Source organism: Allobosea sp. (assembly GCF_017308075.1).
In the GTDB taxonomy this organism is placed as follows: domain Bacteria; phylum Pseudomonadota; class Alphaproteobacteria; order Rhizobiales; family Beijerinckiaceae; genus Allobosea.
Genome location: NZ_JAFKFX010000037.1, coordinates 1 through 110,955, shown reverse-complemented (window position 1 = coordinate 110,955; position 110,955 = coordinate 1). Strand labels below are relative to the sequence as shown.

Annotated in this window: 109 protein-coding genes, 1 other RNA gene and 1 pseudogene (1 of these 111 only partly in view); 54 read left to right on the top strand and 57 right to left on the bottom strand. The window is 67.3% G+C overall.

The window, feature by feature from the left end; translation table 11 throughout:
- Positions 1-175: the 3' portion of a dihydropyrimidinase gene (gene hydA / locus J0J10_RS19370; protein ID WP_291648345.1), read on the top strand. It extends 1,229 nt beyond the left edge of the window; only the last 175 of its 1,404 coding nucleotides appear in the window; the start codon falls outside the window, past its left edge; the stop codon is at positions 173-175.
- Positions 176-226: 51 nt separating this feature from the next.
- Here the strand turns inward: hydA and J0J10_RS19365 are convergent, their stop codons facing one another.
- A complete protein-coding gene (locus J0J10_RS19365) occupies positions 227-1,735 on the bottom strand; it encodes an acetyl-CoA hydrolase/transferase family protein (protein WP_291634568.1) in 1,509 nt (502 codons plus the stop codon).
- A gap of 372 nt (positions 1,736-2,107) precedes the next feature.
- Between J0J10_RS19365 and J0J10_RS19360 the strand changes: the two genes are divergently transcribed.
- Both J0J10_RS19360 and J0J10_RS19355 read left to right on the top strand, forming a co-directional pair.
- Positions 2,108-2,650 (top strand): hypothetical protein, encoded by a 543-nt coding sequence (locus tag J0J10_RS19360; protein WP_291648343.1) that lies wholly within the window; start codon positions 2,108-2,110, stop codon positions 2,648-2,650.
- A gap of 300 nt (positions 2,651-2,950) precedes the next feature.
- A complete protein-coding gene (locus J0J10_RS19355; protein WP_291648341.1) occupies positions 2,951-4,144 on the top strand; it encodes an alpha-hydroxy acid oxidase in 1,194 nt (397 codons plus the stop codon).
- Positions 4,145-4,190: 46 nt separating this feature from the next.
- Here the strand turns inward: J0J10_RS19355 and J0J10_RS19350 are convergent, their stop codons facing one another.
- The 11 genes from J0J10_RS19350 to J0J10_RS19300 form a co-directional block, all read right to left on the bottom strand.
- Entirely contained in the window at positions 4,191-5,288 is a 1,098-nt protein-coding gene (locus J0J10_RS19350) for a TRAP transporter substrate-binding protein (RefSeq protein ID WP_291648338.1), read from the bottom strand.
- A 383-nt stretch (positions 5,289-5,671) separates the two neighbouring features.
- Positions 5,672-8,038, bottom strand: coding sequence for a heavy metal translocating P-type ATPase (locus J0J10_RS19345; protein ID WP_291648336.1), 2,367 nt, complete (start codon positions 8,036-8,038; stop codon positions 5,672-5,674).
- 70 nt (positions 8,039-8,108) lie between these two features.
- Positions 8,109-8,375, bottom strand: a complete 267-nt coding sequence (locus J0J10_RS19340; RefSeq protein ID WP_291648334.1) for a heavy-metal-associated domain-containing protein — start codon at positions 8,373-8,375, stop codon at positions 8,109-8,111.
- A 101-nt stretch (positions 8,376-8,476) separates the two neighbouring features.
- On the bottom strand, positions 8,477-9,481 hold the full coding sequence (locus tag J0J10_RS19335) for an ABC transporter ATP-binding protein (RefSeq protein ID WP_291648332.1): 1,005 nt from the start codon (positions 9,479-9,481) through the stop codon (positions 8,477-8,479).
- Positions 9,478-10,524: an ABC transporter ATP-binding protein gene (locus J0J10_RS19330; protein WP_291648330.1), complete on the bottom strand. Its 1,047-nt coding sequence runs from the start codon at positions 10,522-10,524 to the stop codon at positions 9,478-9,480. Before J0J10_RS19330 ends, J0J10_RS19335 begins: the two co-directional genes overlap by 4 nt.
- Before the next feature lie 2 nt (positions 10,525-10,526).
- Positions 10,527-11,387 (bottom strand): ABC transporter permease, encoded by an 861-nt coding sequence (locus tag J0J10_RS19325; RefSeq protein WP_291634585.1) that lies wholly within the window; start codon positions 11,385-11,387, stop codon positions 10,527-10,529.
- Positions 11,387-12,328, bottom strand: a complete 942-nt coding sequence (locus J0J10_RS19320; protein ID WP_291648328.1) for an ABC transporter permease — start codon at positions 12,326-12,328, stop codon at positions 11,387-11,389. The genes J0J10_RS19325 and J0J10_RS19320 overlap by 1 nt, the downstream gene beginning before the upstream one ends.
- Positions 12,329-12,641: 313 nt before the next feature.
- A complete protein-coding gene (locus tag J0J10_RS19315) occupies positions 12,642-14,177 on the bottom strand; it encodes an ABC transporter substrate-binding protein (protein WP_291648326.1) in 1,536 nt (511 codons plus the stop codon).
- 58 nt (positions 14,178-14,235) lie between these two features.
- A complete protein-coding gene (locus J0J10_RS19310; protein WP_291648325.1) occupies positions 14,236-14,994 on the bottom strand; it encodes a creatininase family protein in 759 nt (252 codons plus the stop codon).
- Positions 14,995-15,011: 17 nt separating this feature from the next.
- On the bottom strand, positions 15,012-16,160 hold the full coding sequence (locus tag J0J10_RS19305) for a mandelate racemase/muconate lactonizing enzyme family protein (protein ID WP_291634594.1): 1,149 nt from the start codon (positions 16,158-16,160) through the stop codon (positions 15,012-15,014).
- Positions 16,161-16,463: 303 nt separating this feature from the next.
- A complete protein-coding gene (locus J0J10_RS19300; RefSeq protein ID WP_291648323.1) occupies positions 16,464-17,348 on the bottom strand; it encodes a MurR/RpiR family transcriptional regulator in 885 nt (294 codons plus the stop codon).
- 257 nt (positions 17,349-17,605) lie between these two features.
- On the opposite strand from J0J10_RS19300, the gene J0J10_RS19295 reads away from it, so the two are divergent.
- Positions 17,606-17,977: a hypothetical protein gene (locus J0J10_RS19295; RefSeq protein ID WP_291648321.1), complete on the top strand. Its 372-nt coding sequence runs from the start codon at positions 17,606-17,608 to the stop codon at positions 17,975-17,977.
- A gap of 214 nt (positions 17,978-18,191) precedes the next feature.
- Here J0J10_RS19295 and J0J10_RS19290 read toward each other — a convergent pair whose 3' ends face one another.
- Together J0J10_RS19290 and J0J10_RS19285 are read right to left on the bottom strand one after the other, a co-directional pair.
- Complete coding sequence (locus J0J10_RS19290) at positions 18,192-18,317, bottom strand: hypothetical protein (protein ID WP_291634600.1); 126 nt, start codon at positions 18,315-18,317, stop codon at positions 18,192-18,194.
- Positions 18,318-18,437: 120 nt separating this feature from the next.
- Complete coding sequence (locus J0J10_RS19285; RefSeq protein WP_291648319.1) at positions 18,438-18,647, bottom strand: hypothetical protein; 210 nt, start codon at positions 18,645-18,647, stop codon at positions 18,438-18,440.
- Positions 18,648-18,818: 171 nt separating this feature from the next.
- Between J0J10_RS19285 and J0J10_RS19280 the strand changes: the two genes are divergently transcribed.
- Positions 18,819-18,998 carry a hypothetical protein gene (locus tag J0J10_RS19280; protein WP_291648317.1) on the top strand — a complete coding sequence of 60 codons (180 nt, stop codon included), beginning with the start codon at positions 18,819-18,821 and terminating at the stop codon, positions 18,996-18,998.
- Positions 18,999-19,083: 85 nt separating this feature from the next.
- Here the strand turns inward: J0J10_RS19280 and J0J10_RS19275 are convergent, their stop codons facing one another.
- The 6 genes from J0J10_RS19275 to J0J10_RS19250 form a co-directional block, all read right to left on the bottom strand.
- Positions 19,084-19,287 (bottom strand): CsbD family protein, encoded by a 204-nt coding sequence (locus tag J0J10_RS19275; protein WP_291648315.1) that lies wholly within the window; start codon positions 19,285-19,287, stop codon positions 19,084-19,086.
- A gap of 55 nt (positions 19,288-19,342) precedes the next feature.
- The gene (locus J0J10_RS19270) at positions 19,343-19,879 is read right to left on the bottom strand and encodes a hypothetical protein (RefSeq protein WP_291648313.1); all 537 of its coding nucleotides are present in this window, start codon (positions 19,877-19,879) and stop codon (positions 19,343-19,345) included.
- A 32-nt stretch (positions 19,880-19,911) separates the two neighbouring features.
- On the bottom strand, positions 19,912-20,211 hold the full coding sequence (locus tag J0J10_RS19265; protein ID WP_291648311.1) for a PepSY domain-containing protein: 300 nt from the start codon (positions 20,209-20,211) through the stop codon (positions 19,912-19,914).
- 165 nt (positions 20,212-20,376) lie between these two features.
- Positions 20,377-21,072 carry an aspartate/glutamate racemase family protein gene (locus tag J0J10_RS19260; protein ID WP_291648309.1) on the bottom strand — a complete coding sequence of 232 codons (696 nt, stop codon included), beginning with the start codon at positions 21,070-21,072 and terminating at the stop codon, positions 20,377-20,379.
- Positions 21,073-21,121: 49 nt separating this feature from the next.
- Positions 21,122-22,201, bottom strand: coding sequence for a TRAP transporter substrate-binding protein (locus tag J0J10_RS19255; RefSeq protein WP_291648306.1), 1,080 nt, complete (start codon positions 22,199-22,201; stop codon positions 21,122-21,124).
- Positions 22,185-22,592, bottom strand: a complete 408-nt coding sequence (locus J0J10_RS19250) for a RidA family protein (RefSeq protein ID WP_291648305.1) — start codon at positions 22,590-22,592, stop codon at positions 22,185-22,187. The genes J0J10_RS19255 and J0J10_RS19250 overlap by 17 nt, the downstream gene beginning before the upstream one ends.
- Positions 22,593-22,669: 77 nt before the next feature.
- Here J0J10_RS19250 and J0J10_RS19245 point away from each other — a divergent pair, with 77 nt between their 5' ends.
- Positions 22,670-23,143 carry a MarR family winged helix-turn-helix transcriptional regulator gene (locus J0J10_RS19245; RefSeq protein WP_291648304.1) on the top strand — a complete coding sequence of 158 codons (474 nt, stop codon included), beginning with the start codon at positions 22,670-22,672 and terminating at the stop codon, positions 23,141-23,143.
- A gap of 69 nt (positions 23,144-23,212) precedes the next feature.
- Here J0J10_RS19245 and J0J10_RS19240 read toward each other — a convergent pair whose 3' ends face one another.
- The 3 genes from J0J10_RS19240 to J0J10_RS19230 are packed head-to-tail and all read right to left on the bottom strand — an operon-like array spanning position 23,213 to position 24,436.
- Positions 23,213-23,428: a tautomerase family protein gene (locus tag J0J10_RS19240; protein ID WP_291648302.1), complete on the bottom strand. Its 216-nt coding sequence runs from the start codon at positions 23,426-23,428 to the stop codon at positions 23,213-23,215.
- A gap of 4 nt (positions 23,429-23,432) precedes the next feature.
- Complete coding sequence (locus J0J10_RS19235; RefSeq protein ID WP_291648300.1) at positions 23,433-23,813, bottom strand: nuclear transport factor 2 family protein; 381 nt, start codon at positions 23,811-23,813, stop codon at positions 23,433-23,435.
- Positions 23,810-24,436, bottom strand: a complete 627-nt coding sequence (locus J0J10_RS19230; RefSeq protein WP_291648298.1) for a glutathione S-transferase C-terminal domain-containing protein — start codon at positions 24,434-24,436, stop codon at positions 23,810-23,812. Before J0J10_RS19230 ends, J0J10_RS19235 begins: the two co-directional genes overlap by 4 nt.
- A 128-nt stretch (positions 24,437-24,564) precedes the next feature.
- On the opposite strand from J0J10_RS19230, the gene J0J10_RS19225 reads away from it, so the two are divergent.
- The 3 genes and pseudogenes from J0J10_RS19225 to J0J10_RS19215 all read left to right on the top strand — a co-directional run bounded on the left by J0J10_RS19225 (position 24,565) and on the right by J0J10_RS19215 (position 29,604).
- On the top strand, positions 24,565-24,930 hold the full coding sequence (locus tag J0J10_RS19225; protein ID WP_291648296.1) for a winged helix-turn-helix transcriptional regulator: 366 nt from the start codon (positions 24,565-24,567) through the stop codon (positions 24,928-24,930).
- Positions 24,931-25,161: 231 nt separating this feature from the next.
- Positions 25,162-25,292, top strand: a pseudogene (locus J0J10_RS19220) (IS5/IS1182 family transposase); the annotation flags it as partial.
- Positions 25,293-25,599: 307 nt separating this feature from the next.
- On the top strand, positions 25,600-29,604 hold the full coding sequence (locus J0J10_RS19215) for a Pls/PosA family non-ribosomal peptide synthetase (protein WP_291648295.1): 4,005 nt from the start codon (positions 25,600-25,602) through the stop codon (positions 29,602-29,604).
- 12 nt (positions 29,605-29,616) lie between these two features.
- On the opposite strand, the gene J0J10_RS19210 is transcribed toward J0J10_RS19215, so the two are convergent.
- Together J0J10_RS19210 and J0J10_RS19205 are read right to left on the bottom strand one after the other, a co-directional pair.
- Positions 29,617-30,222, bottom strand: a complete 606-nt coding sequence (locus tag J0J10_RS19210; protein WP_291648293.1) for a TetR/AcrR family transcriptional regulator — start codon at positions 30,220-30,222, stop codon at positions 29,617-29,619.
- Positions 30,219-30,689: a MaoC/PaaZ C-terminal domain-containing protein gene (locus J0J10_RS19205; protein ID WP_291648292.1), complete on the bottom strand. Its 471-nt coding sequence runs from the start codon at positions 30,687-30,689 to the stop codon at positions 30,219-30,221. Before J0J10_RS19205 ends, J0J10_RS19210 begins: the two co-directional genes overlap by 4 nt.
- A gap of 147 nt (positions 30,690-30,836) precedes the next feature.
- Between J0J10_RS19205 and J0J10_RS19200 the strand changes: the two genes are divergently transcribed.
- Entirely contained in the window at positions 30,837-32,435 is a 1,599-nt protein-coding gene (locus J0J10_RS19200; protein ID WP_291648290.1) for an acyl-CoA carboxylase subunit beta, read from the top strand.
- A gap of 5 nt (positions 32,436-32,440) precedes the next feature.
- A complete protein-coding gene (locus J0J10_RS19195) occupies positions 32,441-34,432 on the top strand; it encodes an ATP-binding protein (RefSeq protein WP_291648288.1) in 1,992 nt (663 codons plus the stop codon).
- A 28-nt stretch (positions 34,433-34,460) separates the two neighbouring features.
- Here the strand turns inward: J0J10_RS19195 and J0J10_RS19190 are convergent, their stop codons facing one another.
- The 5 genes from J0J10_RS19190 to J0J10_RS19170 form a co-directional block, all read right to left on the bottom strand.
- Positions 34,461-36,173 (bottom strand): ankyrin repeat domain-containing protein, encoded by a 1,713-nt coding sequence (locus tag J0J10_RS19190; protein WP_291648286.1) that lies wholly within the window; start codon positions 36,171-36,173, stop codon positions 34,461-34,463.
- Positions 36,174-36,457: 284 nt separating this feature from the next.
- Positions 36,458-37,648: an extracellular solute-binding protein gene (locus J0J10_RS19185; protein ID WP_291648284.1), complete on the bottom strand. Its 1,191-nt coding sequence runs from the start codon at positions 37,646-37,648 to the stop codon at positions 36,458-36,460.
- 49 nt (positions 37,649-37,697) lie between these two features.
- Positions 37,698-38,726: an N-acetylglucosamine-6-phosphate deacetylase gene (locus tag J0J10_RS19180; protein ID WP_291648282.1), complete on the bottom strand. Its 1,029-nt coding sequence runs from the start codon at positions 38,724-38,726 to the stop codon at positions 37,698-37,700.
- 7 nt (positions 38,727-38,733) lie between these two features.
- Positions 38,734-39,513: a glucosamine-6-phosphate deaminase gene (locus J0J10_RS19175; protein ID WP_291648280.1), complete on the bottom strand. Its 780-nt coding sequence runs from the start codon at positions 39,511-39,513 to the stop codon at positions 38,734-38,736.
- Between the two features lie 206 nt (positions 39,514-39,719).
- Positions 39,720-39,875: a hypothetical protein gene (locus J0J10_RS19170; RefSeq protein ID WP_291648278.1), complete on the bottom strand. Its 156-nt coding sequence runs from the start codon at positions 39,873-39,875 to the stop codon at positions 39,720-39,722.
- A 305-nt stretch (positions 39,876-40,180) separates the two neighbouring features.
- Here J0J10_RS19170 and J0J10_RS19165 point away from each other — a divergent pair, with 305 nt between their 5' ends.
- The 5 genes from J0J10_RS19165 to J0J10_RS19145 all read left to right on the top strand — a co-directional run bounded on the left by J0J10_RS19165 (position 40,181) and on the right by J0J10_RS19145 (position 44,673).
- Positions 40,181-40,906, top strand: coding sequence for a FadR/GntR family transcriptional regulator (locus tag J0J10_RS19165; protein WP_291641699.1), 726 nt, complete (start codon positions 40,181-40,183; stop codon positions 40,904-40,906).
- A gap of 10 nt (positions 40,907-40,916) precedes the next feature.
- Positions 40,917-41,885 (top strand): tripartite tricarboxylate transporter substrate binding protein, encoded by a 969-nt coding sequence (locus J0J10_RS19160; protein ID WP_291648276.1) that lies wholly within the window; start codon positions 40,917-40,919, stop codon positions 41,883-41,885.
- A 74-nt stretch (positions 41,886-41,959) separates the two neighbouring features.
- Positions 41,960-42,433 carry a tripartite tricarboxylate transporter TctB family protein gene (locus J0J10_RS19155; protein WP_291648274.1) on the top strand — a complete coding sequence of 158 codons (474 nt, stop codon included), beginning with the start codon at positions 41,960-41,962 and terminating at the stop codon, positions 42,431-42,433.
- Positions 42,434-42,437: 4 nt separating this feature from the next.
- Positions 42,438-43,946 carry a tripartite tricarboxylate transporter permease gene (locus tag J0J10_RS19150; RefSeq protein ID WP_291641693.1) on the top strand — a complete coding sequence of 503 codons (1,509 nt, stop codon included), beginning with the start codon at positions 42,438-42,440 and terminating at the stop codon, positions 43,944-43,946.
- 274 nt (positions 43,947-44,220) lie between these two features.
- Positions 44,221-44,673 carry a GNAT family N-acetyltransferase gene (locus J0J10_RS19145; RefSeq protein WP_291648272.1) on the top strand — a complete coding sequence of 151 codons (453 nt, stop codon included), beginning with the start codon at positions 44,221-44,223 and terminating at the stop codon, positions 44,671-44,673.
- A 70-nt stretch (positions 44,674-44,743) separates the two neighbouring features.
- On the opposite strand, the gene J0J10_RS19140 is transcribed toward J0J10_RS19145, so the two are convergent.
- The 12 genes from J0J10_RS19140 to J0J10_RS19085 all read right to left on the bottom strand — a co-directional run bounded on the left by J0J10_RS19140 (position 44,744) and on the right by J0J10_RS19085 (position 54,159).
- Positions 44,744-45,760 carry a peptidoglycan -binding protein gene (locus J0J10_RS19140; RefSeq protein WP_291641689.1) on the bottom strand — a complete coding sequence of 339 codons (1,017 nt, stop codon included), beginning with the start codon at positions 45,758-45,760 and terminating at the stop codon, positions 44,744-44,746.
- 52 nt (positions 45,761-45,812) lie between these two features.
- On the bottom strand, positions 45,813-46,772 hold the full coding sequence (locus J0J10_RS19135; protein ID WP_291648380.1) for a flagellar motor protein MotA: 960 nt from the start codon (positions 46,770-46,772) through the stop codon (positions 45,813-45,815).
- Positions 46,773-46,918: 146 nt separating this feature from the next.
- Positions 46,919-47,707 (bottom strand): inositol monophosphatase family protein, encoded by a 789-nt coding sequence (locus J0J10_RS19130; RefSeq protein ID WP_291641687.1) that lies wholly within the window; start codon positions 47,705-47,707, stop codon positions 46,919-46,921.
- Between the two features lie 95 nt (positions 47,708-47,802).
- Complete coding sequence (locus tag J0J10_RS19125; protein WP_291648270.1) at positions 47,803-48,723, bottom strand: tetratricopeptide repeat protein; 921 nt, start codon at positions 48,721-48,723, stop codon at positions 47,803-47,805.
- Positions 48,720-49,373 (bottom strand): thiamine phosphate synthase, encoded by a 654-nt coding sequence (locus tag J0J10_RS19120; protein WP_291648269.1) that lies wholly within the window; start codon positions 49,371-49,373, stop codon positions 48,720-48,722. The genes J0J10_RS19125 and J0J10_RS19120 overlap by 4 nt, the downstream gene beginning before the upstream one ends.
- Positions 49,370-50,524 (bottom strand): benzoate/H(+) symporter BenE family transporter, encoded by a 1,155-nt coding sequence (locus J0J10_RS19115; RefSeq protein ID WP_291648267.1) that lies wholly within the window; start codon positions 50,522-50,524, stop codon positions 49,370-49,372. Before J0J10_RS19115 ends, J0J10_RS19120 begins: the two co-directional genes overlap by 4 nt.
- A 10-nt stretch (positions 50,525-50,534) precedes the next feature.
- Positions 50,535-51,359 carry a TIGR00282 family metallophosphoesterase gene (locus J0J10_RS19110; protein ID WP_291648264.1) on the bottom strand — a complete coding sequence of 275 codons (825 nt, stop codon included), beginning with the start codon at positions 51,357-51,359 and terminating at the stop codon, positions 50,535-50,537.
- Between the two features lie 73 nt (positions 51,360-51,432).
- Entirely contained in the window at positions 51,433-52,008 is a 576-nt protein-coding gene (locus J0J10_RS19105) for a 5-formyltetrahydrofolate cyclo-ligase (protein WP_291648262.1), read from the bottom strand.
- A 6-nt stretch (positions 52,009-52,014) separates the two neighbouring features.
- Positions 52,015-52,170: non-coding RNA, 6S RNA (ssrS, locus tag J0J10_RS19100), on the bottom strand.
- Positions 52,171-52,319: 149 nt separating this feature from the next.
- Positions 52,320-53,384 carry a D-alanine--D-alanine ligase family protein gene (locus tag J0J10_RS19095; RefSeq protein WP_291648260.1) on the bottom strand — a complete coding sequence of 355 codons (1,065 nt, stop codon included), beginning with the start codon at positions 53,382-53,384 and terminating at the stop codon, positions 52,320-52,322.
- Positions 53,385-53,480: 96 nt separating this feature from the next.
- A complete protein-coding gene (locus J0J10_RS19090; RefSeq protein WP_291641403.1) occupies positions 53,481-53,849 on the bottom strand; it encodes a cell division protein ZapA in 369 nt (122 codons plus the stop codon).
- A gap of 13 nt (positions 53,850-53,862) precedes the next feature.
- The gene (locus J0J10_RS19085) at positions 53,863-54,159 is read right to left on the bottom strand and encodes a DUF4164 domain-containing protein (RefSeq protein WP_291648258.1); all 297 of its coding nucleotides are present in this window, start codon (positions 54,157-54,159) and stop codon (positions 53,863-53,865) included.
- A gap of 327 nt (positions 54,160-54,486) precedes the next feature.
- Here J0J10_RS19085 and tkt point away from each other — a divergent pair, with 327 nt between their 5' ends.
- The 6 genes from tkt to fba all read left to right on the top strand — a co-directional run bounded on the left by tkt (position 54,487) and on the right by fba (position 60,950).
- Positions 54,487-56,484 (top strand): transketolase, encoded by a 1,998-nt coding sequence (gene tkt / locus J0J10_RS19080; protein ID WP_291648379.1) that lies wholly within the window; start codon positions 54,487-54,489, stop codon positions 56,482-56,484.
- Between the two features lie 97 nt (positions 56,485-56,581).
- Positions 56,582-57,592, top strand: a complete 1,011-nt coding sequence (gene gap / locus J0J10_RS19075; RefSeq protein WP_291641405.1) for a type I glyceraldehyde-3-phosphate dehydrogenase — start codon at positions 56,582-56,584, stop codon at positions 57,590-57,592.
- Between the two features lie 71 nt (positions 57,593-57,663).
- Positions 57,664-58,125: a hypothetical protein gene (locus tag J0J10_RS19070; protein ID WP_291648256.1), complete on the top strand. Its 462-nt coding sequence runs from the start codon at positions 57,664-57,666 to the stop codon at positions 58,123-58,125.
- Positions 58,126-58,160: 35 nt separating this feature from the next.
- On the top strand, positions 58,161-59,354 hold the full coding sequence (locus tag J0J10_RS19065; RefSeq protein ID WP_291648254.1) for a phosphoglycerate kinase: 1,194 nt from the start codon (positions 58,161-58,163) through the stop codon (positions 59,352-59,354).
- A 161-nt stretch (positions 59,355-59,515) separates the two neighbouring features.
- Positions 59,516-59,773: a hypothetical protein gene (locus J0J10_RS19060; protein ID WP_291648252.1), complete on the top strand. Its 258-nt coding sequence runs from the start codon at positions 59,516-59,518 to the stop codon at positions 59,771-59,773.
- A 94-nt stretch (positions 59,774-59,867) separates the two neighbouring features.
- Positions 59,868-60,950, top strand: coding sequence for a class II fructose-bisphosphate aldolase (gene fba / locus J0J10_RS19055; protein ID WP_066476075.1), 1,083 nt, complete (start codon positions 59,868-59,870; stop codon positions 60,948-60,950).
- A 212-nt stretch (positions 60,951-61,162) separates the two neighbouring features.
- Here the strand turns inward: fba and J0J10_RS19050 are convergent, their stop codons facing one another.
- On the bottom strand, positions 61,163-63,169 hold the full coding sequence (locus tag J0J10_RS19050; RefSeq protein WP_291648248.1) for a PhoX family protein: 2,007 nt from the start codon (positions 63,167-63,169) through the stop codon (positions 61,163-61,165).
- A gap of 89 nt (positions 63,170-63,258) precedes the next feature.
- Entirely contained in the window at positions 63,259-64,608 is a 1,350-nt protein-coding gene (locus J0J10_RS19045) for a globin-coupled sensor protein (RefSeq protein WP_291648246.1), read from the bottom strand.
- 210 nt (positions 64,609-64,818) lie between these two features.
- Between J0J10_RS19045 and J0J10_RS19040 the strand changes: the two genes are divergently transcribed.
- The gene (locus tag J0J10_RS19040) at positions 64,819-65,565 is read left to right on the top strand and encodes a YebC/PmpR family DNA-binding transcriptional regulator (RefSeq protein WP_291648244.1); all 747 of its coding nucleotides are present in this window, start codon (positions 64,819-64,821) and stop codon (positions 65,563-65,565) included.
- A gap of 120 nt (positions 65,566-65,685) precedes the next feature.
- Here J0J10_RS19040 and J0J10_RS19035 read toward each other — a convergent pair whose 3' ends face one another.
- Positions 65,686-66,465, bottom strand: coding sequence for a sulfite exporter TauE/SafE family protein (locus J0J10_RS19035; RefSeq protein ID WP_291648241.1), 780 nt, complete (start codon positions 66,463-66,465; stop codon positions 65,686-65,688).
- A 195-nt stretch (positions 66,466-66,660) separates the two neighbouring features.
- On the opposite strand from J0J10_RS19035, the gene ruvC reads away from it, so the two are divergent.
- Entirely contained in the window at positions 66,661-67,170 is a 510-nt protein-coding gene (gene ruvC / locus J0J10_RS19030; protein ID WP_291641427.1) for a crossover junction endodeoxyribonuclease RuvC, read from the top strand.
- On the opposite strand, the gene J0J10_RS19025 is transcribed toward ruvC, so the two are convergent.
- The gene (locus tag J0J10_RS19025; protein WP_366825803.1) at positions 67,158-68,369 is read right to left on the bottom strand and encodes an NAD(P)/FAD-dependent oxidoreductase; all 1,212 of its coding nucleotides are present in this window, start codon (positions 68,367-68,369) and stop codon (positions 67,158-67,160) included. The genes ruvC and J0J10_RS19025 overlap by 13 nt on opposite strands.
- An 88-nt stretch (positions 68,370-68,457) precedes the next feature.
- Here J0J10_RS19025 and ruvA point away from each other — a divergent pair, with 88 nt between their 5' ends.
- The 3 genes from ruvA to ruvB are packed head-to-tail and all read left to right on the top strand — an operon-like array spanning position 68,458 to position 70,597.
- Positions 68,458-69,075 (top strand): Holliday junction branch migration protein RuvA, encoded by a 618-nt coding sequence (gene ruvA, locus J0J10_RS19020; RefSeq protein ID WP_291648239.1) that lies wholly within the window; start codon positions 68,458-68,460, stop codon positions 69,073-69,075.
- Positions 69,072-69,557 (top strand): GNAT family N-acetyltransferase, encoded by a 486-nt coding sequence (locus tag J0J10_RS19015; protein WP_291648238.1) that lies wholly within the window; start codon positions 69,072-69,074, stop codon positions 69,555-69,557. The genes ruvA and J0J10_RS19015 overlap by 4 nt, the downstream gene beginning before the upstream one ends.
- Positions 69,554-70,597 (top strand): Holliday junction branch migration DNA helicase RuvB, encoded by a 1,044-nt coding sequence (ruvB, locus tag J0J10_RS19010; RefSeq protein ID WP_291641434.1) that lies wholly within the window; start codon positions 69,554-69,556, stop codon positions 70,595-70,597. Before J0J10_RS19015 ends, ruvB begins: the two co-directional genes overlap by 4 nt.
- 6 nt (positions 70,598-70,603) lie before the next feature.
- Here ruvB and J0J10_RS19005 read toward each other — a convergent pair whose 3' ends face one another.
- A complete protein-coding gene (locus tag J0J10_RS19005) occupies positions 70,604-70,816 on the bottom strand; it encodes a hypothetical protein (RefSeq protein ID WP_291648236.1) in 213 nt (70 codons plus the stop codon).
- Between the two features lie 139 nt (positions 70,817-70,955).
- On the opposite strand from J0J10_RS19005, the gene ybgC reads away from it, so the two are divergent.
- From ybgC to J0J10_RS18990, 3 genes are all read left to right on the top strand, one after another.
- A complete protein-coding gene (gene ybgC / locus J0J10_RS19000; protein ID WP_291648234.1) occupies positions 70,956-71,411 on the top strand; it encodes a tol-pal system-associated acyl-CoA thioesterase in 456 nt (151 codons plus the stop codon).
- Between the two features lie 57 nt (positions 71,412-71,468).
- The gene (locus J0J10_RS18995; RefSeq protein WP_291648232.1) at positions 71,469-72,116 is read left to right on the top strand and encodes a TetR/AcrR family transcriptional regulator; all 648 of its coding nucleotides are present in this window, start codon (positions 71,469-71,471) and stop codon (positions 72,114-72,116) included.
- Positions 72,117-72,435: 319 nt separating this feature from the next.
- Complete coding sequence (locus J0J10_RS18990; RefSeq protein WP_291648229.1) at positions 72,436-72,888, top strand: DUF2852 domain-containing protein; 453 nt, start codon at positions 72,436-72,438, stop codon at positions 72,886-72,888.
- A gap of 15 nt (positions 72,889-72,903) precedes the next feature.
- Here J0J10_RS18990 and J0J10_RS18985 read toward each other — a convergent pair whose 3' ends face one another.
- On the bottom strand, positions 72,904-73,224 hold the full coding sequence (locus J0J10_RS18985) for a hypothetical protein (protein ID WP_291648227.1): 321 nt from the start codon (positions 73,222-73,224) through the stop codon (positions 72,904-72,906).
- A 142-nt stretch (positions 73,225-73,366) separates the two neighbouring features.
- Here J0J10_RS18985 and tolQ point away from each other — a divergent pair, with 142 nt between their 5' ends.
- From tolQ to J0J10_RS18935, 10 genes are all read left to right on the top strand, one after another.
- Positions 73,367-74,080 (top strand): protein TolQ, encoded by a 714-nt coding sequence (gene tolQ / locus J0J10_RS18980; protein ID WP_291641444.1) that lies wholly within the window; start codon positions 73,367-73,369, stop codon positions 74,078-74,080.
- 12 nt (positions 74,081-74,092) lie between these two features.
- Positions 74,093-74,539, top strand: a complete 447-nt coding sequence (tolR, locus tag J0J10_RS18975) for a protein TolR (protein WP_291641446.1) — start codon at positions 74,093-74,095, stop codon at positions 74,537-74,539.
- A 46-nt stretch (positions 74,540-74,585) separates the two neighbouring features.
- Positions 74,586-75,707, top strand: coding sequence for a cell envelope integrity protein TolA (gene tolA, locus J0J10_RS18970; RefSeq protein ID WP_291648225.1), 1,122 nt, complete (start codon positions 74,586-74,588; stop codon positions 75,705-75,707).
- Between the two features lie 56 nt (positions 75,708-75,763).
- Positions 75,764-77,077 carry a Tol-Pal system beta propeller repeat protein TolB gene (gene tolB, locus J0J10_RS18965; protein ID WP_465247225.1) on the top strand — a complete coding sequence of 438 codons (1,314 nt, stop codon included), beginning with the start codon at positions 75,764-75,766 and terminating at the stop codon, positions 77,075-77,077.
- Between the two features lie 326 nt (positions 77,078-77,403).
- Positions 77,404-77,904 (top strand): peptidoglycan-associated lipoprotein Pal, encoded by a 501-nt coding sequence (gene pal / locus J0J10_RS18960; protein WP_291648223.1) that lies wholly within the window; start codon positions 77,404-77,406, stop codon positions 77,902-77,904.
- Positions 77,905-78,025: 121 nt separating this feature from the next.
- The gene (gene ybgF / locus J0J10_RS18955) at positions 78,026-78,949 is read left to right on the top strand and encodes a tol-pal system protein YbgF (protein WP_291648221.1); all 924 of its coding nucleotides are present in this window, start codon (positions 78,026-78,028) and stop codon (positions 78,947-78,949) included.
- A complete protein-coding gene (gene tilS / locus J0J10_RS18950; protein ID WP_291648219.1) occupies positions 78,946-80,004 on the top strand; it encodes a tRNA lysidine(34) synthetase TilS in 1,059 nt (352 codons plus the stop codon). Before ybgF ends, tilS begins: the two co-directional genes overlap by 4 nt.
- Before the next feature lie 111 nt (positions 80,005-80,115).
- Positions 80,116-82,041, top strand: coding sequence for an ATP-dependent zinc metalloprotease FtsH (gene ftsH, locus J0J10_RS18945; RefSeq protein ID WP_291642592.1), 1,926 nt, complete (start codon positions 80,116-80,118; stop codon positions 82,039-82,041).
- A gap of 225 nt (positions 82,042-82,266) precedes the next feature.
- Positions 82,267-83,610 (top strand): phosphoglucosamine mutase, encoded by a 1,344-nt coding sequence (gene glmM, locus J0J10_RS18940; RefSeq protein ID WP_291642591.1) that lies wholly within the window; start codon positions 82,267-82,269, stop codon positions 83,608-83,610.
- Between the two features lie 323 nt (positions 83,611-83,933).
- Entirely contained in the window at positions 83,934-84,833 is a 900-nt protein-coding gene (locus J0J10_RS18935; RefSeq protein WP_291648217.1) for an outer membrane protein, read from the top strand.
- 223 nt (positions 84,834-85,056) lie between these two features.
- On the opposite strand, the gene J0J10_RS18930 is transcribed toward J0J10_RS18935, so the two are convergent.
- Complete coding sequence (locus J0J10_RS18930; RefSeq protein WP_291648216.1) at positions 85,057-85,491, bottom strand: HIT family protein; 435 nt, start codon at positions 85,489-85,491, stop codon at positions 85,057-85,059.
- A 104-nt stretch (positions 85,492-85,595) separates the two neighbouring features.
- Here J0J10_RS18930 and J0J10_RS18925 point away from each other — a divergent pair, with 104 nt between their 5' ends.
- From J0J10_RS18925 to fghA, 3 genes are all read left to right on the top strand, one after another.
- The gene (locus tag J0J10_RS18925; protein ID WP_291642585.1) at positions 85,596-85,895 is read left to right on the top strand and encodes a metal/formaldehyde-sensitive transcriptional repressor; all 300 of its coding nucleotides are present in this window, start codon (positions 85,596-85,598) and stop codon (positions 85,893-85,895) included.
- Positions 85,896-85,928: 33 nt separating this feature from the next.
- Positions 85,929-87,041 carry an S-(hydroxymethyl)glutathione dehydrogenase/class III alcohol dehydrogenase gene (locus J0J10_RS18920; protein WP_291642583.1) on the top strand — a complete coding sequence of 371 codons (1,113 nt, stop codon included), beginning with the start codon at positions 85,929-85,931 and terminating at the stop codon, positions 87,039-87,041.
- A gap of 229 nt (positions 87,042-87,270) precedes the next feature.
- Positions 87,271-88,110, top strand: a complete 840-nt coding sequence (gene fghA, locus J0J10_RS18915) for an S-formylglutathione hydrolase (RefSeq protein WP_291648214.1) — start codon at positions 87,271-87,273, stop codon at positions 88,108-88,110.
- A 117-nt stretch (positions 88,111-88,227) separates the two neighbouring features.
- Here the strand turns inward: fghA and J0J10_RS18910 are convergent, their stop codons facing one another.
- Complete coding sequence (locus J0J10_RS18910) at positions 88,228-88,827, bottom strand: dioxygenase family protein (protein WP_291648210.1); 600 nt, start codon at positions 88,825-88,827, stop codon at positions 88,228-88,230.
- Between the two features lie 261 nt (positions 88,828-89,088).
- Between J0J10_RS18910 and J0J10_RS18905 the strand changes: the two genes are divergently transcribed.
- The 3 genes from J0J10_RS18905 to J0J10_RS18895 all read left to right on the top strand — a co-directional run bounded on the left by J0J10_RS18905 (position 89,089) and on the right by J0J10_RS18895 (position 93,848).
- Positions 89,089-90,762: a formate--tetrahydrofolate ligase gene (locus J0J10_RS18905; RefSeq protein ID WP_291648208.1), complete on the top strand. Its 1,674-nt coding sequence runs from the start codon at positions 89,089-89,091 to the stop codon at positions 90,760-90,762.
- A 279-nt stretch (positions 90,763-91,041) separates the two neighbouring features.
- Entirely contained in the window at positions 91,042-91,887 is an 846-nt protein-coding gene (locus J0J10_RS18900; protein ID WP_291648206.1) for an extracellular solute-binding protein, read from the top strand.
- Positions 91,888-92,111: 224 nt separating this feature from the next.
- A complete protein-coding gene (locus tag J0J10_RS18895) occupies positions 92,112-93,848 on the top strand; it encodes a sensor domain-containing diguanylate cyclase (RefSeq protein WP_291648204.1) in 1,737 nt (578 codons plus the stop codon).
- 102 nt (positions 93,849-93,950) lie between these two features.
- Here J0J10_RS18895 and J0J10_RS18890 read toward each other — a convergent pair whose 3' ends face one another.
- Positions 93,951-94,697, bottom strand: coding sequence for a pseudouridine synthase (locus tag J0J10_RS18890; protein ID WP_291648202.1), 747 nt, complete (start codon positions 94,695-94,697; stop codon positions 93,951-93,953).
- A 459-nt stretch (positions 94,698-95,156) separates the two neighbouring features.
- On the opposite strand from J0J10_RS18890, the gene aroC reads away from it, so the two are divergent.
- Both aroC and ribB read left to right on the top strand, forming a co-directional pair.
- Entirely contained in the window at positions 95,157-96,275 is a 1,119-nt protein-coding gene (gene aroC, locus J0J10_RS18885; protein WP_291648200.1) for a chorismate synthase, read from the top strand.
- Between the two features lie 207 nt (positions 96,276-96,482).
- Positions 96,483-97,763 (top strand): 3,4-dihydroxy-2-butanone-4-phosphate synthase, encoded by a 1,281-nt coding sequence (gene ribB, locus J0J10_RS18880; protein ID WP_452116976.1) that lies wholly within the window; start codon positions 96,483-96,485, stop codon positions 97,761-97,763.
- Between the two features lie 104 nt (positions 97,764-97,867).
- Here the strand turns inward: ribB and J0J10_RS18875 are convergent, their stop codons facing one another.
- Positions 97,868-98,797, bottom strand: a complete 930-nt coding sequence (locus tag J0J10_RS18875; protein ID WP_291648198.1) for a histone deacetylase family protein — start codon at positions 98,795-98,797, stop codon at positions 97,868-97,870.
- Between the two features lie 238 nt (positions 98,798-99,035).
- On the opposite strand from J0J10_RS18875, the gene J0J10_RS18870 reads away from it, so the two are divergent.
- Positions 99,036-99,632, top strand: a complete 597-nt coding sequence (locus tag J0J10_RS18870) for a L,D-transpeptidase (RefSeq protein WP_291648196.1) — start codon at positions 99,036-99,038, stop codon at positions 99,630-99,632.
- A gap of 89 nt (positions 99,633-99,721) precedes the next feature.
- Here the strand turns inward: J0J10_RS18870 and J0J10_RS18865 are convergent, their stop codons facing one another.
- Positions 99,722-100,612: a metallophosphoesterase gene (locus J0J10_RS18865; protein ID WP_291641610.1), complete on the bottom strand. Its 891-nt coding sequence runs from the start codon at positions 100,610-100,612 to the stop codon at positions 99,722-99,724.
- A 534-nt stretch (positions 100,613-101,146) separates the two neighbouring features.
- A complete protein-coding gene (locus tag J0J10_RS18860; RefSeq protein WP_291648194.1) occupies positions 101,147-102,529 on the bottom strand; it encodes an aminotransferase in 1,383 nt (460 codons plus the stop codon).
- A gap of 290 nt (positions 102,530-102,819) precedes the next feature.
- Between J0J10_RS18860 and J0J10_RS18855 the strand changes: the two genes are divergently transcribed.
- From J0J10_RS18855 to J0J10_RS18845, 3 genes are read left to right on the top strand one after another with little or no spacing between them, the layout of a single operon-like run.
- Positions 102,820-103,350, top strand: coding sequence for a hypothetical protein (locus J0J10_RS18855; RefSeq protein WP_291641614.1), 531 nt, complete (start codon positions 102,820-102,822; stop codon positions 103,348-103,350).
- 17 nt (positions 103,351-103,367) lie between these two features.
- On the top strand, positions 103,368-103,766 hold the full coding sequence (locus J0J10_RS18850; RefSeq protein ID WP_291648372.1) for a VOC family protein: 399 nt from the start codon (positions 103,368-103,370) through the stop codon (positions 103,764-103,766).
- 24 nt (positions 103,767-103,790) lie between these two features.
- Positions 103,791-104,819 carry a DmpA family aminopeptidase gene (locus J0J10_RS18845; protein ID WP_291648193.1) on the top strand — a complete coding sequence of 343 codons (1,029 nt, stop codon included), beginning with the start codon at positions 103,791-103,793 and terminating at the stop codon, positions 104,817-104,819.
- Positions 104,820-104,823: 4 nt separating this feature from the next.
- On the opposite strand, the gene J0J10_RS18840 is transcribed toward J0J10_RS18845, so the two are convergent.
- The 3 genes from J0J10_RS18840 to J0J10_RS18830 form a co-directional block, all read right to left on the bottom strand.
- Positions 104,824-106,287, bottom strand: a complete 1,464-nt coding sequence (locus J0J10_RS18840; RefSeq protein WP_291648191.1) for an amidase family protein — start codon at positions 106,285-106,287, stop codon at positions 104,824-104,826.
- A 100-nt stretch (positions 106,288-106,387) separates the two neighbouring features.
- Positions 106,388-107,254: a patatin-like phospholipase family protein gene (locus J0J10_RS18835; RefSeq protein ID WP_291648189.1), complete on the bottom strand. Its 867-nt coding sequence runs from the start codon at positions 107,252-107,254 to the stop codon at positions 106,388-106,390.
- 9 nt (positions 107,255-107,263) lie between these two features.
- Entirely contained in the window at positions 107,264-107,665 is a 402-nt protein-coding gene (locus J0J10_RS18830; RefSeq protein ID WP_291641623.1) for a MarR family winged helix-turn-helix transcriptional regulator, read from the bottom strand.
- Positions 107,666-107,858: 193 nt separating this feature from the next.
- Here J0J10_RS18830 and J0J10_RS18825 point away from each other — a divergent pair, with 193 nt between their 5' ends.
- Complete coding sequence (locus J0J10_RS18825) at positions 107,859-109,484, top strand: long-chain-fatty-acid--CoA ligase (protein WP_291648188.1); 1,626 nt, start codon at positions 107,859-107,861, stop codon at positions 109,482-109,484.
- 139 nt (positions 109,485-109,623) lie between these two features.
- A partial coding sequence (locus J0J10_RS18820) for a DNA translocase FtsK (RefSeq protein ID WP_291648186.1) occupies positions 109,624-110,955 on the top strand: 1,332 nt, incomplete at its 3' end.

Genomic DNA, 110,955 nt, shown 5'->3' with positions numbered 1-110,955 from the left:
GACGCATGCCATGCTGGACGACGGCTCCGACTACACGCCCTATGAAGGCATGAAGATCACCGGCTGGCCGGTCATCACCCTGGTCCGCGGCGAGATCGTCGCCCGCAACGGCAGGATCGAGGCCCGAAAGGGCCACGGAACCTACCTCAAGCGAGAGATCAGCCAGTTCGCCTGAGCCGGGAAAACCCGGCCGGCGCGACGGGCTTCGGAATTCGAGGCGGGCTGCTCAGCCCCGCATGCTGCCCGTCTCGATGAAGCGCTGGTGCCAGGACAGGGCTTCGGCCGGCAGGCAAGGCGATTGCAGGCCGTAGGATCCGGCCTGGGCCCGGCGGTAATAATCCTCCAGTGCCGGCCGGTAGTCCGGATGCGCGCAGTTGGCGATGATCGTGCGGGCGCGCTGCTTCGGGCTGAGGCCACGCAGATCGGCGAGGCCCTGCTCGGTGACGATGACCTGCACGTCCTGCGTGATGTGGTCGACATGGCTGGCCTGCGGCACGATCGCTGAGATCGTGCCGCCCTTGGCGGTCGAGGGCGTCATGAAGATCGAGATATAGGCGTTGCGCGCGAAGTCGCCCGAGCCGCCTATGCCGTTCTGGATGCGCGAGCCCATGACATGGGTCGAGTTGACGTTGCCGTAGATGTCGGCCTCGATCAGCCCGTTCATGGCGATGCAGCCGAGCCTGCGTATCAGCTCGGGATGATTGCTGATCTCCTGTGGTCGCAGGATCATGTGGTTGCGGTAGCGCGCCATCCCGGCGTTGATCTTCTCGGCCGCCTGCGGGCTGACCGAGAAGGCGGTGGCCGAGGCGAGCGTCAGCTTGCCCGCATCGATCAGGTCGATCATCCCGTCCTGAATGACCTCCGTATAGGAGGTCAGGTTCTCGAACGGCGCGTCCAGCAGGCCCGAGAGCACGGCGTTGGCGATGTTGCCGACGCCCGATTGCAGCGGCAGCAGCGAGGCGGGCAGGCGGCCTTTCGCCACCTCATGGCTGAGGAAAGCGATGAGATGGCCGGCGATGGCCTTGGCCGCCGCATCCGGCGGCGAGAAGGGCAGGTTGCGGTCCGGCGCCTCGGTCTCGACGATCGCCGCGATCTTGGCGGGGTCGCAGCGCAGATAGGGTTCGCCGATACGGTCCTGCGGCTTCACGAGCGGGATCGGCACGCGGTGCGGCGGCAGGGCCGTGCCGTAATAGATGTCGTGCATGCCTTCGAGCGCGGTGCTCTGCCAGCGATTGACCTCGAGGATTACCTTGTCGGCGCGGTCGAGCCAGGTCTTGTTGTTGCCGACGGAGGAGGACGGAATGAGCGAGCCGTCCTCGCGGATGCCGGTGACCTCTACGACCGCCACGTCGAGCGGGCCGAGAAAACCCTGCCAGGCCATTGGCGCGACCTGCGAGAGGTGCATGTCGAAATAGTCCATCTGCCCGCTGTTGATCTTCTCGCGGGCGATGGGGTCGGAATTATAGGGCAGGCGGAATTCGATGCCGTCGACCTTGGCGAGGGCGCCGTCGAGCTCCGGGCCGGTCGAGGCACCGGTCCATATCCTGACGCGGAACGGATCGCCCGCCGCATGGGCCGCCTCGATGCGCGCCGCCAGGGCCAGCGGCACCGCCTTCGGATAGCCCGAACCGGTGAAGCCGCTCAATCCCACGGTCATGCCGCTCTTGACGAGCGCTGCTGCATCCTGTGCGCCCATTACCTTCGCGCGCAGTGCCGCATTCGCAATTCTCGACATCTCGAAATCCGTTTCTGATCGATCCGGTTCAGGCGAGCCGGAGGCTGCTCCGGTCAAATTCGTGGTTGAGAGAGCTCCACGGGGCTGAACCGGTCGCGGCCAGGGCAGTATCCCCGCAGCCGCTTCCTGGTTCTTCCACGCCGAGACGGGGGCCAAGGTCAAGCCGTGCTTTGGTCGCAGCGGGCGCGGGCGGTGCTTCAGGGACGCCCCGGTCTGTGCGGCGGTGCCTGATCCGCGGCAGGATCTGGTGTGTGAACAGGCGTGAACATCGCCGCAATTCTAGCGATCCGATTGAACCGGATTTGACGCGCTTCGGGCATTTTGCGGGCACGTTCATCTGTTGGGGAAACCATGAAAAGCTGTTCGGTCATGATGCTCGCCTTGGCAGCGTTCTGCGGTGTCGAGGCGGGCGATGCGCGCTCTGCTTCAAATGAGGCCGAAACTGCCATTCTCACGGCCACGCCGGGGCGCGACGATCCTGCCAAAGCCGGCCTCGTGCTTGCAGCCACCCGATCTGCCGCGGATGACGAGCTCTTCGACTTCGAGACATTGGGCCATCTGGCAGCCTCCCACGGTCCCTACGACCATAATGGGAGCCTGATGAAGATGGCGTTCGAGCACGGCCTCATCGTCTACGAGGAGCCGAAGGCCTCCCTGAACGGCCTCGCCCGGAAGGGGACGGTCCTGTTCCGCGGACAGCCCTTCAAGGAAGGTGGCAAGCTTTCGGGCACTGCCTATGCGTTCAAGCAGGGCTGCCCGCCCGCACCCTACCAGGTGACGGGCGGATATTCGAAGGACCGCGCGACGGTGACGCTGCGTGGGGCGGGGCCGGTCCGGGAGGGCTGCAGGGTCGTCGGGCTCTCCTCGAAGAGCCCCCATTCGGTCCTGGTCTTCAGGAGCCTGATGAGCGATTGAGCCGGCATCGGGCGCCGATCGTTCGGCCGCCGCGACGCCATTTCGACGGACGGAAGCGGGCGGGGATCGGCGCCGGAAACATGGCGCGGCCTGCCCGCCGTATCCGCGTCTGCCGCCTGCCGAAACGGGCGGGCATCGCGAAGCGCGGTTGCGGAGAGGCTTCGAAACCGTTCGGTCGCTATGCGGTCATGTCAGGTCCGCTTCCCCGCTCCGGCGTTCCTCACCGCTCCGCTCCGTGACAAGGAGGGGCGATCGCGTCCCCCGAGCTGGCGGCGCGCCGAGAGATCAGGGAGGGCTATCGTGAGAGAAACCGGCGCAACCGCGCTGTCCTATGGCGCGGGGCTGGCCGACGCGGCTTCGATCCGCGATCTGCGCACCCTGTCGCAGCGCCGCCTTCCGAAGGCGGTCTTCGACTATATCGACGGCGGGGCCGAGGACGAGACGGCGCTGCGCGACAATGAGGACGGCTTCCTCGGCTGGCATCTCGTGCATCGCATCGCCGTCAATGTGGCGGAACGCTCGGCGAAGGTCGAGCTGCTGGGGCGCGAGCAGGCGCTGCCGCTGGTCTTCTCGCCCACCGGCCTGACCGGCTTCTACCACCCCAATGGCGAGATCCTCGCCGCCCGGGCAGCCGGCCGCATGGGTATCCCCTACACGCTGTCGACCATGTCGGTGGCCTCGATCGAGGAGGTCGCGAAGGGCGCGCCCGAGACCGATCTCTGGTTCCAGCTCTATGGCCTGCGCGACCGCGACTGGATGCATGGTCTGGTGCACAGGGCGCAGGAGGCGGGCTATCGCGTGCTCTGCGTCACGCTCGACCTGCCGGTCTCCGGGCGGCGCGAGCGCGACGTCCATAACCGCTTCACCATGCCGCTGCGGCCGAGCCTCGCCAATGTGCTCGATCTGGCCCTGCATCCCTCCTGGTCGTTCGGCGTGCTGCGCTCGCCGCCGCGCTTCGGCAATTTCGAGGATGCCGGGACGACCGGCTTCACCAATATCGCCCAGCGCATCGCCGGTTCCTTCGACGCGTCCCTGCACTGGGGCGACGTGCAGAAGCTGCGCGATCTCTGGCGCGGCCCGATGGTGATCAAGGGCGTGATGCATCCGGAGGATGCGGCGAAGGCGGTGGAGATCGGCTGCGAAGCGCTGATGGTCTCGAACCATGGCGGACGCCAGCTCGACCATTCGCCCGCTCCGGTCACGATGCTGCCCGAGATCGCGCGGGCGGTCGGACGCCGGGCCCAATTCATCGTCGATGGCGGCGTGCGGCGTGGGACGGACATACTGAAGGCGGTCGGCCTCGGTGCCACCGCCTGCAGCATCGGCCGCCCCTTCCTCTGGGGGCTGACGGCCGGCGGCCAGGAAGGCGCGGAGAAGGCGATCGCACTGCTGCGCCACGAGCTCGACGTGGCGATGATCCTGCTCGGCGTTGCGCGGCTCTCAGCCGTGACGCCGGATCATCTGCGTCCGGCCCAGCGGCGCACCCGCACCTGACGAAATGCTTGTCGGCCGGGCCCCGAAGGGCCCGGCCGGATTGGTCTCAGCCTTCGGCCCAGCGCTGCTGCAGGGCAGTGACGGACATGTAGTCATAGGCGAAGTCGGAGATCGCCCAATAGCGCAGGCTGTCCTGCTGATACGCCCAGAGATGGTCGTAGATCTTCTTGAAGTTCGGGTTGGCGGCCGACATCTCGGCGTAGAGATCCTTGGTGATCTTGTAGCTCGCCTTGAGGATGTCGTTGGGCAGCTGCCGCAGCTGGGCGCCGCCGGCGACCAGACGCTTGAGCGCAGCCGGGTTCAGCACGTCGTATTTCGCCTGCATGTCATGGCCGGTCGCCTCGGCGCAGACCTTCAGCGCCTTCTGATAGGCCGGCGGCAGGCTGTTCCACTTCTCCAGGTTGATGAAGAAGCTGAGCTCGGCCGAGCCGTCCCAGAAGCCAGGATAATAGTAATAGGGCGCGACCTTGGCGAAGCCGAGCTTCTCGTCGTCATAGGGGCCGACGAACTCCACCGCATCGAGCACGCCGCGCTCGAGCGCGGGATAGATGTCGCCGGCGCCGAGCTGCTGCGGCACCACGCCCATCTTCTGCAGCACATTGCCGCCGAGCCCGCCGATGCGCATCTTCAGGCCCTGGAGGTCGGCGGCCGACTTGATCTCCTTGCGGAACCAGCCGCCCATCTGCGCGCCGGTGTTGCCGGCCGGCAGGTTGTAGATGTTGAACTTGGCATAGAACTCGTTGAGCAGCTCCAGGCCGCCGGCATGGTAGAGCCAGGCCTGCATCTGGCGGCTGTTCGGGCCCCAGGGGATCACGGTTCCGAAGGCGAAGGCGGTGTCCTTGCCGATATAGAAATAGGAGCCGGAATGGCCCATCTCGACGGTACCGGTCGTCACGGCATCGGCGACCTGCAGCGCCGGCACGATCTCGCCGGTGGCGAAGACCTGGATCTTGAACTTTCCGTCGGTGACCGCAGCGACCGCTTCGGAGAAATGGGTGCAGGCTCCGAACAGGGTCTCCAGCGACTTCGGATAGCTCGAAGCCAGGCGCCAGGAGATCGTCGGCAGGCTCTGCGCGATCGCCGGGCTGGCGATGCCGGCGGCCGCGCCGATGCCGGCGCCCTTCAGGAATGAGCGGCGTTTCATCAGTAACGTTTCCTCTGGAACAGCAGTTTTGTCGGCCACCGGTATCGGCTTGGGCGCGACCATGTCAGCGCCCTCCACCGGTGGCAAGCCGGACGGTCAACCCCGCAATTAGGCGTAGCAGGCGAAAGGTGAAGCTTTCGGTCCCGGGAGACCGGTTTTCTGGAATAAACCATAGGGCGTCGGGCTCTTGCCGGCCTGCCGGCGCGCACCGAATTTTTTGTTCCGGGTGATGTCCGGGTGGCGCGCGCGAAGGCCGGCGGGACGATGGGGCGGCGCATCCGCTCCATCAGGGCATCCGTCCAGGATGATTGATTCTGCCGAAGCGGAACGCCAGCCGGTCCCGGAAACGCCCCCAGGAACTTGCCGCTCCGGGTGCGCAGGCCTTAGTCGAGCGCCGTGACGCGCAGGCGCAGCGCGTTGCCGATCACGCTGACCGAGGACAATGCCATCGCCGCTGCCGCGATGATCGGCGAGAGCAGGATGCCGAAGAACGGGTAGAGCAGGCCCGCGGCGACGGGGACGCCGGCGGCGTTGTAGACGAAGGCGAAGAACAGGTTCTGTCGGATATTGCTCATCGTCGCGCGGCTGAGCTGAAGCCCGCGCACGATGCCCTGAAGGTCGCCCTTGACCAGGGTGATGCCGGCGCTCTCGATCGCGACGTCGGTTCCGGTGCCCATGGCGACGCCGACATCGGCGGCGGCGAGGGCAGGGGCATCGTTGACGCCGTCGCCGGCCATCGCGACGACCCGTCCCTGGGCCCGCAGCTTGTCGACCACGGCGCTCTTTTCCTCGGGCAGCACCTCGGCCTCGACCTCGTCGATGCCGAGCTGGCGCGCCACGGCCTGCGCCGTCGTGCGGTTGTCGCCGGTCAGCATGACGACGCGAATGCCGGCGTCGCGGAGCGCCCGGATCGCCGCCGGCGTCGTCTTCTTGATCGGATCGGCGATCGCCAAGAGGCCGGCGAGCTTGCCGTCGATGGCGACGAAGATCACCGTGCCGCCTTCGCCGCGCAGGGTCTCGGCATCGGCGGACAACGCGGAAAAGTCGATGCCGAGCTCGCCCATGATCCGGTGGCTGCCGATGACCAGCGCGCGGCCTTCGACGCTGCCGGTCACGCCCTTGCCGACCGGGCTGTCGAAATCCCGGGCTTCGGCGAGGGCGAGGCCGCGCTCCTTGGCGGCTTCGACGATCGCGGTCGCGAGCGGATGCTCGCTGGCGCGCTCGAGCGAGGCGGAAAGGCGCAGCAGCTCGTTCTGGTCGATGCCGCCGGCCGTCCGCATGGCGATCAGCCGGGGCTGGCCCTCGGTCAGCGTGCCGGTCTTGTCGACGACCAGCGTGTCGACTTTCTCGAAGCGTTCGAGCGCCTCGGCGTTCTTGATCAGCACGCCGAGGCCGGCGCCGCGCCCGACACCGACCATGATCGACATCGGCGTCGCCAGGCCGAGCGCGCAGGGACAGGCGATGATCAGCACCGCGACAGCGGCGATGAGGGCGTGGGCGAGGCGCGGTTCCGGGCCGAACATCATCCAGGCGGCGAAGGCCGCGATGGCGATGACGATGACCAGCGGGACGAACCAGCCGGAGACCTGATCGGCCAGGCGCTGGATCGGCGCGCGCGAGCGCTGCGCCTCGGCGACCATTTTGACGATCCGGGCGAGCATGGTGTCGCTGCCGACCTTGCCGGCGCGCATGATGAAGCCGCCGGTGCGGTTGAGCGTGCCGCCGATCAGCGCGGCGCCGACCTCCTTGGTGACCGGCATGGATTCGCCGGTGATCATGGATTCGTCGAGCGAGCTGCGGCCTTCGACGAGCTCGCCATCGACCGGCACGGTCTCGCCCGGGCGCACGCGCAGGCGGTCGCCGACATGGACGGATTCGAGCGGGATATCCTCGTCCTCGCCATCCTCGCGCACGCGACGCGCCGTCTTCGGCACGAGGTCGAGCAAGGCGCGGATCGCGCCGCCGGTCTGCTCGCGGGCCCTGAGTTCCAGCACCTGGCCGAGCAGCACCAGCACGGTGATGACGGCAGCGGCCTCGAAATAGACGGCGACCGAGCCGTCGGTAGCGCGCAATGTCGGCGGGAAGATGCCGGGGGCGATGGTCGCGATCACGCTGTAGATCCAGGCGACACCCGTGCCCATGGCGATCAGCGTGAACATGTTCAGGCTGCGATTGACGAGGGATGCGAAGGCGCGCTCGAAGAAGGGCCAGCCCGCCCAGAGCAGGACCGGCGTCGCCAGGACGAGTTGCAGCCAGTTGGAGTTCTGCGGCGCGATCAGCTGGTGCAGGCCGAGGAGATGGCCGCCCATTTCGAGGACGAAGACCGGCAGGGTCAGGACGAGGCCGATCCAGAAGCGCCGGGTCATGTCGACGAGCTCGTGGCTCGGCCCCTGATCGGCAGTCGGCATCTCCGGCTCGAGCGCCATGCCGCAGATCGGGCAGCTGCCCGGGGCGGGCTGGCGGATCTGCGGATGCATCGGGCAGGTATAGATCGTGCCCTCGGGCGCGGGCGCTGCGGCGGGCTTCGGCGTCGTGCCCTCGGCATAGGCGGCCGGTTTCGCCTGGAACCTGCTGTGGCAGCCCTCGGAGCAGAAGAAGTAGGTCTTGCCGGCGTGGGAGGCGCTGTGCTTCGCCGTGGCGGGATCGACGGTCATGCCGCAGACCGGGTCCTTGACGCTGTCCGGCGCGGGCGCTCCATGGCCGTGATGGTGACCATGCTCGTGATGTTCGTGGTGCTGGTGATCAGCCATCGTGCCGTCTCTCTTTCCCCGCGCCGTGATGCGAAGCCGGCGGGATCTGCCCGCCGGTCTCTCTCTCGGGTCAGCGCGTCAGCTGTGCGCTGGGGGTGTAGCCGGCAGCGGTCACGATCGCGCTCAGCGCTGCGAAATCGGCGCCGCCACGGACGCTGACCAGCTTGGAGGCGGGGTCGGCGTCGACGCTGGTTCCCGGCAGCTTGCTCTCGATGGCGGTCTTGACGGTGCCGGCGCAATGGCCGCAGGTCATGTCCTCGACCCGGAAGCTGACGGCGCCTTCGGCCGGCGCCGCGGCGGTCGCGGCGGCTTGGGAATGTTGCTGGCAGGAGCACATGGTTCGCTGTCCTCGGTTGACGATGACAGCAGCCTGCACCTTCCCACAGTGGTAAGGTCAAGCCCCTCTGCACGTGCCGAGTGCGAAGCGCCGCGGCGGGCTCAGCCCGCCGTGTCGGCGAGTTCCCTCTGCCTGATGCAGGCGACGCTGTGGCCGAGGCCGACCTCCTCGATCTCGGGGATCGCGCTGGCGCAGGCGTCGATCACATGCGGGCAGCGTGTGCGGAAGACGCAGCCCGAAGGCGGGTTGAGCGGGCTCGGGATGTCACCCTTGAGGATGACGCGCTCGCGCTTGATGCTCGGATCGGGCACCGGTGCGGCCGAGAGCAGCACCTTGGTGTAGGGGTGGCGCGGATTGGCGTAGACCTCCTGCGCCGGGCCCTTCTCCATGATCCGGCCGAGATAGAGCACGACGATGTCGTCGCAGAGATACTCGACCACGGAGAGGTCATGGCTGATGAAGACCATGGTCAGGCCGAGTTCGCGCTGCAGCTCCTGGATCAGGTTGAGCACCTGGGCCTGGACCGAGACGTCGAGCGCCGAGACCGGCTCGTCAGCGATGATCAGCTCGGGCTCCACCGCGAGCGCCCTTGCGATGCCGATGCGCTGGCGCTGGCCGCCGGAGAATTCATGCGGGTAGCGCCGTGCGTGCTCGGCGTTGAGACCGACCCGGTCGAGCAGCTCGGCGATCCGCGCCTCACGGGCCTTGCCCTTGGCGAGGCCGTGCGTGTCGATCGCCTCGCCGATGATCTCGCCGACCCGCATGCGCGGGTTGAGGCTGGAATACGGGTCCTGGAAGATGATTTGCAGCCGCCGGCGATAGCCGCGCAGCGCCTTCTCCGGCAGGCCGAACAGGTCGACGCCGTCGAACACGGCTTCGCCGCCGGAGGGCTCGACCAGACGCAATATGCAGCGCCCGACCGTGGTCTTGCCCGAGCCGGATTCGCCGACGATGCCGACGATGCTGCCGCGGCGGACCTCGAAGGAGACGTCGGAAACCGCCCGGACCTCGCCGCCACGGGTCGAGAAGACCTTCTGAAGATTGCGGACGGAGAGCAGCGGCGTCTCCGAAGCGACCGGGGTTGCGGGCGTGCTTGCAGCCGTCACAGCGCGTCGTGCCTCCAGCAGCGGGTGAGATGGGCGGCCGCGACGTCGAGCAGCGGCGGCACGGCCTGCGTGCAGCGTTCTTCGGCCAGTGGGCAGCGCGGCGCATAGGTGCAGCCGGGCGGCAAGGCGAGGGGGCTCGGCACGCTGCCAGGGATGGCGTTGAGCAGGCGGCGCCCCTGGCCGGGAACGCGGTCGCGCCGCGCATCGGGAATGCAGGAGAGCAGGCCGCGCGTATAGGGGTGGCGCTGCCTTGCGAAGACGCCGGCGACCGGGCCCTGCTCGACGACGCGCCCGGCATACATCACCGCGACCTCATGGGCGATCTCGGCGACGACGCCGAGGTTATGGGTGATGAACAGGATGCTCATGCCGATCTCGGCCTGGAGCCGGCGCAGCAGGTCGAGGATCTGCGCCTGGATGGTGACGTCGAGCGCGGTCGTCGGCTCGTCGGCGATCAGCAGGGCCGGATTGCAGGACAGAGCGAGCGCGATCATCACGCGCTGGCGCATGCCGCCGGACATTTCGTGCGGATACTGCGCGAGGCGCCGCTCGGCCGCGGGGATCTCGACCAGTTCGAGCATGCGCTTGGCCCGTGCCCGCGCCTCGCGCCGCGACAAGGGCTCGTGCAGCAGGATCATTTCCATGATCTGGTCGCCGACGGTGAAGAGCGGGTTGAGGCTCGTCATCGGCTCCTGGAAGATCATCGCGATCTCGCTGCCGCGAATGGCGCGCATCCGCTTCAGCGGCAGCTGCGCGAGATCGACGACCTCGCCGCTGCGCAAGCGGTAGAGGATGCGCCCGCCGACGATGCTGCCGGGATGGGCAAGTAGCCGCATGATCGAGAGGCTGGTCACCGACTTGCCGGAGCCGGACTCGCCGACCACGGCGAGCGTCTCGCCGCGACGCAGCGAGAAGCTGACGCCGTCGACTGACTTCACCGCCTGCGATCCGAGCAGGAAGTGGGTCTGGAGATCCTCGACCCTGAGCAGGATGTCGTCCTCGACCGCGCGCGCGGCGACGGCTGTCGTTTCCGTGGTCGCCATGGTCAGAGGTCCTTGCGCAGGCGCGGATCGAGCAGATCGCGCAGGCCGTCGCCGACAAGCTGCAGCGACAAGACGCTGAGCACGATCGCCGCGCCGGGGAAGAGCATCATCCAGTCGGCCTGGCCGATATATTGTCGGCCGCCGGCGATCATCGTGCCCCAGGTCGGGATTTCCGGGCTGACGCCGACGCCGAGGAAGGACAGGCTCGCCTCTGCCAGCATCGCATAGGCGAAGATGAAGGTGGCCTGGACCAGGATCGGCGAGACGAGGTTGCGCAGGACATGGCGGGTCATGATCCGCCAGGTCGGCACGCCGAGCGCCCGCGCCGCCTCGACATAGGGCAGTTCGCGGATGATCAGCGTCGAGGCGCGCACGATGCGGGCGAGGCGCGGCGCGTAGACGATGCCGAGCGCGACGATGACGGTGGCGAGCGAGGGGCCGAGCGCCGCGACCAGCGAGATCGCCAGGAGGATGTCGGGGAACGCCATCATCGCGTCGATGATCCGGGCGATGACGCCGTCGGCCCGGCGGAAGAAGCCGGCAACGAGGCCGAGGGTGATGCCGAGGATCGCGGCGAGCGTGGTCGCCGCCGCGCCGACCAGCAGCGAGAGCTGGCCGGCATAGATGGTGCGGCTGAAGATGTCGCGGCCGAACTCGTCGGTGCCGAAGAACCAGCGTTCGCTCGGCGGCTTCAGCCGGTTGACCACCGAAAGCCGGCTCGGCGAATAGGGCGCGATCAAGGGCGCGAGGATCGCCAGCAGGGCGATGACGGCGATGATGACGAGGCCGATCACCAGCGTCTTGCGCTGCAGGATCAGGCTGGCGAGCCGCGGACGGGCGGCGGGCGAGGAGGGGGCGGCCATCAGTAGCGCACCCTGGGGTCGATCGCGAGATAGAGCATGTCGATCAGGAAATTGATCAGCACATAGAGGGCGGCGATGACGAGGAGCGCGCCCTGGATGACCGGATAGTCGCGGCGCAGCACGGCCGAGACGACGAGATTGCCGATGCCCGGCAGGCTGAACACGGTCTCGGTCACCACCGCGCCGGAGATCAGCAGTGCCGCGGTGAGGCCGATCACGGTCAAGACCGGGATCAGCGCGTTCTTGAGGGCGTGCTTCATCACCACGCCCCATTCGCCCATGCCCTTGGAACGGGCGGTACGGACATAGTCGTCGTTGAGCACGTCGAGCATCGAGGCGCGGGTGAAGCGGGTGATCAGCGCCGAGGAGACGATGCCGAGCGCCAGCGCCGGCAGGACGAGATGGCGCAGCCGCTCGAGGAAGGAGGCGTCGGGGCCGCCATAGCCGGAGGCCGGCATCCAGCCATAACGCACGGCGAAGATCTGGATCAGGATCAGGCCGAGCCAGAAGCTCGGAATGCTCGCGGCGAACATGGCGAAGGTGGTGGCGAGCTGGTCGAAGAGCGAGCCGCGCTTATAGGCCGAGAGGATGCCGACCGGTAGGGCGATGGCGCTTGCGATCAGGATCGAGAACAGGGTGAGGAAGAAGGTCGGCTCGGCCCGCTCGGCGAGCGCGCTCAGCACGGGCATGTTGAGGAAGATCGACTGGCCGAGATCGCCGCGCAGGAGCTGGCCAAGAAACAGCACGTATTGCGTCGGCAGCGACTGATCGAGCCCGAGCCGGCTGCGCAGGGCGCTGATGTCGGCGGCCGTCGCATCGGGGCCGAGCATGACCGCAGCGGGGTCGCCGGGGGCGACGCGGACGATGATGAAGACGATCGTCACGACCGTGAACATCACCGCCAGCATGCCGAGGATGCGCTGCATCACATATCGCGTCATCGCGTGCTGGTTTCCGTTGTGCTTGGTGAGGAGTGATCGCGGGCCGAGCGCCGTGCTGGCAGCCTTGCCCGCGGACGTTCTTGCAAGATCGATCGGGAATTCACCAACCTCATCCTGGGGAGCCGCGAAGCGGCGTCTCGAAGGATGATCCAGATGTCTCGGGAGCCTCCTGGACCATCCTTCGAGACGCCATTTCGGACGAAATGGCTCCTCAGGATGAGGGCTGTGAGTTGCCGAATGGCCTCTTGGCGATGGTCGGGAGCAGCGACCGGCTGCTCCCGAAGCGTGAGACCGTGAGGCTCTGAAAATTCGCTCAGGGCTTGAGCGAGGCGTTCCAGAAATACGGCCAGGGCGAGGCGGTGTAGCCGTTCAGGCGCGGCGACTTGGCGCTGAGGGCGGCGAAATCGCCGACCTTGTAGAACGGCACCTCTTCGAAGATCAGCTTCTGCAGATCGGCGAAGATCGCCTTGCGCTTGTTGACGTCCGACTCGGCGTTGAGGGCGTTCAGCAGCTTGTTCTTGGCCTCGCTCGCCCACCAGCCGGGATAGCTGTCGGGCAGCGGCGCGATCAGGGCCGGCTCGGCCAGGAACGGGCTGTGGGTGATGAAGATGTCCCAGAGGGCCGGCTCGGCGCGGCGCTGCACCAAGGTCGCCCAGTCGACGACCTGGAGGTCGACCTTGAGGCCGGCGGCCTTGAGGTATTCGGCCGCGACCTGCGCCATCTTGTAATGGAACTCGTATTGCCGGCTGGTCAGGATGCGGATCGGCGCGCCGTCATATTTCGCGGTCTTGGCCAGAGCCTTGGCCTTGTCGGCATCGCCCTGGTTGTAGGCCTTGATGCCGGCATCGCTGCGCCAGGCATAGCCTTCCGGGTACATGGCGCCGTCGACCTTGTAGAACTCCGGCTTGCCGAAGGCGGCAGCCAGCATGTCCTCGGCGTTCAGGGCAGCCTGGACAGCCTTGCGCATGCCCAAGTTGGTCATCATGCCCTGCTTGTTGTTCATGATGAACATCGGCCAGCCGAAGCCCTGCATCAGCAACGGCTCGGTCTTGGTCTGGCCCTTCAGCCGGTCGAAGGCCTCGACCGGGATCAGGTCGGCGAAGTCGAACTGGCCGGCGAGCGCGCCCTCGACGCGGGTGTTGGCGTCGGGCACCGGCACGAAGCGGATCTCGTCGAGATACTGCTTGCGGGCGCCGCCGAAGCCGTCGGGCTCACCCTGGCGCTGCTTGTAGCCGTCGAAGCGGACAAGCTGGATGTACTGGTCGGGCTTGCGCTCCTTGAGCTGGTAGGGCCCGGTGCCGATCACGTCCTTGATCGGGTTTTCCATCTTGTCGGCCGGCATGATCACCGCCGCCGAGTTGTTGAAGGCGAGCAGCGCGGTCAGCGGCGCGAACGGGGCCTTCAGCGTGATCTTGACCGAGTTGTCGCCCTCCGCCTCGATCGAGGCGATGTTGCCGGCGACGAGCTTGCCGCGCGAGGCCAGCTCGGTCCAGCGCTTAAGCGAGGCGACGACGTCCTGCGCGGTCATCGCCTTGCCGTTGTGAAAGGTGACGCCCTGGCGCAGCGGGATGGTGTAGACCTTGCCGCCATCGCTGATCTGCGGAAGCGTCTCGGCGAGGAGCGGGGTCAGCGCCCAGTTCTTGTCGAAGGTGTAGAGCGTCTCGTAGAAATGCTGGGTGATCATGCCCAGGAGGTCGCCGGCGGCGACCATCGGGTCGAGCGTGTTGGGCTCGCCGATCGTGGCGACGTTGAGTGCGCCGCCCTTCTGCTGGGCGAGGGCCGGCGCCGTGGCGCCCAATCCCGCGACGGCGAGCGCGGTCGCGCCGATCCGGGCCAATTTCGTCAACATCTCAGCTTCCTCCCTGTGGTTTCTTGTCAGTCGGTGTTGAAATCAGCTGTGCGCCCCGTCAGCGCTGGCGGATGGTCTCCACGACATGGGCCAGCTGCTCGACCACGGCGGCGGTGATCTGCTCGCCCTTCTCGCGCGTCGCCAGCGAGGGGTCGCCGACGACCCCCGTGCCGCCGGACATCTCGTGCATCGAGCGGAACAGCGCGCCGCGGGCCGGCAGGATCATGTCGGCATTGGCCCAGTCATGGGTGCCGACATAGCTCATCCCCGAGACCAGCGCGGTGCGCACGCTCTTGGGCGCGCCGAGCAGCATCAGCGAGGTCTCGAATTCGCAGGCATGGTTGATGCCGGCAAAGCTGCTCTCGCGGATCGCGCCGAGTTCCTTGGCGGCGAGCCGCCACCAGGTCAGGAAGGCGATGCGACAGTCGCGATGCTTCGTGCCGAAGGTCTCGAGCAGCACCTGGCCGATCGCCTGGTTGCCGCCATGACTGTTGAACAGCACGATGTTGCGGAAGCCGTGGCGCGCGACGCTTTCGAGGATATCCCCGACATAGGCCAGGAAGGTCTCGTGGCGGACGCTGAGCGTGCCGGCGAAGTCCATATGGTGCTCGGAGCAGCAGACCTTGACCTGGGGCAGGATCAGAACCTTGTCGCCGAGCTTCGCTTCCAGCGCCTGCAGGAAGTGGTCGCCGATGACCGCGTCGGTCTCGAGCGGCAGATGCGGGCCGTGCTGCTCGATCGCGGCGACGTTCAGGACGATGGGGATGTCGCGATCGAGCGCGGCGACTTCGTTCGTCGTGAGGGTTTCCCAACGCATGGAAATGAGCTCGCTGTTCAGGAAATCGTGCGGCCGCCGACGCGGAAGCGGGCGATGGCGGCCTCGTCGAGGACGATGCCGAGCCCCGGCCCGTCATCGGGAATGCGCACATGCGGCGGCTCGAAGGTGAGCGGCTTGGCGAGCAGATCGTGGCTGCGGATCATCCGGCCGAAAATGTCGCTCGGCCAGACGCAGCTCTTCGCCGCGGCAGCCTGGTGGACATACATCGCTTCGAGAATGCCGAGATCGACCTCCGAGCCGTGCCAGCAATAGACACCGGCGGTCGAGGCGATGTGGTCGAGCGTCTGGAACTTGGCGAGGCCGCAATTGAAGTTGAAGCCGTCGACGGCGCCATGAGCGATGGCGTTGATCGCGTCATGCGCGCGCTGGCCCTGGTAGATATAGGGCAGCGAGACGTGCAGCACGATCGGGATCGAGGAGAAGCGGCGCAGCTCCGCGAAATCCTGCAACATCCAGCGCGGCAGCGGGTCCTCGAGCAGCAGGACGTTGCCGATTTTTTCCAGCTCCCGGATGATCGGGCGCGCATTGCCCGAGTTCTCCCAGCGCTGGTTGGGATCGAAGATCACCTTCATGCCGGGCGCATGCTGCTTGATCTGCGCGCACCAGCCGGCGACGTCGTCCTCGAGGTCGCATTTGAACTTGATGACCTGGTAGCCCTGCTCGAAATAGCGCTTCACCCAGGGGCCGACCTCGTCCTGGGTGCGGTGGCTCGACCAGGCGCTGACATTGACCCGGTCGCGGATGGCGCCGCCGAGCAGCCGGTGCATCGGCACGCCCAGCGTCTTGGCATAGGCGTCCCAGATCGCGCATTCGAAGCCGTCATATTCGCGGCAGAGCGGCAGCGGCAGATCCTGCAGCGGCAAGTCGAAGATCGACTGGCCGATCAGGTTGGCGCAGATCGCCTCGAGGCGGGGCCATTCATGGTCGCGATAGAACTCGCCGATGCCGACGACGCCGTTTTTCAGCGTCATCCTGACGATCAGCTTGGGGAGCTCGTCGAACTGTACGCTCCAGCTCGCCTTGCCGCCGACCGGCAGCATATGCAGCGGCTTGGCGAGGCTCTCCGAATTGATGACGCCGGGATTGGCGGGGACGATGACCTCGTCGAACTGGAAGGACAGGATCGTTCCGTCGGCTGGTTGCATGGCTCGGCTCGTCTTCTGGTCATTGGCGCGTGGCGCGCGACGGGCCGGGAATGTAGCTAGATTACATTTACTGTCAATCTAGCTGGCGCGATTTGCACAGTCGGCCACGTTCTGGCGCCACGTGGCAGGGATAAAACGCCCGCGGGCGCGGACGAGACGTTTCGGTGTTCTCCTGTCTTCTTGATGGATAAATAGCTGATTTTGTGAATTATTCTAGATGATTCCACGCGTCATCAAGCCGCGCCGCATGTCCCGGCGGGCTCTGCTGGTCCGTCAATGTAGCGAAATTACCTTTCGAGGAGATCAGTCGCCGATCGGCTGCCCTTCGGTGCTGCCGTGAAGGGCGATGAGCGTCGCGCGGGCGCGCCAGAGCTTCTTCGAGACGACCTTCATGCGGCGGGCGCCGAGCAGGGTCGCAATGCAGTCGAGCAGGAAGAGCTGCCCGTAGCGGCCGCGATTGGGCATGTAGAAGAACTTCTCTTCGTCGAAGGCCTGTAGCGGCACGAGCACGCTGGCGAGTTCGGCGAGCGGGCTCGGCGGGTGGGTGACGGCAATGACGCCGGCGCCCTGGCCGCGGGCGATCTCGGCGCTGTCGAGCAGCGAGCGCGGCTTGCCGGTCACCGAGAAGATCAGGAGGACGTCGTCGGGCCCGCAGGTCGCGGCCATGACGCGCTGCTGATAGGGGTCGGCCGTCGAGGACGCCGCGACGTCGAGGCGGAATAGCCGGTTCTCCGCCTCGGTCGCAACATTGGCCGAACTGCCGCCGACGCCGAAGCAGAAGACGCGGCGGCCCTTGTCGAGCAGGTCAACGGCCGCCTCGATCGCGTGCGGATCATGTTGGGCGAAGGCCATCGACAGCGCCTGCACGGTCGCGTTGTAGACGTGCTCGGCGACCTCGTTGCCGGTGTCGGCGGGCTGCTGGCGCTCGGCGGCGAGATACATCCGGCCGATCGCGTATTCCTGGGCCAGGCGGATCTTGAAATCGGTGAAGCCGTCGCAGCCCATGCGGCGGGCGAAGCGCACCACCGTGGGTTCGCTGACATGGGCCTGGGTCGCCAGGTCGCGGGTGCTGATGCGGGCTGCGCCGTCGATGTCCGCCAGGATGATCTCGGCGACATTGCGCTCAGCCCGGTTCATCTCGGGGGCTTCGAGCCGCATGCGATCGATCAGGCTGCTCACGTGGCGCATCGTCCCCTTTCCGGCATTCGCAGTTGCGGCGTCGCATATCTCGCGATCGGGACCAAGGGTATCCGTGCGGTCGCCGGCGGTGTTCCACAGCCCGGCATGCAGCGCCGGCGAAACGCCGATTATCGCGAGATGGACGGGCGGGGCAAGGCGGGCGCCACAGGACTGCCGCGAGATGGTCACGAAATCACCCGCGGGAGCTCGGCCTCTGCTCCCATTCGTGCGGTCTTATGGAGGCGATCGACAGGGGAGGAGGTCTCATGCGCACGATCACGATAGCGGCCGTCGCAGCGCTCGCCCTGGCGGGTGTGGCGCAGGCTCAGACCGAGCCGAGCGGAACGCCGCCGGTGCAATCGCCGGTGGCTTCCCCCGACATTGTGCCGGCTGCTTCGGAGATCACGGCCATTCACGTGGTCGAGCTCGACGATCTGCCCGATGAGGCGAGGGCGAGAGTGAACCAGCATGTGGCGACCCGCACGGCCAACGAGGTGCAACAGCTGCAGCAGGCGATCGAGGCTGTGCCGACGGTCAGATCGGCGGTGGAGGCGCAGGGGTTTTCGGCCCGCGACGTGGTGATGGCCGAGATGAGCGACGAGGGGGAATTGACCGTCGTCACCAGGCGCATCGGCTGACAGCGGCGCCTTCGGCTATCGGCTTCCCGGACGGCGTCGCTCCCGGTGAAGGAGCGCTGTCACGCCGTCCGCTTCTTCTTCATTGAAATCGCCGGGGCGGGGGCGGGCGACAGTGTCGCCCTGTGAGCTCAAGCCCTGCCTCCGGCGTCGCTTATCGACAGATCCAGCTTTCAGATGGCAACGTCCGGGCACTGCCATTTGAAAGCGTCCGGTACTAGCTCCAGAACCCATCCTGATGGGCGCGTGGCGAGAACGTTTCCGAGTCGTCCTGCTGGGTCGTCTCGATGTCGTCCTCGTGCTCGGCGTCAAGCGCGCCTTCCGAGTCGTGCCGTTCGAGCATGGTTCTCTCCTTTCATGATCTAGGGGGAGTTTTGCTTCTGGCATACCAAAGATAGGCCTTTTTGCTGCGCTGCACAAGGCTTTGGGCGGGGCGGCGAACTTCCCGAAGGGCAAGGTCGGCTCAGCCATTGCCCCCCGAGGCCCCTTCCGCAACGGTCGCCGACTGGCTCTCCGCAGCGCGATCCAGGCATGCGGCCATGGCCGACGTGCCCCAGGAATGCTTCGAGCACTGCGCCGTTCCGATGGTCAGATTGGGGGTCGATCCCTGCGGCTGCTGCGCTCCGCTGCATCCGCTGAGGGCCAGGGCGAGGATGGCCAGGGTCAGTCGCATTTTGGTCTCCCGGTTCGAAAGCCGACCAGTCGATCACAGAGATTTGGCAGGAGTTTGAAGCTGCACAAACGCCGATGCTGGCGCGCGTTTTGCGCGTAAGAGGTCAGACCGTGCCGATGCCGTCCTATTTTGAAACGCCTTGCTCCATAACAGCGCAATCGGAGACGTCCCATGTCGTCGCGCCCCCTGTCTCTGCGTCTCGCCCGCGTCTTCGAGCGCCTTGACCGGCGCAAACGGGCCGCCCGAAAGGCGGCGGCCGCAAATGCCATCCGGAACCCCGAGCCGCATGACGCCGAGACGTCGGAGGCGAAGGAGGGCGGCAAGAAGCCGGCCCAGGCCGGCGAGAAATAGCCTCTCCCTATGTAGACCGCCCGCCGCCCGATCGGCGGCGGGCGCGGGCTCGGCGCCGACCGCACCGAACCCTGTCGGCTGGCTGTCACCAGCTCTGGCGATCGTACCAGCTATCGACGTCCGCCTTCACGCGGTCCTTCTCGATGCCGTAGCGCTCCTGGATCTTGCCTTCGAGCTGGTCGCGCTTGCCGGCGATGACGTCGAGATCGTCGTCGGTCAGCTTGCCCCATTGCTCCTTGACCTTGCCCTTGAGCTGCTTCCAGTTTCCTTCGACGCGGTTCCAGTCCATCGGATCACTCCTTTCAAGGTGGGAGGGGTGGGAGGCCGCCCAGGCGGCCGAGCGGTCAGATCAACGGGCCACGATACGGCTCGGCCCGGTCGTCGAAACGACTCCAGCCGGTTCTGCGGTAATCGGCGAGGCGTTCGTCGCGGTCGATCGGCGTGGCGCCGTCCATGATCGCCTCTGCGGCGGGCGCCCGGTCGTCGCTGGTGCGGACCGAGACGACCGATCCACCGCGGCGCACCGTTTCGGCATAGTAGTTGGCGTCTTCCTCGCTGGTGCCGGCGCTGGTCAGGGCGCCGACGATGCCGCCCGTTGCGCCGCCGGCTACAGCGCCGGCCGCGGTCGAAGCGAGCCAGCCGGCCGCTACCACCGGCCCGATGCCGGGAATGGCGATCAGGCCGAGGCCCGCCAGCAGGCCGGCGGCTCCCCCGAGCGCGGCGCCGATGCCGGCACCTTCGCCGGCATTGCTGTCATCGGCCTTCTCATGCCGCCCGACGAGGCTGATCTCCGAATTGGAGAAGCCCGCGGCTTCGAGCTGCTCGACGACGATGCGAGCGGATTCATAAGTGTCGTAGGATCGCGTGATGGTTTGGGTCATCTCTGCTTGTCTCCCGAAATCGATGAGTTCGCTCAGTTGCGGGTGATGTTGCCGCGATAGTCGACCGAGACGCTGACCTGCGCGCCCGAATGCGTCGCCGTTCCCTTCCAGACGCCGTTGTCGTCCTTCTTGAGAGCGCTGACATTGGAGTAGCCATTGGCCTCGAGGCGGCTCTTGGCCTGGCCCTCGGTGAAGCTGTTGGCCCCCGGCAGGGGCGCATTGGCGTCGGCCGGCGCCTTCGGGGCCGGCATCGGCGATGTGGTCGAGGTCTGTGCCTGCGCGCCGGTCGCAACCAAGGCGCAGAAAATCGACGTGAGAACCACGTTCCGCATCATTATCTCCTTGTGGAAAAACGGTATTTCGTCCGCTGCCAATAAAACTGGCGGCGGACGTACAAGTTCCCGGAGAAACTTAAAATGCGGCCGGCGCCGTCCGTTCCGCCGGGGTGGTGGGGACTTCCCGGGCGCAGCGCCGGGGAAGCGCAGCTCGTCCGCGGCTCAGCCGGAGAAGGCGAAATCCAGGCCTGCGGCGACGTGGAGCTGCGTCGTGTCGAAGACCGGCAGAGCGAAGTCGCCCTGCGAGAGCAGCAGCGTCAGCTCAGTGCAGCCGAGGATGACGCTGTCGATCGCCTGAGGCCGCATGCGCTCGACTTCGTGCAGGCAGGTCGCGCGCGATTGTGGGCGTATGATGCCGCAGCAAAGCTCCTCGAAGATGATGTCGCTGATCGCGAGGCGCCCCCGCGCGTCGGGGATCGCCGGAGACAGCAGGCCGCCTTGCGCAAGGCGCTGACGATAAAAGCCCTGTTCCATGGTGTAGCGGGTGGCGAGCAGGGCCGGCCGCCGGCAGCCTGCGGCCTCGATGGCGCGTGCGGTGACGTCGACGACATGGATGAGCGGGATGCCGATCGCCGCCTCGATCTGCGGAGCGAGGCTGTGCATGGTGTTGGCGCAGATCATGACGCCGGCCGCGCCCGCCCGCTCGAGGCCGCGGGCGGCGGCGGTCATCAGCTCCGCCAGTTCGGCCGTGGCACCGGCCGCCTGAAGGCGGGCGATCGCGGCGAAGTCGAAGGAATGCAGCAGGAGCGGGGCGGAGTGGAGCCCGCCGAGCCTGGCCCGCGCGCCCTCGTTGAGCAGGCGGTAATACACCGCCGTGCTCTCCCAGCTCATGCCGCCGAGCAGGCCGAGCGGTTTCACGATCCGACGGCGTCCTGCGGGGCGTCGCCGTCGCGGAAATGGAGTCCGCTCATCGCTTCTGCGTATGCGCGAAGACGTCGTAGTTCAGCTCGGCGATGCGGAACCATTGCTGGATCTCGTCGCGGAAGCGCGTCCACGGCTCGTAGATCCGCCGGAACTCGGCATTGCGCGCCGCTTCCTCGCGATAATAGGCGTCTGCCGCCTTGAACGCAGCTTCCATCACGTCGCGGGGGAAGGAGCGGAGCTGTACGCCAGCACCGACCAGCCGGCGCAGGGCGGCCATGTTCTGGGTGTCGTATTGGGCGAGCATCAGCATGGTCGACTCGGCGCTCGCCGTCTCGATCGCCGCCTTGAACTCTTCGGGCAGGGCGGCCCAGGCCTTGTCGTTGATGTAGAGGCTGATCTGCGGGCCGCAGTCCCACCAGCCCGGCGAGTAATAGTAGCGCGCGACCTTCTGGAAGCCGAGGCGCTCGTCATCGGCCGGGCCGACCCATTCGACCGCGTCGATCGTGCCGCGCTCCAGGGCCGAATAGATGTCGCCGGCGGCGATGGTCTGCGGCACGACGCCCATGCGCGACAGAATCTCGCCGCCGATGCCGGGGATGCGCATCTTCAGGCCGGAGAGATCGGCGACGCTGCTGATCTCCTTGCGGAACCAGCCGCCCATCTGGCAACCGGTATTGCCGAGCGGGAACTGAACCACGCCGAAGCGGGCGAAGAGGGGCCGCAGCAACTCGAGGCCGCCGCCCTGCATCATCCAGGCGATGTGCTGGCGCGAATTGAGGCCGAAGGGCAGGCCGGTATCGAAGGCGAGCGCCTTGTCCTTGCCGGTATAGTAGAAGGTCGCGCTGTGGCCGCATTCGATGGTCCCGGCGCCGACCGCATCGAGCACCTGGAGCCCGCCGACGATCTCGCCGGCCGCGAAGACCTGGATCTTGAAGCGTCCCTTGGTCAGCTGATCGACCCGGCGCGCCAGGTTCTCGGCGGCATTGAACAGGATCGGCAGGGATTTCGGGAAGCTCGAGGCCAGGCGCCAGCGCAGCTCGCCGGATTGCTGCGCTGCCGCCGGTGCTGCGATCGTCGTGGCCGCGGCTGCTCCGGCCAGTATCCGCCTACGCGTGAACGCCATTTTCTCCTCCTCCGAGAATTGCGTCGGCTTCGATCTCGATCAGGATGTCCGGGTGGATGAAGGTGATCCCGGCCAGAAAGGACGTGACGGGCTGGATCTGCCCGAAGAACTCGCCGTGGATCTTTCCGACCTTCTCCCAGTCTTCGGCATGGCGCAGGAAGATGCGGGTGCGGACGGTGTTCTCGAGCCCGTTCATGCCGCAGGCCGTCAGCGCTTCGGCGATCTTGCGCAGGCTCTCCCTGGTCTGGACCTCGACATCGCCCGCCCCGACCACGCCGTCCGGGCCGAGGGCGGTGGTACCGGCGACGACGGCATGGTTGCCGACGCGGACGGCGCGACAATAGCCAATCCGCTTTTCATAAGGGCCGTCGCTGGCTACCTGCTGTCTCACAACCGTCCCGCCCTCTTATGTTCCGTTCGGAACATAAGAGGGCGGGCGCCGATCCCTGTCAATCGGATTCAGCGCGCATGCGAGATTCAGCGAAGGCCATGCTCACCGGCAACGCGATCACTACCGGCTACCGGATCAGCTTCCTGGCCAATTATCTGATGGGCGTGATCTATGCCCGGGTGCAGGCCGATCTCGGCTTCAACCGGGCCGAGGCGGCGATCCTGTTCTGCCTGGCGCATATGACGCCGCTGAGCGGGATCGAGATCGCCGAGATGACCGGGAGGCCGCGCAACAGCATCAGCCCGGCGGTCGGCAAGCTGGTACGGCTCGGCCTGATCGCGAAGGAACCGGCCGAGCAGAACCGCAAAATCGAGCTGCTCTCGCTGACGGAGGAGGGGCGCGCAATGAGCGAGAAGGTCGTCGCCTATTTCGTCGCGCGCGAGCGCCCGATGCTCGAGCCTCTGGCCTCCACGGCCGAGCGCGAATTGCTGGACGGGCTTCTCGCCCGGCTGATCTTCCGCGAGGACAACTGGCTCGACACCACGGTTTAGCGCGCGGCTTCCCTCGCCTTGCACCTTCGCTCCGACTGGAGCGAAGGGAATACCTGATGAGACTGGAGTCTAGGTGGCGCCGCTCGCGAGTTGACGGCGATATTCATCGACAGGCAGGCCGCCGACTCCCCAATCTTCAAAAGCGACCTCGTCGATCACGACGAAGGTGGTCGCCGGCTTTTTGTCGAGGATCGTAACGAGAAGATCCGTGACGCCTTTGATGAGCATCGCCTTCTGTTCCGCTGTCGCACCCTCGCGTGTGATCTTGATGTTGACGTAGGGCATCGCGTTACTCCGGCTTGCGCTCGATGATCTGGAATATCTTGGCCATGATGCGCCACTGCCCATCGACCTTCACCAGCGTCAGGAAATCGACGAAATCACGCGCGCCTATGGTACAGCGCACACGGGCAAAGGCTGTGTTATCGCCAGCGAAATCGATGGCGTCGATGACGTCGTGGCGTTCATCGCCGCGACTGGCCGGAGACTTTCTGGCCGCGATGACCTGCATGTATTCGGGCATCGTGCGATACAGCAGCGGGGTTTCGTCAGCCGTCGCGTATATTGCTTTCGGATGAAAGACCTGCTCGAGCTTCGCGGCGTCGCAATAATATAGCCCGTCGAAATACGCCTCGAGGACCGCGGTGACGGCTTGAAATGGCGCGCTCATGCGGCGGCCTTCTCGATCAGCCCTTCGTCGGCCATCGCCTTGCGGACCGCCGGCCGTGACGCCATGCTGGAGACGTATCGTTCGACCTGAGGCCAGCGGCTGAGATCCAGTCCGACAAATCTCGCCCAGTTCAGAACAACGAACAGATATGCATCGGCAACACTGTAGGTCTCTCCGAGGACAAAGCTTCGTCCGTCGGCAAGCATGCTTGCGACATCGCCGATCCGCCGGGCAAGCACTGCTTCGGCAGCCTCCTTTTCCGTTTGTGAGAGCGGGCGCTCGCCGAAATAGGGCGAAAACGCTTTGTGAAGTTCCGAGGAGACGAAGTTGAGGGCTTCATGCAAGCGTGCACGATCGAGCGTGCCGGCCGCGGGTTGCTGCGCTTCATCGCCATGGCGGTCGGCAATATATTGCAGGATCGCTGGATTTTCGGTGATGACCGTGCCGTCCTGAAGGACGAGCGCCGGCACATAGCCTCGCGGGTTGATCGATCGATAGTCAGCACCGGCTGCCGTCAGACCGGTCTTGGTGTCGACCTGCGTGGCTTCGAAAGGGACATTGAGTTCGGTGAGAACGATACGCGCGGCAAGTGAGCACGCGCCGGGCTTGAAATACAGGTGCATCAGCTACTCCATGTCGTCTGCTGGTTGACCGTCGACGATCTCAAGCTATGAATTTCGGTTACCAATGACAACTAAGTTTCTATTGGAAACTTCCGTTTCACGTTTCCGCGGAGTAACCTGGTTTCGACATGCCGATTAAGGTCAGAAAAAATCGAAGCGAGGCGCCGCCGCCGCCGTGCGCGCTCACCGAATGCATGGCGATCATAGAGGGCGCCTGGGCCCCAAATGTCATCTGGCAGTTGCGAGGCGGACCTCGCCGCTTCAGCGAGTTACGTATGGATATTCCGCCGATTTCCGCAAAGGTCCTCTCCCAGAGGCTTCGGGAGTTGGAGCAACGCGGCGTCATCTCCCGGCATGTTCTGGCGACGACGCCACCGACTGTCGAGTATCGCCTGACGCCTCTTGGAAGCGAACTTCTTCCGGCGTTGAATGCCATCGTCGAGGTGGGGCATAAACTCAAACTGGCTGGTTTTCACGCCGTTCAACGTTCCTGATCGTGGTCTGCCGCTCGATGCCTTGCCGGTCGATGCGTTGAAAAGCCTCCGTTGCTGCGCGGGCATGCACAGTTTTGACTTGCTGGTTCCTGCGGATGCTTTTGGGGGAAGGTGTCAGAAACAACATTGTCGCGACTGCGATGATGCCCCTGCTGCGCCCGGGGATGGGCTTCCCAAAATGGCCGGCGTCGCCGGCCCGGTGTGACTCACGGTTTCCGAAAGGAAGGGGGCATCAACCGGGGTCGCTTCTGGTTGACGGATGCGCAATTCGCGCGGATCGCGCCGCCTCTGGCGACGGATATGCGGGGCGGGCCGCATGTCGTGACCGCCGGGTCATCACCGGCATCATGAATGGTCTGGAGTTCGACAGAGGCTGTATCGACGCATCGTCCGATCAGGACGCGCGCAAATCGCTCTGCGATGGCTTTCGGAAGCTGCGCTGCTTTGTGACTTGTCCGGAATGAGGCTTAGGCCGGACCGGAAATTACTCTCGCGCAGCGCCGGCGTTGCTTTCGGACAATGGTGCCGTCCGCTTCGCTTTTCCGTGCGGCGATAACGCAATTTACACAAGGTCACCCCTATCAACGGCGGTGATGTGGGGGGCATCGCAGCGCCGTCTTGCCTCCGCCGGAGCGGTCAGACGCGTCCGCAAAGAGGGGGTAGGGTTCGATGGAGATGTCCGTAAGCGGTGACCGTGCCGGTGTTCTGCATGGTGTCGTCGATCCCTCGCTGCTGCGGGATGAGCTGCTCTCCGAGATCTTCGAGGCTTCGGTCGTACGCACGCCCGAACGCACCGCGATCGTCTTCGAGGACCGGCGCATCAGCTATGCCGAGCTCAATGCGCAGGCCGACCGGGTCGCCCGGGCGCTGCGCAGGCAGGGGGTCAAGCCGGGCGAGTTCGTCGGGCTGTGGATGTCGCGCTCGCTCGACCTGCATGTCGGCCTGCTCGGCATCCTGAAGAGCGGCGCCGCCTATATCCCCTTCGACGTCGACGCGCCGGCGGAGCGCATCGGCGAATGCCTGAGCGATTGCGCGGCCAAGGTCATCGTCATCGACGCCGTGACCGCCGCAAAGCTCGACCGCGAGCTGCCGGCGACGGCGCGCGACTGCCTGGAACTCGTCGCCGAAGGCGGGGAGGGCGCACCGCTCGACCTGCGGGCCGATGGCGTCACGCCCGAAACCCCGGCCTATGCGATCTACACCTCGGGCTCGACCGGCAAGCCCAAGGGCATCGTCATCGAGCACCGCAACATCTGCCACTATCTGCGCTCGTCCAACGCAATCTACGGGATGACGCAGGACGATGTCTCCTTCCAGGGCGCCTCGGTCGCCTTCGATCTGTCGCTGGAGGAGATATTCGTCCCCTACCTCGTCAGCGCGACGCTCTGGGTCGCCTCTCAGAAGGTGCTCGGCGAAGTCGAACGCCTGCCGGAGCTGATGAATGCGGCCGGGATCAGCGTGCTCGACACCGTACCGACCCTGCTCGCCATGCTGCCGCAGGACGTGCCGAGCCTGCGCATCATCATCCTCGGGGGCGAGGCCTGCCCGCCCTCGGTGAAGCAGCGTTGGTGCCGTCCCGGCCGGAAGATCTTCAATTCCTACGGCCCGACCGAGGCGACGGTCGTCGCGACGGTGGACGAGGTCACGCCCGAGGAGGTGGTGACCATCGGCGTGCCGATCCCGAACTACACTTGCTATGTCGTCGACGAGCAGATGCGACTGGTCGGCCCCGGCGTCGAGGGCGAACTGCTGATCGGCGGGCCGGGCGTCGCGCGCGGCTATCTCGGCCGCCCGGACCTGACCGCCGAGAAGTTCATTGCGAATCCCTTCCACCCGATGGCCGGCGATCCGGTGCTCTACCGCTCGGGCGATGCGGTCAGCGTCGCCGAGAACGGCAAGATCCTGTTCCATGGCCGCATCGACGATCAGGTCAAGCTGCGCGGCTTCCGGCTCGAGCTCGGCGAGATCGAGGCGCGGCTCTCCGACCTGCCGGGTATCGCGCAGGCGACGGTGGTGCTGCGCCGCGATGACGGCATCGACCGGCTCGTCGCCTTCGTGGTGCCGGCGGCCGGTGCCGCGCTCGACCGCGCCCAGATCCGCAGCGCACTGAAGCAGACATTGCCGCCCTATATGGTACCCTCGCATTTCGAGGAGATGGCCGAGCTGCCGCGCCTGACCTCGGGCAAGGCCGACCGCAAGGCGCTGAAGGCGGCGCCGCTCAGCGCCCCGGCCGAGACCGAGGAGCAGGAGGAGCCGCAGACCGAGACCGAGGCGGCGCTCCTGGCGGCGGCCAAACCGCTCTTTCCCGGCCAGAATGTCGGCTTCGATGCGGATTTCTTCGCTGATCTCGGCGGCCATTCGCTGCTCGCCGCGACCTTCCTGGCGGCGGTGCGCGGCAATCCGGATCTGCCGGCGATCACGCTGGAGGACATTTACAGCCTGCGTACCTTAAGGGCGATCGCAGCCCGGCTCGACGAGCGCGAGCAGGCCGCGGGCGGGCGCAAGCGGCGCGATCTCAGCTTCACGCCGCCGCCGCTGCTGCGCCGGGTGCTCTGCGGGCTGGCGCAGCTCGCCTGCATGCCCTTGCTGCTGCTGGCGCTGACCGGGCCCTGGCTCACCATCTTCGTGACCTATGAGCTGATCACCGTCGACGAGAAGGTCGAATTCCGCGAAGTCCTGATGCTGATGGGCGTCTACATGCTGGTGACGCTGGCGATCCTGATCGCCGGCATAATCGGCAAACGGCTGGTGCTGTGGCGGACGACGCCGGGGCGCTATCCGCTCTGGGGCGTGTATTTCTTCCGCTGGTGGCTCGCCCGGCAGCTCACCTCCTTCATCCATCTCAACCGGATGCAGGGCACGCCGCTCGGGCCCTTCGTGCTGCGCCTGCTCGGCGCGAAGGTCGGCAAGCGCGTCTTCTTCAGCGGCTTCGAGGCCGGCGCGGTCGATCTCGTCGAGATCGGCGACGACGTCACCCTCGGCGGCAAGCTCAGCATCGCCAATGCCGAGGTGATCGGCAACGAGTTGGTGATCGGCAGGGTGACGATCGGCCAGGACGCCTATATCGGCACCTCCTGCGCACTCGGCCACGACACGGTCGTCGGCGAGGGGGCCGAGCTTTCCGACCTGACGGCGCTGTCCCCCGGTATGCGGGTCGGCGCCTTCGAGCACTGGGACGGCTCGCCCGGCCACAAGATTGGGACCGTCGACCCGGCGAACTGGCCACAGCACGCCCCGGCGCCCTCCGCGCCGGTCCAGGCCCTGCAGACGCTCTATTACGCGCTGCTGGTCCTGGCGATGCCGGCGCTCAGCCTGCTGCCGATCTTCCCGGCCTTCTACCTTTTTGACCGCTACGACAGGGTCCTCCAGCAGATGGTCGGCGTCGACTATCACTGGTACCTGCCGGTGCTGACCTGGCCGACGGCGATGCTGATGATGCTCGGCACAGTGCTGCTGGTGACGGCGATCCGCTGGGTCGTGCTGCCGAGCGCGCCGGCTGGCACGAAGTCGATCCATTCCGGCTTTGCGGTGCGCAAATGGACGGTCGGGCTCGCCTCGGACGTGATGCTCGACAGCCTGAGCTCGCTGTTCTCGACCATCTATATGCGGGTCTGGTACCGGCTGATGGGTGCGAAGATCGGCAAGGACACCGAGATCGCCACCAATTTCGCCGGGCGCTACGACACGATTTCGATCGGCGACCAGTGCTTCGTCGCCGACGAGGTGGTGCTCGGCGACGAGGATGTGCGCCGCGGCTGGATGACCTCCGGTCAGGTCAGCACCGGTTCGCGCGTCTTCATCGGCAATGATTCCGTGCTGCCGCCCGGCGCCTCGATCCCAGACGGCGCGCTGATCGGCATCAAGTCGAAGCCGCCTGCCGACAGGCCGATGCAGCCGAACGAGACGCGTTTCGGCAGCCCGCCGATCCTGCTGCCGGCCCGCCAGCGCTTTGATGATGCCGATGTCGCCAAGACCTTCCGGCCGCCGGCCTGGCGGCGCGTGCTGCGGGCGGTGTTCGAACTGTTCAGCGTCTCGATGCCGACGATGATGTTCATCACGCTCGGCACCTTCGCCGCCGAATACGTGCTGTTCCCGGCACTGGAGAAGTCGCAGAGCTGGGCCGAGTTCGCGCCGGTCTTCATTGCGACCTGCGTCGCCTGCTCGATCATCCTGGCGAGCGTGGTGCTGGCGGTGAAATGGCTGCTGATGGGGGTCTACCGCCCCGGCAATCACGGGCTCTGGTCGTGGTGGGCGCTGCGCACCGAGGCGATGACGACCTTCTATTGGGGCACTGCGGGGGCGCTGCTGCTCAATGCGCTGCGCGGCACGCCGATGCTGCCCTGGGCGATGCGCCTGTTCGGCGCCAAGGTCGGCAAGGGCGTCTTCCTCGACAGCACCGACATCACCGAGTTCGACTGCGTCGAGATCGGCGACCATGCGGCGATCAACGCGACCTCCAATCTCCAGACCCATCTCTTCGAGGACCGGGTGATGAAGGTCGGCCGGATCGAGATCGGCCAGGGCACGGCGATCTCGGCGCTGACCACGGTGCTCTACGACACCCGCATCGGCGACTATGCGAGGCTGGGCAACCTCACCATCGTGATGAAGGGCGAGGCGATCCCGGCGCATACGCAATGGGCGGGAGCGCCGGCGCAGCCAGCGGCGGCTTAGGACGGTGGCGGGTCAGCGCAGGATGCTGGCGGCGAAGTCGCGGGCGATCTCGTCGATGCTCATGCGTTCGGGCCGGTACCATTCACCGGCCCAGTTGACCGCGCCGAGCAAGAGGAGACGCACCGCATCCTGCGAGACGCCCGGGGCGAGGAGTCCGGCTGCCGCGGCTTCCGTCACCAGTCCGCGCCAGATCTCCTCATAGCGTCGGCGCTCGACGCGGCAGTCCTCCTGGACCGCGGCCGGCAGGAAGGCGAAGGCACGGATGCTGGCCGAGGTGTAGGCGCTGTGCTCGAGCGAGGAGAGCAGGTGCGCCTTGATCGCCGCCTGCATCCTTTCGCGCGGCGATGCCGATGACCCGAGTGCCGCGAGCGCGCCCGTCACCGCCTCATGGACGACGCGCACGCCCTCGTTGACGACGGCACTGACGATCGCTTCCTTCGACGGGTAGTGGTGATAGATGCTGCCGGCCTTGATCCCGACGCGGGCGGCGATCTCCCGCGTCGTCGTGGCGTCATAGCCCTGGCGGAGCAAAGCCGCGGCGGCGTCGAGGATCTGGCGGCGCGCGCCGCCTTCCGGGCGCTGGCCGCTCGCCGGATTGCCGGACGGGTCCTGTTTCACGGAATTTCGCCCCAGGCAGTGCCGGCGATCCGCCGGCGTCGCATCAGCAGCCGCGCGGAGCCCTGCTGGACAACCGTGCCAGCCTGGTTCTCCAGCGCGATGGCAAGCCCGATCAGGCCGTGATCAGGGTGCTTGACTGCTCGCATCTCGGTCACCTCGATGATGGCGCGGATGGTGTCGCCGGCGCGGACGGGAGCGCGAAAATCCCAGTTCACGCCGAGCAGCGCGATCACCGTTCCGTCGATCAGGTCTAGCCGTGAGGCCAGTCCGAAGGCAATGCCGATGCCCATCGGGCCATGGGAAACCGGGGTCTTGAACTCGGTCTTCGCGGCGAAATCCGCATCGGTGTGGACGGGGTTGTAGTCGCCGGTGAGGCCGGCGAAGGCGCCGATATCAGCCTCGGTGATCGTCCGGCCCGGCGTGACGAAACGCTGGCCGAGCGAAAACTCGTCATAGACGCGACCCATTGAAATCCTCCCGGTCTGCGGCAGGGCGCCCGCTGCGCAACCGCGCGGAAGGGCCTTGCCTATAGCGGCTCCCTATCGGTAGTTAGGTATCAATGCCGCGGCGCGCGGGCAAGGCGCTGGCCGGCAGATTGCGGGAGGCTTGGGCGAATGCCGGTGATCGAGAGCAGGCTGCGCGGCGGGGCCGAGCAGGACGAGCGGCGGGCCGCTTATGCAGGGCTGGTCGAGACCTTGCGCGAGCGGCATGGACGGGTGCTGGCCGGCGGCGGCGAGAAGCTGCAGGCGCGCCATCGCGAGCGCGGCAAGATCCCGGTGCGCGAGCGCATCGACCTGCTCGTCGATCCTTTCTCGCCCTTCCTGGAATTGTCGCCGCTCGCGGCCTGGGAGCTCTATGGCAACGAGGTGCCGGCCGCCGGCATCGTCACCGGTATCGGCATGGTCTGTGGCACCCCCTGCATGATCATCGCCAATGACGCGACGGTGAAGGGCGGCTCCTTCTTCCACGAGACGGTGAAGAAGCATTTGCGGGCGCAGGAGATCGCCTTCGAGAACCGTCTGCCCTGCCTCTATCTCGTCGATTGCGGCGGCGCCTTCCTGCCCGAGCAGGACCGGGTCTTTCCCGACCGCGACCATTTCGGCGGCAGCTTCCTGCAGCAATGCCGGATGTCGGCTTCCGGCCTGCCGCAGATCTCGGCGGTGTTCGGTGGTTGCACGGCGGGCGGCGCCTATATCCCGGCGCTCTCCGACGAGGTGGTGATGGTGCGCGGCACCGGCCGCATCCATCTCGGCGGTCCGCCGATCGTCAAGGCGGCGATCAACGAGATCGTCGATGGCGAGACGCTGGGCGGGGCCGAGATGCATACGCTGGTCTCCGGCGTCAGCGACTATCTCGCCGAGAGCGAGTTCGAGGCGATCGCCAAGCTGCGCGACATCGTCGGCGCGCTGAACTGGCCGTCGGCGCCGCGCCCGCAGGTGCGCCTGACGAGCCCGCCGCTCTACGATCCCGCCGAGATCGAGGGCATCGTCGGGACCGATCTGAAGCAGCCCTTCGACGTGCGCGAGGTGATCGCCCGCATGGTTGATGGCAGCGTCTTCGAGGCCTTCAAGCCGGATTATGGCGCGACCCTGGTCACCGGCTTCGCTCATATCCACGGCCAGCCCGTCGGCATCCTCGCCAATAACGGCGTGCTGTTCTCCGAAAGTGCGCTGAAGGGCGCGCATTTCATCGAGCTCTGCGACCAGCGCCGGATTCCGCTGCTCTTCCTGCAGAACATCACCGGCTTCATGGTCGGGACCGAGGCCGAGCGTGGCGGCATCGCCAAGCACTCGGCGAAGCTCGTCTACGCCGTCTCGAACGCCCGCGTGCCGCGCTACACCGTGATCATCGGCGGCTCCTATGGCGCCGGCAATTACGGCATGTGCGGGCGCGGCTTCCAGCCGCGCTTCCTCTTCGCCTGGCCCAATGCGAGGATCGCGACGATGTCGCCGGAGGTCGCGGCGACGGTGGTGACCGAGCTGCGGCGCTCCAGCCTGACGCGCGGCGCCGCCGACGAAAGCGAGATCGACAGGGTCGACCGGGCGACGCGGGCGCAGTTCGAGGAGCAGAGCACGCCCTATTACGCCACCGCCCGGCTCTGGGACGACGGCATCATCGAGCCGGCCCAGACCCGCGACGTGATCGGGCTCTGCCTCGCGCTCGCCGCGCGCGAGGTCGAACTGCCCGGGCATCGCCCCGTCTACCGGATGTGACCCAGATGATCGGCTCTCTTCTCGTCGCCAATCGCGGCGAAATCGCCGTGCGGATCATGCGCACCTGCCGGCGCCTCGGCATCCGCACCGTTGCGGTCTTCTCCGATGCGGATCGCGATGCGCTCCATGTCGCATGCGCCGACGAGGCGGTGCGCATCGGCCCGGCTGCGGCGCGCGACAGCTATCTGCGCGCCGAGGCGATCATGGAAGCGGCAGCGCGCAGCGGCGCCGAGGCGATCCATCCCGGCTATGGCTTCCTCTCCGAGAAGCCGGATCTGCCGCTGCTCTGCCGGGAGGAAGGACGCATCTTCGTCGGGCCATCCGCCGAGTGCATCACCGCGATGGGCCCGAAGATCGGCTCGAAGCTGATCGCCGAGCGGGCCGGCGTGCCGAGCGTGCCGGGCTATGCCGGCGAGGACCAGTCGAACGCCGCGCTCGCCGAGGCGGCGGCGCGGATCGGCTATCCCGTGATGATCAAGGCCTCGGCCGGCGGCGGCGGCAAGGGCATGCGCCGGGTGTTCTCCGAGGCGGAGCTCATGCCGGCGCTCGACATGGCCCGCGCCGAGGCGCAGGCCGCCTTCGGCGATCCAGCGCTGCTGATCGAGAAGCTGGTGCTGCGCCCGCGCCATCTCGAAGTGCAGGTCGCGGGCGACAAGCATGGCAATGTCGTGCACCTGTTCGAGCGCGACTGCTCGGTCCAGCGCAACAACCAGAAGGTGCTGGAGGAGGCGCCGGCGCCGAACCTCGCCCCGGTGATCCGGGCCAAGCTGCTGGAGCGCGGCGTCGCGCTCGCCCGGACCATCGGCTACGACAATCTCGGCACCGTCGAATTCATTCTGGAGGACGGCTTCGACGAGCCCTGGTTCCTGGAGATGAACACCCGTCTCCAGGTCGAGCACCCGGTGACCGAGGCGATCACCGGCTATGATCTCGTCGAATGGCAGATCCGGATCGCGGCTGGCGAGCGCCTGCCGGCGCTGCAGCACGAAATCCGTGAGAGCGGTCATGCGATCGAGGCCCGGATCACCGCCGAACGGGCCGATCAGGGCTTTCGTCCCGATGCCGGCCGGATCGAGGGGTATCGCGAGCCCGGCGCGATCCGCATCGACAGCGGCGTACGCACCGGCTCCGAGGTGACGCTGTTCTACGATTCGCTGCTCGCCAAGGCGATCGCCGCCGGGAGCGACCGGGCCGAGGCCTGCGCCCGGCTGGCGGCAGGCCTGCGCGATTTCGCCATTCTCGGCCCGGCGACGACGCTGCCCTTCCTGGCCGATGCCGTCGAGCACAAGCTCTTCGCCGAGGGCCGGGCGACGACACGCTTCATCGAGGAAGCCTTCCCGGAGGGCTGGGTGGCCCGGCGGCCGCACTACCGTCTGGCGCGCGCCGCCGCCGCCCTGCTCTGGCTCGCGCGGCAGGAAGCGGCGCGGCCGGGCGGCGATGCCTGGGCCGGGCTGTCCGGCTTCCGCATCCTGGCGCCGGCGGGCGGCCTCGCCACCAGCCATCTCGTCGTGAGCGAGGAAGGCAAGGCGACGCGGCTGGAGGTTCGGGCCCTGCCGGACGGCGGGCGCGCGGTCCGCGATGGGGACGGAGAGATTGAACTCGTGCTGCGCAGCGGCGACGAGTGCTTCGAGGTTACCTGCGAGGGCAGGTTGTTGCGCGGCAGCCATGCCGTCGCGGATGGAGGCGTCAGGCTGATGCTCGACGGCGAGAGCTTCGATTTCAGCCTCGCGAGCGCGACGCGGATCGCAGCCGGTGCCAATGGCACCGCGTCAGGATCGGGCGCCGTCAACGCCTCGATGCCGGGCGTGGTCGCCGAGGTCCGGATCGCCGCAGGCGAGCGCGTCGATGCCGGGCAGGTCGTCGTCGTGCTCGAATCGATGAAGCTGTTCACCTCGCTGACCGCCGAGATCGCCGGGGTCGTCTCGGATGTCGCCTGCCGGACCGGCGAGACGGTCTCTGCCGGCAAGCGGCTGGTGCTGATCGAGCCGGCGGGCTGAGCGGCGCGCCGGCCCGGCCCTCGCAGGCTCAGTTGCTCGCCGGAGCCGCAAGCAGCGCGGCGGTGTCGAGCAGGCCGCGGCGGCGCGCCGCCTCGGCCGGCGTCAGCCCGGCGGCATTGCGCGCCTGCCGGTCCGCACCTGCCGCCAGCAGGAGTTCGACGAGGTCGGCGGCGCCGGCGTCGTCATCGGGCAGGCAGAACAGTGGCGGATCGCCGGAGCGCGTTGGAGCGTTGGCGAGCCCGGGGGCTTCGGCGAACAGCGCCTCCAGCCGCTCGCCCTCGCCGGCGCGGCAGAGCGCACCGATGTCGCGGCTGCGGGCGGCGAGCAGCGCCTGTGCGGCGCTCGCGCCCTGGTGATGGGCCCAGCCGAGCGGCGTCGCGCCGAAGCGGCGCTCCACAGGATCGATCTTGGCGCCGGCCGCGAGCAGCAAGGCGATGATCTCGACTGCATCGGCGCCGGCCGCCTCGTGCAAGGCGCGCACGCCGTCGCGGCTTTCGGCATCGGGAGACAGGCCGAGGCCGAGCGCCAGGGCGGCGATTTCGGGACGGCCCTGGCGGATGGCGACCCGGAGCGGGCCCGGATCGAGCCGGAACGCCGGATGCGCTTGCAGCAGCCGGACCGCCTCGGCCGCGTCGCTGCGGGCGATGGCGGCGGTAAAGGCCTCGCGCTCGCCGAGTTCGACCGGGGCGGCGCCGTGATCGAGCAGAAGCGTGACGAGGTCGTCGCGGCCGTCGAGCAGTGCCTGCCTGACCAGGCTGTGCTTCGTGTGGGCATCGACCGCGTCGGCATGCGCGCCATGGGCGAGGAGCCAGGCGGCGCGCCGGGGCTGGCGCGGCACGGCATTGCCGAGCAGGTAGTCGAGTGGCGGCGCCGGCAATTCGCGGATCGGTTCGTGCCAGCGGGCCTGCTGACCGCGCTTCGTCGTTTCGTCCCAGAAGAGTTCGAGCCAGAGCGTCGCGTCGGCGCCGAGCGAATTATTGTAGAGCGCCTGCCCGTCGAGCGGATCGGCTCCGTGGGCGATCAGCAGCGGCACTAGCTCCTCTGCCTGCGGATGGGCTGGCTGGCCGTTCTCGCCGCCGCCGACGGCGCCGGTCAGGGCGGTGAAATGGTTGCTGCCATCACTCCAGAAGCCGTTGGCGTCTGCGCCATGGGCGAGCAGAAGCTCGGCGATCCCCAGCGCATTCGTTGCCGCCGCGTGGTCCGGAAGGCGGGTGAAGGCGAGGCGGAGCAGCGGCGTCCAGCCGTCGAACGCGCTCGGGCGGGTCGCGAGCGCGGGGTCGCTGGCCAGGAAGGCGCCGATGGTGGCGAGGTCATGGGCGGCGACGGCGGTGTGGATGCTGTCTCGGGCGATTTCGGGGTGGCGTTCGAGCAGGTGCAGGGCAAGCGCGCCGCGGGCAGGGCGGTCGGCCTCATAACCTCCCCATTGCTGCGTGCCGGGCCGGACGCCGTAGCGCAGCGCCGATTTCTCCAGGAAGAGCGCGACGATCGCCGCCTTGCCGCGTGCCGCGAGCTCACGGGCCGCGAGTTCCTGCTTCAGGGCCGTCCAGCCGACGAAGCCGTATTCGCGGGCGATGGCATGCTGGACCTCGCGCAGCTTCGGCAGGCGGGTCTGGTTCTGGGCGTGCCAGCGGGCGAGGGCTGCGCCGTCGCCGGCCTCGATCTCCTTCAGCCAGCGTTTGGCCTGGCGGCGGATGGTTTCGAGGTTCGAACGGGGCGTGAGCTCGCGGACGGGCACGGACATGGTTCTTCCTTCCGGAAAAAGCCTGATGTCCGCTTCACAGGCCGGAAGAAAGCGATGGTGAGATGCGCTCTAGCCGATTTGGGTGGGAGCAGGCTCCCTTGCCGCGGACAGGTGGCGCCCCATGCGCTCTGCGGCGACGAGAAACGCATGGCAGCGGGGAAGTCAATGCGATGCCTTGCTCCACCGTCATGCTCGCCCTTGTGGCGAGCATCCACGTCTTGAACACTGCCTCGATCAAGGAAGGCGTGGATGGTCGGCACAAGGCCGACCATGACGACAGGGTCTCACTTTGCCCGCTTCGCCCCGACGAGCTCGTCCCATTTGCGGAAGGCGACGACCATCTTGTCGGGCTTCAGCGGCAGCTCGATCGGGTTGTTGGCGATCAGGTCGGCATATTCCGGCCGGCCGAACTCGGCGATGACCTTCTGGCTCGCCTCCGGCGCCAGCGAGAGCGGCACGTTCCTCACCGCAGGACCCGGATAGAGATAGCCCTCGTCATAGGAATAGGCCTGCATCTTCGGCGTCAGCACATGGGCCATGATGTCGAGCACGACGGCGAGGCGATCGTTCGGGATGCCCTTGGGAACGCACATGAAGAAGGCGTCCGAGACCCAGTGGAAGCCCTTCAGCGTCTGGATCTTCGCTTCTTTCGGCACGATGCCGAGAGCACGCGGGTTGATGTCCCAGCCGGTGGTCGAGATGATGATGTCGCGCGAGCCGTCGCCGAACTCCTTCATCGTCGCGCCGGTGCCGGCCGGGTAGTACTCGATGTACTGGCCGAGCTCCTGGAGATAGGCCCATGTCTTTTCCCAGCCATTGACCGGGTCCTGCGGGTCCTTGTCGCCGAGGATATAGGGCAGGCCCATCATGAAGGTGCGGCCCGGGCCGGAATTGGTCGGGCGGGCATACATGAACTTGTTCGGGTTGGCCTTGGCCCAGGCGAGCAGCTCCTCGGCCGTGGTCGGCACGTTCTTGACCCTGTCCGGCATGTATTCGAGCAGCGGGCCGGACGGATAGTAGTTGACGACGACGCCGAAGCCGTCGCCCTGCGCCTTGTGCAGGTTGAGCGCCGCCGGCTCGTAATTGGCCTCGATATTCGGGAACTTGTCGGAGAAATCGGGCAGGATCTTCTGCCAGAGCTTCTGCTCGAGGCCGGCGGCGAGGCCGTCGCTGCCCGTCAGGATCAGGTCGAGATCGACCCGCCCGGCATCCTGCTGCGCCTTGAGCTTGCTGGCGAGCTCGGGGGCGGGGGCCTTCACGAAGGCGATGCGCGAGACCAGCTTGGGGTTGGCGGCGCGGTAATCCTCGAACGCCTTCTGCATCAAAGCGAGCGCGCCGCCGACATCCATGATGCTGATCACGACCGGGCTGGTCGGCAGCGGCGGCGAGGCCGCGAAGGCCGGGCCGCCAGCGGCGACCGCAGCTAGACCGCCGAGCACGGTGCGGCGGCTGATGGCATTGAAATCCTCGGTCATCGCGTTCCCCTGTTATTGCTATGGCGTCTTGCTAAGGCGTCGCGGCGGCTCAAGGCCGGCGTTCGTAACGGCGCTCGGCATCGCCGATGCGGATCCGCTCTACGAAGAGGCCATCCGACCATTCAACCGCGCCTTCGGCAAGGGTGATGCCATGCGCGTCGAGCGCTGGCCGGATTGCGGCGAGCGGATGGCGCGAGGCCATGGCGAGTGCGTCATCGGCGGTGGCGATGCCCCAGGCGACGAGATTGCGCACCGCCTGGTCGAGGCAGAGCGCCGAGCCGGCGAGCAGGCCTTCGCCTTGGCGGACCGAGCCGTCGGCGGTGAGGTCGACCGCCATGCCGGCGAAGTGATAGCGGCCGACGGGCGCGGCGGCGGCGACCACCGCATCGGTGACCAGGATCGAACGTTCGAAGCCCTTGGCCCGGATCAGCGCCTTCAAGGCCTTGGGATGGAGATGGATGCCGTCGGCGATGAAGCCGGCCATCAGCCGGTCCTCGGCGAGCTGGGCGAAAACCGGGTTGGCGAGCTTGTGCAGGCTCTGCGGCAGGCCGTTGCCGAGATGGGTGGAGAGGCTGAGTCCGGCATCGGCAGCCGCAGCGACCACCTCGAAATCCGCCGCGGAATGGCCGATGGCGACGATCTTGCCGGCCTCAGCCAGCGCCTTCGTCAAAGCGAGGGCACCTTCGCGCTCGGGGGCCAGAGTCACCATCAGGATCGGGCGGGTCAGGTCGCGCTCGAGCCCGCTGACGAGGTCGAGCCTGGCCGCGGTCATGGCCGCAGGCGGATGGCAGCCATGATAGCCCGGCGCGGGGTTCAGGAACGGGCCTTCGAGATGATAGCCCGGGCACATCAGCGGCCCGAGCCGGCTCTGCGACACCGCGGCGTCGAGCGCCCGGAAGCGTTCCTGCAATTCGTGCGGATGGGCGGTGATCAGCGTCGGCAGGCAGAAGGCGACGCCGGTCTTGAGCATTGCCTCCAGCGCACGGTCGAGATCGGCCGCGGTGATCGCGGGATCGTTGAAATCGACCCCGCCGAAGCCGTTGACCTGGAGGTCGACGAGACCGGGCGAGACGGGCATCGTCGTCTCAGCCCTGCTTCAGCAGCGAGGCGGCCGCCGGGTCGATGAACATCACGGTATTGGCGTGCCGGCGCAGGATCGAGGCCGGGTACTGCGGCGAGATTTCGCCTTCGAGCGCGTGCTGGACCGCCTTGGCCTTGCGGGTGTCCGAGACCGACAGGATGATCAGTTCGCTCTTCAGGATCTGGTGCACGCTCATCGAGATCGCACGCTCCGGCACGGCTTTGAGGCTCTCGAACCAGCCTTCTCCGAATTGCTGGTTGCGACAGGCTTCGTCGAGCGTGACGACGATATAGGGGTCTTTCGTCTCGAAATCGGCCGGCGGATCGTTGAAGGCGAGATGGCAGTTCTCGCCGATGCCGGCGAAGCAGAGATCGATGCGCCGACCGGCGATCAGGGCGTTGAGGCGGCCCGTTTCGGCCTGCGCGTCGCCCTCGCCATTGACCGGCACGAAGGTCACCTTGCCGCCGAGCGGGGTGACGAAGCGCTCCTGCAGATAGCGCCGAAAGCTCGCCGGGTGCGATACGGGCAGGCCGACATATTCGTCGAGATGGAAGGCGGTGACCTTCGACCAGTCGATGCCTTCGGCGGCGACGAGGTTCTGCAGCATCTCGAACTGGCTGGCGCCGGTGGCGACGATGATATTCGCTTCGCCATGACGGGCGATGGCGGCGCGGATCGTCTCGGCACCGAGTGCCGCAGCCTGCCGGCCGAGCTCCTGCTTGTCGGGGGTGATGCGGATATCGATCATGCTGCTCCTGCCCGGCACGACTATGGCGGTCGCCATCTGGGATACTACCATCCCAGCTGTCAGCCTAGCATGGGCGCGGGGCTATGCACCTGTCGCGAAGGCATGGCGCCGCAGCTTTTTGCGGGGCTTGCGCGCACAGGTTCGCAGCCAGCCAACGCGGTCTTTGACCACATCTGCGGCGACCCGATCCAGATCGGCCCGCGGCATGGATGGGCGGAGCGTGCACTCGCGCATAATAGCGGTCAGACTGCCGCTGAACCCCCTTCAAGACGTGCAAGGACCTCATCCAACGTCAGGCGATACCACTTGTTGTCGTGCACGAGATGGAATGTATCGCCCTTGCCATCGATCCAGGGCTGATACGGCAACGTGCCCTCGGAGAGGCTGATCGTCGACATCGGCTAACCTGGCTCAGCGCTCGGTGATCTTGAACTCGACGCGGCGCCTGCCGCTGGCGATGGATGGCAAGCTCTAGCACAGCCGTGCCGGAAGGCATCGGCGGCCGGCGTGGCTGGTTCGTTCCCGCCGCCATGACGGGGGCCTTCCAAGCCCGCCAGCCCGCCAGAGCGTGGTCCGCTCCGTGATGTTCCGCGCAGGCTCCGTCAAAGATCGGATGTTAAACATCGGATGAATGATTGCAGGTGGTCCCGCGCTGTGCGAAAGAGCTGACACGAAGCCAACAAGGCGAAGTCAGGGAGGCGGAATGCGGCGTGGCGTGAAGCCCGGCAAGATCGGTGCGATCGTCGCCCATCTCGGCGCGGCGATCGTGCGTGGCGAGGTCGCTCCCGGCGCGGCGCTGCCGCCCGAGCACGAGCTCGAGGCGCGTTACCAGGCTGGGCGTGGCGTGGTGCGCGAAGCCGTGAAGATCCTGGCCGCCAAGGGGCTGGTCAGCGTACGCCCGCGCCATGGCACCCATGTCCGCCCCGCCCATGACTGGTCGATGCTCGACCGCGACGTGCTCGGCTGGCTGCGCGGCGGCGACGGCCTCGGCGACGAGATCCTGCTGGCCCTCGACGAGACCCGCGCCATCATCGAGCCGGCCGCCGCGGCGCTGGCGGCCGAGCGGGCGACGGCGGAGGACTGCGCCCGGATCGAGGCTGCTCTCGCCGCGATGGAGCGCGGGCAGGACGATCCGGCCGCCGCGATCGCTGCCGACAAGGCGTTCCACCTCGCCATCATCGACGCCACGCACAATCCGATCCTGCGCAGCTTCCGCGGCGTGATCGACACCATTCTGAGCGCGCTCTTCGACATCACGGTCGGCGTCTTTGCCGGCAATCTCGCAAATCATGCGGCCGTGGCGCAGGCGATTTCCGCCCGCGACCCCGCGAGGGCGCGCCGGGCGATGGAAGAATTGCTCGGCTACACCCAGCAGCACCTCCTCTCCGGCAGCCTGAAGCCGGCGCGAACCGAGAACGACAAACCCTAGGGAGAACGAGATGAAACTGAAGAGCCTGATGATGGCGGCCGCCCTCGCGGCCACGAGCTTCTCGGCGAGCGCGGCCTGGCCCGAGCGCCCGATCACGCTGGTCGTGCCCTGGGCCGCCGGCGGCGGTACCGACGCGGTGGCACGCATGGTCGCTGCCGGACTCGAGAAGGAGCTCGGCAAGCCGGTCAACGTCGTCAACCGCACCGGCGGCGGCGGTGTCGTCGGCCATACAGAAATGGTCAACGCCAAGCCGGACGGCTACACGATCGGCCTCGCCACGGCGGAGGTCACGACCTTCTACTGGTCGAACACCGCCCCCTTCACCTATGAGAAGCTGACGCCGATCGCGCTGGTGAACTTCGATTCCGCCGCCTTCAACGTCGCGGCGAACTCGCCCTGGGGCGATCTGCGCGCCGCGCTCGACGACATCAAGAAGCAGCCGGTCGGCAAGTACAAGCTCTCCGGCATGGCTGCCGGCGCCGCCTATCACCTCGCCTTCGCGGGCCTGCTCCAGCTCGAGGGCATCGACCCCAAGGCCGTCGTGGTGGTGCCGAGCCAGGGCGCGGCCCCGGGCTTCCAGGAGCTGGCCTCGGGCGGCGTGCAGATCGTCCCGTCCTCGCTGCCGGAAGGCAAGCCGATGTTCGATGCCGGCCGGGTCAAGTCGCTCGCCGTGATGTCGAAGGAGAAGATCGGCGCCTTCCCGGCCGTTCCGACCGTCAAGGACGCGATCGGCAAGGACTACGAGGGCGGCACCTGGCGTGGCCTCGCGGCGCCGGCCGGGGTTCCGGCCGAGATCACCGCCAAGCTGGTCGAGGCGGCCGACAAGGTCGCGAATTCCGAGGAATACAAGAAGTTCCTCGCCGAGCGCGGCTTCGGCCATGCTTATGCCAAGGGCCCGGCCTTCGGCGAGTTCCTCGCCACGCAGCACAAGAACAATGGCGAGATCATGGGCGCGCTCGGCCTGCGCCTGCGCCAGTAGCAGCGAGACTCGCTCGCCTTATTCCTTGCGGAGCGCCGTCCCGGCGCTCCGCTCGCTCATCCGGGCAAATGCGCATGAAGTTCAATGATCTCGTCGCCGGGCTGATCTTCCTGGTGGTTGCCGGCCTCTTCGCTGCCGGCTCCTGGAACCTGCCCAATCCGTCGCAGCAGCCGCTCGGCCCTTCCGCCTTTCCGCTGATCCTCGCCGGCTTCCTGGTGCTCTGCGCCACGCTGCTCGCCTGGCAGGGCGCCCGCGCGCCCGAGCGTGGGCCGGCGCTGGCGCTGGCCGACTGGGCGCGGAGCCCCGTTGCGCTCGTCAGGCTCCTGCTCGTGCCCGGCGCGGTGCTGTTCTACGTGTTTGCCTCGGAAGCGCTCGGCTTCCTGATCGCCGGGTCGGTGATCCTGGCCGTACTCTTCCTCGCCGGCGGCGTCCGGCCAAAGCTCGCCGTGCCGCTCGCGCTCGCCGCCGCGCTGGTGATGCATTCGATCTTCTATCTCGGCCTCGGGGTGCAATTGCCCTGGGGGCTGCTCGAACCCGTGCGCTGGTGAGACCATGCTCGACGCTTATGTGACCGCGCTGGGGATGGTGCTCGATCCCTATGTGCTCTTCGTCATCACCGCCTCCGCGATCTACGGCCTGGTCGTCGGCTGCATTCCCGGCCTGTCGGCGACGATGGCGACGGCGCTGCTGGTACCGCTGACCTTCTTCATGCCGCCGGTGCCGGCGATCGCCGCGATCGTCACCACCTCGACCATGGCGATCTTCTCCGGCGACATTCCAGGCTGCCTGCTGCGCATTCCCGGCACGCCGGCCTCGGCGGCCTATGTCGAGGATTCCTACAAGATGACCCAGCGCGGCGAGCCGGAGCTCGCGCTCGGCATTGGCCTCTGGTTCTCGGTGCTGGGCGGACTCTTCGGCACGGCAGTGATGATGGCGGCCGCCCCGGCGATCGCCGATTTCGCGCTGGGCTTCGGCTCGGTGGAATTCTTCTGGATCGTCATGCTCGGGCTCGGCGGCGCCGTGTTCATCGGTTCCTCGACGCCGCTCAAGGCCTGCATCGCGCTGCTGCTCGGGCTGATGATCGCCATGGTCGGGATGAACAATCCGGCCGGCCAGCCGCGCTTCACCTTCGATTCCACCGAGATGCTCGGCGGCGTCTCGCTGATCCCGATGATGGTCGGCATGTTCGCCTGCTCGGAGGTGATGCGCCACATGATCGCCGATGGCAGCGCGCCGCAGATCAAGATCAAGAAGATCGGGCCGATCTTCGCCAATATGTGGCGGCTGACCAAGCAGTATCCGGTGCAGCTCCTGCGCGGCAGCGCGCTCGGCACGGTGGTCGGCATCCAGCCGGGCAGCGGCGCCGACATGGCGGCCTGGATGTCCTATGCGATGAGCAAGCGCTTCTCGAAGGAGCCGGAGAAGTTCGGAACGGGCCATCCGGAAGGGCTGATCGAGGCCGGTGCCTCGAACAATTCCTCGCTCGCCGGCGCCTGGATCCCGGCGCTGGTCTTCGGGATTCCCGGCGATTCGATCACGGCCATCGCCATCGGCGTGCTGATGATGAAGAACATGGCGCCGGGGCCGACGATCTTCGTCAGCAACCCGCAGAACGTCTATGCGCTCTTCCTCGTCTTCGTCATCGCCAATCTGATGATGCTCCCGCTCGGCTGGGCGATCATCAAGGTCGCCTCGAAGGTGCTGACGGTGCCGCGCAAGGTCCTGATGCCGATCATCCTGGTCTTCGCCATCCTCGGCTCCTACGCGATCAACAACTCGCTGTTCGATGTCGGACTGATGCTGGCCTTCGGCGTGCTCGCCTTCGTGATGGAGGAGAACGGTTTTCCGGTCGCGCCGGTGATCCTCGGCGTGGTGCTCGGGCCGCTGCTGGAGGAGTATTTCATCAACTCGATGATCAAGTCCGATGGCAGCCTGCTCGGCCTCGTCGACCGGCCGATCGCCGCGGTGCTGGCGACGGTCACGATCGGCATCGTCGCCTGGACGATTCTCGCCTCGGTACGGGGAGGGCGGCGCCGCGAGGTCACGGCGCAGGACCTGTAGGGACATATCGCCCCTGCTCGCGCTGCCCGGCGTCGCGCAGCGCAAGAGGACGGCACCGGATTTGTAGCGCCCGCAGGCCCAGCCTGCGGGCGCTTTTTTCCGGCTGGGAGGATCAGGTTCCGGAAAGGCCCTTGAGATCTGCCGGCTCCGGCGCTACAGGCCTGCCATCGGCAGAAGGAAGTTTATGCGCAGAGGCCTCGTCTGAACCGCATCCAGCGGTGTCATCAGCCCCCCAAGGGGCTTCTCTGCTTGCATTCCCATCTGCGGAAACATCATGAAAAACGTGGAAATCACGATCCGCGCCTATGAGGCGTCGACGGATCTCGAAACGCTGTCGGCCATCTGGTTCGCAGCTTCGCTTCTGGCCCACCCCTTCATCGGCGAGGAGCGCCTGCGTGAGCAGCGCGTCCTGATCGAGACGAAATATCTCCCCGAGGCTGAGACCTTCGTGGCCTGCCGCGCCGGAGAGCCGGTCGGCTTCGTCAGTCTCCTCGACAACTTCATCGGTGGGCTGTTCGTCGCGCCCGGCCAGCAAGGGCATGGCATCGGCCGGACCCTGGTCGCCCAGGCGCTGAAGCTGAAGGGCGAGCTCTTGCTGGAGGTCTATACCGGCAACGTCCAGGCCCTTCGCTTCTACGAGGCCCTCGGCTTCGAGGAGCAGTCGAGAAGGGCGCAGGACGATGAGGGCCTGCCGTTCGAGAACGCGCAGCTGCGCCTGAAGGCCTGATGGCCCGGCCGGGCGTCGCCCTGCCGTTCCTCGCGAATGCGGCTCCGGCCGCATTCGTTTCCGGTGCGCCTCAGCGCTCGGTGATCTTGAACTCGATGCGGCGGTTGCGGCGCCAGGCCTCGTCATTGTTGGCGACGTCGAGCGGCTGGAACTCGCCGAAGCCGGTTGCGGCAATGCGGTCGGCCGGGATGCCCTTGGTGATCAGATACTCGACCACGGCGACGGCACGCGCGGTCGAGAGATGCCAGTTCGAGGGGAACTGGGCCGAGCGGATCGGGCGGTTGTCGGTATGGCCGTCGACGCGCAGGATCCAGGGAATGTCCGGCGGCATCTCGCTGCCGAGATCGGCGATGATCGTGCCGAGCTTGTCGAGCTCGGCACGGCCTTCCGGCTTCAGCACCGCCTGACCGGCATCGAAGAAGACCTCGGACTGGAAGACGAAACGGTCGCCGACGACGCGGATGTCGGGCCTGGTGCCGAGCACTTGGCGCAGCCGGCCGAAGAAGTCGGAGCGGTAGCGCGCCAGCTCCTGGACGCGCTGGGCGAGGGCGACGTTGAGGCGCGAGCCGAGCTCGGCGATGCGGGTCTGCGATTCCTTGTCCTTGGCCTCGGCGGCACCGATCGCCTCCTCCAGGGCGGCGAGCTGGCGACGCATGGCGAGGATCTGCTGGTTGACCAGCTCGACGGTGGCCTGGGCCCGCGCCGAAAGCTGCTTCTCGGCTTCGAGCGCCTTCTGGCTCTCGGCGAGCTGCGCCGGCGCCTTGCCGTTGACGCTGTCGAGCATGCCCTGGATGCGGCTGCGCTCGGCCTGCTCGGTGGTCAGGGTCGACTGAAGCAGAGCGAGCGAATCCTTGGCCTCCTTGCCGGCGGCGCGCTCCAGCGCCAGCAGGTCGGTGAGCTCGGAGAGCTGGCGGTTCAGCCGGTCGAGCACCGTGTCCTTGCCGGAGATTTCCTGCGACAGGAAGAACTGGCCGAGGACGAAGACCGAGAGCAGGAAGACGATGCCGATCAGCATCGTCGAGAGCGCATCGACGAAGCCCGGCCAGAAATTGACGTCCTCGCGGCGATGGGAGCGGGACAGGGCCATGCGCTAGCTCCTTGCGGTCAGAACCGGCCAGGACCGGAGAACCGGGCCGGGCTCATGGCTCGGTCACCGTGTCGGCGGTCAGGCGTTCGATCAGGCGCTTCAGATCCTTTTCGCGGGCGGCCTGCGCTTCGACCCAGTCGCGAATCAGCTGCTGCTCGGAACGCATGTGCTGGACGAGGCCCTGGATGCCCTCGGCCAGATTGGTCATAGCCTGCGCCGCGGCGCGGCTGTTGGCGCCATCCTGGATCGCGGCATGGAGCTTGTCGAAGCGCTCGCCGAGGCCGTCGAGGCCGGCACTGGTGCTCGTGGCGGTGCTGGCGCCGAGATAGCCCTCGATCTCGTTGCGGAAGCGGCGCTGGGCCTGCGCGACCTGGAGTTCGAGGAAGCCCAGCACCAGCGAGCCGGCGATGCCGAACAGCGAGGACGAGAAGGACAGGCCCATGCCCGCCAGCGGCGCTGCGAGGCCGGCCTTGAGCTCGTCGAACAGGACCCCGGCCTCGGCACCGGTGCGCAACGACTTGATGACGTTGCCGACGGAGGACACCGTGTCGAGCAGGCCCCAGAAGGTGCCGAGCAGGCCGAGGAAGACGAGCAGGCCGGCGAGATAGCGCAGGACCTCGCGGCCGTCGTCGAGCCTGACGGCGATCGATTCGAGCAGGCTCGCCGCCTGGTCGGAGGCGAGGCTGCGCCGTTGCAGTGCGGGCAACACCGCGGCGAGCGGGCTGATCACCTGCGCGCGGCGAAGTGCGGCGTCCGCCGGGCTGGCGGCGAGCCGCGTCGCGGCGCGCGCCTCGCTGTCGATGCGCCAGAGCTCCCGCAGCGCGATCAGCACGCCGACCAGCAATGCGCCGACGATCAGGCCGTTCAGGCCCGGATTGGTCATGAAAGCGGAACGCAGACCGCCCTGGAGGATGAAGACCAGGAAGCCGATCAGCGCCAGGAAGACCAGCGCCCGGACGAAGTAGCGCAAGGGCCGCGAGAAGCGGAGCGTTTCGGAATGCAATGCGGGCATCGGCGCCGCAGCCGCATCCTCCCGCGCCACGGCCTCTGGGGCCGCTTCGTCATTGGCCATGCGTGGTATTCCGTTCCGTTTCTCCGCCCTTGGCAATGTCGCCTCCCGCCACGCCGGGATCAAGCGCGAATGCGGTCTACCCCGCCTCAGACCACCGTTTTGAGGGCGGCGCGCAGCGCGGGCTCGCCGGCTTCATTGCCGCAGATCACGTCATGGGCCGAAGTCGGCTGCTTGCCGTCGAGCGTTCCGAAGGTGCCGCCGGCTTCACGGACCATCACCGCCGCCGCGCCGAAATCCCAGGTGTTGAGGCCGCGCTCCCAATAGGCGTCCATGCGCCCGGCAGCGACATAGGCGATGTCGAGCGCGGCCGAGCCCATGCGCCGGACATTGGCGAAGCGCGGCATCACCGCCGCCAGTTCGCGCAGGAAGAGCGGGTGGCCGCCCTTGCCGATATGCGGCACGCCCATGCCGATCAGCATCTCGGACGACTCGCGGCGGCCGGAGACACGCATGCGGCGGTTGTTGACATAGGCGCCCTTGCCCTTCTCGGCGATGAAGAGCTCGTCCTTGGCGGCATCGTAGACCACGCCGGCGACGAACTGGTTGTCGCGCTCCAGGGCGACGGAGATGTTCCAGTGCGGAATGCCGCGCAGGAAGTTGTGGGTGCCGTCGAGCGGGTCGATATGCCAGCGATTGCTCTCGTCGGTGCCGACGACGACGCCACTCTCCTCCATGACGAAGCCATAGCCCGGCCGGGCCTTCTCCAGGGCGGCGCGCAGGATCTCCTCGGCCTTGTGGTCGGCCTTGGAGACGAAGTCGCCCGGGCCCTTGGCCAGGACCTGCAGGTTCTCGACCTCGCCGAAATCGCGCTTCAGAGAACGCGACGCCTTCATCACGGCATCGGTCATCACGGTCATCAGCGGGGAACGGATCATCTTACGAACCTCAGGGCGCGCCGGGGGCGGCAGAATGGGAGTGGGCTATCAAAGAGCGGGCAGTTGGCGCCGGTCGGGTGGCGCGAATTCCGCCGTCACTTGCTCGGTTGGCTCGGCGTCGTCAAGGCCGTGGCCTCGATCCGGTCGGCGGCGAGGCGGGCGACGCGGGCGAGTTGCTCCGGGGAGAGCCGTTCCAGCACCTCGTCCAGGGTCGCATCAGCGAGGCCCTGGCCGCGGGCCGCCAGATGCCAGGCCGCGGCCTCGGCGAGGTCGGGCGGCACGGTGCGGCCGAACTGGTAGAGCTTGGCCAGCCGGTTCTGGGCGATGGCGTTGCCCTTGTTGGCGGCGCGGATGAACAGCCGCGAGGCGGCGCGCTCATCCTTGGCGACGCCGTCGCCATTGAACAGCATGATCGCGTATTCGACCTCGCCGGCGACATTGCCGCTGGCGGCGGCCTTGGCCATCCATTGCGCCGCCTTCTCCGCATCGGCGGGAACGCCGCGGCCGATCTTGTGGAGCACGGCGAGCGCATGCATGGCGTCGCCGATCCCGGCATTGGCGGCGATGCCGAGCGAGGCGAGCGCACGCTTGTCATCGGCCGGCTGGCCGGTGGCGAGCAAGGCCAGAGCGAGATTGTAGTTCGCGGCCGGGTGGCCGGCGGCGGCGGCCTTCTCCAGCAGGGTGCCCGCCTTGGCGGGGTCGCGCGGCACGCCCTGGCCCTCAAGCGTCGCCATGCCGAGGGCGAAGATGGCGTTGACGTCGCCCCTTTCGGCGGCGAGCCGGTACCAGTCGGCGGAGGTGGCCGGGTCAAGCCGGATGCCGAGGCCCTGGCGGTAGATCTCGCCGAGCAGCGTCATCGCAGCAGCGTCGTTCGGATTGGTTTCGAGCCGCTTCAGCGCTTCGGTCTGGGCACGGCGATAGTGACCGGCCTGATAGGCACCATAAGCGAGGTCGGGCTCCGCCGCCCGGGCCGGCAGGGTGATGGCCAGCGCCAGCAAAGCGAGGCGCAGCCTCATCGAGCCTCCTTGCGCGCGGCATGCGCGGTGATCGCCGCATCGGCGGCGGCGACCTCGGCCCGGATATCGACACCCTCGGCGAAGAGCCACGCGCCCAGAGCCAGGAATTCGGCGCCGGTCTCGACCAGCGCGGGCACCGACCCGGCGTCGGGCGCATAGGCGATGCAGGGCGTCTCGAAGATCTCGGCCCACCAGGAGGCGCGCTCGATCACTGCGGGGAGCGGCGGCAACGAGCCGTCCGGACGCGGCTCGCCGAACATCACATAGTCGACCCCGGCCTCGCCGGCATCCATGGCGTCATGGCGCGAGCGCAAGCCGCCGACGCCGATGATCCGCTCCTGGCGCAGGCTGGAGCGGGCTTCGGCGATCGCCTCGACGCCCTCGGTGACATGGACACCGTCGGCGCCGCCGCGGCTGGCGACCTGGGCCGAGGCCTCGACCACGAGCGCGACGTTCTGCGCCTGTACCGGCGGGGCCAGCGCCTTGACGCGCTCGGTCAGGCTGCGCTCGTCGCCGGGCGCGAGCCGCAGCAGCACGGCCGCGACATCGCCGCCGGCGAAGGCCTGCATCAGGCGAAAGGAGATCGCGCCGGGGTCGAGGACCGGGGGCGTGACCAGCATCAGGCGGGTGCGGGGCGGTTGTGTGCTCATGATCGGCTGCGCAAACGGCCCGCGACGTGGTCCAATGTCAAGACCGCGAGGCCGGCGACGAGACTCCAGAAGGCCGAGCCGACGCCGAAAAGCGACAGGCTCGAGGCGGCGACGGCGAAGGTGACGACTGCGGCGAAGCGCTCCTTGTCGCTGCCCATCGCCTGGCCGAGCGCGCCGGTGAGCGAGCCGACGAGGCCGAGTCCGGCGACGGCGACGATCAGCGCCTTCGGCATGGCGAGGATCAGCGCCAGCAAGAGGCCGGCGGTGGCGGCGATGGCGAGCCAGAAGAAAGCGTACCAGATTCCGGCCTTCCAGCGCTCCTTCGGGTCGGGATGGGTATCGGCGCCGGTACAGATCGAGGCGCTGATCGCCGCCATGTTGACCATATGGGCGCCGGTCGGCGCGGTCAGGAACGACATCAGCCCGGTGACGAACAGGCAGGAGGCGGTCGGCGGATGATAGCCGGAGGCACGCAGCACGGCGAAGCCCGGCAGGTTCTGCGCGGCCATGGTGACGAGATAGAGCGGTATGCCGATGCCGAGGATCGCCGTCAGGTCGAGATGCGGGGCGATCAGCTCGATATGGGTGAGCGCGACCGGCCCGGCCGGCAAGGTCGCGGTGCCGGTGGCGAAGGCGAGCGCGAGGCCGGTGCCCAAGGCCGCGATGACGCCGAGAAACGGGTTCCATAGCCGCGCCAGCAGGAAGACGACGAGCAGGGGCAGCACCAGCGCCGGCTGCAGGCGCATCTCGTCGAAGACGGCGACGACGAAGCGGAAGATCACGCCGGCCAGCATCGCGGCGGCGATGCTCATCGGAATGCGCTCGACCAGCGCGCCGAGCGGGCGGAAGGCGGCGGTCGCCATCATCAGCGCGGCGGCGGCAAGGAAGGCGCCGACGGCCGAGGCCATGTCGACGCCGCTCGCAGCCGCGATCAGCGCGGCGCCCGGCGTCGACCAGGCGCAGATGATCGGCATGCGGTGCCGCCAGGACAGGATGAGGCTGGCGAGCCCCTTGGCGATGGCGAGACCGGCGAGCCAGGAGACGGTCTGGCCGGGCGTCGCGCCGAGCGCCTGCGCCGCCGCCAGCACGACCGCGACCGAGGCCGCATAGCCGACGAAGACCGCGACGAGGGCCGAGAAGAGCTGCGACATCGGCGCGCCCTTACGAATCCCAGGCGGTCGGCCAGGTCTCGGCGAGCTCGGGACCGATCCTGACCGCCGAGACGAATTTGGCGAGGCCGCTGACATCGTCGGTCTCGACGGCGATGCCGGAGAGCGTGCCCTGGCCGAGCGCGGCCTCGAGCCTGGAGCCCGGCGTCTTCTGCAGGAAGCGGCGGATCGACTCGTCCTTCTGCATGCCGAGGATCGAATCATAGTCGCCGCACATGCCGGCATCGGACTGATAGGCCGTGCCGGCGGGCAGGATGCGGGTGTCGGAGGTGGGGACATGGGTGTGGGTGCCGACGACGAGGCTGGCACGGCCATCGAGGAAATAGCCCATGGCCAGCTTCTCGCTGGTCGCCTCGGCGTGGAAGTCGACGACGATCGCATCGGCGACGTCACGCAGCGGGCAGGCGGACAGCTCGCGCTCGACCGCGGCGAAGGGATCGTCGAGCGGGTCCATGAACAGGCGGCCCATGACGTTGACGACGAGGACGCGGGCCCCGTTGCGTGCCTCGACCACGGCGGCGCCGCGCCCGGGCGTGCCCGGCGGGTAATTGGCCGGGCGGATCAGCCGGGGCTGGCGCTCGATGAAGACCAGCGCCTCGCGCTGGTCCCAGGAATGGTTGCCGAGGGTGATGACATCGGCCCCAGCGGCGAGGATCTCGTCGCAGATCGCCTCGGTGATGCCGAAGCCGCCGGCGGCGTTCTCGCCATTGATGACGACGCAGTCGAGATTCCAGCGCTGGCGCAGGCCGGGGAGGCGGTCCAGCACGGCCAGGCGGCCGGCGCGCCCGACGATGTCGCCGAGGAAGAGTAGACGCATTGTCGGGGTCTCTGTGGCAGCAGCGGTCGCTTTCACTGCCGCGATTGCGTCGGCAAATCAACCGTCGCGCCGCTTAGGCGCAGCGTATGGTTTCGTTCTCGGTGACGATCCAGTCGAGGCTGCGGTCATGCGGTTCGTCGGGGACGGCCGGGATTTCCTGCGCGGCATAGCCGATGCCGACCGTGGCGAGGGGGCGCAGCTCGGTGATGGCACGGTCGTAATAACCCTTGCCGTAGCCGATGCGGAACCCGCGCCGGTCGAAGGCGGCGAGCGGCACGATCAGCACGGCCGGCCGGAGCTCGGCCTCAGAAGGCTGCGGCACCAGCGTGCCGAAACCGCCGGGGACGATCGGCTCCCAGGGGGCCCAGCGCCGGAAATGCATGCGCCCGGCGACGATCGCCGGCAGGCAGAGCGGCAGGCCGCGTTCATGCAGCGCTTCGAGGATCGGGCGCGGATCGGCTTCCGAGCGCATCGGCCAATAGGCCGAGACCGGGCCTTCCGGGAAAGCCGGCAGCGCCAGCACCCGCTCGGTGATGGCCTCGTCCCAGATCAGCCGGTCGTCGAGCTCGAGCGCGTCGCGCCGGGCCAGGGCCTCGGCACGCAGCTTGGCCTTGCGGGGGGAGGGGGCGGGAGAGGCGGCTTCGGTCATGGACAGTGCGGAGCCACCTCGGCCGTGGAGATTTCGATCCCGGGACACCTACAAAGTAGGTGGGCGCCGTGTGTCCGGGTCCAGGGACCCGGTCAGGGACAGCTCCCTAGGGAGTCGTATGGGCCCGGGAATACATGACTCTCACGCACCAGGCAGCCCCGCCCCGCCAAGGTAAGGCGCATGCCGGCAAAGCGCCAGAGGGTTCATGTGATCGCCCGAGAAATTATGCGGCACTCCACCGCGAACCCTCATCCTGCGAGACGCCGCCTCGTGCTCGCCCCTCAGGATGAGGGCGCTGCCGGGTGTGTGCCTCAGGCCCCCCGCGCCAGCCCGTGGCGGATCACCCGATCGATCAGATCGGGATAGGCGATGCCGCTGGCGGCGAGCGCTTTCGGGAACATGCTGATATCGGTGAAGCCGGGGATGGTGTTGATCTCGTTGACCAGCGCGCTGCCGTCCGGGCGCAGGAAGAAGTCGACGCGGGCCATGCCGTCGCAGCCGAGCGCATGGAAGGCGCGCTTCGCCAGGGCCTGGAGCTTCGCGATCGTCTCCTGCGGCAGATTGGCCGGCACCTCGACCCGGGCCCCGTCTTCGTCGATGTATTTGGCCTCATAGGTGTAGAAGCCATGGCTCGCGGCGGCGGCGATCTCGCCCGGCAGCGAGACGATGGTCTCGCCATCGGCCTGTTCGAGGACGCTGAGCTCGATCTCGCGGCCTGCGATGAACTCCTCGACGAGGACGACGCGGTCGTGGCGGAAGGCCTCGGCGAGCGCGGCCGCGAAGCTCTCCGCGCTCGTCGCCTTGCTGACGCCGACCGAGGAGCCCTGCCGGGCCGGCTTGACGAAGAGCGGCAGGCCGAGCGCTTCGGTGGCCTGTTCGAAGCTCGGCATCTCGCCCGGCCGGGCGGTGAGCGAGCGGGCGACGCCGAGTCCGGCCTCGCGCAGCAGCCGCTTGGCGATGTCCTTGTCGAGCGCATTGGCCGAGCCGACGATGCCACAGCCGGCGAGCGGGACGCCGGCGACCGCAGCCAGTCCCTGGACCGAGCCGTCCTCGCCGTCGAGACCGTGCAGCACCGGGAAGAGCACGTCGATCTTGGGCAGGGCCTGCGGCGCGGCGCCATCCTGCAGGCGCAGCAGGCGCCCGCCACCGCCGGGCAGCAGGCAGAGCTCGGGGCCGCCCTGCGGGATCGGATCGGGCAGGACCCCGTTCTCCAGTGCGAGCTCGCGCCACTGGCCGGCCTTGGTGATCAGGATCGGCACGACGTCGTATTTCGCCTTGTCGATCGCCTTCACCACATTGGCGGCGGACATCAGCGAAACCTCGTGCTCGGCGGATTTGCCGCCGAGGAGAATTGCCACCCGGACCCTGTCGCTCATCATCATCGCCTTCATCGACTCGTTCAGCTCCCGAGCCTCAGTCCGGGATGATTGAGGAATTGCAAAGGCGGCGGCGCCGCCGCGATGATGGCTTGATCAGCCCGCCGCGGTCGGAAGCAGGCTGCGCGCCACGCCCTCGATGCGCTCGGCCGCCGCCTCGAGCGCATCGGCCGCGCGCTGCTCGATCTCGCCGGCGCGCTGGTCGGCCGAGCCGGCGTCGCCCTGCAGCGAAGCCAAATGGTCCTCCAGCCTTGCGACCTTTTTCTGCAACTCGCTGACCTCGTCGGCGACCATCAGCGCGGCCATGACATGCAGGCGCATATCGCCGATCTCGCCGAAAGCCTGACGCATCTCCTCGATCTTGCCGTCATAGAGGCGGGCGAGATTCTCCAGATGGGGCTCCTCGCCCTCGCCGCAGGCCATCCGGTAGGCCTTGCCGGCAATGGTGACGTTCACCTGCGGCATCTCTGCTCTTTCTTCAGCTTTCAGCGTCGTCCGGCGCTTCGGCGCGCGCGATCATCTCGTGCAGGGCCGTCATCGCCTTGTCGAGCCGACGGTCGACCTCTTCGGCAGCGCCCTGGACATGGCCGAGCTTCGCCATGGTGCCGTCGAGCTCGACGGCGAGGCGGGCGCGGTCGTCCTGCATCAGCGTCAGCTCGGTTTCGAGATTGGCACGGCCGCGCTCGGCCTCGAGCCGCCGACGGGCGGCCGCTTCGAGCTGGCCGAGCGCGCCTTCGAGGCGCGACAAGGCGTGATCCAGTGCCGGAGACGCCACGTTTCTTCCTTTTCAGGCCGGCGCAAGCCGGCTCAACCGATTCGGGAGCCTAGTGCATGTCGCCGCACCCCGAAAGGCCGGCCTTGGCCCGGAAACGCCTCTAAGGCTATGAAGCGCCGGGCGATTCACAGGAATTCCGTGCCGTGCGCGGGCCGCTGCCAGTCCGGGAAGCGGTGGATTGCGCAAAAATCGTCTGGGTGGTTCGAATTGACTCCGCTCGCGGCGAAGGCATATCGAACGCGCGCCTTTTTCCGCAACCGTTTCCCGCTCGCCGGCCCGTTTTCACGCGCGAGCGGATGTCCTGCCCCCCGGAGTGAGCCAATGACGATGCCCGCGATCGACCGCGCCCAACACGAGCGGCTCGCCAACGCCATTCGCTCGCTCTCCATGGATGGTGTCGAGCAGGCCAAGTCCGGCCATCCGGGCCTGCCGATGGGAGCCGCCGACATCGCCGCGGTGCTGTTCTCGCGCATCATGAAGTACGACGCGGCCGCGCCGTCCTGGCCCGACCGCGACCGCTTCGTGCTCTCGGCCGGCCATGGCTCGATGCTGATCTACGCGCTGCTCTATCTGACCGGCACGGGCGGCCTCGGGCTCGACGACCTCAAGAAGTTCCGCCAGCTCGAATCGAAGACCCCGGGGCATCCCGAGAACTTCATGACCAAGGGCGTCGAGACCACCACCGGCCCGCTCGGCCAGGGGCTCGCCACCGCGGTCGGCATGGCGATGGCCGAGCGCATGCTCGCCGCCGAGTTCGGCAAGAAGCTGGTCGACCACAAGACCTATGTGCTGGCTTCCGACGGCGACCTGATGGAGGGCATCAGCCAGGAGGCGATCGCGCTCGCCGGCCACCACAAGCTCAACAAGCTGATCGTGCTCTGGGACGATAACGGCATCTCGATCGACGGGCCGCTCTCGATTTCCGATTCGGTCGACCAGGTCGCCCGCTTCAAGGCCTGCGGCTGGAAGTCCGAGCGCGTCGACGGCCATGATCCCGATGCGATCGAGGCGGCGATCCGCCGCGCCCAGAAGTCGAACAAGCCGACCATGATCGCCTGCAAGACGGTGATCGGCTTCGGCGCGCCGAAGAAGGCCGGCACCTCCAAGGCCCATGGCGAGCCGCTCGGTGCCGAGGAACTCGCCGCCGCCAAGAAGGCGCTCGGCATCACCGGCGGCCCGTTCGTGGTCGCCGCCGACGTGCTCAAGGCCTGGCGCGATCTCGGCGCCGCCGGCGCCGCTTCGCACAAGGAATGGCAGGGGCTGCTCGCCGGCCTCTCCGAGCGCAAGCGCGGCGAGTTCGAGCGCCGTCTCGGCCTGACCCCGCCGGCCAAGCTCGGCAAGGCGGTCATCGCCCACAAGAAGGCACTCGCTGCCAATCCGCAGGCGGTCGCGACCCGCAAGGCCTCGGAGCTGGCGCTCGATGCGATCGTGCCGGTGATGCCGGAACTGGTTTCCGGCTCGGCCGACCTGACGCCGTCGAACAACACCAAGGCCAAGGGCCTCGAGGACTTCACCCCGAAGACCCCGAAGGGCCGCTATATCCGCTACGGCATCCGCGAGCACGCAATGGCGGCGGCGATGAACGGCATCACCCTGCATGGCGGCTTCCGCACCGCCGGCGGCACCTTCCTGGTCTTCGCCGACTATGCCCGCCCGGCGATGCGCCTCGCCGCGCTGATGGGGCTGCCGGTCGTCTATGTGATGACCCATGATTCGATCGGCCTCGGCGAGGACGGGCCGACCCATCAGCCGGTCGAGCACCTCGCCTCGCTGCGCGCCATGCCGAACATGCGCGTGCTGCGTCCGGCCGACGCGATCGAGACCGCCGAAGCCTGGCAGATCGCGCTCGAGCGCACCGACGGGCCGACCGTGCTCGCCCTCTCGCGCCAGAATCTCGCGCCGCTGCGCCAGGACGGCACGGCGACCAACCGCGCGGCGAAGGGTGGCTATGAGCTGCTCGCCGCCGAGGGCGGCAAGGCGCAGGTCTCGCTCTTCGCCTCGGGCTCCGAGGTCGAGATCGCGGTCGCGGCGCGCAAGCTCCTGGCCGAGAAGGGCGTGCGCGCCCGTGTCGTCTCGGTACCCTCGCTCGAGCTCCTGCTGGAGCAGGACGAGACGGTGAAGGCGGCGATCATCGGCGAGGCGCCGGTCAAGATCGCGGTCGAGGCGGCGGTCCGCTTCGGCTGGGACGCCGTGGTCGGCGCCGATGGCGGCTTCGTCGGCATGTCCTCCTTCGGCGCCAGCGGCCCCTACAAGCAGGTCTATGCGCATTTCGGCATTACGCCGGAAGCAGTGGCGGAAGCCGCGATCAAGCGCCATAACGCCTGAGTTTCTGCGGCCAAGCCATGCATCCGCCATGGTTTGGCCGATTTGCCCGCACTAATGGCGCTGGCTGCGCCGCCTGAAGGCGAAGGAGAGGATTGAGATGACGGTCAAGGTGGCGATCAACGGCTTCGGCCGCATCGGGCGCAATGTTCTGCGCGCGATCATCGAGTCGAAGCGCAAGGATATCGAGGTCGTGGCGATCAACGATCTCGGCCCGGTCGAGACCAATGCGCATCTCTTCCGCTTCGATTCGGTGCATGGCCGCTTCCCCGGCACCGTGACCGTCTCCGGCGACACGATCGATGTCGGCCGCGGGCCGATCAAGGTCACCGCCGTGCGCGATCCCAAGGATCTCCCGCACAAGGCGCTCGGCGTCGATATCGCGCTGGAATGCACCGGCATCTTCACGACGCGCGAGAAGGCGAGCGCCCATCTCGCCGCCGGCGCCAAGCGGGTGCTGGTCTCGGCCCCCTGCGACGGCGCCGACCTCACCGTGGTCTACGGCGTCAACCATGGCGAGCTGACCAAGGACCATATCGTCGTCTCGAACGCCTCCTGCACGACCAACTGCCTCGCGCCGGTGGTCAAGGTGCTGCATGACGCCGTCGGCATCGACAAGGGCTTCATGACCACGATCCATGCCTATACCGGCGACCAGCCGACGCTCGACACCATGCACAAGGATCTCTATCGCGGCCGCGCCGCGGCGATGTCGATGATCCCGACCTCGACCGGCGCCGCCAAGGCGATCGGCCTCGTCATCCCCGAGCTGAAGGGTCGCCTCGACGGCACCTCGATCCGCGTGCCGACGCCGAACGTCTCGGTCGTCGATTTCAAGTTCATGTCGAAGCGCAAGACCACGGTCGAGAAGATCAACGACGCCATCATCAAGGCCAGCAAGCGCGGGCCGCTGAAGGGCATCCTCGCCGTCACCGACCAGCCCAACGTCTCGATCGACTTCAACCATGATCCGGCCTCGTCGACCTTCGCGCTCGACCAGACCAAGGTGATGGACGAGAAGCTCGTCCGCATCCTGACCTGGTACGACAATGAGTGGGGTTTCTCGAACCGGATGAGCGACACCGCCGTCGCCATGGCGAAGCTGATCTGACCCGACCGGGTCCATGAATGGCCGCGCCCTGCGCGGCCATTCCTCTTTCACGAACGGGAAAGCCAGAGCGCATGAACAAGATCGAGCCTACCGTCGCGAACCCGTCGCCCGCTCCCGAGGCGATCATTCCGCCCGCCCCGACCATGGCCGAGGCCGCTGCGGCCCGCGCCGCCGAGATCAAGGTCGCCGAGCCGGTCGCCGCCGGCGATCCGCGCAAGCTCGACCAGCTCTCGCGCATCGAGGAGAAGGCGGCCCGGATCGAAGAGAAGTTCGCCCGCTACGAGGCTGTGCTGACGCGCGCCGAAGCCTCGCTCGAGCGCAGCGCCCAGAAGGTCGATCTCGCCGCCGGGACCATGGACTTCGCCGGGCTGCGCGAGGAGCTTTCCGCGCTCCGCCAGCGCGTCAACGCGACGCCGCGTTTCGGCGCGCTGCTCCTGACCGGCATCGTGACCGCGATCCTGACGGTGATCCTCACCGTGATCGTGCTGAAGAACGGCTTGCCCGGTATCCTGCCGCCGAGCCTGCCGCGCTGACGCTGCCCACGCCCCGACCATCAGAAGAGATCGCGATGCCCGCTTTCCGTACCCTCGACGACGCCGACCTCGCCGGAAAGCGCGTTCTTGTCCGCGTCGACCTCAACGTGCCGATGGAAGACGGCAAGGTCACCGACGCGACAAGGATCGAGCGGGTGCTGCCGACCATTCGCGAGATCTCGGAAAAGGGCGGCAAGGTCGTCCTGCTGGCGCATTTCGGCCGGCCCAAGGGCCGCGACGACAAGAACAGCCTGCGGCAGGTCGTTCCGGCACTCGCCCATGCGCTCGGCCAGCCGGTGATCTTCGTCGCAGATTGCATCGGCGAGGATGTCGCCAAGGCGGTCGCAGCGGCGAAGAACGGCGAGGTGCTGCTGCTCGAGAACACCCGCTTCCATGCCGGCGACGAAAAGAACGACCCGGATTTCGTCAAGGCGCTCGCCGCCAATGGCGACATCTATGTCAACGACGCCTTCTCCGCGGCGCACCGGGCGCACGCCTCGACCGAGGGGCTGGCGCATGTGCTGCCGGCCTATGCCGGCCGCACCATGCAGGCCGAGCTCGAGGCGCTCTCGGCCGGCCTCGACAGCCCGGCGCGGCCGGTGATGGCGATCGTCGGCGGCGCCAAGGTCTCGACCAAGCTCGAACTGCTCGGCAATCTCGTCAGGAAGGTCGATGTGCTCGTCATCGGTGGCGGCATGGCCAACACCTTCCTGGCGGCGCGCGGCGTCAATGTCGGCAAGTCGCTCTGCGAGCATGATCTCGTCGGCACTGCCCGGGAGATCGAGGCGAAGGCCAAGGCGGCCGGCTGCGAGATTCTGTTGCCGGTCGATGCGCTGGTGGCGCGCGAGTTCAAGGCCAATCCCGGCCACCGTGTCGTCTCGATCGGCGAGGTCGCCGATGACGAGATGATCCTCGATGCCGGGCCGCTCAGCGTCGCCGAGGTCGTGCTCAAGCTCGACAAGGTCAAGACCGTGGTCTGGAACGGCCCGTTCGGCGCCTTCGAGTTGCCGCCCTTCGACACCGCGACGGTGACGGTCGCCAAGGCGGTGGCGGAACGCGCCCGGACCAACCGGCTGGTCGCGGTCGCAGGCGGCGGCGACACCGTCGCGGCGATGAACCATGCCGGTGTCGCCGACGAGCTGACCTATGTCTCGACCGCGGGCGGCGCCTTCCTCGAATGGATGGAAGGCAAGGCACTCCCCGGCGTCGAGGCGCTGCGGCAGGGCTGACCGGCGGCCGCAGCCTGTGGTTGCGCGACGTCGTGTTCATGCTATGTTCTCTTTTTGGAGTGCGCGAAGGTCAGGGATGGGCTGATCCGCTAGACGCGGGGCGTGAGGCTTTTCGCCTCTTGGATGCGATGTCACGACGATTTCGCTGGAGCCGCGTTGCGATGAGCGAGAATGTTCAGACTTCAATGTTCGAGATACTGAAGAAGATTCAGGCGGACATTGCCTCGTTCCGAACCGACGTGAACGAGCGCTTCACGCGTGTTGAAGCGCGCTTCGAAGGGCTCGATGAACTCGTCCGCAAGCAGCGGCGCGACACGGCTGGCCTCCTCGTCATGGCCAAAGCCCTGACCGGCGACTTCGCCGAGCAGGTCGCGGCTATCGAGGAGCGCGTCGCGGCACTCGAAGCGCGCGGTCGCTGACCGCGTTCACGCTGTCGGTGCCTTTCGCTTTGCGTCCGCCACAGTTCGATTCTAAACCCCTTCAGATAAGTCAGAATCCACCCGGAGGACCGCTGTGGCCCGTATTACGCTTCGCCAATTGCTCGACCATGCCGCCGAGAACGACTACGGCGTGCCCGCCTTCAACATCAACAACATGGAGCAGGCGCTGGCGATCATGGCGGCTGCCGACGCCACAGATGCGCCAGTGATCATCCAGGCCTCGCGCGGCGCCCGTTCCTACGCCAACGACATCATGCTCAAGCACATGATGGACGCCGTCACCGAGATCTATCCGCATATCCCGGTCTGCGTGCATCTCGACCACGGCAACGAGCCGGCGACCTGCATGACCGCGATCCAGGCCGGCTTCACCTCGGTGATGATGGACGGCTCGCTCAAGGCCGACGGCAAGACCCCGGGCGACTGGGATTACAATGTCGGCGTCACCAAGACCGTCACCGACATGGCCCATCTCGGCGGCATCTCGGTCGAGGGTGAGCTCGGCGTGCTCGGCTCGCTCGAATCCGGCGAGGGTGAGAAGGAGGACGGCCACGGCTTCGAGGGCAAGCTCAGCCACGACCAGCTCCTGACCAACCCGGACGAGGCGGTGAAGTTCGTCGCCGAGACCAAGGTCGATGCGCTCGCCATCGCCATGGGCACCTCGCATGGCGCCTACAAGTTCACGCGCAAGCCCGACGGCGCGATCCTCGCGATGCACGTCATCGAGGAGATCCACAAGAAGCTGCCGAACATGCACCTCGTGATGCATGGCTCGTCCTCGGTGCCGCAGGACCTGCAGGACATCATCAACCAGTATGGCGGCAAGATGCCCCAGACCTGGGGCGTGCCGGTCGAGGAGATCCAGCGCGGCATCAAGCACGGCGTGCGCAAGATCAACATCGACACCGACAACCGGATGGCGATGACCGGCCAGATCCGCAAGATCCTGTCCGAGAACCCCGGCGAGTTCGATCCGCGCAAATATCTCAAGCCGGCCATGGAGGCGATGACCAAGCTTTGCAAGCAGCGCCTGGAAGAGTTCAACACCGCCGGCCAGGCTTCGAAGATCAAGCGCGTCATCACCCTGGCCGACATGGCCAAGCGCTACGCCAAGGGCGAGCTCGACCCGACCTTCGGCGCCAAGAAGGCGGCCTGATCACGGCGTCTAGCGCATCGGTCATGGTCGGGCTTGTCCCGACCATCCACGCCTTCGCGTCACTGATCGAGCGTGGTGTTCAAGACGTGGATGCTCGCCACAAGGGCGAGCATGACGGCTGAGCCCCATGGCAGCCTACCAGTAAATCGCCCGGAAATGCCGGGCGTCTCCGTTTTCAAGAGATGGTCGGGTCAAGCCCGACCATGCCGCGTTCACACGCCGATCTTGCCGCCGCCCTTGCGGGTGATCGCCACCACTGAAGGGCGCACCGGCATGTCGGGCCTGAAGTCGGGCCAGCGGGTCGAGAGGTCCTCATAATAGGAGCGGCGGCCGAATTCCGGCCAGTCCGGGCCGTCGTCGCCGGGGTGCTGGACCGCGACGAAGGCGGTGGTGTCGTCGGGCGTGAAGCAGGGGCCGCAGAGCTCGGCGCCGTGCGGCACGCGGTAGAACAGCTTCGAGGTCCGGCGCGCCGCGCCTTCGGTGTCGACCGCCCAGAGCCCGTCGGTGCGGCCGGTCTCCTTGGGTCCGTTGCCGTCGGTCGCGACCCAGAGGCGCCCGGCGGAATCGACCACGGCATTGTCGGGCATGCCGAACCAGCCATTCTTGCTAGTCTCGGTCGAGAAGCTCGCCCCGACCGCGGCGACCGACGGATCGCCACAGGTCAACAGGATCTCCCACTTGCCCCTGGTCGCGGTGAAATCGCCGTCATCCTCGATGATCTCGATGATGTGGCCGAAAGCGTTCCTGGCGCGCGGATTGGCGGCGTCGACCTGGTCGTCCTTGCGGCGCGTATTGTTGGTCAGCATCACATAGACGCGGCCATTGACGCCGTTGGGGGTGATGTCTTCCGGACGGTCCATCTTGGTGGCGCCGAGCAGATCGCCGGCGCGGCGGGCTTCGATCAGCACATCGGCCTGGCCAGAGAAGCCGTTGGCGGCGGTGAGCGGCCCCTCTCCGTAGGCGAGCGGCAGCCATTGGACCGTGCCGTCCGCCGCGAACTTCGCGACATGGAGCGTGCCGGAATCGAGCAGGTCCATGTTGGCGGCGCGATTATTCGGATCGAAGCGGCCGGCCGTGACGAATTTGTAGACATAGTCGAAGCGCTCATCGTCGCCGAGATAGACGACGACGCGGCCATCCTTCGCGACGATGTTGTCGGCGCCCTCATGCTTGAAGCGGCCGAGCGCGGTGCGCTTCTTCGGTACCGAATTCGGATCGAAGGGGTCGACCTCGATCACCCAGCCGAAGCGGTTGGCCTCGTTGGGCTCGCTGGCGAGGTCGAAGCGCTCCTCGAAACGGCCCCAGGCATAGGGCGAAGAGGGGATGGCGAGACGCTTGTAATTGGCCTCCTCGCGGTGGCCTTCCGGCAGCTTGCCGGAGAAATAGCCGTGGAAATTCTCCTCGCCGGAAACGAAGGTGCCCCAGGGCGTCATCGCGCCCGAGCAGTTGTTCAGCGTGCCGAAGACCTTGCGGCCGCTGGCATCGGCCTTGGTCCGGACGCGCTCGGTCCCGGCGACGGGGCCGGACAGCTGCATCTCGGTGGCGGCGGTGAGGCGGCGGTTCAGCTTTGAATCCTTGACCAGCGCCCATTTGCCGTCGGTGCGGCGGATCTCGGCGAGGGTCGCGCCATGGGCCATCGCCTCGATGGCGTAGCGCTCCCTGGTCGCGTTCTTCATCACCGGCTTGCCGTCCTTGATCTCGACGACGCCCGGGAACATCAGATGCGGGTTGGTGTATTCGTGATTGACGAAGAGCACGCCATGGCCGGACGGGTCGGCGGCGCCCGGCAGGGGCAGATAGCCGACGAAGTCGTTGTTGTAGCCGAACTGCCTGGCCTGGGCCTCCGGCGTCTGCCCGGCCGGATCGAAGGCCGGCGCGTCTGGGAAGAGCGGGTCGCCCCAGCGCAGCAGGACATCGGCGTCATAGCCTTCGGCGACATGATGGTCGGCATCGACACCGGCTTCGACCTCCTTGAAGGCGAAGGCCGAACCCTCGGCGCCGCGCGCTTCGGCGCGTTCGGCGGTCGCGAGGGCGGCGGTAGCGACCGTTGCGGAGATCGCCGAGACGGCGAGCGCGCCCTTGAGCAGGCCGCGCCGCGAGAAGCGCTGGCCGATCAGCTCACCCATCGTCGGATTGTCGGTGGGGTTCTGCGGGGCGGCGTCCTCATGCTCGAGCAGGCTTGCGCCGAAGGTCGATTCATAATGGGGATCGTCGCTCATCACCGTCTCTCCATGGCCTGCCTCGATCCGGTCGAACCTAGCCGTTCGGCTTGACGGGGCCGTGACAGCGCCGCGACGGCCGATGCCGTTCAGGCCGCGCGATTGCGATGGGACAGGTTCTCGAAGGCTTCGGCAAGCAGCCCGGCGTGGTGGGAAAGGGATTGCGCCACGCCGAGCACGTCTCCGACGCTCGCGCCGGCGATCTGGGCCGCCTCGTTGACCGAGCCGATGGTCTGGGCGACCTCCTGGGTGCCCTGTGCGGCGAAGTTGACGCTACGCGCGATCTCCTCGGTCGCGGCGCGCTGCTGCTCGATCGTGCCCGCGATGTTCAGCGTCGTCTGGTCCATGCCCGAGACGAAGCCGGTGATGCTCTCGATGGCGAGAATCGCCTCGCGGCTGCGAGCCTGCATGGTCGGGACCTGTGCGGCGATCTCGTCGGTCGCCTTGCCGGTGCGCTCGGAGAGCTGCTTGACCTCCTGGGCGACGACGGCGAAACCGCGTCCGGCCTCGCCGGCACGGGCTGCCTCGATCGTCGCATTGAGCGCCAGCATCGAGGTCTGGCTGGCGAGGGTCCTGATCAGGTCGACGACCGAGCCGATGGTTTCGGCGGATTGCGCCAGACTCTTGACGATGACCTCGGTGGTCCGCGCCGCGGCGCTGGCGTCGTGGGTCTTGGTCGTGGCGCCGGCGATCTCGGCGGAGATGTGGCTCAGCGAGATCGACAGTTCCTCCGTCGCATTGGCGACATTGCGGACATTCTCGGACGCCGCGTCGGAGGCGCTGGCTGCCGCCAGCGCCTGGAAGCTGGTTTCCTGGACGGTGTCGCTCATGGTGCGCGCCAATGTCTCGATCACCCGGGCGCTGCCGCCGACCGAGGCGACGACGTCGCGAACCGTGACCTCGAAGGCCGCGATTTCGGCCTGGCTGCGCTCGCGGCTCTGCTTCTGGACGAGGGTATAGGTCTCGAGCAGCAGTTCGAGGTCGAGCTGCACGGCCTTCTGCAAGGCGGCGCGTAGGGCTATGCGCCGGTTGAGCTCGCGACGCTGCCAGAAGCGCAACTGTCCCAGGCCGACGCGCAACAGGCCGAGCTCGGCGCCGATCGCATTGCCGACGATGGCATGACAGATGGCGACGCCGTGGACGGGCACGCCATGAGCATGGAAGGCGCTGGCCAGCGCATGCGCCGATTTCAGGAAGCCGTCGTCGATCTCGCCCGAGACCAGCCTGATCCAGTGCGCGAGGCGCAGCGCGTGGACCTCCGGTTCCTGCATGGCCCGCAGGATCTCGGGCCAGGCCTCGAAGCTGGCGTGAAGTTCCTCCAGCAGGCCGGGAAGGCGAGTCTGGGCGAAGTCGCGCTGCCGCTTCAGCAAGGCGAGGTCATGGGCGTCGATGCGAAAGGTGCGCAAGCGGGCGTCGTGTTCGATGATGGCGTCGCTCATGCGCAACTTCTGATCGCCTGGGACATGGAGACAGGTGCTCCTGGCGACTTTGCGAAGAGTTCGAAAACAAAGGCTTAAGCGCGAGCCGCCGTTGCGTTATCCCGAACCCGGCGCCCTGTGCGCTTGCTTCCGGCCGACGCCACTGACTATAACGCGCGCCTGCGCGCGCCCGCGGGCAGGCACAGCGATCAGAGCGGAGGCGACCAAGCCATGGCCGGGCATTCCCAGTTCAAGAACATCATGCACCGCAAGGGCAAGCAGGACGCGGTGCGTTCCAAGCTGTTCTCGAAGCTGGCCCGTGAAATCACCGTTGCCGCCAAGATGGGCATGCCCGACCCGAACATGAATCCGCGCCTGCGCATGGCCGTGCTGGCCGCGCGCGCGGAGAACATGCCGAAGGACAATATCGAGCGCGCGATCAAGAAGGCGATCGGCGGCGAGGGCGAGAACTATGACGAGGTCCGCTACGAGGGCTACGGCCCGGGCGGTGCGGCTGTCATCGTCGAGGCGCTGACCGACAACCGCAACCGCACGGCCTCGGCGGTGCGCTCCTACTTCACTAAATCCGGCGGGGCGATGGGCGAGAGCAATTCGGTCTCGTTCATGTTCAACCGGGTCGGCGAGATCAGCTATCCCGCCGAAGCCGGGGATGCCGACAAGGTGATGGAGGCGGCGATCGAGGCCGGCGCCGACGATGTGCTCAGCGACGAGAACGGCCACACCATCCTGTGCGCCTTCGATGCGCTGAACGATGTCAGCAAGGCGCTGGAGACGTCGCTTGGTGCGCCGGCCTCTGCCAAGCCGGTCTGGCGGCCGACCACGACCGCACCGCTTGACGAGGACAAGGCGGCGTCGATGATCCGCTTGATGGAAGCGCTCGACAATGACGACGACGTCCAGAACGTCTTCGCCAATTTCGAGATCGCCGACGAGGTGATGGCCAAGCTCAGCGGCTGAGGCCGGACAGGCGCAGCGCGATGGTCGGGCCCGTCCCGACCATCCGCGTCTTCCTTTGGGAAGGGCGGTGGCCAAGGCCTGGGTGCTCGCCACAAGGTCGAGCCTGACGACTATGGCGCATCAGCGCCCGAGCAGCGCATCCCAGAGCGGCAGGCCGGCGATCGCGCTGAGGAAAATCGTCATATAGGCGATGCGCCGGAAGGTCTGCTCGGAGGCGAGCCTGAAGGCGTGCGTGCCGATCCAGAGGCCGGCGCCATAGATCAGGAAGAGCGGCAGCGCCATCATCAGGGCCGCGACGCCGAGAATGCCCTTGATCCAGAGGATGGTGCCGCTGACGATGGTGCCTAGGCCGAAATAGGTCTGCATGTTGGCACGCGTCTTGTGGCGGTCGTTGCGCTGAGCACCGAGCCAGAAGACGGCGAGCGGCATGCCGCCAATGCTGGCGAGCCCGTTGCAGAGCCCGGACAGGGCGCCGACGCCGAGCGAAAGCGGGATGCCCGGCTGGCCGTGATAGCGCCAGCCGGAGGCGAGCAGTGCCACCGTGGCGAGCACGAGCGAGGAGAGCAGCCAGCGCATCGTCGTCTGGTCGAGCCAGACCAGCAGGGTGAGGCCGATCGGCAGGGTCAGCGTCGCGGCGATCAGCAGCGGAACGACCTCGCGCCATTCGGCTCTTTTGGCTGAGCGCGCCGCCAGCGGCAGGGCGAAGGGCACGTCGATCACCCAGATCAGGCCGAGCGCCGCGACCGGGCCGAGCACGACCGAGGCGAGCGGCATGAAGACCATGGCGAAGCCGAAGCCAGTAAAGCCGCGCACCAGCCCGCCGAGAAAGGTGGCGAAGAGCAGCGTGGCGATGCCCGAGGCGGTGAGGCCGGGGAAGAAGGGGGCGATGAGTTCGAGCATGGCCTCGGGCAGGGTGACTGAACTCTCAACTCGCCCCAAGCGGCCATGCGATCAACCCCTGTTGCCGTGATGACGGCGATGACCGTCAAGCATCGATCGGACGATGGGCGTTCGTGAAGGCCAGCCGCATGATGGCGTGAGGCTTCGCCCCGACGGAGAAGGCAAGCTGCCCGGAACGTGCTCTAAGCTGCCGTGATGAACGCGATTCGTATCCTCGGCATCGACCCCGGTCTGCGCAAGACCGGCTGGGGCGTCATCCTCAGCGAGGGGACCAAGCTCGCCTTCATCGCCTGCGGCGTGGTCGAAAGCGAGCAGAAGGCCACGCTGGCCGAGCGGCTGCGGCAGTTGCATGACGGCATCGCCGGCGTGATCGCGGCGCATGCGCCGGGGGAGGTCGCGGTCGAGGAGACTTTCGTCAACCGCGACCCGCAATCGGCGCTGAAGCTCGGCCAGGCGCGCGGAGTCGCTTTGGTGGTGCCGGCGCTGGCGGGGCTCGAGGTCGCCGAATATGCGGCGAATCTGGTCAAGAAGACGGTGGTGGGCGTCGGCCATGCTGACAAGAAGCAGGTCCAGGCGATGATCCGTGTGCTGCTGCCCAAGGCCGAGACGAAGAGCGCCGACGCTGCCGACGCTCTGGCCGTGGCGATCTGCCATGCCCAGCATCGTGGCGCCCGGGCGATGCTGGCGAAGTATCAGGTCCGGTAGGCGTAGAGTTCGGCGTCCGGATCGCCCTTGCCGGTGAGCCCGGCCCGGACGATCTCGGCGCCGATGCGGCTATAGGTGATGCCGTTGCCGCCGAAGCCCATGACCGCCCAGCAATTCTTCAGCCCGGGCAGCTCGCCGATCGTCGGTAGCCCCGTGGCCGAGGCGCCGAAGGTGCCGGCCCAGGCAAAATCGGCCCGTATGTCGAGTTCCGGGAAGAGCCCGGCGAGCTTCCTCTGCAAGGTTTTGGTCTTGGCTGCGATCAGCCGGTCGCGCGCCTCTTCGTCGACGAAATCCTCGTCCTCGCCGCCGCAGATCACCCGGCCATCGGGCGTGGTGCGCAGATAGAGATAGGGCTCGGACGCCTCCCAGACGAAACAGCGCTCCGGCCAGAGGCGGCGCGGCTGCGCGGGGGTGGCGATCGCCCAGGTCGAGATCGCCTGATGTCCCTTCGGCTCCAGCCCGAGCGGGATCTCGTAGCCGGTGCAGAATACGACATGGCGGCAGCTTATATGCGTGCTGGCCTTGGTCCGCAGAACGACCGAGCGCGGCCTCGCGTCGATGTCGACGATCTCGACCGGGCTGGCGAGCCGCGCACCGCGGCCGATCGCGGTACGCAGGAAACCAGCGGCGAGTGCGCGCGGATCGACCTCAACATTGTCATAGCCGAGCAGGGCGGCCCGGTGTGCGATGCCGAAACGCTCCTCGACCGCGGTTGTGCCGAGGAAAGCGGTCTCGAACCCGGCGCGGCGGCGGGCCTCGCCCTCGTGCGACAGGGCCTCGGCATCGAGCAGATCGCCGGCGAGATAGAGGGAGTCGCGCCGCCGCATCGGTGCCAGCGACAAAGCTCGGATGCGGGCGTAAAGCCCGTCCAGGGCCAACCGAGAGCGCCGCCAGGCCCGGATCGCCGCTTCCTCGCCGATCTGGCGCGAGAGCTTGGTCAGGGGCTGGTCGATCTCGTATTGGAGGAGGGCGGTGCTGGCGACGGTCGAGCCGCGCACGGGGCCGCGCCGGTCGACGATCAGCACGTCCAGCCCGACCTCGCTGAGCGCGTCGGCGACCATGGCGCCCGAAATACCGGCGCCGATGACGACGACATCGGCACGCGCATCAGCCAGAAGTTTCCAGCCCGGCACGGACGGCGCCCGCTTCTCCTGCCAGACCGAGCGGCCGGTCCGCAGGTCTCTCTTTCTCGTCAGCACGCGGCGCCCCCCATTTCCAGCGGAGAACGCATGATCGCCGCGAATGATCCGCGCTGGCCGAAAGGGGCGATCATGCTAACAGGTTGGCATGATCGGAAAGCTAAAGGGCCTCATCGATTCGTATGGGGAGGACTTCGTCATCGTCGACGTTCAGGGCGTCGGCTATGTCGTGCAGTGCTCGTCGCGGACCCTGCAGCGCCTGCCCAAGACGGGCGAGGCTGCGGCCCTGTCGATCGAGACCCATGTCCGCGAGGATGCGATCCGGCTCTACGGCTTCCTGTCGGATACCGAGCGCGACTGGTTCCGGCTGATGCAGACGGTCCAGGGCGTCGGCGCCAAGGTCGCGCTCGCGATCCTCTCGACGCTGGAGCCCGGGGCGCTGGCGACGGCGATCGCGACCGGCGACAAGGCGGCGGTGGCGCGCGCGCCCGGCGTCGGGCCGAAGCTGGCGCAGCGGATCTGCGCCGAGCTCAAGGACAAGGCGCCGTCCTTCGGCCATATCGATGCCGGCGTCGCCGAGCTCGCTGGTGCGCTCGACGACAAGCGTCTGCCGCAGCCAGTCGCCGATGCGGTCTCGGCCCTGGTCAATCTCGGCTATCCTCAGGCGCAGGCGGTGGCGGCGGTCGCAGCTGCGTCCCGCGCCGCAGGAGAGGGAGCCGGGACGGCCCAACTGATCCGCCTCGGCCTGAAGGAGCTGGCGAAATGAGCCACGCGCCGGAACTGGTCCGCGAGGTCGAGGACAAGAGCGCCTTCCTCGCGCTGATGATGCGGCATTGGGGCTCGCATCGCATGATGATCGGCCTGAAGACCTATGATTGCGCCGAGATCCCGCTGCTCGGCCTGTTCTCTGCCGCCGGCGAACCTTTGGCGCTGGCGAGCTGGTCACCCGATGGCGACACGGCCGTGCTCTGCGCGCTGCATGCGCTGAAGCCTGGCGAGGGCGCGGCGGAGCGACTGCTCGAGGCGGTCAAGACCGCGGCGAATGCGCGCGGCGCCGTCAGGCTGCGGGCCATGCTGACCAATGACAACATGCCGGGCCTGGCCTTCTACCAGAAGCTCGGCTTTCGCTTCTCGGGGCTCTATGTCGAGGCGATCGACGCCTATCGCTCGGTGATCCCGACGATCATCAAGACCGGCTATCAGGACATTCCCGTGCGCGACGCGCTCGAACTGGAGATCGCGCTGTGAGCGAGCCGCGCCGATTGGTGACGCCCGAGCGCCGCGAGGACGACAGCGAGAACTCGCTGCGGCCGCTTTCGCTCGCCGATTTCACCGGCCAGGCGGCGGCGCGGGCGAACCTCCAGGTCTTCATCAATGCGGCGCGGGCGCGCGGCGACGCACTCGACCATGTCCTGTTCGTCGGGCCGCCCGGCCTCGGCAAGACGACATTGGCGCAGATCGTGGCGCGCGAGCTCGGGGTGAATTTCCGCTCGACCTCGGGGCCGGTGATCGCCAAGGCCGGCGACCTTGCGGCGCAATTGACCAATCTCGAAGAGCGCGACGTGCTCTTCATCGACGAGATCCACCGGCTCAACCCGGCGGTCGAGGAAATCCTCTATCCGGCGATGGAGGACTACCAGCTCGACCTGATCATCGGCGAGGGGCCGGCCGCGCGCTCGGTCAAGATCGACCTGCCGAAGTTCACTTTGGTCGGCGCGACGACGCGGGCGGGGTTGCTGACGACGCCGCTGCGCGACCGCTTCGGCATTCCGGTGCGTCTGCAGTTCTACACGGTCGAGGAATTGCAGGGCATCGTCGCGCGGGGCGCGCGGGTGCTCGGCGTGCCGATGTCGGATGACGGCGCCAACGAAATCGCGCGCCGGTCCCGCGGGACGCCGCGCATTGCAGGGCGCCTGCTGAGACGCGTGCGCGACTTCGCCATCGTCGATGGCGACGCCATCGTCACCCGCAAGGTCGCCGACAAGGCGCTCGGCCTGCTCGAGGTCGACGGCATCGGTCTCGACCTGATGGACCGGCGCTATCTGACCATGGTCGCGGTGAATTTCGGCGGCGGGCCGGTCGGCATCGAGACCATCGCTGCGGCGCTCTCCGAGCCGCGCGACGCGATCGAGGAGATCATCGAGCCCTTCCTGCTTCAGCAGGGCTTCCTGCAGCGCACGCCGCGCGGGCGCCTTCTGACCGCGCATGCCTTCCGGCATCTCGGCATGGCCGAACCCAACCGCGAGACGGCGCAGTTCGGCCTGTTCGGCGACGACGAGGATGCCTGACCGGGCCTAACGGCGCGCGAATTTCGCGCGCTGCATGGCCGGCAGTTGGCCGGCATGCTCAAGCGCGCCGGAAGGCGCCTCCCGAGCATTCTCGATCGGCTGCATGCCTTCGCCGGCGTTGCGGCTGTCGGGAGGTGTCGGCCCGGTTTCGGCCTTGCGCTTCTGATCGAGCGCCTTGCGGGCCCTGGCCTGCTGGGCTGCATCTCGCAGCTTCGACATCGGCAAGTCTCCTCGTGTCCTGCGAGGATAACCCCGGGGTCCCGGTCGGGTTCCGCACCGGCATGCACTTGACAGGATGATCCGGAAACTGCTCGGCACGGTGGGCACGTCACCCAGCAAAGGACCAAGCCAGCTCGCGATGACCGATTTGCAGCCCAGGCCCGCCGACCATAAGTCCGCCGACCACAAGCCCGCCGGCCACCGGATCTCCGTCCGCGTCTATTACGAGGACACGGACTTCTCCGGCGTCGTCTATCACGCCTCCTATCTGCGCTTCATGGAGCGCGGCCGTACCGAGCTGATCCGTGCGCTCGGGATCGAGCAGCGCGAATTGTTCGACGGGGATGCGGCGCTCGGCTTCGCGGTACGGCGCATGACGATCGATTTCGTCCGACCGGCGGTGATGGACGACCTCTTGACGGTCGAGACGGTGCCGACCCTGGCGCGCGGCGCCACCATGGAGCTCGATCAGCGCATCCTGCGCGGCGAGGAGGTGCTGATCACCGCGCAGGTCAAGGTCGCCTGCGTCGGCGGCGGCAAGGCGCGACGCATCCCCGACGTGCTGCGGCAGAGGCTCGGGCTGGAGATCGTCTGACCGGGCCGGCACGGGTTGGCATCGACGCTCGCCGGTCACCATGTTAGGGCCGCTAACATGAGCTGGAAACGCAACGAGCCCGAGCAGCCGCGCGGCTACCATCACGGCAATCTCAAGGAGGCGCTGGTGCGCGCCGCGCTCGGCCTGATCGGCGAGAAGGGGCCGAACGGCTTCACCTTCGCCGAAGCCGCCCGGATGGCCGGTGTCAGCCCGGCTGCGCCCTATCGGCATTATCGCGACCGCGACGAGTTGCTGGCGGATGTCGCGGCGCGCGGCTTCGCCGCCTTCGAGGACGCCTTGGCGAAAGCCTGGGACGAGGGCAGGCCCGATGTCGAGACGGCCTTCCACCGGCTCGGCCGGGCCTATCTCGCCTTCGCCCACGATCAGCCGGCTTTCTATTCGGCGATGTTCGAGGCCGGCGTGCCGCTCGACGCCAGCCCGGAACTGCGCAATGCGGCGGAGCGCGCCTTCCAGCAATTGCGGCAGGCGGCCGAGACGCTGATCTCGGCCTTGCCGCCGGGCAAGCGGCCGCCGGCGCTGATGATGGCGCTGCATATCTGGGCGATGTCGCACGGGGTCGCGGCCCTGTTCGGACGCGCCGATGGCGGCCGGCGCCCGCTGCCGATGTCGGCTTCCGACCTGCTCGAGGCGGGCATGCTGATCTATCTCAAAGGGCTCGGCCTGCCGCCTGACAAGGCCGGCTGAAGCTCGCCCGCACATCTTCAGATCATCGACGTCCCGAACGTAGCGAAGCGCAGATCCGGGAGCCATTCCGGGGTCTTCTTCAAAAAGGTTCCGGCATGGCTCCCTTATCGGCGCCGCCGACGCGGCTTGTCCGGCAAACCGAGTTGATGGCGGGCCGGGAAGGTGCCTGCGCAAAAATTTGTGTCCCTCGCCTTGAAAGGCTTGGCAGCTGCGGTCAGATATGTGAATGTGATTTACATTCACACGATCGGCGCTCGCCGATCGGGGAGGTTGGCCGGCAGCGGCATCCGTCGCTGCCATTCAGTTTCGAGAGGGATCGATGCCGATCGTCGCCAAGCTTGATGAATACGGAAAGGGAGCCTGGCTCGCATTCGCTGTGCTCGGCTTCATCGTCTGGTGGCCGCTGGGTCTGGCGACCCTGGTCTTTCTGTTTGGGAGTGGACGCATGGGATATGGTTGCGGACAGGCGCGCTACGAGCACCGGATGAGCCGCCTGCAGGACAAAATGGAGCGCCTGCGCGACCGCATGGGTGGCGGGCAGGGCTGGGGCCGTTCCGGCTTCGGCGGCGGCTGGGGGCGCGGCCCTTCCAGTGGCAACCGCGCCTTCGACGAGTATCGCGAGGAGACGCTGCGTCGCCTTGAGGATGAGCAGCGCGAATTCCAGGACTTCCTCGGCCGGCTGCGCATGGCCAAGGACAAGGCCGAGTTCGACGAGTTCATGAGCGAGCGCCGCCGGGGCACGCCGGAGGCCGAGGCAGGCGCCAGCGCCTGATCAAGCCCGAGATCATCAGCAGTCATCGCGGCCCGCCTCGTCACCGAGGCGGGCTGTTTGCTTTTGCCGACTTACGAGTCGCTTCCGGTTTCTTGCGGCCGGAAGATGAGGAAGGTCGAGCGTCTGCCTCAGATCGGTGCCGCAGGCCTCGGCAAGGAGGCGGAAGGTGCCGCCGCCGCGTGCGGGAAACGCCGCCGCCGATTCCGGCGCACCGTATTGATTCGCCGCCCGGCGCCAGCGCCATAACCCGATGTTAACCACGAGGATTGTTAAGGTTGACCGGGCCTTAATCCGAAACAAGGCCTTTGGCGCGCCGAATATCGTCGTTTGGCCCATCTTTCGCCGGATTCAGCGGCGATTGGTTCTGACGGCATATCCCCGGAGCGCAGATCGGGCGGCGGCGCGAACTTCGCGGCGCGTCTAGCGGGCTGTGCGGAGTCGGTCGGATTTCGCATCGGCCAGGCAGAAGGATGACAGGATGAACCCCGCCGCGGAGGTTGCGCAGGTCGCGCCGCAGATCGACATGTCGTTCTGGTCGCTGTTCTGGCACGCGCATTTCGTCGTCAAGATCGTGATGATCGGACTCTTGGCCGCGTCCGTCTGGTGCTGGTCGATCATCGTCGACAAGACCCTGCTCTACCGCCGCACCCGCCGCGACATGGACGCCTTCGAGGAGGTGTTCTGGTCGGGCCGCTCGCTCGAGGAGCTTTATCGCGAGCTCGCCAACCGGCCGGTCAGCGATATGGCCGCGGTCTTCGTCGCGGCGATGCGCGAATGGAAGCGCTCCTTCGAGAATGGCGGGCGCTCGGTCGCAAGCCTGTCGCAGCGCATCGACAAGGTGCTCGACGTCACCATCCAGCGCGAGGCGGAGCGGCTGGAATCGAAGCTGCTGGTGCTTTCCACCATCGCTTCGGCAGCTCCGTTCATCGGCCTGTTCGGCACGGTCTGGGGCATCATGAACTCCTTCACCGCGATCGCGGTCTCGAAGAATTCCTCTCTCGCCGTCGTGGCGCCGGGCATTGCCGAGGCGCTGTTCGCCACCGCGATCGGCCTGTTCGCCGCGATCCCCGCGCTGATGGCCTACAACAAGCTGCAGGCCGAGGTCGCCAAGGCGCAGAACCGGCTGGAAGCTTTCGCCGACGAGTTCTCCGCGATCCTGTCGCGGCAGATCGACGAACGGCTGGCGGCTTAAGGAGCGGCGCGGATGGGAATGTCAGCCGCAGCCGGCGCCAGGGCCGGGGGACGTCGCAGCCGCCGCCGGCGGCACGGCGCCATCGCCGAGATCAATATGACGCCGTTCATCGACGTCATGCTGGTGCTTCTGATCATCTTCATGGTCGCCGCGCCGCTGATCGCGACGGGCGTGCCGATCGACCTGCCGCAGACCGGCGCCAAGCCGATCAATGTCGACCAGAAGCCGATCACCATCGCAATCGACGACAAGGGCCAGATCTTCCTGCAGGACCAGCCGACGCTGGAGCCCGACCTCGTGCAGAAGCTGCAGGCGATCGCCAAGCAGGGCTTCGACGACCGGATCTATGTTCGTGGCCACAAGCAGGTCGACTACGGCCGCGTCGCCTCGGTGATGTCGACCATCACCAGCGCCGGCTTCAAGCGCGTGGCGCTGGTCACCGAGCCGAGCACGCACTGAGCAAGAGGATGCTGCCGCGTTGATGGTTTCGCGTTCCGAACCGGGCTTGGCGGTTTCCGCCCTGGGCCACGCGTCCTTCCTGGTCGCGGGGCTGCTGGCGTTTTCCTCGCCGAACCCGCTGCCGGAGCATATGGAGGCGATCGCCGTCGAGGTGATCGACCCGTCCGCGCTGAACCAGGTGACGCGCGGCGAGCGCCAGGCCGAGAAGGTCCAGGAGCAGCCGCAGCAACGCGCCGAACGCCAGTCCGAGGTGGTCGAGCGCAAGGAGGCCGGAGAGGCCAAGCACGACACGCCGGCGCCGCCCTCGCGTCCGCCCGAGCTCAAGGTCGCCGAGGAGAATGTCGCGGCGCCGCTGCCGCCCTCGCGGCCGACGCCGAAGCCGACCCCGCCGGCCGAGCCGGTGAAGCAGCCGCCGCAGAAGACCGAGCAGGCCGCGGCCCGCGAGGCCGAGCAGCGCCGCGAGGAGCTGGCGAAGCTGGCCGAAGAGGCCGAGCGCGAGAGCAAGGCCAAGCAGGCCGAGGAAGAGGCCAAGGCCGCCGCCAAGGCGAAGGCCGAAGCGGAGGCGCAGGCCAAGGCTGAGGCCGCCAAGCTCGCCAAGGCGAAGGCCGAAGCCGAAGCCAAGGCCAAGGCGGAAGCCGAGCATAAGGCCAAGCTCGCGGCGGAAGCCAAGGCGAAGCGCGAAGCGGAGGCCAAGGCCAAGCGCGAGGCCGAGCTCGCCAAGAATTTCAATCCGAATGACATCGCCAAGCTGCTGCAGTCGAAGGAGCAGGCGCAGTCCTCGGGCTCGAGCGCGCCGCAGATCAACCGCACCGCTTCGCTCGGCACCCAGACCGGGACCTCGCAGAAGCTCTCGCCCTCGCTGAGGGCGCAGCTGATGGGCATCATCCAGGACCAGTTGCAGAAGTGCTGGAACGTGCCGATCGCGCTGCAGAGCTCGCAGAAGCCGGTGGTGCCCCAGGTCCGGATGAAGCTCAATACCGACGGCTCGCTGCTCGGCCAGGCGAGCGTGACCAATTCCTCGTCCGACCCGCTCTTCCGGGTCGCGGCGGATTCGGCTCTGACGGCGACGCGGCGCTGCTCGCCGCTGCGTATTCCCGCTCAGTTTGCCGCGTATTATGACGATTGGCGTGATGTCGTCGTCAATTTCGACGCAAGGGACGTGCTGTGACCGCGATCGACCGCTATCCTCTCCCCATCATCCGGACGGCGCCGTGCGCGCCCGGGCTGACGCGCCGCCATGCCTTGGCTCTCGGCGGCGCAGCACTCGCCGGCACGGCCTTGTTGCCGGCCGCGGCGCGCGCCGAGCTGGTCATCGACCTGCGTAAGGGCACCTTCCAGCCGATGCCGATCGCGATCGCCGATTTCGCGGGCGAGGGCGGGGTCCAGGTTTCGGGCATCATCACCAATAATCTGAAGCGCTGCGGCTATTTCCTGCCGATCGAAAAGGCGCGCCATCCCGAGAAGAACCCGCCCTTCGACAGCGTGCCGCAATTCGAGGCCTGGAAGAGCGCCGGCATCCAGGCGCTGGTGACGGGCCGCGTCTCGCGCGACGGTGCCGGCCGCCTCAAGGCCGAGTTCCGGCTCTGGGACGTGCTGACGGGCCAGCAGATCGACGGCCAGCAATACTTCACCGATCCCAATAATTCCCGCCGCGTCGGGCACATCATCTCGGATGCGGTCTTCACCAAGGTCACCGGCGTCGGTGGCTTCTTCGACACCCGCGTCGTCTTCGTCGACGAGTCCGGGACGAAGGAGAACCGCCGCAAGCGCCTCGCCATCATGGACCAGGACGGCGCCAATGTGCGCTATCTGACCGGCGGCGAGACCGCCGTGGTGACCCCGCGCTACTCGCCCGTGGCGCAGGAAGTCACCTATATGGCCCAGCGCACCGGTGAACCGCCGCGCGTCCATGTGCTCAACATCGAGACCGGGCAGCGCCAGGTCGTCGGCAACTTCCCCGACATGACGACGAGCCCGCGCTTCTCGCCCAATGGCGCGCGCATCGCACTCAGCCTGCAGCAGGGGGGCAATGCCAATCTCTACGCGATCGACATCGGCTCGCGCACCACGACGCGACTGACCTCGACCCCGGCGATCGACACCTCGCCCTCCTATTCGCCCGATGGCGCGCAGATCGTCTTCGAGAGCGATCGCGGCGGCTCGCAGCAGCTCTATCTGATGGGCGCCGGTGGCGGCGAGGGCAAGCGCATCTCCTTCGGCCAGGGCTCCTATTCGCAGCCTTCATGGTCGCCGCGCGGCGATCTCATCGCCTTCACCCGTCAGGGCGGCGGCGCCTTCTCGATCGGCGTGATGCGGCCCGACGGCTCGGGTGAGCGCATCCTGACCGAGGGGTTCCACAACGAGGCGCCGAACTGGGCGCCGAACGGCCAGTACATCATGTTCTTCCGCGATCCCGGCGGGCAGTCCGGCGGTAAGCTATACATGGTCGACATCACCGGGCGCGTCGAAGTGCCGGTGCCGACACCGGCCTTCGCCTCGGACCCGACCTGGTCGCCCCTGCTCACCGCGGCGCGCTGAGCAGGGCGGGGAGAATCCGGGGGGTCTGCGCCGGCGCAGTGCTTGGGCCGGGGGATCTCCGCACGGACCGCGGCGGCAGGCAGGCCGCTTTCAGCGGTGCCGGTGCGTTTTCAGGACGCGGCTCGGCCAGCCGCAGCATGTCTATGGTACATTTTTGCCACAGGCGGGTGAATGCAGTAGATGGTGGCGTTTTGTTAACCATGCGCCGCAATGCCGCCACTTCGCCTTGGTTTGGCAAGGTCTCGTTTAGGTTGATACATCATTGATTGCAGGACGTGCGACGCCGAAAAGGCGCGTCCTCGCCTTGGAAAGCCCGGAGAAACATTATGCTCGCGTCCTTCGCCGCCAGCGCGCGCACCGCGCGCTTCGCCGTCGCCATGCTGGGCGCGCTCGCCCTCGGCGCCTGCGCCAAAGACCAGAATGCCGATGGCTTCGGCGCTGGCGGAGCGGCGACCCCGGGCAGCGCTCAGGACTTCGTCGTCAATGTCGGCGACCGCGTGTTCTTCGAGACCGATTCGACCGATCTGACCCCGACCGCCGTGGCCACGCTCGACAAGCAGTCGGCCTGGCTCGGGCGCTATCCGCGCTATAATTTCACCATCGAGGGCCATGCCGACGAGCGCGGCACCCGCGAATACAACTATTCGCTCGGTGCCCGCCGCGCCCAGACGGTGCGCGACTATCTGGCTTCGCGCGGCATCCCGGCCAACCGGATGCGCACGATCTCCTATGGCAAGGAGCGCCCCGTCGCTGTCTGCAACGATATCTCCTGCTGGTCGCAGAACCGCCGCTCCGTGACCGTGCTCGACGCCGGCGCCGGCGTCTGAGGTTCCCTCCGGGACTCGAGAGGGCCGGCGCTTCCCGAGAGGAAAGCGCCGGCCCTTTCACATTTTGGCCGTGGTATCGCGGTGTGATAGGCTCTGGTTTCGACGTAGGGCGGTTTGCTGGATGATGATTGGGTCGAGAATCTGCGTTTCCTCTGCGAAGCGACGGGGTGTTCTTCATGGCGTCGCCGCCGCGGCGCTGGCCTTTGTCGTCGGCGTCGGGGCGCTGCCGGCCTCTGCGCAGGATGCCGCCGACCTGCTGGTGCGTACGACGCGGCTCGAGAACCAGCTGCGCCAGCTCTCGGGCCAGATCGAGCAGTTGCAGTTCGAGAACCGGCGCCTGACCGAGCAACTCCGGAAATTCCAGGAGGATGTCGACTTCCGGTTTTCCGAGCGCGGTGGCGCGCGTTCCGGCGCCGCGCCGGCCTCGCCGCCGCCCCAGCCATCGCGCCAGCGCCGCGGCGACGCCTTCGATCCCGCGGCCAATCCGAGCGCGGCCGGTGCGCCGCGCCGGATCGGCGAAGTGATCGACGATGATTTCGCCGGCAGCTCCACGGCAGGGCAGGGGCCGCTCGATATTTCCGGCGTCGGCCGTCAGCCGCAAGGCGCGCTGCCGCCGGCCGCGCCGCGTGGTCCGAGCGTCGCCGCCGCCGGTCAGGCCGCCAGCCCGCGGGAAATCTACGACGTCGCCTATGCCCATGTGCTGCGCAAGGAATATGAGCGGGCCGAGATGAGCTTCCGCGAATTCCTGCAGAGCTATCCGCGTGACCGGCTCGCGCCCGACGCGACCTTCTGGCTTGGCGAGAGCTATTTCCAGCGCCAGCGCTATCGCGAGGCCGCCGAGCAGTTCCTGAAGATCTCGCGTGATTATCCCAAGGCCGGCAAGGGCCCCGACAGCCTGCTCAAGCTCGGCATGGCGCTGAACGGCCTCGGTGCCCGCGACCAGGCCTGCGCCACCTATGCCAAGGTCGGGATCGATTATCCCGGCGCCTCGAACGCGGTGCGCAAGGGTGTCGAGCGCGAGCAGAAGCGCGCCCGCTGCGCTTGAGCGCGGCGCTGCCTGCCGCCGCCGCGCCGGCGGCACTCTCGGAGGCCGAAGCGGAGGCGCTGTTCGCGCCGCTGGCCGCCGAGGAGCGTCTGCTGGTCGCCGTGTCGGGCGGCCCCGATTCCATCGCGCTGCTCGCCCTGCTCTCTGACTGGGCGAAGGCCCTTGCGGGGCGGCCCGCACTCCATGCCGCGACCGTCGATCATGGCCTGCGATCTGAGGCCGCTATGGAGGCGTCTGCGGTCGGGCGTCTCTGCCGCGGCCTCGATGTTCCCCATGCCATCATCCGTTGGGAGGGCGAGAAGCCCCGCTCGGGCCTGCAGGAGCAGGCACGGCTGGCGCGCTATGCGCTGCTCGCCGAGCAGATGAGGGCGCTTGGCGGGGGCGTCATTGTCACCGCTCATACGCTCGACGACCAGGCCGAGACCCTGCTGATGCGGATGGCGAAGGGTTCGGGCCCTGGCGGCCTTTCCGGCATGCGCGCGCGTACCGTCAAGGAAGGCGTGCCGCTGGTCCGTCCGCTGCTCGGGGTCGCGAAGGCGCGCCTCGTCGCCACCTGTCTGGCACGCGGTCTCGATCATGCCAGCGATCCGTCGAACGAGGATTCGAATTTCACCCGCGTGCGCTGGCGCAGGCTGATGCCGCTATTGGCGGAGGAGGGGCTGACATCGGCCCGGCTTGGCCAGCTCGCGACACGAATTGCACGAGCGGAACAGGCGCTGGATCAGCGTATGGCGGCCTTGCTGCCCGCCTTGTCGACGTGGGGTGAAGACGGTTTGCGGCTCGATTTTGCGGCCCTGTGCCGCGAGCCGGAGGAGATGATCATCCGCGTTCTGGGGCGAGCGCTGGCGGCGTTCCAGCCGGATGTCGCAGCGAGGCCCGACATGCGTCTCGAAAGACTGGAAAGCTGTGCTCTCGCCCTGGCCGAGGCGGTGCGAGATGGCCAACCGCTCCGACGCACGCTCGCCGGCTGCGTGCTGCGGCTTGCCGGCGACGGGGTCCTGACCGTAACGCGCGAGCCGCCGCGGCGACGCGGCGTTCACCCTGCGGCGGAATGAGGCGGGCAAAACGCAGCCTTCCCTTGGCAAAAAGGGCAGAGGCTCCTAGATTAGACCGTGAATATCTCAGGCTCGTCCGGCACTTCCGCTGGAGAGCGGATCGGAACCCTGATGAATCCGAATTTCCGAAATTTTGCCCTCTGGGTGGTGATCTTCCTGCTGGTTCTGGCGCTGGTCACCCTGTTCCAGAGCCCGAGCCAACGGGTCAGCACCAATGAGATCCCCTACAGCCAGCTGATCAACGAGTCCGAGGCCGGGCGTATCACCAATGTCGTGGTGGCCGGTCAGGAGATCACCGGCACCTTTTCGGATGGCCGCAGTTTCGTGACCTATGCGCCCTATGGCGACCCGGCCCTGCTGAAGACGCTGGCGCAGAAGGGCGTTCAGGTCTCGGCCCGCGCTCCGTCCGAGGGCACGCCCTGGTTCATGGCGCTGCTGGTCAATTCGCTGCCCTTCGTGATCTTCATCGGCCTGTGGATCTTCATGTCCCGCCAGATGCAGAACGGCGCCGGCCGCGCCATGGGCTTCGGCAAGTCGAAGGCGAAGCTCCTCACCGAGGCGCATGGCCGCGTCACCTTCGAGGACGTCGCCGGCATCGACGAGGCCAAGGAGGATCTGCAGGAGATCGTCGAGTTCCTGCGCGATCCCCAGAAGTTCCAGCGCCTCGGCGGCCGCATCCCGCGCGGCGTGCTGCTGGTCGGCCCTCCGGGCACCGGTAAGACGCTGACCGCGCGCGCCGTTGCCGGCGAGGCGAACGTGCCGTTCTTCACGATCTCGGGATCGGACTTCGTCGAGATGTTCGTCGGCGTCGGCGCATCCCGTGTCCGCGACATGTTCGAGCAGGCCAAGAAGAACGCGCCCTGCATCATCTTCATCGACGAGATCGACGCCGTCGGCCGTCATCGCGGCGCCGGCCTCGGCGGCGGCAATGACGAGCGCGAGCAGACCCTCAACCAGCTCCTGGTCGAGATGGACGGCTTCGAGCCGAACGAGGGCGTGATCATCATCGCCGCGACCAACCGCCCCGACGTGCTCGACCCGGCGCTGCTGCGTCCCGGCCGTTTCGACCGCCAGATCGTCGTGCCGAACCCAGATGTCGCCGGCCGCGAGAAGATCCTGCGCGTGCATGTGCGCAAGGTCCCGCTCGCTCCGGATGTCGACCTCAAGGTGCTGGCCCGCGGTACGCCCGGCTTCTCCGGCGCCGACCTGATGAATCTCGTCAACGAGGCCGCTCTCCTCGCCGCCCGTCGTGGCAAGCGCATGGTCACGCATCTCGAATTCGAGGACGCCAAGGACAAGGTCATGATGGGCGCCGAGCGCAAATCGATGGCGATGTCCGAGGAGGAGAAGAAGCTGACCGCCTATCACGAGGCCGGTCACGCCATCGTCGGTCTCTATGTCCCGGCCGGCATTCCTGTCCACAAGGCGACGATCATCCCGCGCGGACGCGCCCTCGGCATGGTCAAGTTCCTGCCGGAGGGGGATCGCTACTCGATGAAGTTCAAGGAGTTCACCTCGCAGCTCGCGGTCGCCATGGGCGGGCGCGTTGCCGAGGAGATCACCTTCGGCAAGGAGAACATCACCTCCGGCGCGACCGGCGACATCCAGCAGGCGACCAAGATGGCGAAGGCCATGGTCACGCAGATGGGCTATTCGGAGGAGCTCGGCCTGGTCGCTTATGGCGACAATCAGGAGGAGGTCTTCCTGGGCATGTCGATGGGCCGCAGCCAGAGCATCTCGGAATCGACAGCGCAGAAGATCGACAGCGAAGTCCGCCGCCTGGTCAATCAGGGCTATCTCGACGCCAAGGAGATCCTCAGCAAGCACCATGACGAGTTCGTCGCGGTGGCCGAGGCGCTGCTCGAGTTCGAGACGCTGACCGGCGACGAGATCCGCGACCTGATCGCCGGCAAGCGCCCGATGCGCGATACCGACGACACGCCGCACGCTCCGCGCGGCTCGGCCGTGCCGAGCGCCGGCAAGGGCCGCAAGCGCGACGAGCCCGATGCCGGTCTGGAGCCGCAGCCGCAGGCCTGAGGCGGTCTTCAGGAGAACGAAATCGGGCGGCCCATCGGGCCGCCCTTTTCTTCGAGAGGGGCAGGCTTCGGAAGGCTCTGCTCGGAGGTTTCCCTCGAAGGCGTCCATGGCGGCGCAGGGCGGATACGTTTCGTCACAATTTGTGAGGAGATGAGCGGGCTTTCAGCCTGTATGACCGCACAAGGTAATGTCGAGCCTGCAAGGCTCCAGGGAAGAACTTCGACCATGACACGCAAATACTTCGGCACCGATGGCATTCGCGGCCGCGCCAATGGCGTGATCACGCCGGATCTGGCGCTGCGGGTGGGCCAGGCGACCGGTCTTGCCTTTCGCCGCGGCGAACACCGCCATCGCGTCGTGATCGGCAAGGACACGCGGCTGTCGGGCTACATGATCGAGAACGCGCTCGTCGCCGGCTTCACCTCGGTCGGCATGGACGTCCTGCTCCTGGGGCCGATGCCGACGCCCGCCGTCGCGATGCTGACGCGCTCGATGCGTTCCGATCTCGGCGTGATGATCTCCGCCTCGCACAACGCCTATGAAGACAATGGCATCAAGCTGTTCGGGCCGGACGGCTACAAACTCTCCGACGAGGTCGAGTCCGAGATCACCCGGCTGATCGACTCCGATCTCGGCAAGCAGCTTTCGGCTTCGCCGGCGCTCGGGCGAGCGAAGCGCATCGAGAGCGCCGACGCCCGCTATATCGAATTCGCCAAGCGCACCTTGCCGCGCAATCTCAGCCTGGAGGGGCTGCGCATCGTCGTCGACTGCGCCAACGGCGCCGGCTACAAGGTCGCGCCCGAGGCGCTCTGGGAACTCGGGGCCGAAGTCATCGCCATCGGCGTCGAGCCGGACGGCTTCAACATCAACCGCGATGTCGGCTCGACCAAGCCGGAGGCGCTGAGCCAGAAGGTTCGCGAGCTGCGCGCCGATGTCGGCATCGCGCTCGATGGCGATGCCGACCGCGTGCTGATCGTTGACGAGAACGGGCAGGTCGTCGATGGCGATCAGCTGATGGGCGTGATCGCGCGCAGCTGGCAGGAGGACGGGCTGCTTTCGGCGCCGGGGATCGTCGCGACCGTGATGTCCAATCTCGGGCTTGAGCGCTATTTGGCTGGGCTGGGCCTGTCGCTGGCCCGCACCGCCGTCGGCGATCGCTATGTGCTGGAGCATATGAGGGCCAATGGTTTCAATCTCGGCGGCGAGCAGTCGGGCCATATCATCCTCTCCGATTATGCGACGACCGGCGACGGGCTGGTCGCGGCGCTGCAGCTGCTGGCGGTGGTGAAGCGCAAGGAGAAGCCGGTTTCCGAGGTCTGCCATTGCTTCGAGCCGCTGCCGCAGATCCTCAAGAACGTCCGCTACAAGCAGGGACGGCCGCTGGAGGAGAAGCCGGTGGTCAGCGCGATCAAGGCCGCAGAGCAGATGCTGGGCGAGAGCGGGCGCCTGGTGATCCGGCCCTCCGGCACGGAGCCGGTGATCCGGGTCATGGCCGAGGGCGATGATCGCGACCTGGTCATGCGGGCGGTCGACGAGGTCGTGGAGGCGGTGGCGAAAGCCGCGGCCTGAACCCGGCTTTCGTTTCGCCGCGTCTTCCGTCGCCGCGAACCAGACAGGGCTGCAAATCACGGCAGCGCCGGAGCCATGCGCAAGGCTCCGGCGCTTCTTTGTCTCGTGGCCCCCGGGCCGGCCCGGTATTCGGCGCGGTCAAGCATGGCCAAAGGTGATGTGGCCGAGAGTCTGAGCTCCGGGGCGCTGCAGCACTCTCGTTCACGCAAAAGTAGGGTTAGGTTTTAAGGTTAAGTGTCGTTTAAGAAATCAATGGCAAGGTCTTCCCATCGGTAACTCGCGCGAGCTGCGTTCCGCCTGCGCAAACACGAAGGAACCCTGCCATGGGCAGCCTTAAAACCCTAGCGCTCGCCGGCGCCATGGCTCTGGGCGCTTCCGCCGTCGCCAAGGCTGCTGATTTCCCGGTCGCTCCTCCGCCGCCTCCGCCGGAGCCCGTCGCGCTGCGCGGCACGCTTTCCTCGGGCATCTATCTGCGCGGCGATGTCGGCGTCGGCATCACCAGCATCGGCAAGTACGAGCAGGACGATCTGCGCAATGCGGGCGGAGTCTTCATCAGCGAGGGGGATCGCACGACGACCTTCTTCGCCGGGCTCGGTCTCGGCTATCGCTTCAACAACTGGTTCCGCATCGACGGTACGCTCGAATTTCGCGGCGGCGGCGAGGCCAGCGCCACGGACAGGTGGGACTACACCAACAACTTCGGCCGGCCCGGCATCCTGACCAACACCTATAAGGGCAATGTCAGCTCGATGGTGGCGCTGTTCAACGCCTATGTCGATCTCGGCACCTGGAACTGCCTGACGCCCTATCTCGGCGCCGGTATCGGCGTGGCGCAGAACCGCGTGACGGGTCTCACCGACCAGGGCGCCAACTGGATCGATCCCACCGGCGAATACGCCGCGATCATCCAGCCGACGCTCGGCACGGCCGGCAGCGGCTCGAACACCAACATGGCCTGGGCGCTGATGGCCGGTGTCGGCTACGAGGTGAACAAGAACCTGACCCTCGAGCTCGGCTACCGCTATCTCAATCTCGGCGACGCCCATTCGGGCCGTCTGGTCAATGCCTTCACCGGGCAGATCCAGGGCCCGCTGAAGGTCAAGGACATCGATAGCCACGACATCCGCATCGGCATGCGCTGGAATTTCGGCGACCCGGATTGCTGCGGCCCGAAGGAGCAGCCGATCTACGCGCCGGCCACCCACGTCGTCCGCAAGTACTGATCCGTCTCCGCCCTGCATCACGAGGCCGCGCGAACCCGGTTCGCGCGGCTTTTTTCGTTTCGACCAGCTATCGGGCTGGCGTTTCCGGAGCGGCTCGGGTCGGAAGGCCGGGTTCTTGCGGACTATAGCATCGGGCCGAAAAGTGGACTCCATTTTCGAAAATTCAGATGCGATAACAATGAGATAGATCGCCGTGACCGCGTCCGAACGGACGCGCGGCGATCTAAGGGGCGAGGCGCCTTCGCAAGGCCGCAGCGACCTCCTCCAGCTCCTGCACGGGCGGCTGCGCCGGCAGCGTGAAAGCCTCGATGCCCTGCTCGAGATAGACCGCCGAGGTGATGTCGTGCCGGTGATGCATCGGCACGATATGGGCATGGGCGTGGTTCACATGGATGCCGGTGTAGAGCATGGCGACCCGCTCGACCGGGTAGAGCGCCTTCATCTCGCGGGCGAGGCGTTGCGACACCGTCATGATCTTGCCGGCGAGCTCGGGCGGGATGTCCTCGAACCAGGGATAATGGGCGCGCGGGATCACCAGCGTATGGCCCGGCCGGACCGGATGGATGTCGAGAAAGGCGAGGACATCCTCGTCCTCATGAACGGCGTGGCAGGCGATCTCGCCGCGCGCGATCCGGCAGAACAGGCAATCATTGGTCATCCCGGCCTCCAGCCCAGCATCCGGCGCGCAGGTCCGCTGGCCGGGGAGAGTCCTATGATTGACATACTCCCCTAGAGTATTCTAGGCCTAGAGAATGAAATGCCATGCCGCATAGCCCGGAAGAGAAGAAGCGTGCTGTCGCGCGCCTGCGCCGCATCCGGGGGCAGGCCGAGGCGCTGGAGCGCGCCGTCGAGGCCGGCACGGATTGCAGCACGCTCTTGCAGCAGATCGCCGCGTTGCGCGGCGCGGCCAACGGGCTGATGGCGGAAGTGCTCGAAGGCCATCTGCGCGAGACCTTCGGCCAGGCGCGCGGCGGCTCGCCGGGCGGGCAGGGGGCGGCGGACTTCGACGCCGATGCCGAGATCGACGGCATCATCAGGACATTGCGCACCTATCTGAAATAGGCGCGCCGGGACCAGTTCAAGGAGGACATCAAGATGAAGACACGCGCCGCCGTCGCCTGGGAGGCCGGAAAGCCGCTGACCATCGAGACCATCGAGATCGGCGGCCCGAAGGCCGGCGAGGTGCTGGTCGAGGTGATGGCGACCGGCATCTGCCATACCGATGCCTATACGCTGTCGGGGCTGGATTCCGAGGGCAAGTTCCCGGCGATCCTCGGCCATGAGGGCGCCGGCATCGTGCGCGAGGTCGGCGCGGGCGTCACCACGCTGAAGCCGGGCGACCATGTCATCCCGCTCTACACGCCGGAATGCCGCAGCTGTAAGTCCTGCCTGTCGCGCCGGACCAATCTTTGCACCTCGATCCGAGCGACGCAGGGCCAGGGCCTGATGCCGGACGGCACCTCACGCTTCTCCTGCGATAGCGGCACCGTGTTCCACTATATGGGCTGCTCGACCTTCGCGAACTTCACCGTGCTGCCGGAGATCGCGCTCGCCAAGGTCCGCGAGGACGCGCCCTTCGACAAGATCTGCTATATCGGCTGCGGGGTTACGACAGGGATCGGCGCGGTGATCTACACCGCAAAGGTCTGGCCGGGCGCTAATGTCGTGGTCTTCGGCCTCGGCGGTATCGGCCTCAACGTGATCCAGGGCGCCCGCATGGTCGGCGCCGACAAGATCATCGGCGTCGACATCAACCCGGCCAAGCGCGCCATGGCCGAGAAGTTCGGCATGACCGACTTCGTCAACCCGCGCGAGATCGGCAACGACAAGGTGGTGCAGGCGATCGTCGACCTGACCGGCGGCGGCGCCGACTTCTCCTTCGACGCGACCGGCAATACCGATGTGATGCGCCAGGCGCTGGAGTGCTGCCATCGCGGCTGGGGCGAGTCGATCGTCATCGGCGTCGCCGAGGCTGGCAAGGAGATCGCGACGCGTCCGTTCCAGCTGGTCACCGGCAGGGTCTGGAAGGGCACGGCCTTCGGCGGCGCGCGCGGGCGTACCGACGTGCCGAAGATCGTCGACTGGTACATGGAGGGCAAGATCAACATCGACGATCTGATCACCCACAAGCTGAGTCTGGACGAGATCAACCATGGCTTCGACCTGATGCATGAGGGCAAGTCGATCCGCTCGGTGGTGGTCTACTGAGGCGGTCGTTCTTCCGCCGCATCGAGCGGGCAGCAAGGCGGTAGGGTCGGTCTTGAGCCGACCATCGTACAGAACGGTGCTGCCCGTCATGGTCGCCCTCGTGGCGACCATCCACGTTTTCGGTCGCCACAGGCGGTGGTCAAGACGTGGATGCTCGGGACAAGCCCGAGCATGACGCGAATGTGCCGCCGGTGGTCCGGCCGGCGATGAACGACCGAAAGGAATTGCGATGGAACTCGTCTCCTCCTCGAAGGCTTTTGGCGGCCAGCAGCGCGTCTATCGTCATGACAGCGCGGCCTGCGCCTGCCCGATGACCTTCGCGGTTTTCCTGCCGCCGCAAGCGGAGGCGGGCCCGGTTCCGGTGCTCTGGTATCTCTCCGGACTGACCTGCAGCCATCAGAACGTGATGGACAAGGGCGAGTACCGGGCGGCGGCGGCCGCCAACGGCGTCGCCATCATCTGCCCCGACACCTCGCCGCGCGGCGAGGGCTTGCCGGACGAGCCGGAGAACTGGCAGTTCGGCTCGGGCGCCGGCTTCTATCTCGACGCGACGCAGGCGCCCTATGCGACGAACTACCGGATGGAGAGCTATATCCGGGACGAATTGCCGGAGCTCGTCGCCCGCGAATTGCCGCTCGACATGTCCCGCCAGGGCATTTTCGGCCATTCCATGGGCGGGCACGGGGCGATCACGCTGGCGCTGAAGAATCCCGGGCGCTACGCCTCGGTCTCGGCCTTCGCGCCGATCAGCCAGCCTTCCACCGCCGGCTGGTCGCGGCCAGCCTTCGAGAAATATCTCGGCCCGGACGAGGCGGCGTGGCGCGGTTATGACGCGACCCTGCTGATCGCCGACGGGCATCGCATCAAGGAGCTGCTCGTAGACCAGGGCACCGCCGACGGCTTCCTGCAGGAAGGGTTGCGGCCGCAGCTGCTCGAACTCGCCTGCACCACCGCCGGCATTCCGCTGACGCTGACGATGCGGGAGGGCTACGACCACTCCTATAATTTCGTCTCGACCTTCATGGCCCAGCACATCGCCTGGCATGCCGAGCGGCTGACGGCCGGCTGAGGAACGCCGTCCCCGCTGCGGCCTCGCACGTCAGCGGTGCGGAACGGGAACGGCAGGGCTCACTGTTCGCGCGGCTTGTCCGGGATGAGAAACCCCTCGGCAAGGAGGCCGAAAACCTTAGCCACCCAGCACGAAATCGAAGCGGCCGAGCTGGCCGCCCTCGGCCGGGCGCAGTTTCATCAGCAGCCTTGAATCGAACAGGCCGTCGCGGCGATTGTCGGGCTCGTCCGGGAAATAGAGCTGCGTCGTCAGCACCGGGCTCTGCGCGCCGCCGCGCAGCTTGACGTGGAGATGGCGGGTGCGGCCGGGATAGAGCCCGGGCGCCCGGGTGATGAACTGATAGCGGCCCTGCTGATCGGCGAAGAGATGGCCGCGAAAGCGGAAGCCGCGATTATCGTATTGGCCGGTCGGATCGGCCTGCCAGAAATCGAGCAGCGCACCGGGGACCGGCCGGCATTGCCGCGTCAGCACGAAGCCGCTCAGGACGAGCAGCTGACCTGTCCCATCCTCGCGCAGATCGGAACGCTCTGGCGACGACGGGGTGAAATAGGGGCCTTCGGTCTGGCGCGGGGTCGCGGCGGCCTGGCCGTCGCAGGCGGGAGTCGCCGGCAGCTCTGCGCCTTGCGCGAGCGCTTCGGGCGGCAGGGCGAGGCTGGCGAAGCCCGCGGCCGACAGGCTCGCGATGATGAGGTCGCGGCGGCTCGGTGCTGCGGTCATGGTCTGCTCTCTCCCATTCGCTGGTCTGCGCCGTTCTTGAATCCACACCGTTCTTGCCGGGCAGCTTCGGGCAGATTTCAGGCAGAGCGCATCTGGCTCGCCGAACTGTGATGCGCGGTGCCGCTCGGCATCTGCCCACCACGCGGGTCGGGTCGGGTCGCGGACGCGCGCGCTGGCGGCGGCCGCGCTTTTTCGGCACAGTCGCGCCAAGGGGAATCGGCCGGCAAGGCGTCCCGTTCGAGACAGTATCAAGGGGACGACATGCCGACCGATATCGAGATCGCCCGCAAGGCGAAGCTGCAGCCGATCGGGGCGATCGCCGCCAAGGCCGGCATCCCGGACGCGGCATTGCAGCCCTATGGAAAATACATCGCCAAGGTCGATACCGGCGCGATCGCCGAGTTCACTTCGCGGCCGGACGGCAAGCTGATCCTCGTCACGGCGATCAGTCCGACGCCGGCCGGCGAGGGCAAGACGACGACCACGGTCGGTCTCGGCGACGGGCTGTCTCGGCTTGGCAAGCGCACCATGATCGCCCTGCGCGAGCCCTCGCTCGGTCCCTGCTTCGGCCAGAAGGGCGGCGCCGCCGGCGGCGGCCATGCCCAGGTCGTGCCGATGGAGCAGATCAACCTGCATTTCACCGGCGATTTCCACGCCATCACCAGCGCGCATAATTTGCTCGCGGCGATGCTCGACAATCATGTCTACTGGAGCAACGAGCTCGGCTTCGATGCCCGTCATGTCGCCTGGCGCCGCGTCATGGACATGAACGACCGGGCGCTGCGCAGCGTGGTCTCCTCGCTCGGCGGGGCGAGCAACGGCTTCCCGCGCGAGGACGGCTTCGACATCACCGTCGCCTCCGAGGTGATGGCGATCTTCTGCCTCGCGACAGATCTGGCCGATCTCGAGGCGCGGCTCGGGCGCATCGTCGTCGGCCGCCGGCGCGACAAGAGCCCGATCACCGCAGCCGATCTCAAGGCGGCGGGCGCGATGACCGTGCTGCTCAAGGACGCGCTGATGCCGAACCTGGTGCAGACACTGGAGGGCACGCCGGCCTTCGTCCATGGCGGGCCCTTCGCCAATATCGCCCATGGCTGCAATTCGGTGATCGCGACGCGCGCCGCGCTCAAGCTCGCCGACTATGTCGTGACCGAAGCCGGCTTCGGGGCCGATCTCGGGGCCGAGAAGTTCTTCGACATCAAATGCCGCAAGGCCGGGCTGAAGCCCGATGTCGCCGTGGTGGTCGCGACCGTCAGGGCGCTGAAGATGCATGGCGGCGTCGCCCGCGACGCGCTCTCGGCCGAGAACCTGCCGGCGCTCGAGGCAGGTCTCTCCAATCTGGCGCGGCATGTCGACAACCTCCGCAAGTTCGGCGTGCCGCCGATCGTCGCGATCAACCATTTCGTCAGCGATACGCCGGCCGAGCACGCGCTGATCCAGAATTTCTGCCGCAACCATCTCGGCGTCGAGGCGGTGATCTGCCGGCACTGGGCGCAAGGTGGCGCCGGCACGGAAGAGCTCGCCGCCAAGGTCGCGGCGCTGGTCGAGAGTGGCGAGGCCGATTTCGCGCCGCTCTATCCGGACGCGCTGCCGCTGCGCGAGAAGCTCGAGAAGGTGGCGCGCGAAATCTACGGTGCCGCCGGCATCTCGGCCGATGCCCGGGTGAGCGCGCGCTTCGCCGAGCTCGAAGCGGCCGGGCATGGCGACCTGCCGGTCTGCGTCGCCAAGACCCAGTACTCCTTCTCTGCCGATCCGACGCTGCGCGGAGCGCCCTCCGGCCATACCGTGCCGGTGCGCGAACTCAGGCTGGCGGCGGGTGCCGGCTTCGTGGTGGCGATCTGCGGGGACATCATGACCATGCCGGGCCTGCCACGGCAGCCGGCGGCCGAGCGCATCCATATCGACGCGAACGGGCAGATCGAGGGGCTGTTCTAGACTTCGTTCGGCGTCCGGACATGGCGATGCGATCGCGCTCTCCCTGAGCCCGCCGGGGGCGTCGGCTATGCGGGGTCTGCGTTCGTAGAGGACGCAATGGCGCGGCAGCGATGCAGCTGGCCGGGCAGCCCCGTCGGATCAAGTTGAGTGGCGATCACAGAGCGGCAGCCCGCCGCAGCGTTTTGAACTCGCCATCGTTATATTCATCCGTATATAACGATTGAGGTTTCGGGGTCGGGATTCCGCGACTGCCGGGTACCGGCGTATGAGGATGAATTGATGATACCTGCCTCTGCCTTTTCCAAGCCGCTCGCCACGCTCGGGTTAGTCCTGTCTCTCTCGGGTGGGATGGCGTCCGGAGCATCCGCGCAGGACCGCGATCTCGTGCTTTACGGCGCCGGCAGTCTGCGCGACTCGATGGCGGAGATCGCGGATCTGTTCAGTGCGGGGCATAAGATCCCGGTCAAAACCCAATTCGGTGCCTCCGGCCGCATGCGCGAGCGGATCGAGACCGGCGAAGCCGTCGATGTCTTCACCTCGGCGGATATCGGCCATCCTCGCAAACTCGTCGCGGACGGCCGGGCCACGACCATGGCCATGTTCGCGCGCAACACCCTGTGCCTGCTGGTCCCCGAGCGGATGGGGAACCTGCAGAGTGCAGACGCGCTCGGCACACTCCTGAAGGAGGATGTGAAGGTCGGCGTTTCGCCGCCGAAGATCGACCCGCTGGGTGACTACACGGTTCGTCTGATCGATGTCGCCGAGCAACGGCGCCCGGGCGCGCGGGCCTCGATCGAGAAGCGCACGACCATCCTCGACAACCCGCCCGGCGCGCCGGCGGCGAAGTCGGGCGATTATGTGCTCGACGCCCTCAATGCGGGGCGTGTCGACCTCGCCGTGGTCTACTGCTCGGGGCAGCGTCGCTATGCCAAGCTCAGCACGGCGGTCCGCATGGTCGCGTTTCCGGCTGAGCTTGAGGTCGGGCCCGAATACGGCCTCGCCGTCGTGAGCAACACGCCGCAGGCCATGCAGCTGGCTCTGGCCATCCTGTCGCCACAGGGCCAGGCGGTTCTGGCGAGCTATGGCTTCAAGCCGGTCGGACTTCCCCAACCCGCCAAGCCCTGACGACTGCGCTCGCGGGAACGAAGAGACCGCAAGTCAGCTTCTCTTCGTTCCGGCAGCGGTCCCCTTCGCAAGAGGGGCTCCGCATTCCGGTCCGATCTTCCTGCCTGGTCGCCGGTTGCCTCCTGCGACCCTGCGTCAACAAAACATAAACCATATCGTCGCAATGATCCTATTCCGCTCCTTCCGAATCCCCGGAAAGGCGCGTGGTCGGAGGTCTTTGCCCTATGCGCTTGCTCGATGCCTGGCGCAGCTCCGGTCTGAAGGGGCGCGTTCTGGCCCTCGTGCTGGCGACGATGGTCGCGATCGCCCTGCCGGCCTCGGGCATCTTCCTCTGGATCGTCAACGGCACGGTGGTGAAGCTCGGCACGCTCTTCGCCGAGAAGCAGATCCTGTTCGACCGTTTCCGTGGGCTTGAGGCCCTGATGCGCGAGGTTTCGCTGGCCGAGACCGTGGCGCGCGCGCCGGTGATCGTCGAATGGGCGCAGGACGAGCGTGACCCGGAAAAGGCCAGGCGCGGCCTCGCCGAGCTGGAGCACTACCGGCTGTCCTTCAATGATCGCAGCTATTTCGCGGTCGTCGACAAGAGCGGCAACTACTATTTCAACGACAAGGACAACAGCTACGAGCACAACCGGCTGCGCTACGCCGTCTCGCCGGACGCGCCGCAGGACGCCTGGTATTTCAAGACGCGCGCACTCGGCAAAGGCTGCCATCTCAACGTCAATCGCGACGAGACGCTCGGTGTCACCAAGGTCTGGATCAACTGCATCATCCAGAAGGACGGGCAGGTGCTCGGGCTTATCGGCACCGGCGTCGACCTCACCCAGTTCATCAGGGAGGTCGTCGAGTTCCCGCAGACCGGCGTGCAGAGCATGTTTGTCGACCTGCAAGGGGCGATCCAGGCGCATCGCGACCCGCGCGTCGTCGACTTCCACAGCCTGACCAAGGACATCTCGGCGAAGAAGACGATCTTCAACCTGCTCGACCGCGAGACGGATCGCGTGGCGCTGGCAGAGATGATGAAACAGGTCTCGCGTGGCGACGTGCTCGTGCTCTCGCGCTTCATGCAGATGGAGGGGCGCGAAGTGCTGGTCGGCGTCGGTTTTCTCGACCGGCTGGGCTGGTTCAACGTCACTGTGATGGATGTCGACGCGATCATCGACCGCAAGCTGTTCATGCCGCTGGCGGCCCTGATCGCCGCGATCCTGCTCGCGGCCGCGACGCTGATGACCCTCCTGTTCAAGCGCAAGGTGCTCGACCGGCTCGCCTGGGTCGAGCAGGGACTGGCGCGGCTGCGCGGCGGCGATTTCAAGGCGACTGCGCGCGAGGACGGTCATGACGAGATCGCCCGCCTGGCGCACGCCTTCAACGAGATGGCGCAGGCGGTCGGCGACAATACCGGGCGGCTCGAAGCGATGGTGCGCGAGCGCACCGAGCAGCTGGAACGCCTGGCGCAGTACGACCCGCTGACATCGATCCTGAACCGGCGTGGCTTCGACCACGCCTTCGCGCGCGAGCAGAACCGAGCCCGGCGTGAGGGCAAGCCCTGTGGCCTGCTGATCGTCGATCTCGATCGCTTCAAGCGCGTCAATGACGAGCACGGCCACCAGGGCGGCGATGCGGTGCTGGTCGCCTGCGTGCAGCGCATGTCGTCGGTGCTGCGCAATTACGATGCTTGCGCCCGCTGGGGCGGCGACGAGTTCATCCTTTTGATCAGTGGCTGCGATGTGCCGGCGCTGTCGGCGATCGCGGCCAAGCTCGGGGCCAATCTGCGCGATGCGCCGGTCCCGTTCGCGGATGGCCGGATGGTCGCGGTGACGGCCAGCATCGGCGCGGTGCTGGTCGGCCAGGATGAGAGCCTGTCCGATGCCGCCGCGCGAGCGGATGCGGCGCTCTACGAGGCCAAGCGCAATGGTCGCGATCGCTTCGTGCTGCACAAGACGCCATTGCGGGCGGCGTAGCCCTCCAGGACACCGGACCGAGAAGCGAGATCCAGTTTTCGGGTGCAACCAGTGCAACGCGGTGAAGCCGCCGCAACGGAGCTGAAGCCAGGGAAGGGCAGTTCAGGGATTGCCGAGCGGCAATGTGATCTCCTCGGGCCGCAAGGGCCGCACCGCGCCCTTGGCGAGGTCGCCGAGCGGCAGGGCGCCGATGCCGATCCTGACGAGGCGCTGCACCTTGGCTCCGGCCGCCTCGACGATGCGCCGGATCTGCCGGTTGCGGCCTTCGTCGATCACCATCTCGATCCAGGCATTGCGCCGGCCATGGCGCAGCAGCGTCGCGGCCCGGGTCGTGAGGCGTTCCTCGCCGTCGAGGGCGCCGGCACGGAGCCTGGCCAGCATCGCCTCGTCGGGCACGGTGTCGATCTGGACGTGATAGGTCTTCTCGACGCCGGAGGCGGGGTCGAGAATGGTCTGCGCCCAGCGCGTGTCGTTGCTCATCAGCAGCAGGCCCTCGCTCGCCTTGTCGAGCCGGCCGACCGGGGCGAGGAAGGGCAGGTCGAGCCCATCGAGGCAGGCATAGACGGTTTCCCGTCCTTCCGGATCATGGCGCGTCGTCACCATGCCGCGCGGCTTGTTCACCATCAGATAGACGCGCTGCTCGGCTGAGACCGCCTCGCCATCGACGGCGATCCTGGCGAGGCCCATGTCGAGGCGCAGCGAAGGGTTTCGGGCGGGCCGGCCATCGACGCGGACGCGGCCGTCGAGGACCAGGCGCTCCGCCTCGGTGCGCGAGCAATAGCCGAGCTTGGAAAGGGCGCGCGCGAGGCTGACGAGACCGGCCGGGCCGGGGTCAGATCGTCTGGTCATGGTCGGAGATTCCAAAGGGAGGGCCGGCTTTGCGCCATGGCGTTCCCTTGCGAAGCACCAAGGCCCTCATGGAGCGGCCGTGCCGCGCGGGAGCGCGTTGCCGGCCTTATCATCGCGGGGGAGCGGTGCTGTTCTGAAAGGCGCCGCGCAGGCGCCGTGGCCGACCGCAAGACCACATTCCCCGAACCTGCGGCTGCGCAGGGTCCGGGGCTAGGTGCCCGCGATGATCACGCTCCCGGGGCGCCAGGAGCGTGACAGAGTGCAGATGCTGCGCTTCATCGCGCCTAGAAAACGGCTGAAGCCGAGGCTGTCAATGCTCCCTGTTGCCGCGCCGCACTACCCTGCTGACGCGGGGCCGGCTTGACGATGCGCCCGTTTCGGCGTGTCGCAACGGGAGCGAGGGTTTCGCGCCGCCGCAATCCGGCCTATGAGCCGAAGGCGAAAACACGTCGGGTTCCCATGTCGCACAACAGTTTCGGCCATCTCTTCCGCGTCACCACCTTCGGCGAAAGCCATGGGCCAGCCATAGGCTGCGTCGTCGATGGCTGCCCGCCGCTGATCCCGATCACCGAGGCGGAAATCCAACTCGAGCTCGACCGGCGCCGTCCCGGCCAGTCGCGCTATACGACCCAGCGCCAGGAGCCGGACGAGGTCCGCATCGTCTCCGGCGTCTTCACCGACGAAGCGAGCGGCGAGCAGGTCACCACCGGCACCGCGATCGGGCTGATGATCGACAATGTCGACCAGCGCTCGAAGGATTATTCCGAGATCAAGGACAAGTACCGGCCGGGCCATGCCGATTTCACCTATGACGTGAAATACGGCATCCGCGACTATCGCGGCGGCGGGCGCTCTTCGGCGCGCGAGACGGCGATGCGGGTCGCGGCCGGGGCAATCGCCCGCAAGGTCGTGCCCGGCCTCAAGGTCCGTGGTGCGCTGGTGCAGATGGGCCCGCACAAGATCGACCGCGGCAATTGGGACTGGGAGGAGGTTTCGCGCAACCCGTTCTTCTGCCCCGACGCCAAGGCCGCCGCCTTCTACGCCGATTATCTCGACGGCATCCGCAAATCCGGTTCCTCGATCGGCGCGGTGCTGGAGATCGTCGCCGAGGGCGTGCCGGAGGGGCTGGGCGCGCCGATCTACGGCAAGCTCGATGCCGATATCGCCGCGGCGCTGATGAGCATCAACGCGGTCAAGGGCGTCGAGATCGGCGAAGGTTTCGGCGCCGCCGAACTCTCCGGCGAGGACAATGCCGACGAGATGCGCGCCGGCAATGACGGCAAGCCCTTGTTCCTGACCAATCATGCCGGCGGCATCCTGGGCGGTATCTCGACCGGCCAGCCGATCGTCGCGCGCTTCGCGGTGAAGCCGACCTCCTCGATCCTGTCGCCGCGCGCCACCGTGACGCGCAGCGGTGGCGAGGCCGAGATGTTCACCAAGGGGCGCCACGATCCCTGCGTCGGTATCCGGGCCGTGCCGGTCGGCGAGGCGATGGTCGCCTGCGCGCTGGCCGACCATTATCTGCGCCATCGCGGCCAGGTCGGGGTGGTGGAGCCGCGCTGGCCGTTCGGGCGCTAGAGCCGCCCGCTTCTCGGCCGTCATTCCGGCCGCAGCGAAGCGGAGCGCCGGAATCCATCGTAGAGTGCGACGCCCTCCGATGGATTCCGGATCTGCGCCGCTCTACGGCTTGTCCGGAATGACGATAGCAATGCCTGGTTTTCAGTATCACTGAAATTTGTGTAACGGTTCATTGCGAGCGAAGCGCTGGCGTATTAGATTGACGCCATGAAACTCGACGCTTGGCTCCAACAGCAGAAGATCGGCCGCAGTGCCTTTGCGCGCCAGGCAGGCCTGTCGCCCGCGAGCGTGACCGCGCTCTGCAACGACCCCGATGCTTGGATCTCGCGCGAGAGCGCCGAGCGCATCGCCGCCGCCACCGGCGGTGCCGTCACCCCCAATGATTTCCTGGGCCTGCAGGGCCCCCGCGAGGCCGCCATGACCCAGAGCAATGTCGCCGAGACCATCGAAGCCTTCGCGCGCGGCGAGATCGTGATCGTCACCGATGACGACGACCGCGAGAACGAGGGCGATCTCATCGTCGCAGCCTCGCTCTGCACGCAGGAGAAGATGGCCTTCATCATCCGCAACACCTGCGGCATCGTCTGCGCGCCCCTGACCGGCGACGAAGCCCGCCGTTTGCGGCTCGACCCGATGGTCTCCTCCAACGACGCCCCGCTCGGCACCGCCTTCACCATCACGGTCGACGTCAAGCACGGGCTGACCACCGGCATCTCGGCCGAGCAGCGCAACAACACGGTGCGCGCGCTGGCCAACGGCAATATGGGCGCCGCCGATTTTGTCCGCCCGGGCCATGTCTTCCCACTGATCGCCAAGGAGGGCGGCGTGCTGATGCGCTCCGGCCATACGGAGGCGGCCGTCGATCTCTGCAAGCTCGCCAATCTGCCGCCTGTCGGCGTGATCTGCGAACTCGCCAACGATGACGGCACGGTGATGAAGGGGCCGCAGATCGCCGCCTTCGCCGAGAAGCACAAGCTGAAGCAGATCACCGTCGCCGACCTGATCGCCTATCGCCAGGCGCGCGAGAAGCTCGTCGAGCGCGTGCACTCCTTCCCGGTCAAGACCGAGTTCGGCGAGATGACCGGCCATGTCTATGTCACGCGCTTCGACGACACCCAGCATTTCGCCTTCGTGATGGGCAAGCTCGGCGATGGCGAGAAGGTGCCGGCCCGGCTGCATCGCGCCAATGTCGTTGCCGACGTGCTCGGTGGCGCCTCCTCGATCCAGTGCGCGCTGCGCCGGTTCCAGAAAGAGGGGCGCGGCGTGCTGGTCTATCTGCGCGACGGCTCGGCCGGCGTGCCGATCAAGAGCGTCGAGGAAGGCTCGGACGCAGTGCGCTTCCAGCAATGGCGCGAGATCGGCCTCGGCGCCCAGATCCTGCGCGATCTCGGCGTCGCCTCGATCGTCAACCTTGCCTCGACCTCGCGCTCCTTCGTCGGTCTCTCCGGGTTCGGCATCGAGATCGCCGAGACCGAGCCGCTGGAATAGAGCTTCGCGCTGTCGTCATTGCGAGGAGCATGACAGCGAAGCAATCCAGGAGGGCTCGCTCTGCCGCCCTGGATTGCTTCGCTGCGCTCGCAATGACGGGAACGTCACCCCCGCATCAGCGCCATGACATGCGCGGCCACCGATTTCGACAGGCCCTCGAGATCGTAGCCGCCTTCCAGGATCGAGACGAGCCGGCCGCCGGCATGGCGGTCGGCGAGTTCCATCAGCTTCTGCGTCGCCCAGGCGAAGTCCTGTTCCTTCAGGTTGATATTGGCGAGCGGGTCGCGCCAATGCGCGTCGAACCCGGCCGAGACGATCACGAGATCCGGCTGGAAGGCTGCGATCGACGGCAGGATCGCGCTCTCATAGGCATCGCGGAAAGCATCGCTGCCGTCTCCCGCGCGCAAGGGGGCGTTGACGATGGTGCCGTGCTCGCCGCGCTCGGAGGCTGCGCCGGTGCCGGGAAACAGCGGCATCTCGTGGATCGAGGCGTAGAGCACGCTGGCATCGTTCCAGAAGATCTCCTGCGTGCCGTTGCCGTGATGGACATCCCAGTCGAGGATCGCGACCCGTTCGGCGCCATGAGCCTTCTGCGCATGCCGGGCGGCGATCGCGGCATTGTTGAAGAAGCAGAAACCCATGGCGCGCTTGCTCTCGGCATGGTGACCGGGCGGACGCATGGCGCAGAACGCATTGGCGGCGCGCCGGGTCATGATCTCGTCGACGGCGAGCACGGCGGCGCCGACCCCGTGCAGTGCAGCCGAGAGCGAGCCCGGCGACATCGTCGTGTCGGCATCGAGTTCGACGAGGCCGTCCCGCGGCGCAGCGGAGACGACGCCTTGCACGAAAGAGGCGGGATGGCAGAGTTCGACCTGCGCCAGCTCGCCCTCGGGGGCGGTGACACGCTGCAGGGTCGCGAAGCGCTCGTCCTCGAGCGCGCGCTCGACGGCGCGAATCCGGTCGGGGCGTTCGGGGTGGCCGGTCGGCGTGGCATGCTGAAGGCTGGAGGGGTGGCTGATCAGGAGCGTGGTCACGCGGAAGGCTCTCCAAGGGTATCTTTGGGTCAATCGGCGCCGGCAAGCGTGACCATATTGTCACTGCAACGCAGCAAGAAGCCAAATCGCATCGAAATCCCGGAACTTCGTTGCATGGCTGACGTTGGAGCCGTAAATCTGGGCTCCGTTCCGGCCCTGGCTTGCGTCTGTCGGGTCACAGAATCTTAACGATCCATTCATCATAAAAGACGCTGTCCTGGCGTCGTCGGTGGAAGTCATGAAGCGGTCTCTGGTTGCTGCGCTCGGCGTGTCCGTCCTTCTCGGGGCGTGCCAATACAAGACCGTGAATGCACCTGCACTTTCGGCACGCGATGCCGAATACATGGCGCTGGTTCCGAAATTCGAGACGCAGATCACGCATCTTCCCTACGAGATCAATGATCCCACCGGTGAAGCGCCGGGCACGATCGTGGTCGATACGACAGAGAAGTTCCTCTACTTCGTGCTGCCCAACAAGAAGGCGATTCGCTACGGCGTCGCGACCGGCGACGAGGCCTTCGGCTGGACCGGCACGGCGGTGATGCAGCGCAAGGCGGAATGGCCGCGCTGGACGCCGCCGGCGGAGATGATCAAGCGCTGGCCGCATCTGGCGCCGCGCGCCGGCGGCATGGAAGGCGGACCGGACAATCCGCTCGGGGCCCGGGCTCTCTATCTCTACCAGGACGGCAAGGACACGCTGTACCGCATCCACGGCACCAACGAGCCCGAGACGATCGGCCGTTCGGCCTCGTCGGGCTGCATCCGGATGCGCAACATCGATGCGATCGACCTCTATAATCGCTCCGAGGTCGGCGGCAAGGTCATCGTCCGCTGAGGCTGGAGCGGCGCCGGTCGGTGCCGCATCTCGGTCGACCTTTCGCCGCGTCCTCGCGCGAGCCGGGTCCGGCTTCGCGCGAAACTGATTCAACCCAGTTCGATCAGCACGATCTCCGGCGGGGCGCCGAACCTCACCGGTAATTTGCTCGTCCCCAGCCCGGCCGAGACCACGAGGTCACGGCCATTCTCGACGACATGGCCATAGGCATAGCGGTTGCCATAGTGCGACGGCACGATCGGCGACCAGCCGAGAATCCGGACCTGCCCGCCATGGGTGTGCCCTGAGAGTGTCAGCGAGACGCGGGCCGGCATGCGCGCGAAGATGTCCGGCTCATGCGCCATCAGGATCACGGGTGCGTCGTCGTCGATCCCGGCGAGGGTTGCCGCGAGATCGTGGACGCCACGGCGCTGGCCGCGGCGCGGCCGTAGAAAGGCGAGCTGGTCGCCGAGACCGGCGAGCCAGAGCGGCCCGGCTTTGGTGTCCAGTCGCCGCGCATCGTTCTCTAGGACCGGAATGCCGACCGCTTCGAGGGCGAGCCTGACCTCGGTAGGGCCGCGATAGTCGCGCTGCGCCCGGGCGTCATGCCACCAGTCGTGATTGCCGAGTATGGCGAAGCGGCCATGGGCCGCCCGCAAGCGGGCGAGTTCGGCTGCCCACGCCGCCTCGGGCGGGTCGTCCGGGCGCTTCGGCCTGCTGGCGATGAAGTCGCCGAGTAGCAGGGTGAGATCGGGCTGAAGGAGATTGGTCTGGTCGACGATCGCGCGCACCCGCGACACCGGCATATGCGGGCCGCCGACATGCAGATCGGAGATCACGGCGAGGCGGAGAGTCTCGCCTTGCGGCCAGCGCGCCGGCTTCAAACGGTAGCGCGTCACGCCCTGACGAGTCGGTTCCCAGGCATAGGCGTAGCTGCCCAGGCCGATGGCGGACAGAAAAAGACCGGCGAGAGTCTGAAGAACTCTGCGCCGGTCAAGCATGGAGGGTCTCGGTAGAAGGTCGTGCCGTGGTCAATCTTCAGAACCGCTGCGCAGGATCGCCGGGACGTCCCTGCGCTGCGGTGTCAACGCGGCGGGTGCCCAGCGAGTTCCAGCGAGAATGGCAGGAATTGCGATTGGGCGAAAGCGGGATGCATAGGCCTCGCGCGCCGTGGCGTCGTGAAAGCTGGCGCTGCGCGGTGCCGTCTGTTGGGGCTTTTGCGAAGACATGACTCTCGGGTTCCATCTAGGCTTGCCGACGGTTCCTGGCCGTCGACAGAGGCAATGTCGCAGCCGATCGGGTCGGGCCGGCGGCGGCATCGTGAAAACATCATGACGTTTTCTGCGTCACAACGAGGCCTTGGCCGGCTTTGGTGTGGTTTCGCTGGCGGCTACCGATAATCCGCTACTGTCACGTTCCCGCTATCGCCGCGCCCCGTCCCCGCCATCTGGGCGTTTGTCAGATCTAGATTGGACCTCAAATGAAAATGCCCGCCACGAGGGCGGGCATCGCGATCATGAACGCGCAGGCCGCTGTCAGGCGGCGAGCAGGCCTTCGGCCTTGACCCAGTCGAGCGTCTTGCCGAGTGCCCGCTCATAGCGGTCGAACATCTCGTCGATCTCGGCCTCGCTGATCACCAGCGGCGGGCAGAAGGCGACGCGGTCGCCGCCCATGGCGCGCAGGATCACGCCCTCCTCCTGGGCGAAGGAGACCGATTTGGCGGCCACGGCCTTCTTGGCCTCGAACTGCGCCTTGCTCGCCTTGTCTTTGACGAGTTCGATGCCGCCGATCAGGCCGACGCCGCGTGCCTCGCCGACCAGCGGATGCTCGGCCAGCTTGCCGAGGCGGGCGAGGAATTTCGGCGAGACCTGCCGGACGCGCTCGATGATCTTGTCGCGCTGGTAGATCTCCAGCGTCTTGACCGCGACCGCGCAGCCGACCGGGTGGCCGGCATAGGTGTTGCCGTGGCCGAAGGTGCCGATCTTGCGGCTCTGGTCGACGAGAACCTCATAGACGGCTTCGTTGACCATCACGGCGCTGAGCGGGAAATAGGCCGAGGTCAGCGCCTTGGCGCAGGACAGCGTGTCGGCATTCATCTTGTAGGTGGTGGTACCGAACATCTCGCCGGTGCGGCCGAAGCCGGTGATGACCTCGTCGGCGATGAACAGGATGTCGTATTTGGCGAGGACGGCGTTGATCGCCTCGAAATAGCCCTCGGGCGGGGTCACCGCGCCGCCGGCGCCCATCACCGGCTCGGCGATGAAGGCGGCGACCGTGTCCGGGCCCTCGCGCTGGATCATCTCGTCGAGCTCGGCTGCCAGCCTCGCCGAGAAATCGAGCTCGCTCTCGCCGGAATGGGCGAAACGGTAGTGATGCGGGCAGGAGGTGTGGAGAATGCCGGGGAGCGGCAGGTCGAAATCGGTATGGTTGGCCGGCAGGCCGGTCAGCGAGGCCGAAGCGACGGTGACGCCGTGATAACCCTTCAGCCGCGAGATGATCTTCTTCTTCTTGGGGCGACCGAGCGCATTGTTCATGTACCAGACCAGCTTGACCTGGGTGTCGTTGGCATCGGAGCCGGCCGATCCGTAGAAGACCTTGGAGATCGGTACGGGCGCGATCTCCTTCAGCTTCTCGGCGAGCTCGATCGCCGGGTCGTGGCTGCGGCCCGAGAAGATATGGGTGAAGGGCAGTTTCTTGAGCTGCTCATAGGCGGTTTCGGCCAGCTCGTCGTTGGAATAGCCGAGCGAGGTGCACCAGAGCCCGGCCATGCCCTCGATATAGTCCTTGCCGGTGGTGTCGTAGACGAAGACGCCCTTGCCGCGCTCCAGCACCAGCGGGCCGACCTCGCGATGGGTGGCGAGATTGGTATAGGGGTGAATCAGCGTTTCGATATCGCGCACGGCGAGGTTGGTCAGCATGCCCGGCTCCGCTTCCTTATGGGACGTTTATGCGAGCATAGCTCCGCAGCCGCGCAAGCGCTGAGCGATTTTCTTGCAGATCGAAGCAGAGTCTGGCGCAGGGCAGTGCCGCGGCGTCGGAAACTTGAGGCGGCTTTTTCCCGATGGAGCCGCCATGCTTCGAGACGCCGCTGCGCGGCTCCCGCGGCACGAGGGCCGATGCCGGGAAATCGCGTCTGGAACGGTTCCAATCATGGCTTGCCAGCAGCAGCGGCGATGCTCATGGTGCGGCCGGTTCACGAGAGGTCCGCATGATCGATCCCGCCACCCTGGCGAACCGGCCGGCGCCGGGCCGCGATTGCGGCAGCTGCACATTGTGCTGCAAGGTCTATGACAATCCGGAGGTCGACAGCGTCGCCGGCGCGTGGTGCCAGCATTGCCTTCCCGGGCGATCCTGCAAGATCTACGCGCAGAGGCCGCAGCAATGCCGCGACTTCTTCTGCCTGTGGATGACGCAGGGCTTCCTCGGCCCGGAATGGAAGCCGGATCAGGCGCGTTTCGTGCTGACAATGGACCCGGCGACCAAATGGCTGTTCGCCCAGGTCGATCCCGGCGCGGCGCAGGCCTGGCGCAAGGAACCCTATCTCGGCCAGTTCCGCCGCTGGGCGAGCGCCGGCCAGCGGCCGGTGATCGTCTTCGTCGGCAAGCTCGCCACCGCGATCCTGCCGGATCGCGAGGTCGCGATCGGCGCGATCGGGCCGCATGAGCGCCTGGTGCTGCGCGAGGAGCTGGTCGGCGGGCGCTCGCGGCCGACGGTCGCCAAGGTGACGGTCGCGGCGTGAGCGCATCGGGCCGGCCCATGCTGCATCATCTCTCCTTCGGCGTCGCCGATATTATGCGCGCCGCAGCCTTCTACGACGCGGCGCTGGCCCCGCTCGGCTATGTCCGTGTCTGGCAGGATCTGCGGCCGGGCGAAGCCGGACAGGCCATCGGCTACGGGGTGCCGGGCAGCGGCGATCAATTGGCTCTGAAGCATTGCCCTGACGGGCAAAGGCCGCCGAGGCCTGGTTTCCATCTCGCCTTGGCGGCGCCGGGTCGTCAGGCGGTCGCGGATTTTCACCGTGCGGCTCTGGAGCATGGCGGCCGCGACAATGGCGCGCCCGGCCTGCGGGTGCATTACGGCCCGAATTACTATGCGGCCTTCGTCGTCGACCCCGACGGGCATCATCTCGAAGCCGTGTTCAACGCAGCCGTCTGATCGTCGCCGGAGGAGGAGGGCACCTTGCACAAGAGGGCACGCGACCATGGTCTGATCTGCGGCTCGCTGACGACCGGCCCGCTCAACGCGATCACGGATGTGGCCGGTGTCATCGTAGGCCACCGGACAATCCGGGAAGGCGGTGTCAACACGGGTTTCACGGCGGTGCTGCCGCATGACGGGGATCTCTTCCGCGAGAAGGTCCGCGCCGGTGTCGAGATCATCAACGGCTTCGGCAAGAGCGCCGGGCTGATGCAGCTCGCCGAGCTCGGCCAGATCGAGACGCCGATCCTGCTCGGCAACACGTTTTCGGTCGCGACCGGGATCGAGGCCCTGGTCGGACGGGCGCTCGCCGCCAATCCGCAGATCGGGCGCAGCACCGGCACGGTCAACTCGCTGGTGCTGGAATGCAATGACGGTTTCCTCTCGGACATCCGGGCACGGCGCCTGACGCTCGCGGATGCGGAAGCCGCGCTCGATGCCGCCACTGGCGGACCGGTCGAGGAGGGTGCGGTCGGCGCCGGTACCGGCATGAGCGCTTTCGGCTTCAAGGGGGGCATCGGAACGGCGTCGCGGCTGGTGGAACTGGATGGCCGCAGCTTCACGCTCGGCGTGCTGGTCCAGGCGAATTTCGGCAATGCCGGCGATCTCGTATTGCCCGATGGCCGTCGCCCGGTGCCGCCGGCGAAGCGGACGGCCCAGCCGCCCGAGCGCGGCTCGGTGATCATCATCCTGGCCACCGACCTGCCGCTGGAGAGCCGGCAATTGACGCGCGTCGCCCAGCGCTGCGGCGCGGGCCTCGCCCGGCTCGGCGCCTTCTGGGGCAATGGCAGCGGCGACATCGCCATCGCCTTCTCGACAGCGAACAGGGTCGCGCATCACGAGAAGGCCGATATCGTGCCGCTCGCCGCGCTCAACGAGAACCGCATCGACCTGCCCTTCCGGGCCGCCGCCGAGGCGACGCAGGAGGCGGTGCTGAACGCCATGCTGGCGGCGCCGGAGACGGTCGGTCGCGACGGAAACCGCAGGGCTTCGCTGGCGGATTACTTGTAGGCTTTTACGCTGCGGCGACCGGCGGTACGCGATAGCCGCCGCCCAGTTTCTCGAGCATGGCCCCGACCGCGATGGCGCTACGGTCCTCACCCATCGGCGCGACGACCTGCACGCCGAGCGGCATCCCGGCCTGCGACGGGCCGACCGGTACGGAGAGCGCCGGTAGGTCGGCGCCGGTCGCAAGGCTCGCCCAGCACAGGAAGTCGAGATAGGGCCGCTCGACACCGTCGATATCGAGCCTGCGGGCATGGAAGTCCGGCAGATGGTCGTGCTTCAGCGCGCCGACCGGGGCGGGCGGGCAGAGCAGCACGTCGTAATTCTGGAAGAAGCGGGTCCATTGCCGCTTCAGCGCGAGGCGGCGCTGCTGGACCTGCTGGTAGAGGCCGGGCGTCATGCGGGCGCCGCGGGCCTGCAGCGACTGATGCGAGAGATCGTTCGGGCTGAACTTGCCGGCCTGCGCCTGGATGCGGGCGCGCACCTTCGGCGGCAGGCCATAGGCGACGACGGCGTGGTTCAAGAGCGCATAGACCTCATAGGCCTCGCTGAAGCGGAAGCCCGGGCGGGCCGCCTCGTCGACCAGCGCGCCGGCCGCGGCGAGGCGTCGGCCGGCCTCGCGCACCGCCTCGGAAACCTCGCGGGTCACTGGCGCGAAGGGCTCGCTCGCCCAGACCGCGACGCGCAGCCCTTTGGCGTCGGCGTGGCGGGGAGCGGGCAGGGGCGGGCCGGCGACATGGGCGTCGCGCGGGCCGGCGAGCACTGCGAGAACGAGGTCGATATCCTCGGCGTGGCGGGCGATCGGCCCGGCGACCATCAGGTCGACATTGCGCGCCGTGCGCCGCTCGGGCGGCGGCGGCACGGCCCCCCAGGTCGAGGCCAGCCCCCAGCTGGTCTTCAGGCCGAGCACGCCGCAGGCCTGGGCCGGCCAGCGGATCGAGGAGCCGAGATCGGAGCCGAGCTCGAAGGCCGCCATGCCGGTGGCGACGGCGATGGCGGCGCCGCCGGAGGAGCCGCCGGGCGAGTATTCGGGGTTCCAGGGATTGTTGGCGATGCCATGGGCAGGGTTGTAGCTCTGGAAATCGCCGGAGAAGACCGGAACGATGGTCTTGCCGATGATCACCACGCCGGCGGCGCGCAGGCGGGCGACGGCTGCCGCATCCTCTGCCGGAATCCGGTCCTTATAGGCCGGCAGGCCGCCGGAGGAGGGCAGGCCGGCGACGTCGAAGGCGTCCTTGATGGTGATCGGCAGGCCTTCCAGCGGGCGCGCCTGCCCCGCCGCGATGCGTCGGTCGGATTCTGCCGCCATGGCGCGCGCCGCCTCGCGATCCTGCGCGACGATGGCGTTGAGCGCGGGATTCAGCGCATCGATGCGGGCAAGGGTCACTTCCAGCAGCTCGCTGGCGCTGAAGCGGCGGGCGAGCAGGCCGGCGCGCAGGCTGGTGGCGGAGGCGGTGAGATCGATCGAAGGCATGGCTGATTCCGGCGGCCGAATACCGAATCGTAGCCTGTCCTGAAGGACGATGAAAACGGGTCTTGCCGCACGATGCGGATCGGCATCGCGCCTTATGGGGTCACGGCGCTGTCGAGGCCTTGCGGACCTGCCTGCTTTCCAAACTCCGGAGAAATGCCTCGCCATCGCGGATGCCGAGCTCATAGGCGAAGCGGATGCCGTCCCAGTTGCGGATGGTGAACTGGCTGACCGGGATCGTTTCGGACGGGCCGGTATAGGTCCGGTTCGCGACCTCGGGCACCTGTGCGAACGGGCGCGTGAGCAGCACGAGCGTCGGCTCGCCTTGCTGCTCCAGCTCGGCGAGCGCCCAGGCCGGGGCGCTGTCGACGAGGCCGCCATCGAGCGCGGCGCGGCCCGCGACCAGGCCGCCCGGCATGAAGGGCGGCACCGAGGCGCTCGCCATCAGCGCGGCGACCAGCTCGGCCGGCGTTGCGCAGTCGGCGATGCGGACCAGATCGGGCACGAAGCCGAGCCTGCGGCCAGCGGTCGGATGCACCGGGCGGTGCAGGCGCTTTTCGAGCTGATAGGCGCCGATGCCGAGCGCGGCGGCGACGGGCAGCGGCCAGAAGCGTGGGGGCCGCGACACCGCCACCAGGAAATCAGCACGGGCCTGCAGTGCGGCGAGCCGATCGGCAGTGAAGAGTTGGGCCAGCATCTGCTCATAGAGCTCGCCGACCGGGAAGAGGCGGCCGCCGCGGCGAAAGGCCGGCCAGTCGATTTCGGAGGTCCGGCCGATGCAGGCCTCGCGCACCAGCTCGCGCACGGTCGGGCCGAGGCCCAGCGCAGTATAGAGCATGGCGAAGGCGCCGGCGCTGGCACCCACCACAAGGCGCGGCTTCAGGCCGATCCGCGGCGCCACCGTCTCGTAGAAACCGCCCTGCCAGTAGCAACGATTGCCGCCGCCGGCATAGGCCAGCCCCGCGAACACGCGCTCCGCCTATGTCTCGTCGACGGCGCGGGCGAGGTCGCGCCAGGCCAGCACCAGCCGGTCGAGCTCGACGAGATCGCCGGATGGGAGCTTGCCGAGAGTCGAAGCGACGAAATCGCGCTGCGTCGCCATGCCGGCCTCCGCCAGGCGCCGGCCCTCCGGCGTCAGGTGCATGGCGTAGGAGCGCCGGTCCCCGGCGATGGCGCGGCGCTCGACCAGTCCCGCCTGGACCAGCCTGTCGACCAGGCCCGAGACATTGCCCTTGGTGACGTAGAGCCGCTCGGCGAGCTCGCTCTGGCTGATGCCTTCGCGCTCGGTCAGGGTCGAGAGCAGGTCGAATTGCGGGATGGAGAGGCCGAGCTCGCGGATGCGCGCCGTCATCTGGCCGAGCATACGCTGGTGCAGCCGCATGAAGCGGAACCAGACGCGGTCTGGTTCGACCGGCTCAGGCGCAGGAACTGGGCGGGATGCTGGCAATGGCTCTTTCCCCCGGATGGTTCATCCCTGAACTAGCTTATCTTCGGCCGCTGCGCGAGGGCTTTCGCGTCCGCACCTCCCCTGGCTATGCTGCGCAAAACAAGTAGTACCAATGGGGAGAAGGCGCATGCTGGGCTTGATGCAGGACTGGCCCCTGCTGATCCACCGGATCATCGACCATGCCGCAATTCAACATGGCAACCGCGAGGTCGTCAGCCGGAGCGTCGAGGGGCCGATCCGGCGTACGAGCTATGCGCAGGTGCGCGAGAAGGCGCTGAAGCTGGCGAAGAAGCTCTCGGGCAGCGGGATCAAGGTCGGCGACCGCGTCGCGACGCTGGCCTGGAACACCGACCGCCATCTCGAGCTCTGGTACGGCATCACCGGCATCGGGGCGATCACCCATACCGTCAATCCACGGCTGTTTCCCGAGCAGATCGCCTGGATCATCGATCATGCCGAGGACCGGCTGCTCTTCCTCGACCTGACCTTCGTCAAGCTGGTCGAAGGCATCCGGGACAGGCTGCCGACGATCGAGCGCTACATCGTCCTGACCGATCGCGAGCACATGTCGGAAACCTCGCTGAAGGGTGCCGTCGCTTACGAGGACTGGCTCGCGGAGGGCGATGCGGATTTCGCCTGGGCGAAGCTCGACGAGAACACCGCCGCCGGGCTCTGCTACACCTCGGGTACCACGGGCGGGCCCAAGGGTGTGCTCTATTCGCACCGCTCGAACGTGCTGCACGCCATGGCCTGCGCCATGCCCGACTATATGGGCCTGTCCTCGCGCAGCGTCGTGATGCCGGTGGTGCCGCTGTTCCACGCCAATAGCTGGTCGCTGGCCTATTCGGCGCCGATGACCGGGGCGAAGCTCGTCCTGCCGGGCATGAAGCTCGACGGCGCCTCGCTGCTCGAACTCCTGAACGGCGAGGGCGTGACGCTGACCGCCGCCGTGCCGACGGTCTGGCTCGGCCTGCTGCAGCATCTCGAGGCGACCGGCGAAAAGCTCACCAGCCTGAAGCGGGTCGTGATCGGCGGCTCGGCCTGCCCGCGGGCGATGACCGAAGCCTTCGAGACACAATACGGCGTCACCGTCGACCATGCCTGGGGCATGACCGAGACCAGCCCGATCGGCTCCTTCTGCACGATCAAGCCCGATTATGCCGATCTCGAGGGCGAGGCGCTCTACGACCTCAAGGTCAAGCAGGGCCATCCGCAGTTCACGGTCGAATTCCGGCTGACCGATGATGAGGGCAGGGAGCTGCCCTGGGACGGCAAGACCTTCGGGCGGCTGAAAGTGCGCGGCCCGGCCGTCGCCGGCGCCTATTACCGGCACGACCAGCCGATCCTCGACGAGCATGGCTTCTTCGACACCGGCGACGTCGCGACCATCGATCCGCATGGCTACATGCAGGTCACCGACCGCTCCAAGGACGTGATCAAGTCCGGCGGCGAATGGATCTCCTCGATCGAGCTTGAAAACCTCGCCATCGGCCATCCCGATGTGGCGGAGGCGGCGGTGATCGGCGTCGCCCATCCGAAATGGGATGAGCGGCCGCTCCTGGTGATCGTGCCCAAGCCCGGCCGGACGCCCGGCAAGGAGGAGATGATCGCCTTCATGACCGGCAAGGTCGCGAAATGGTGGCTACCCGACGATGTCGTGCTGGTCGAGGCGATCCCGCACACCGCGACCGGCAAGATCCAGAAGACGGCGCTGCGCGAGATGTTTCGGGAGTACCGACTGCCCGTCGTTTAGGCGACACCGCGGCCAGCCGATCGGCCTGGGGACAACCCGCTGTCGCGGTGCGCGGGGGGCAAAGCTTCATCCCCTCTTAACCCTGCCGGGGTACGCCTCGAAGCAGTCGTTAACCAATGTGCCGTGCTTGCTGATGTCCATGCGTCGAGTGAATTGGAATCTCCAGGCGGAAGGCGCCGATTCCCCCCTTCAGCCCCAGACCGGCCAGTCGGCTTCCGAGCCGGCCGCGGTCCGTTACTGGCGGACGCCGAGGAAGACCGCGAAGCCGCGGGTCGAGCCGGAAGTCGTCGAGGCGGAGGTCGTCGAGATCAGCCTTCCCGAACCCGAGCCCGAGCCAGTGCCGCTTGCCCCGGCCGAACTCGACCGCGTCCGCTTCTGGCGGACGCCGCGGCATCTGATGCAGCAGGTCTGGGGCGAGACGCAGCTCGCCGAGATCGCCGCCGCCGAAGGCACGTCGGAAGCGATGGTCGCCGCGCTCGACAGCGAGGGCTGCGCGTACGCGCCTGCCATGGCGTGCGAGGAGGCGGAACCGGGCGTCGAGACGATGCCGTCGACGCCTTTCGCCTTCCTGTCCGACGACGCCTTCTGGGAGTTCATCCCGGATGCCGAGCGGGCCGACGAGACCGCGATCGAGACCCTGGCCGAGACGCTCCCCGAGCCGGCCCTGCTGCCCGCCCCGCCGCTGCCGCCGGCTCTGGCCGAAGAGCGGCGGGTCGTTCCGCAGGCCGACGGCTTCATGGGTGCCGCGGCGACCGCGACGCCCTGGAGCGGCATGGGCTGGACGCAGAGCTATCGGCTCGATGTGAGCTTCACCGCCCCCGCCATGCCCTCCGCTCCGCCGGCAACCGCACCGGTCGAGCCGCCGGTGCAGGAAAGCCCGCCGCCGGCACAGGCGACGAAAAACGCCGTTCCGATTCTCAAGGCCGAGCGCCCGCAACGCGCGCCCGAGCCCGATGCCTCGGCGCAGCGCGCGAAGCGCCGCGGCGTCGAGATCGCGCCGGCGGTTTCGGTGGTGATCCCGGGTTTCGAGCTGCCGCCGATCGATTTCCTGGCCGAGCCGCCGCAGATCGAGAGCGCGATCCCGGTCGAGATCTTGCAGCAGAATGCGGGCTTCCTCGAAGGCGTGCTGGAGGACTTCAATGTCCGCGGCGAGGTCGTCCAGGCCTGCCCCGGCCCTGTTGTGACGCTTTACGAATTGGAGCCTGCACCGGGGACCAAGTCGTCGCGGGTGATTTCGCTGGCGGACGACATCGCGCGTTCGATGAGCGCGATCTCGGCGCGCGTCGCGGTGGTGCAGGGCAAGAACGCGATCGGCATCGAATTGCCCAACACCAAGCGCGAGACCGTCTTCCTGCGCGAATTGCTGGCGAGCCAGGACTTCGAAGCGACCAAGCACAAGCTGGCGCTCTGCCTCGGCAAGACCATCGGCGGCGAGCCGGTGATCGCCGACCTTGCCCGCATGCCGCATCTG

Excerpts from the sequence above, each read along its gene's own strand:
- J0J10_RS19170 (WP_291648278.1), bottom strand. The coding sequence starts at position 39,875 with ATGTCGACGATCAGCCTCTCCGAGGGCACGTTGCCGTATCAGCCCTGG.
- J0J10_RS19205 (WP_291648292.1), bottom strand. The coding sequence starts at position 30,689 with ATGGGTCGCGTCTATGACGAGTTTTCGCTCGGCCAGCGTTTCGTCACG.
- J0J10_RS19315 (WP_291648326.1), bottom strand. The coding sequence starts at position 14,177 with ATGTTGACGAAATTGGCCCGGATCGGCGCGACCGCGCTCGCCGTCGCG.
- glmM (WP_291642591.1), top strand. The coding sequence starts at position 82,267 with ATGACACGCAAATACTTCGGCACCGATGGCATTCGCGGCCGCGCCAAT.
- J0J10_RS18830 (WP_291641623.1), bottom strand. The coding sequence starts at position 107,665 with ATGCGGCTGCACCAGCGTATGCTCGGCCAGATGACGGCGCGCATCCGC.
- ruvC (WP_291641427.1), top strand. The coding sequence starts at position 66,661 with ATGAACGCGATTCGTATCCTCGGCATCGACCCCGGTCTGCGCAAGACC.
- J0J10_RS19275 (WP_291648315.1), bottom strand. The coding sequence starts at position 19,287 with ATGGACTGGAACCGCGTCGAAGGAAACTGGAAGCAGCTCAAGGGCAAG.
- J0J10_RS19290 (WP_291634600.1), bottom strand. The coding sequence starts at position 18,317 with ATGCTCGAACGGCACGACTCGGAAGGCGCGCTTGACGCCGAGCACGAG.
- ybgC (WP_291648234.1), top strand. The coding sequence starts at position 70,956 with ATGACCGATTTGCAGCCCAGGCCCGCCGACCATAAGTCCGCCGACCAC.
- J0J10_RS19015 (WP_291648238.1), top strand. The coding sequence starts at position 69,072 with ATGAGCCACGCGCCGGAACTGGTCCGCGAGGTCGAGGACAAGAGCGCC.
- J0J10_RS19060 (WP_291648252.1), top strand. The coding sequence starts at position 59,516 with ATGAGCGAGAATGTTCAGACTTCAATGTTCGAGATACTGAAGAAGATT.
- ybgF (WP_291648221.1), top strand. The coding sequence starts at position 78,026 with ATGATGATTGGGTCGAGAATCTGCGTTTCCTCTGCGAAGCGACGGGGT.
- J0J10_RS19350 (WP_291648338.1), bottom strand. The coding sequence starts at position 5,288 with ATGAAACGCCGCTCATTCCTGAAGGGCGCCGGCATCGGCGCGGCCGCC.
- J0J10_RS19225 (WP_291648296.1), top strand. The coding sequence starts at position 24,565 with ATGCCGATTAAGGTCAGAAAAAATCGAAGCGAGGCGCCGCCGCCGCCG.
- J0J10_RS18985 (WP_291648227.1), bottom strand. The coding sequence starts at position 73,224 with ATGGGCCAAACGACGATATTCGGCGCGCCAAAGGCCTTGTTTCGGATT.
- tolR (WP_291641446.1), top strand. The coding sequence starts at position 74,093 with ATGGGAATGTCAGCCGCAGCCGGCGCCAGGGCCGGGGGACGTCGCAGC.
- J0J10_RS19145 (WP_291648272.1), top strand. The coding sequence starts at position 44,221 with ATGAAAAACGTGGAAATCACGATCCGCGCCTATGAGGCGTCGACGGAT.
- ribB (WP_452116976.1), top strand. The coding sequence starts at position 96,483 with ATGAAACTCGACGCTTGGCTCCAACAGCAGAAGATCGGCCGCAGTGCC.
- ftsH (WP_291642592.1), top strand. The coding sequence starts at position 80,116 with ATGAATCCGAATTTCCGAAATTTTGCCCTCTGGGTGGTGATCTTCCTG.
- J0J10_RS19245 (WP_291648304.1), top strand. The coding sequence starts at position 22,670 with ATGCGAGATTCAGCGAAGGCCATGCTCACCGGCAACGCGATCACTACC.
- J0J10_RS19365 (WP_291634568.1), bottom strand. The coding sequence starts at position 1,735 with ATGTCGAGAATTGCGAATGCGGCACTGCGCGCGAAGGTAATGGGCGCA.
- J0J10_RS19265 (WP_291648311.1), bottom strand. The coding sequence starts at position 20,211 with ATGCGGAACGTGGTTCTCACGTCGATTTTCTGCGCCTTGGTTGCGACC.
- J0J10_RS19280 (WP_291648317.1), top strand. The coding sequence starts at position 18,819 with ATGTCGTCGCGCCCCCTGTCTCTGCGTCTCGCCCGCGTCTTCGAGCGC.
- J0J10_RS19195 (WP_291648288.1), top strand. The coding sequence starts at position 32,441 with ATGATCGGCTCTCTTCTCGTCGCCAATCGCGGCGAAATCGCCGTGCGG.
- J0J10_RS19045 (WP_291648246.1), bottom strand. The coding sequence starts at position 64,608 with ATGAGCGACGCCATCATCGAACACGACGCCCGCTTGCGCACCTTTCGC.
- J0J10_RS19140 (WP_291641689.1), bottom strand. The coding sequence starts at position 45,760 with ATGGCCCTGTCCCGCTCCCATCGCCGCGAGGACGTCAATTTCTGGCCG.
- J0J10_RS18920 (WP_291642583.1), top strand. The coding sequence starts at position 85,929 with ATGAAGACACGCGCCGCCGTCGCCTGGGAGGCCGGAAAGCCGCTGACC.
- J0J10_RS19105 (WP_291648262.1), bottom strand. The coding sequence starts at position 52,008 with ATGACCGAAGCCGCCTCTCCCGCCCCCTCCCCCCGCAAGGCCAAGCTG.
- J0J10_RS19255 (WP_291648306.1), bottom strand. The coding sequence starts at position 22,201 with ATGGCGTTCACGCGTAGGCGGATACTGGCCGGAGCAGCCGCGGCCACG.
- J0J10_RS18890 (WP_291648202.1), bottom strand. The coding sequence starts at position 94,697 with ATGACCAGACGATCTGACCCCGGCCCGGCCGGTCTCGTCAGCCTCGCG.
- J0J10_RS19320 (WP_291648328.1), bottom strand. The coding sequence starts at position 12,328 with ATGACGCGATATGTGATGCAGCGCATCCTCGGCATGCTGGCGGTGATG.
- J0J10_RS19065 (WP_291648254.1), top strand. The coding sequence starts at position 58,161 with ATGCCCGCTTTCCGTACCCTCGACGACGCCGACCTCGCCGGAAAGCGC.
- J0J10_RS18935 (WP_291648217.1), top strand. The coding sequence starts at position 83,934 with ATGGGCAGCCTTAAAACCCTAGCGCTCGCCGGCGCCATGGCTCTGGGC.
- J0J10_RS19130 (WP_291641687.1), bottom strand. The coding sequence starts at position 47,707 with ATGATCCGTTCCCCGCTGATGACCGTGATGACCGATGCCGTGATGAAG.
- J0J10_RS19295 (WP_291648321.1), top strand. The coding sequence starts at position 17,606 with ATGCGCACGATCACGATAGCGGCCGTCGCAGCGCTCGCCCTGGCGGGT.
- J0J10_RS19070 (WP_291648256.1), top strand. The coding sequence starts at position 57,664 with ATGAACAAGATCGAGCCTACCGTCGCGAACCCGTCGCCCGCTCCCGAG.
- J0J10_RS19125 (WP_291648270.1), bottom strand. The coding sequence starts at position 48,723 with ATGAGGCTGCGCCTCGCTTTGCTGGCGCTGGCCATCACCCTGCCGGCC.
- J0J10_RS19120 (WP_291648269.1), bottom strand. The coding sequence starts at position 49,373 with ATGAGCACACAACCGCCCCGCACCCGCCTGATGCTGGTCACGCCCCCG.
- J0J10_RS19155 (WP_291648274.1), top strand. The coding sequence starts at position 41,960 with ATGAAGTTCAATGATCTCGTCGCCGGGCTGATCTTCCTGGTGGTTGCC.
- J0J10_RS19230 (WP_291648298.1), bottom strand. The coding sequence starts at position 24,436 with ATGCACCTGTATTTCAAGCCCGGCGCGTGCTCACTTGCCGCGCGTATC.
- tkt (WP_291648379.1), top strand. The coding sequence starts at position 54,487 with ATGCCCGCGATCGACCGCGCCCAACACGAGCGGCTCGCCAACGCCATT.
- J0J10_RS19330 (WP_291648330.1), bottom strand. The coding sequence starts at position 10,524 with ATGGCGACCACGGAAACGACAGCCGTCGCCGCGCGCGCGGTCGAGGAC.
- J0J10_RS18825 (WP_291648188.1), top strand. The coding sequence starts at position 107,859 with ATGCTGGGCTTGATGCAGGACTGGCCCCTGCTGATCCACCGGATCATC.
- J0J10_RS18910 (WP_291648210.1), bottom strand. The coding sequence starts at position 88,827 with ATGACCGCAGCACCGAGCCGCCGCGACCTCATCATCGCGAGCCTGTCG.
- J0J10_RS19360 (WP_291648343.1), top strand. The coding sequence starts at position 2,108 with ATGCTCGCCTTGGCAGCGTTCTGCGGTGTCGAGGCGGGCGATGCGCGC.
- fghA (WP_291648214.1), top strand. The coding sequence starts at position 87,271 with ATGGAACTCGTCTCCTCCTCGAAGGCTTTTGGCGGCCAGCAGCGCGTC.
- J0J10_RS19050 (WP_291648248.1), bottom strand. The coding sequence starts at position 63,169 with ATGAGCGACGATCCCCATTATGAATCGACCTTCGGCGCAAGCCTGCTC.
- ruvA (WP_291648239.1), top strand. The coding sequence starts at position 68,458 with ATGATCGGAAAGCTAAAGGGCCTCATCGATTCGTATGGGGAGGACTTC.
- J0J10_RS18840 (WP_291648191.1), bottom strand. The coding sequence starts at position 106,287 with ATGCCTTCGATCGATCTCACCGCCTCCGCCACCAGCCTGCGCGCCGGC.
- tolQ (WP_291641444.1), top strand. The coding sequence starts at position 73,367 with ATGAACCCCGCCGCGGAGGTTGCGCAGGTCGCGCCGCAGATCGACATG.
- J0J10_RS19235 (WP_291648300.1), bottom strand. The coding sequence starts at position 23,813 with ATGAGCGCGCCATTTCAAGCCGTCACCGCGGTCCTCGAGGCGTATTTC.
- J0J10_RS18855 (WP_291641614.1), top strand. The coding sequence starts at position 102,820 with ATGATCGATCCCGCCACCCTGGCGAACCGGCCGGCGCCGGGCCGCGAT.
- pal (WP_291648223.1), top strand. The coding sequence starts at position 77,404 with ATGCTCGCGTCCTTCGCCGCCAGCGCGCGCACCGCGCGCTTCGCCGTC.
- J0J10_RS19110 (WP_291648264.1), bottom strand. The coding sequence starts at position 51,359 with ATGCGTCTACTCTTCCTCGGCGACATCGTCGGGCGCGCCGGCCGCCTG.
- J0J10_RS19135 (WP_291648380.1), bottom strand. The coding sequence starts at position 46,772 with ATGCCCGCATTGCATTCCGAAACGCTCCGCTTCTCGCGGCCCTTGCGC.
- J0J10_RS19115 (WP_291648267.1), bottom strand. The coding sequence starts at position 50,524 with ATGTCGCAGCTCTTCTCGGCCCTCGTCGCGGTCTTCGTCGGCTATGCG.
- J0J10_RS19340 (WP_291648334.1), bottom strand. The coding sequence starts at position 8,375 with ATGTGCTCCTGCCAGCAACATTCCCAAGCCGCCGCGACCGCCGCGGCG.
- J0J10_RS19165 (WP_291641699.1), top strand. The coding sequence starts at position 40,181 with ATGCGGCGTGGCGTGAAGCCCGGCAAGATCGGTGCGATCGTCGCCCAT.
- J0J10_RS18860 (WP_291648194.1), bottom strand. The coding sequence starts at position 102,529 with ATGCTGACCAACCTCGCCGTGCGCGATATCGAAACGCTGATTCACCCC.
- J0J10_RS19090 (WP_291641403.1), bottom strand. The coding sequence starts at position 53,849 with ATGCCGCAGGTGAACGTCACCATTGCCGGCAAGGCCTACCGGATGGCC.
- J0J10_RS19285 (WP_291648319.1), bottom strand. The coding sequence starts at position 18,647 with ATGCGACTGACCCTGGCCATCCTCGCCCTGGCCCTCAGCGGATGCAGC.
- J0J10_RS19040 (WP_291648244.1), top strand. The coding sequence starts at position 64,819 with ATGGCCGGGCATTCCCAGTTCAAGAACATCATGCACCGCAAGGGCAAG.
- J0J10_RS19150 (WP_291641693.1), top strand. The coding sequence starts at position 42,438 with ATGCTCGACGCTTATGTGACCGCGCTGGGGATGGTGCTCGATCCCTAT.
- gap (WP_291641405.1), top strand. The coding sequence starts at position 56,582 with ATGACGGTCAAGGTGGCGATCAACGGCTTCGGCCGCATCGGGCGCAAT.
- J0J10_RS19310 (WP_291648325.1), bottom strand. The coding sequence starts at position 14,994 with ATGCGTTGGGAAACCCTCACGACGAACGAAGTCGCCGCGCTCGATCGC.
- J0J10_RS19305 (WP_291634594.1), bottom strand. The coding sequence starts at position 16,160 with ATGCAACCAGCCGACGGAACGATCCTGTCCTTCCAGTTCGACGAGGTC.
- J0J10_RS19240 (WP_291648302.1), bottom strand. The coding sequence starts at position 23,428 with ATGCCCTACGTCAACATCAAGATCACACGCGAGGGTGCGACAGCGGAA.
- J0J10_RS19035 (WP_291648241.1), bottom strand. The coding sequence starts at position 66,465 with ATGCTCGAACTCATCGCCCCCTTCTTCCCCGGCCTCACCGCCTCGGGC.
- J0J10_RS18900 (WP_291648206.1), top strand. The coding sequence starts at position 91,042 with ATGATACCTGCCTCTGCCTTTTCCAAGCCGCTCGCCACGCTCGGGTTA.
- J0J10_RS18865 (WP_291641610.1), bottom strand. The coding sequence starts at position 100,612 with ATGCTTGACCGGCGCAGAGTTCTTCAGACTCTCGCCGGTCTTTTTCTG.
- J0J10_RS18905 (WP_291648208.1), top strand. The coding sequence starts at position 89,089 with ATGCCGACCGATATCGAGATCGCCCGCAAGGCGAAGCTGCAGCCGATC.
- J0J10_RS18995 (WP_291648232.1), top strand. The coding sequence starts at position 71,469 with ATGAGCTGGAAACGCAACGAGCCCGAGCAGCCGCGCGGCTACCATCAC.
- J0J10_RS18930 (WP_291648216.1), bottom strand. The coding sequence starts at position 85,491 with ATGACCAATGATTGCCTGTTCTGCCGGATCGCGCGCGGCGAGATCGCC.
- J0J10_RS19215 (WP_291648295.1), top strand. The coding sequence starts at position 25,600 with ATGGAGATGTCCGTAAGCGGTGACCGTGCCGGTGTTCTGCATGGTGTC.
- J0J10_RS19175 (WP_291648280.1), bottom strand. The coding sequence starts at position 39,513 with ATGGCGACCGCCATAGTCGTGCCGGGCAGGAGCAGCATGATCGATATC.
- J0J10_RS18990 (WP_291648229.1), top strand. The coding sequence starts at position 72,436 with ATGCCGATCGTCGCCAAGCTTGATGAATACGGAAAGGGAGCCTGGCTC.
- J0J10_RS19345 (WP_291648336.1), bottom strand. The coding sequence starts at position 8,038 with ATGGCTGATCACCAGCACCACGAACATCACGAGCATGGTCACCATCAC.
- J0J10_RS19185 (WP_291648284.1), bottom strand. The coding sequence starts at position 37,648 with ATGACCGAGGATTTCAATGCCATCAGCCGCCGCACCGTGCTCGGCGGT.
- J0J10_RS19005 (WP_291648236.1), bottom strand. The coding sequence starts at position 70,816 with ATGTCGAAGCTGCGAGATGCAGCCCAGCAGGCCAGGGCCCGCAAGGCG.
- J0J10_RS19180 (WP_291648282.1), bottom strand. The coding sequence starts at position 38,726 with ATGCCCGTCTCGCCCGGTCTCGTCGACCTCCAGGTCAACGGCTTCGGC.
- aroC (WP_291648200.1), top strand. The coding sequence starts at position 95,157 with ATGTCGCACAACAGTTTCGGCCATCTCTTCCGCGTCACCACCTTCGGC.
- J0J10_RS18850 (WP_291648372.1), top strand. The coding sequence starts at position 103,368 with ATGCTGCATCATCTCTCCTTCGGCGTCGCCGATATTATGCGCGCCGCA.
- J0J10_RS19200 (WP_291648290.1), top strand. The coding sequence starts at position 30,837 with ATGCCGGTGATCGAGAGCAGGCTGCGCGGCGGGGCCGAGCAGGACGAG.
- J0J10_RS18895 (WP_291648204.1), top strand. The coding sequence starts at position 92,112 with ATGCGCTTGCTCGATGCCTGGCGCAGCTCCGGTCTGAAGGGGCGCGTT.
- J0J10_RS19095 (WP_291648260.1), bottom strand. The coding sequence starts at position 53,384 with ATGAGCGACAGGGTCCGGGTGGCAATTCTCCTCGGCGGCAAATCCGCC.
- J0J10_RS19325 (WP_291634585.1), bottom strand. The coding sequence starts at position 11,387 with ATGGCCGCCCCCTCCTCGCCCGCCGCCCGTCCGCGGCTCGCCAGCCTG.
- J0J10_RS19270 (WP_291648313.1), bottom strand. The coding sequence starts at position 19,879 with ATGACCCAAACCATCACGCGATCCTACGACACTTATGAATCCGCTCGC.
- J0J10_RS18925 (WP_291642585.1), top strand. The coding sequence starts at position 85,596 with ATGCCGCATAGCCCGGAAGAGAAGAAGCGTGCTGTCGCGCGCCTGCGC.
- J0J10_RS18870 (WP_291648196.1), top strand. The coding sequence starts at position 99,036 with ATGAAGCGGTCTCTGGTTGCTGCGCTCGGCGTGTCCGTCCTTCTCGGG.
- J0J10_RS19300 (WP_291648323.1), bottom strand. The coding sequence starts at position 17,348 with ATGCGCCACGTGAGCAGCCTGATCGATCGCATGCGGCTCGAAGCCCCC.
- J0J10_RS19160 (WP_291648276.1), top strand. The coding sequence starts at position 40,917 with ATGAAACTGAAGAGCCTGATGATGGCGGCCGCCCTCGCGGCCACGAGC.
- J0J10_RS19190 (WP_291648286.1), bottom strand. The coding sequence starts at position 36,173 with ATGTCCGTGCCCGTCCGCGAGCTCACGCCCCGTTCGAACCTCGAAACC.